We start from the raw sequence: 111,885 nt of genomic DNA, 5'->3' as shown, positions 1-111,885 counted from the left end.
CTGGGCTGCGGCCGGTACCGGGAACGAAGGCCCGGTCAGACCCCGGTGCGTGGATCCGAGCCGCGGTCCTGACCCGAGAGCCAGTCGCGGCGGACGGGGAGACGCGGTGGCGGGGCGTCGGTGGCGGGCAGCGGCAGACGGACCTCGAACCGGCAGCCCGCGCCCCGGGGCGGTGTCCCGACCGAAACCGTGCCCCGGTGCAGTGCCACCTGCTGCGCGACCAGGGTCAGCCCGAGTCCCGAACCCGGGCTGCCCGGCCTGCGGTGGAACCGGGCGAAGACCCGGTCCCGCCCGTCGGGCGGGATACCCGGCCCGCCGTCGTCCACCGTGAGCACCGCGAACGCGCCCTCGGCGCGCAGCCGTACCGCGATCCGTACCGTGGAATCGGCCGAACGTCCGTGCACCACCGCATTGTTGAGCAGGTTGACCAGCAGGATGCGCAGCCCCGCCTCCCAGCCGAAGATCCGGAGCTCGGCCGGCAGCTCGCAGCAGAGTTCGGCCTGCGGGCTGCGCCGCGCCGTCTCGCCCGCCACCGCGTCCGTCAACTCGGCCAGGTCCAGCGGGCCGAACGCGGTCAGCTCGACCAGGTCGCCCTGGGCCAGGGCGCGCAGCGCGGTCAGCAGATCCAGCAGTCGGGCGTGCTCGCTCCGCAGGTCCCCCAGCACCTCGTCGCGTTCCTCGGCCGGCAGGTCGGGGTGCGCGGCCAGCACGTCCAGGTTGGTGCGCATGCTCATCAGCGGGGTGCGCAGCTCGTGCGAGGCCGCGGAGGAGAACGACCGCGCGGTGTCCAACGCCTGGGCCGTACGCCCCGCCTGTTCCTCGTAGCGGGTGAGCAACCCGGCGATGGAGAGCGCGAGTTCGTCCACCTCGGCGACGCCGGAGTGCTGGGCGGCGAAGCCGGCCGCACCCGCTCCGGGGTCCAACTCGCCCGCCCGGCGGCTGAGCCGGCGCAGCGAGGCGGTGGTCCGGTCGGCGACGGCGTAGGCCAGCAGGCCGGAGACCGGTGCGGTGACCAGGGCAACCAGCAGCACCCGCCGGCGTACCGCCGCGAGTTCGGGCTCGGTGGCCGAGGCCGGGGTCAGCAGCCAGAGCGTCCCGGAAGCCGGGCCGTCCACCGGGACGGCCAGGACCCGCCAGGCACGTGCCTTGTCCCGGATGGTGACCGGACCGCCCGCGGTCGCCGGAGGCAGCCGCACCGGGGCTGCGGGCTGCGGGCCGCCGGTCAGGAGCACCGTGCCGTCCGCCGCCGCCACCCGGATCCCCGCGTCGAGGGTGTCGGCGAGCACCTTGTGGTGCCGGTTCTGCTCGGCCTGGGGTCGGCCGCCCTGGTCGGCGGCGAGCAGCGCCCGCACGTCCGGCTTCACCAACGAGGCCCGGTCCTGGAGCCGGGTGTCCTGCTGGTGCCGCAGGTCGCGGCCGACCAGCCCCAGCACCAGCAGCCCGGCGGCCAGCACCAGCAGCGGCACCAGGGCGGTCACCGAGAGCGCGATCCGGGTCGAGAGTCTCATCGGCCGACCGCCTGCCCGGTGCCTTCGGCCTGCCCGGTGCCGTCCGGCGCTGGTGCGGCCGGACGGCCGGGTTCTTCCCGAACGCTCGGCGGGCGCAGGACGAAACCGACGCCGCGGACGGTGTGGATCAGCCGAGGCCGTCCGTCCGCCTCCAGCTTGCGGCGCAGATAGCTGATGAAGGTGTCCACGGCGTCGGTCCGGACCTCGAAGTCGTAGCCCCAGACCCGGTCGAGCAGCTGGTCCCTGGTGAGCACCAGCCCGGCGTTCCGCACCAGCTGTACCAGCAGCTCGAACTCCCGTCTGGTGAGCTGGAGTTCTACGCCATCGCGGAAGACTTGGCGGGTGGCGGGATCGACCGTCAGCGGTCCGGCGCGGAGCACCTCCGGTCGCGGCGGTTCGGCCGGCCCGGCCGTGGGCGCCGGTGTCCGGCGGCGGAGCAGCGCCCTGATCCGCAGGACCAGCTCCTCCAGCGCGAACGGCTTCACCAGGTAGTCGTCCGCCCCGGCCTGGAGCCCGGCGACCCGGTCCGTCACCTCGTCCAGCGCCGAGAGCATCAGCACGGGCGTGTCGTCGCCCCCGGCCCGCAGCGCCCGGCACACCTCGATCCCGCTGAGGCCCGGCATCGAGACGTCCAGCACCACGACGTCCGGTGGGGACCCCGCCCCCGCCCCGGCCAGCAAGCGCATCGCACCGGGTCCGTCCTCGGCGACCAGCACCGTGAAGCCGCTCAGTCGCAGTCCGCGCTCCAGCGAGCGGCGGATGGCGGCGTCGTCGTCCGCGATCAGTACCCGTCCGGTGGTCATGGCCTCGCCGCCCTCCTCCTCGCCTGCCCGCCCGCGGCGGATCACCCGTGGCTGCCGGGTGGCGGCTGCTCGCGCGCGGCCGCTCCGGGCGCCCGACCCTCTCATGCTTCCCCCGGGCGATCGGGCCCGGGGTGGGGTTCGGGTCCGGGTTCGGGGCCGGGCTCGTTCCCGGGATGGGGCGCGGGGGCCGGGTCGGGCTCCGGGAGCGGCGAGTGCGGTGGTCCGGTACGGCTCGGCGGGAACCGGGGCGGGAACCGACCGGCGGTCGGACGCGTCCTCGCTGGCAGTAAGGCTGCGCCTGAGCGGCGCGGTGAAGGGTTGGAGAGACGTATGGGATTCATCAGCTGGATCATCCTCGGCCTGCTGGCCGGGGCTATCGCGAAAATCCTGCTTCCCGGACGTGACCCGGGCGGCCTCATCGGCACCACCCTGATCGGTATCGCCGGTTCCTTCGTGGGTGGCTGGCTCTCGGCGACCTTCCTGCACCGGTCGGTGGCCAAGCACTTCTACGACCCCGCCACCTGGGGCGCGGCGATCGCGGGCTCGCTGGTGCTGCTGATCGCCTACCGGCTGCTCTTCGGCAACTCCCGCGACTGACGGAGGTGGTGGGTCCGCGCTGACGCGGACCCACCACCCTGTCGGCCGATCACCGGATCACGCGACCGGGACCCAGTCGGGCAGTTCCTGCTGCGCCGCGGTCCAGCTCGGCGGTACCTCGGCCAGCCCGGTGCGGGCGGCGACCACGCCGGCCGCGATGGCGCAGGTGGTGTCCATGTCGCCCCAGCCGCCGAGGGTGTCCCAGATCGCCTCCGGCAGCGAGTCCAACTGCCCTGCCGCGCACCAGAGTGCGAACGGCACGGTGTCCTGCGCGGAGATCTGCAGCCCGGAGCCGAGCACACTCGCCGCATGCCGGATGGAGGTACCCGCCGGGAACCGGGCCGCGATCCGCAGGCCCGAGCGCACGTCGGAATCCGGCAGCAACTCGGCGACCCGGCCCAGCAGTTCGACCCGGTCGGGTGCCACCTCGCCCCGGCTGCGGGCCGCGAAGGCCGCCGCGAGCGCGACCGCCACCGCCCCCGAGACCGCCTCCGGGTTGAAGTGCGTGGTGAGCGCGGAGAGTTCGGCCTGCTCGGCGACCCGGTCCAGGTCGTCGGCGAACCAGGCGCCCAGCGGCGCGACCCGCATCGCAGCGCCGTTGCCGTGCGAGCCCTGGCCGCCGAACATCGACGAGGTGATGGCCTGCCAGTCACCGCCCTCGTGGATCTGCCGCAGCACCTGGTGCATCGACGGCCCGTACTTGCGTGCAGGGTCGGCGGTGTAGGCCTCGGCGAACGCCCGCGCCAGCTCCGACTGCCTGACCTCGCCGTACTGGAGCAGGTGCTGGAAGAGGACCAGCGCCATCGCGGTGTCGTCCGTCCAGTGCCACGGCGCCTCGCGGACCGTCCGGGCGGCGAGGCGGGCGTCGGCCTCGCTGTTGTCCACGCTGAACCAGCGGTCGCCGAAGGCGTCGCCGAGGGCCAGGCCCCGCAGACTGTCGAGGGCCGACCAGGGAGCAAGCACGTCATCCTCCATGTGAGATCAACTCGGTGGGGGACATCGTGCCCGCTCGCCCCGGCCGCGCGCGACTGGATTCCGGGAGGGCGGTGGGCCACGCCAGGCGCGAGGCCGTGTTGGGCGGAGCCGTGTCGGGCGCAGGCCGTGTCGGGCGCAGGCCGTGTCGGGCCCGGGTGCAGGCGTGGGCCTGCCGAGCGGTGGCTCCCGGCTGCCCGGGGCCGGTGCGAGCTTGCGGGTGCCGGCGCCGACGCGGGGTGTCAGCGCGAGCGCAGGCCGGTGAGGAGCAGGTTCCAGAGGGCCTCGAAGTCGGTCTCGCACTTCGGGTCGGCCCACTCGGCAGCGTGTACCGGGTCGTGGAAGTGGGCGGTGGCCTGGAAGACGGCGCGCGCGGCCGTGGCCACGTGGGTCGGACGGAACTCGCCCTGGTGGATGCCGTCCTGGATGATCGTGGCGATCTGGGTGGTGAGCGTCTCGATGTGCGCCTCGACGGTGGCCGAGAGCTCGTTGACCAGCGTCATGTAGGTCGCGAACAGCTCGGGATCGTCCAGTGCCTTCTTGCGCTTGGCGGCGAACAGCGTCGCCAGCCAGCGGTGCAGGCGCTCCACGGCCGGGCCGCGCTCCGCGGTGATCGCCGCCAGGGTGTGGTGCGCCTGGTCCAGCCAGCGCTGGGTGACCGCCTCGCGGAGCGCGGCCTTGCTGGGGAAGTGCCGGTAGACACTGCCGTGGCTGACACCGAGCGTGCGGGCGATGTCCACCACGGTGGCCTTGGCCGGACCGAACCGCCGCAGGACGTCCTCCGCCGCGCTCAGGATTTGCTCGGGAGTGAGTGCGCTGTCCGTGGTCACGGCGGGGTACGTCCTTCAGTGCGGTTGCGGGCCGGCGGTGGCTCGCCGCGGTACGGGCCTGACCGGTGTCAGTGCTCGCTGTCGAGGTGGGCCATCTGTGCGGCAGCGTACCTGTCGCCGGCGGCCGCACCGGCCGGGACCGCTGCCTCGATGGCGGCGAGGTCGGCCGTGGTCAGCGTGACGTCCAGCGCACCGAGGGCCTCGGCCAGGCGGTCCCGGCGGCGGGCGCCGACCAGCGGCACGATGTCCGAACCGCGCGAGGCGACCCAGGCGATGGCGACCTGGGCTACGGTGGCGCCCTTGGCCTCGGCGATCACCCGCAGCGCCTCCACCAGGCGGAGGTTGTGGTTGAGGTTCTCCCCCTGGAAGCGCGGGCTGTGGCCGCGGAAGTCGGCCGGACTCACCTCACGGTCGCTGGTCCAGTGGCCGCTGAGCAGGCCGCGGGAGAGCACGCCGTACGCGGTGACGCCGATGTTCAGAGCGCGCGCGGCTGGCAGCACCTCGGCCTCCAGGGTGCGGGAGAGCAGCGAGTACTCGATCTGCAGGTCGCTGATCGGGTGGACCGCGGCGGCCCGGCGCAGGGTCTCGGCGCCGACCTCGGACAGGCCGATGTGGCGGACGTAGCCGGCCTTGACCAGCTCCGCGATGGCGCCGACCGTCTCCTCGATCGGCACGTTCGGGTCCAGTCGAGCCGGGCGGTAGACGTCGATGTGGTCGGTGCCCAGGCGGCGCAGCGTGTACGCCAGGGCCGTCTTGGTGGCTGCGGGGCTGCTGTCGATGCCGAGCCAGCTGCCGTCCGGGCCGCGCTGGGCGCCGAACTTGACGCTGATCTCGACGTCCTCGCGGTTGTGGCCGCGAAGCGCCTCGCGGATCAGCAGCTCGTTGTGGCCCATGCCGTAGAAGTCGCCGGTGTCCAGCAGGGTGATCCCGGCATCCATGGCGGCGTGGATGGTGGCGATGCTCTCGGCCTCGTCGGCGGCGCCGTAGAGGTCTGACATGCCCATGAGGCCAAGGCCCAGGGCGGAGGCGGTGAAGGAACTCGCGCCGAGGGTGGCGCGGGTGGGGGCGGTGCTCACGGAGTCTGCTCCTGGAAGTGCGGAGGGGGCGCGGGCGCGATGTGCGGGTGCGGATCGGATGCGGGCGGGAGTCCGCCTGCGGTATCGACTATGGCATGTCGAATGACAGATTTCAATATCTGTCATTCGACATCTGGCGATCGTCATCAGTCATCAGTCATCGGCCATGGGGCATCGGTCGACCGTTGCCTGCCGCCTGCCGCCTGCCGCCTGCCGCCTGCCGCCTGCCGCCTGCCGCCGGTTGCCAGGCGTCCGTTGCCGGACAGGTTCTCCGCTGCCGGACCCACCGACCGCCCGTCACTCGACCCCGGGCATCCGTCGACCGCGGGGCGACTGCCGGGCGCGGTCCGTCGTAAGGTGGCGGCCGTCGGCAGCCGCGATCGCCGTCGATGAGTCATCGGTTCGTTGCCGACCGTGACACCGCGCGCCGGAATCCGGGCCTGCCGCCTGCCGCCTGCCGGTTGCGCCCGGCTCGAAGTCCTGGAACGGCGTGAAGCGGTACGCGCCGGTCGTTCCTCCCCTGGTCGCCGATCTGGTACCAAACGCTGAGTGCTCATCACTCATCGGACGTGGATCGGCCGGGCGTTGCGGCTTCGCTGTGCAGTGATGCCGACGGAGGTCCATGGTGGAAGTGGGCGCGATCCCGCGACCGCGCTCGTGCGTTGGCCCAGGCCCGGGCTCCGTGCCCGACCGGGAACCGCCCCGGCGGGCCGCCGTCCTCGCCCGGTGGCCGATGCGACGCAGTACTCGGGGCACCTCGCAAGGGGACGAACCAATCTTCTAGGCTCACTTCTCGGCTTCCCCTGCACCGGCGCCCCGAGTGCACCGATGGGTCAGGGGGCTGCCGTCCACGGCCCCCGGGTCCACCCGGGGCTGCCGGACCGAGCGAGGAGGACGCAGTGTTGCCCAGCCCGAGGTCGCACCAACCGGCGTTGCCCGACCGAGCCTGCGGCTGCCGGTGCCGCTATACCGGCGGCGATCGGGGAGGCGTCCGATGAGTCCGAGTAGCGGCCCCAGTCCGAGTTCCAGCTCCAGTGCCGGGTCTGCTCCCGGTCCGGCTCACGGGCCCGCGCCCGGCTCCGTGCACGGCTCGGGTCAAGGGGCCGGTGCCGGTGGGAGCTTCGGTTCCGGTGCGAAGTCCGGACCCGGGGCCGGTTCGGGTGTCCGGCCCGGGAGTTCCCGTCCGGCCGGGCCGCAGACCGTGAGCGCGTACGCGGCAGCACACCCGCGTCCGGTCGGTGCCCGAGGCGTTCGGGTCGGCGGGGCCGACAGTGGCGGTGCGCGCGCGGCCGCCCCGAAGTCCGCGAGTTCGAGCCCGATAGCGCCCCGTGCCGCCGTGGTCACCGCCGCCACGGCAGCGGTCTCGGCATCGTCCGCTCGTACGGCAGTCCTACGGCCTTCGGTGCCCGGAGCGGCAGTTGGGGCTACCGCCGGGGCGGCGACTGGCACGACGACTGGCTCGACGACTGGCACGACGGCCGGGACGACGGCCGGGATGACGGCCGGTGTCGCGGCCGGGACCGAGGGCACCGCAGCGGCCGGCGAGTGCATCGGCACGGCCGCGCTGCCCGGACTTCCGCAGGCGTTGAGCGCCCGTGCCCGTACGCTGGCCGGTGCGGTCCGCCGCCGCTGCGTCGATCTGGCCGGGATGGAGTCGCCGTCCGGAGACGCACCCCGGCTGGACGTCCTGGCCGAGGAGTTGGCCGCCGGCTTCCGCGCCACCGGGGCCGAGGTCCGTCGCGAGCCTGGGCCGGCCGGTGACCATCTGCTGCTCACCTGGGCCGGCCGGGACGAGACCCTGCCGCACCTCCTGTTGGTGGGCCACCACGACACGGTCTGGCCGGTCGGGACGCTCCAGGACTGGCCGGTCCAGGAGGAGAACGGACTGCTCAGTGGTCCCGGTGTACTGGACATGAAGGCCGGTCTGGCACTGCTCGAAGGCGCGTTCGCGCTGCTGGCCGATCTCGGCGAGCGGCCGCACCGGCCGGTCCGGCTGGTGGTGGTCGCTGACGAGGAGGTCGGCAGCCCGGACGGACGAAAGCTCGTGGAGCGCCAACTGCCGGGGGCCGCAGCCGTCCTGGGGTTGGAGCCGCCGCACCCGGACGGCCGGCTCAAGACCGCGCGGCGCGGCAGCACCAGAGTGCGGCTGACCGTGACCGGCCGTGAGGCGCATGCGGGCAACCACGCCTCCGAGGGCGTTTCGGCCGTAGACGAACTGGTCGATCAGCTGGTCGCGGTGCGCAGTCTCGCCAGGCTTCCGGGTACCGAACTCAACGCCGGCCGGATCACCGGCGGCACCAGGGCCAATGTGGTGGCCGGCCGGGCCGAGGCCGAACTCGGTCTGCGCTTCGCCACCGCGGAGGCCCAGCGCAACACCCTCGACACCCTCGCCCACCTCACCGCCCTGCGTCCGGGCGCCCGGGTCCGGACCGAGGTGCTCTCCAGCCGCCCCGCCTGGCCGGAGCGTTCGGGCAACCCCCTGCTGCGGCACGTGCGGTCGCTGGCCGCGGCTCTCGGCCAGAAGCTGGACGGTGCTCCGGCGGGTGGCGCGGGTGACACCAACCTGGCGGGTGCGCGCGGTCTGCCGACCCTGGACGGCCTCGGCGCGGTCGGGGCCGGTCCGCACGCCCGCGACGAGCACATCCGGGTGGACCAACTCGCCCCGCGCATCGCCCTCCTGGCAGGGCTGCTCGCAGTCCCGCTGCCCCGGCTGCGCGAGCGGCCGTAGCCGTCGCCGCTGCCCGGAGGCGGCCGTGCGGTGAGGCGGCGGCCTGCGGAAGTCGGCGGCAGTCGTTCGGCCGCGGAGACGGCCGGACATTGCTCCGAGGGTGAGGCTCCGCTTGACCAACTGCGTGAGTGAGTGGCGTTGCACCACCGCGGCGGCGGGCCGTCGCGGTCGTCGCGCACGCAGCTGATCAAGCAGAGCCGCACCCCGGGGTACTCGGCCCGCCATTCGAAGTGGTCGGGCGCGATTCCCTGCTCCAATACCGCAGGCCATCACCAAGCCGTCGTTGCCAAACGACCGCTTGCCAAACGCGGCAGACCATGGCAAATCGCAGCAGAACGCCGTAGATCACGCCAGGGCAGACCACCGGTGATCGCCATCTCTTGTCATTCCTCGGCTCGACGCACAGAATGGTGCCGACCGAACGGTCAGTCGGGAGGTGGGTGCAGTGTCGGCACCGCAGATGGTCGATCAGCCCCTGGAGGGGCACTTCGAGACGGTGGTGGCCGCCGAGCAGCGGATCGAGCCACGGGACTGGATGCCGGACGCCTACCGGGCGACGCTCGTCCGGCAGATCGCGCAGCACGCGCACTCCGAGATCATCGGGATGCAGCCGGAGGGTAACTGGCTGACCCGGGCCCCCTCGCTGCGCCGCAAGGCGATCCTGCTGGCCAAGGCGCAGGACGAGGCGGGCCACGGCCTCTACCTCTACGCCGCGGCCGAGACCCTCGGGGTGGACCGGGCGGAGCTCACCGACAAGCTGATCTCGGGCCGGCAGAAGTACTCGTCCATCTTCAACTACCCGACCCTCACCTTCGCCGACGTCGGGGTGATCGGCTGGCTGGTGGACGGCGCGGCGATCTGCAACCAGGTGCCGCTCTGCCGCTGCAGTTACGGCCCGTACGCCCGGGCGATGGTGCGGATCTGCAAGGAGGAGTCCTTCCACCAGCGGCAGGGCTACGAGCTGCTGATGACGCTGATGCGCGGCACCGACACCCAGCGCCGGATGGTGCAGGACGCGGTGGACCGGTGGTGGTGGCCGTCGCTGATGATGTTCGGCCCACCGGACGACGACTCACCGAACACCGCCCAGTCGATGGCCTGGCGGATCAAGCGCCACACCAACGACGAGCTGCGGCAGCGATTCGTCGACATGACCGTGCCGCAGGCCCAGCACCTGGGCGTCACCCTGCCCGACCCGGCCCTGAGCTGGAACGAGGAGCGCGGCAGCTGGGACTTCGGCGAGCCCGACTGGTCCGAGCTGAAGCAGGTGATCAAGGGCCAGGGTCCGTGCAACACCCAGCGAGTCGAGCGTCGCCGCGCCGCTCACGAGGACGGCGCCTGGGTGCGCGAGGCGGCCGTCGCGTACGCGGCAAAGCGCAGAGCGGAAGCCGGGGCCGGCGGGGCCGGCGACCACCGGGACGAGGACGAAGGGGCAGGACGATGAGCGGGACCAAGGCCGACTGGCCGCTGTACGAGGTGTTCGTGCGCCCCAGGCGCGGCCTCAATCATGTGCACGTCGGCTCGCTGCACGCCCCCGACGACCGGATGGCACTGCTCGCCGCCCGCGACCTCTACACCCGCCGCAACGAGGGCGTCAGCCTCTGGGTGGTCCGCTCGGACGCCATCACCGCCTCCGCCCCCGACGAGCAGGACCCGTTCTTCGCCCCCAGTGGTGACAAGGTCTACCGCCACCCGACCTTCTACGACATCCCCGAGGATGTCCCGCACATCTGACGGGGAGCACACGCCATGACCGATGGAACCAGCACGTCAGCCACCGACGACCACGTCTACCTGACCCTCTCCGAGGCGTCCCCGGAGCCCGAGGGCGAGGCCCGCTGGGCGTACGGGACGGGCTTCGCGGACCCGCTGCTCGGTGTGGACACCGCGCTGCCGCCGGGGATCGACGGTAGCGACCTCGGCACCTACTGTCTGATGCTCGGCGACGACGCCCTGATCCTGGCCCAGCGGCTGACCGAGTGGTGCACCCGGGCCCCCGAGCTGGAGGAGGAGGTCGCACTCGCCAACCTCGGTCTCGACCTGCTCGGCCAGGCCCGCCTGCTGCTCACCCGGGCCGGCCAGGTGGACGGCACCGGCCGCACCGAGGACGACTACGCGTACTGGCGTGCGGAGCACGAGTTCCGCAACGTCCGCCTGGTCGAGACGCCGAACGGCGACTTCGCGCACTGCGTCGCCCGGCTGCTGCTCTTCGCCACCGCCCGCCACGCGCTCTACCAGCGGCTCAGCGGCCACGCCGACCCGGTGCTGGCGGCCGTCGCGGCGCGCGGCGTCAAGGAACTGGCCTACCACCGCGAGTACGCCACCGCCTGGACGCTGCGGCTCGGCGACGGCACCGAGTACTCGGCCCGGCGGATGCAGACGGCGCTGGACGCCCTCTGGCCGCTGCTCGAGGAACTGTTCACCCCGCACCCGGTGGAGCTGCGGCTCGGCGTGGATCCGGCGGAGCTGCGCGAAGGCGTGCTGAGGGAGCTCGGCGAGGTGATCGCCGAGGCCCGGCTGACCGTGCCGCAGGCCCCGCCGCTGGCATACGTCGGCGGACGGGCCGGCCGCGACGGCGTCCACACCGAGGCGCTCGGCCCGCTGCTCGCCGAACTGCAGGTGGTGGCCCGCGCACACCCGGGGGCGACCTGGTGATGACCGCGACCTCGCGCCACGACCCGGCGCAGCGCACCGCGTCCGCGACCACCGTGCCTGCGACCGCAACGTCCACGCACACCGCGCCCGCCGGTACCGCGGGTCCGGGAACCGCCTGGGAGATCGCGGCGGCCGTGCCCGACCCGGAGCTGCCGATGCTCACCCTGGCCGACCTCGGCGTGCTGAGCGGTGTCGAGGAGGCGGGCGGCACCGTCACGGCCTGGCTCACACCGACCTACTCGGGCTGCCCGGCGGTCGCCGAGATGGCCGCCGACGTGGACGCCCGGCTGCGCGCCGCCGGTTACCCGGAGGTCCGGGTCCGGCTGCGCCTCGACCCGCCGTGGTCCACCGACCTGATCACCGAGGCCGGCCGCCGCAAGCTGGCCGAGGCGGGGATCGCCCCACCGCAGCCCGGGCCCGCCCGCCCGGGTGTGCTGCGGCTCGGGCCGACCCGGCGGTCGGTGCACTGCCCGCAGTGCGGCTCCGCCGACACCGAGGAGTTGTCCCGCTTCGGCTCCACCGCCTGCAAGGCGCTCTGGCGCTGCCGCAGTTGCCGTGAGCCCTTCGACCGGATCAAGGAGATCTGAATGTCCGTCCGCCGACCGGCTTTTCACGAGCTGTCCATCGGGGCGGTGGAGCCGCTCTGCGAGGACGCGGTCGCGGTCACCTTCGAGGTGCCGCCGGAGCTGGCCCCCGAGTTCGCGTTCCGCCCGGGCCAGACGCTGACGCTCCGCCGGATCGTGGACGGCGCGGACGAGCGCCGCTCGTACTCGATCTGCTCGCCGGTCGGCGGACCGCTGCGGATCGCCGTCCGGGAGGTGCCCGGTGGGCTGTTCTCGCGCTGGCTGGTGCGCGAGGCGGCGGTCGGTGACCGGGTCGAGGTACTGCCGCCGTCCGGCCTGTTCAGCCCCGAACTGGGCGTTCCCGCACGGCATGTGCTGCTCGCGGCCGGTTCGGGGATCACGCCGATGCTGTCCATCGCGGGCTCGGTGCTCGCCGCGCACGAGGGCTCGGAGGTCACCCTGCTCTACGGGAACCGGCGCAGCGACACGGTGATGTTCGCCGACGAGCTGGCCGATCTGAAGGACCGCCACCTCGGCCGCTTCCAGCTACTCCACGTGCTCTCCCGGGAGACCCGTGACGCCGAGCTGCTCAGCGGGCGGCTCGATCCGGAGCGGGTCAGGGCCCTGGTGGAGGCCCTGGTGGACGTCGAGCACACCGATCACTGGTGGCTCTGCGGCCCCTACGGCATGGTGGCCGGCGCCAAGGAACTGCTCGCCGAACTGGGCGTTCCCGCCGAGCGGGTGCACCAGGAGCTGTTCCACGCCGAGGACGAGCCGGTCGCCGAGCGTGTGGACGAGGACGGTGCGGTGGACGGCGCGTCGAGCGAGGTCACCGTGGTTCTGGACGGCCGTTCGGGCACCTTGGCCCTCCCGCGCGACCGCTCGATCCTGGACGGGGCCCAGCGGGCCAGGCCCGACCTGCCGTTCGCCTGCAAGGGCGGCGTCTGCGGCACCTGCCGGGCGCTGGTCACCGAGGGCGAGGTCACCATGCGCCGCAACTTCGCCCTGGAGGACAAGGAGGTGGCCGCCGGCTACGTCCTGACCTGCCAGGCCCGCCCGGTCTCCGACCGCGTCACCGTCGACTTCGACCGCTGACCGGCCGCGTCGACGAGCCCCGGTCCGCCCCCGCCGGGCCCGGTTTTCCAACCGGCCTGACGATCACTAGGGTTCCGCCGTGACCGAACGTGAGACCGGGACGAGCTGTGGGACGAGTTCGTCAGGGAATTCGAGAAGAACAACGCGATACGGGAGCCCAGCGCGGCTGAACGCACGGACGCCGGGCAGGCCGCGGCCGCACAGGCGCCGCAGCACCGGCGGCGTTGGCTGAAGCCGGTGGCGGTTCTGGGCGGCCTGGCGGTCGCGGCCGGCCTGGTGGCGTACCTGGCCTGGTCGGCCCACCCGGTGGGGCAGACGGCGGCGCCCGCGCCGACGGCCACAGCCCACGCCCCGGCGGCCCGCTCCGGGGCGCCGTCCACGATGACCCTGGCAACCGCGACGGTGCCGCTCTCCGTCTTTCCGGACCAGGTCCAGGGCTTCACGCGGGTGGCCGAGACCACCAACCCGAAGTGCACCGGGGCGGACACCGTCGGGCCCACCCTGGCAGGGCTGATCACGCAGAGCCACGGCTGCCTCGGCGTCGACCTGGCGTACTACAAGGACGCCGACAACAACGAGTACAACCTGGCGCTGTTCACCATGAAGGACCCGGTGGACGCGGTGCACGTGACGATGGCGCTCAGTGCCGACCCCACCGACTTCCAGGTGGCGGTCCAGCTTCCCCCGGATGGTTCGGGACTGCGGGCGCTGCCGGCCGACAGCGGCTTGGTCCAGCAGTTCGCGGGCATGGGGAACGCGATGCTCGTCGGGATGGCCCAGTGGTCCGACGGCCACAGCGGCGACTTCCAGCATCTGGAGGACCGGCTCGCGCCGCTGGTCAACGCCGTGATCGGCCGGGTGCACAACTGACGCCGCTGCCGAGACGCCCGGTCAGGACGGCCGCACCGCTATGAGGGCTGCACCTCGACCCTGGCACCGGACGGTTCGCCGAGCAGTTTCACGATGGCGTTGACGGCGGCCCGTCCGGCCCGGTTCGCGCCCACGGTGCTGGTCGAGGGGCCGTAGCCGTCCAGGTGGACGCGGGGGTCGGCGGTGGCCCGGATCACGCCAATGAAACATCGGCTGCGGCGGATTCCTTCCCACATCGCGCCTGGCCGGGGAGGTTCCTGGCGAGCTCGCCAGGTCCCGGGACGGGCCGGGACGAGCGGAGAGGGTGCTGCCGCGCGGGAAGCACCCTCTCCGGACGAGTCAGGGTCAGGACGCCGGGGAGATCACCACGGCCGTGCCGTAGGCGCAGATCTCCGTTCCGAGGTCGGCCGCCTCCGTGACGTCGAACCGCATGCCCAGCACCGCGTTGCCGCCGCGCGCCTTGGTCTGCTCGATCAGCCGCTCCATCGCCTGGTTGCGGCTGTCCACCAGAGTCTTCGTCAGACCCTTCAGCTCACCGCCCATCAGGGACTTCAGCGAGGCGCCGATCTGGGTGCCGATGTGGCGGCTGCGCACGGTCAGGCCGAAGACCTCGCCGATCACCCGGTCCACCCGGTACCCGGGGACGTCGTTGGTGGTGACCACCAGGACCGCCGAGCCCTGCTCCTGCCCGCCGCCGTACTCTGCAATGTTGCTCATACCGCCATCCTGTCCTACCGGGTGGAACGCCACGCCGAGGACACGGCCGAACGGGCGGACAATCTTTCGGAACAGGCAGAAGATCCTCTCACTGCACCGGTGAACCGCCACCCGAAAAAGCCGTACGGTAGCCCCATGGGCGAGCGAAACGATCATCCACAGGGGCCGGGCGCGGCGGAGGACTCCGGAGTGCCGGAGGTGGAGGCCACCGTGGTTCTCGGTATCCGCATCACCGACTGGCCCGCGCTGCGCGCCGCCGCGCGGGCGGTCGTCGAGGACCTGGACTTCGACGGCGTGGACCCGGAGGGCCAGCGCGCGGCGCTGCTGCGCGAGGTCTCCGAGGACGCCAACGCGGCGCTCGGGGCGCTGCTCCATCCGGACCGGCTGGTCTCCACCATCCCCGGCGTAGAGGCGCTCGGCGGCACCCTGGAGATCAGCGTCACCGAGGACTTCGCCCCCGACTTCGCGGAGCTCTTCCCGCTGGAGGCGGAGGAGAGCGGCGGAGCCGTCGGCGACTGGACCCTCACCCCGCGCACCGCGTGCCTGCTGCACACGCAGCTGATCACCCTGGCCGACGCCGCCTACGACGACCTGGACGAGCACGAGGACGAGCCGGTCATCGAGGAGGAGGAGCACGACTGGGCCGTCCTCGCCCGCCTCCCGCGCCGGACCTGGGGCATGCACCGCAGCTGGCGCCGCGCGCTGGCGAGGACCTTCGACGACCTGGCCGAGGACCTGGCGCTCGGCGAGTGGCCGCTGCCGCGCTGCCTCGCCGAGGAACTGGCCCTGCGGCTGGCCCTGGTGGACGCCCGTGAACTGCTCGGTGCCCAGCCGCAGGCGGTCGCCGACATGATGGGCGACCTGCCGGTGGACCTGTACGACTACGACTGGGACGGTTGCGTGGACGAGCTGTTCGGCGTCTACGGCCCGGACGACGGCGACCCGGACCTGGACACCACCGACCGTACCGATCAACTCCTCGCCGCCACCCACCCGGAAGGCTGGTTCCTGCCGTACGAGGACGCGGAGGAGCGCGACCCCGCGCGCGGCTACCGGCGCTGAACGGCGTCGCCGCTGAACGGCGTCGGCACTGATCCGGCGGACTCGCGCCGGCCCTCCCGGGGCGGCCCGGGGGCCCGGCGGGAGAGCGGAGGCGGCCTGGCATCCTGGTGAGGTGACCTCAGCCAACGAAGCCGACAACCTGGCGGCCGACACCCCGGCCGCCGTCGAACCGAACGACGGCGGCCGTAGCGCGCTCGCCGAGCCGGAGCGGGCCGCGGCCGATCCCCGCGACGACCGCCCGCAGTACGTGCTGCCACTGCTGGTCCGGCTGGAGCGGGCCACCCCGCCGGGGCGTACCGACGCGCTGGAGACCTCGGCGCGCGCGGTGCTGGCGCTGCTCGCCGACGAGCGGGTCACCGCCGCCGAAGGGGAGTGGGCCGAGCGGGTCGCGGCCTGGGAGGACGCCCGGATCCGCAAGGTGGTCCGGCGGGCCAGGGGCGGCGAGTGGCGCAAGGCGAGCGAACTGCCGGGCATCACGGTGGCGGGGGAGAGCGCCGAGGTGCGGGTCTTCCCGCCGATCCCGCTGGACGGCTGGCCGAAGGAGCTGGCCAAGCTCCAGGTCTCCGGTACCGATCTCGACGACGTCGAGCCTCCGGCCGAACCCGCGCCCGGGGTCCCGGTGCTGTGGCTCAACCCCGAGCTGGAGATGAGCGCGGGCAAGACCATGGCGCAGACCGGGCACGCCGCCCAGCTGGCCTGGTGGCGGCTGGACGACACCCAGCGCAAGGAGTGGGCCGAGGCCGGGTTCCCGCTCGCCGTCCGTACTGCGAGCCCCGCCGACTGGGGTCGGCTGGCCGGCGGCGGCCTGCCGGTGGTGCGTGACGCGGGCTTCACGGAGATCGCCCCCGGGAGCTGTACCGTGGTCGCCGAACATCCGGCGCTGCGGGAGAGCTGACGAAGAGTCAACTGATCGGCCGATCCGTGCAACCCGCGACCGTCCGTGCGCGTATTTCCGGAAAAGGGATATCCACCTCTATCCAGGAGACGGAACATGCGACGTTGGACCACGGTGCCCGTGGCACTCGCCCTCGCGGTGGCGGGGGCGGCGGCGGTACCGGCCGTGGCCTCGGCGGCCACCCGGCCCGCGGCGGCCCAGTGCGCGGCTGACTGGGGCAGTCTGCCGAAGAACGACTCCTCATTCACCTCGAACCAGTTGGTGAACATCCGTACCGGGCAGAACCCCTGCTACGACCGGCTGGTGTTCGATGTGCCCGGCGCGTCCGACAGCCGCCGGGTCGGTTACCACGTCCAGTACGTGGACCAGTTGCTCCAGCAGGGCTCCGGTACGCCGATACAGGTCAAGGGCGGGGCCGTCCTCGAGGTCGTGCTCAACGCGTCCGCCATGGACTTCGGCGCCGGCAAGCCGAGTTACCCGGGCCGGGTCGGGCAGCCGCTGCCCGGGGTGGACCTCACGGGCTACCGCGCCTTCACCGACGCCCAGTTCGCGGGCAGCTTCGAGGGCTACACGCAGCTGGGCGTCGGTGTGCGGGCCCGGCTCCCGTTCCGGGTCTTCCAGCTCGACGACCGGTTGGTCGTGGACGTGGCCCACGACTGGGGTGCCACCGGCTGACCGTGAACCGCCCCCGGCGGTTCACGGTCAGCCGGACGCCTTGGGGGCTGCCACGGGGCAGCCGCCGGGAGGCGCGTCTGTCGGTGCACGCACCTCCCGCCCGTGTCGACAACTACCAAGCGCGCATGAAATGTGACGTTCGGTGCCGGAAGTTGACCGGTTGGTCGGGCGACCGGGGCCCGACCTCAGGCCGGGTAGGCGTGGGTCTGGGCGGCCTTGACGGTGGCCCAGACCGTGGCACCCGGGGCCAGGTCGAGTTCGGCGGCGGCGGCCGGGGTGAGGTCGGCGGCGAGCGGGAGTGCGCCGGTGAGGTCGACGCGCACCTGGTCGCCGTGCAGGTCGAGACCGGCCACCTCCAGTTGCCAGACGTTGCGGGCGCTGGAGCTGGGGCGAGTGCGGTGCAGTGTGACGGCCGCGGGCGGGAAGGCGACGAAGGCGGGCCCGGCCAGCTCCTCGGCGGTGGCCAGCTTCTCGCCGTCCGGCAGGGTGACGGTGTGCCCGTCGGCCCTGCCCTGGTAGAGGTTGAGGCCGACCAGTCGGGCGATGTAGTCGGTGCGCGGGTGGCGGGCGATCTCGGATGGTGTCCCGGTCTGCACCACCCGGCCGCCCTCGATCACCACCAGGCGGTCGGCCAGCACCATCGCGTCCAGCGGATCGTGGGTGACCAGCACCGCCACCGCCTCGAACTCGGCGAGCCGGCGGCGCAGTTCTGCCCGTACTTCCAGCCGGGTGCGGGCGTCCAGCGCGGCCAGCGGCTCGTCCAGCAGCAGCAGACGCGGCCGCACGGCCAGGGCGCGGGCGAGCGCGACCCGCTGCGCCTGGCCGCCGGAGAGCGCCCGGGGCTTGCTCCCGGTGTGCTCCGCCAGGCCCAGGCGCTCCAGCCAGGGCCTGGCCTGGGCGCGGGAGGTCTTCTTGTCCACGCCCCGGCAGCGCAGGCCGAAGGCGACGTTGTCGAGGGCGCTCAGATGCGGGAAGAGCAGGTAGTCCTGGAAGACCACGCCGACCGGGCGGGACTCGGCCGGGGTGTGCAGGCCGGTGGCCGGGTCCTCCAGGGCGGTGCCGTCGAGGCGCAGGTGCCCCTCGGTGAGGGGGAGCAGGCCGGCCAGCGCGCGCAGGGCGGTGGACTTGCCGGCGCCGTTGGGCCCGAGCAGTGCCAGGACCTCGCCGGCGGCCGCGGTCAGCGGGAGGTCGAGGCGGAAGGTGCCGCGGTCGATCCGCAGCTGGGCGTCGAGGGCGGGAGGCGGGGTCATCGGCTGTTCTCCGTCAGGTGGAGCTCTCGGTGGGGCGGGTGGACGATCGGCGGCACGGGGGCCGGGCGGCTCCAGGAGTGCAGCGAGGGGCGGTGCGGGGCCCGGCCGTGCAGGAGGGGCGATCGGGCGGCGCCCCGGGCTTTGGCCGCACCGCCTTCAGGGCGTTGCCATCCAACGGTCGCGGAGACCGGCGAGGACGGTGATCGAGACGGCGAGCAGGACCAGGCTGAGCGCGATGGCTGCCTCCGGGTCGGACTCCATGGCCAGGTAGACCGCGAGGGGCATGGTCTGGGTCTGGCCGGGGAAGTTGCCGGCGAAGGTGATGGTGGCGCCGAACTCGCCCAGCGCCCGGGCCCAGGCGAGCACCGCACCGGCCCCGATGCCGGGCGCGATCAGCGGCAGGGTGACCCGGCGGAACGCGGTCAGCCGGGAGGCGCCCAGGGTGGCGGCGGCCTCCTCGTAGCGGGGGTCGGCGGCGCGCAGTGCGCCCTCGACGCTGATCACCAGGAACGGCATCGCGACGAAGGCCTCGGCCAGCACCACGCCCGAGGTGTGGAACGGCAGGGTGATCCCGAAGGCCGAGTCCAGCCAGCGGCCGACGATGCCGTTGCGCCCGAGGACCAGCAGCAGGGCCACCCCGCCGACCACCGGCGGCAGCACGAGCGGCAGGGTGACCAGCGCCCGGATCAGCCGGCGGCCCGGGACATCGGTACGGGCCAGCAGCCAGGCCAGCGGCACGCCGACCAGCAGCGAGAGGGCGGTTGCCGCGGTGGCGGAGATCAGCGACAAGCGCAGTGCGTCCCACACCTCGGTGCTGGAGAGCCGTGTGGGCAGCGAGCTCCACGGCGTCCGGACGAGCAGCCCGACCAGCGGCAGGACCAGGAAGGCCAGCCCGAGCAGGGCGGGCAGCAGCAGGGCGTACGGGATGCGCGCGGAGCGCCGCCGCGCCCGCGGCCGTGGAGAGACGGCCGGGTCGGGCGCGACGGCAGCGGGCGGGGTGGGGCTCACGGTGCCTGGAAGCCCGCCGCGGTGAGCATCTGCCCGGCCTCGGCGGACTGGACGTAGGCGACGAAGGACGCCGCGCCGCCCGCGTTGGGCGCCTTGGTGAGGGCGGCGATCGGGTAGTCGTTCACGGCCTTGGCGGCCTCGGGGAAGTCCACACCGTCGATCTTGCCGGCGTCGGCCCGGACGTCCGTCCGGTACACCAGCGAGGCGTCCACCTCGCCGAGCTCGACCTTGGTGAGCGCGGCCTTGACGTCCTGTTCCTGGGTGACCGGGGTGAGGCTGACGCCGGCCGCGTTGAGCGCGGTCAGGGCCGCCGAGCCGCACGGCACCTGCTTCGCGCACAGGGCAACCTTCAGGCCGGAGCCGGCCAGGTCCTTGAGCGAGGCGATGTGCTTCGGGTTGCCCTTGGGGACCGCGATCTCCAGGGTGTTGCGGACGAAGACCTTCGGCTCGCCCGCGGCGTCCTTGGCGTCGGTGACGGTCTTCATGGTGGCCGGGCTGGCGGCGGCGAAGACGTCGGCGGGGGCGCCGGAGACGATCGACTGGGCGAGGGCCGAGCTGCCGCCGAAGTTGAACTTGACCGTGGTGCCCGGGTGCGCGGCCTCGAACTTCTTGCCGAGGTCGGTGAAGGTCCCCTGCAGTGAGGCGGCGGCGAAGACCGTGATCGTGCCCGACACCTTGGACGGCGAGGCGGACGAGGCGGACGAGGAGTCGCCCCCGCCGGACGCGTTGCTGGAACCGCCGCTGCCGCAGGCGCTGAGCCCGGTGACGAGGGCGAGGGCGGCGACGGCGGCGATCGCGGTGCGGCGCAGGATGGTGGTCATTCGGCGGTCCCCTCTGCCGCGCCGCGGCGGACGCGGGAGTTCGTACGGTGAGGCGATCATAGTGCCGCAGTTGCGGCTCCAGTAACCGCTGTCTCATTGCACAGGCCAGGCTCGACCGCTGGTCATGCCCGCATGTGCGAAGAGTCAAACCGGCTGGTCGGAAAACCCCTGGCGCCGGGTCCGGGGCGCCCGCCAGAGTGGTTCTCGCTCGACTTCCGAGCATTCCGACGACTTCGTTCCGAAACGGGGAGGACGAAACCGCCATGTCCACACTGCGGGTCACCGCCGAGCGCCTGACCATCCTGGAGCACCCGAACGCGGACGCCCTGGAGCTGGCGCAGATCGGCCTCTACCGGGCGGTCGTGCCCAAGGGGGCCTACCTGACCGGGGACTTCGCGTGCTACATCCCCGAGCAGTCGGTGCTGCCGCCGGAGCTGATCGAGGAGTTGGGGCTGACCGGCCGGCTCGCCGGCAGCAAGGCCGACCGGGTCAAGGCGGTACGGCTGCGCGGCGAGCTGTCGCAGGGCATCGTCTGCCGCCCCCGGGCCCTGGCCGGGGTCGATCTGGCGCAGGCGGCCGAGCAGGGCACGGACTTCGCGGAACTGCTCGGCATCACCAAGTGGGCGCCGCCGGTGCCGACCATGATGAGCGGCGAGGTCGAGTCGGCGCCGGACCTGCTGCCCTGGGTGGACATCGAGAACCTCAAGCGCTTCCCCGAGGTCTTCGAGCCGGGCGAGCCGGTGGTGGTCACCGAGAAGCTGCACGGCAGCTGCTGCCTGCTCACCTTCCACGCCGACACCGGCACCGTCCAGGTCTCCTCGAAGGGGATCGGCGCACAGGGACTCGCGCTGAAGGAGGACGAGCGCAACCTGTACTGGCGCGCCGTCCGGGCTTACGGCATACCGGAGTTGGCCGCCCGGCTGGCCGAGCGGCTGGGGGCGAGCCGGGTCGGGATCTTCGGTGAGGTCTTCGGCGAGGGCGTGCAGGACCTCGGCTACGGGGCGTCCAGCCGTACCGAACAGCCGCCCGGGTACGCGGCCTTCGACGTCTCGGTGGTGATCGACGGCCAGCTGCGTTGGCTGGACGCGCCCCGACTGCTCGCGGGTGAGCTGCCGTTGGCCCCCGAGTTGTGGCGCGGCCCGTTCGACGCGGCTCGGGTGCTGGAGCTGGCCGAAGGCAAGGAGACGGTCTCCGGCCGCCGACTGCACACCAGGGAGGGCGTGGTGGTCCGGCCGGTGGCCGAGCGGTACAGCCCGGTCCTGGGCGGCCGGGCGATCGTCAAGGCGGTCGGCGGCGGCTACCTGACCCGCAAGGGCGGCACCGAGTACGAGTGAGTACGGCCGGGCGCGGCCGTGATCGCGGCCGCGCCCCCGTGAGCCCCTTATGTACTGACGGATGCTCGGATAGCTTGAGCGGGCGCGAACAGTCGTCCCAATCGGAGCATCCATGCCTGCTACTCGAATACCCGGACCGGCCGGACTTCCGCTGATCGGTTCCATGCTCGACCTCCGCCGCGACCCGCTCGGGGTGTACCTGGACGCCCGCCGGAACCACGGCGGCGTGGCCCGGATCAGCGCCGGACCGCCCGGGGTGCGCGCGGAGTTCTACCTGGTCTCATCACCGGAGGGCGCCCAGCAGGTACTGGCCACCCAGGCGGCGAACTTCCGCAAGGAGAACGCCATCTACCAGGAGATCAGGGAGAGCTTCGGCAACGGTCTGCTCACCGCGCAGGACGACGACTACCGGCGCCAGCGCCGCCTGGTGCAGCCGCTGTTCACCCAGCGCCGGGTGAACGGCTACGCGGACGCGATCGGTGTGGAGGCCGAGGCCCTGGCCGAGCGCTGGACGGCGGTGGCGGGCGGAGCAGCCGACGGTGTGGTGGACGCGGTGGAGGAGATGTCGCGGTTCGCACTGCGCACCGTGGCCCGGATCCTGTTCGGCGCCGACGTGGAGGACGCGATCAGGGCGGTGCGCAGCAGCTTCCCCCTGCTGGGTCACTACACGGTCTCGCGCGGCTTCTCGCCGGTCCGCATCCCGCGCGACTGGCCGACCCCCGGTAACCGGCAGGCGATGGCGGCCAAGCGGGAGCTCTACCGGGTCTGTGACGAGATCATCGCCCGGCGGCGGACACGGGACGGCGAGCGGGAGACGGACGACCTGCTCGGGCTGCTCGCGGCCGCGCGCGGTGAGGACGGTGAGCAACTCGACCCCGCCGAACTGCGCGACCAGGTTCTCGTCTTCCTGCTGGCCGGGCACGAGACCACCTCCACCTCGCTCACCTTCGCGCTGCAACTGCTCGGACTGCACCCCGAGGAGCAGGCCCGGGCCCGGGCCGAGGCGGACGAGCTGCTGGGCGACGGTCGCCGTCCACGGGCGAGTGATCTCGCCGAACTGCCATATCTGACCCAGGTGTTGAAGGAGGCGATGCGGCTCTACCCGGCGGCTCCTGCGATCGGACGCCGCTCGGTGGCCGAGTCCGTGGTGGACGGGGTGGTGATCCCGGCCGGTGCGGACGTGCTGGTCGTGCCGTACTCGGTGCACCGCCACCCGCTGCACTGGGCGGAGCCGGAGCGCTTCGACCCGGAGCGGTTCACCCCCGAGCGCGAGGCCGCCCGGCACCGGTACGCCTGGTTCCCGTTCGGCGGTGGGCCGCGGGCCTGTATCGGGCAGCACTTCTCGATGCTGGAGTCGGTGCTCGGACTCGCGGTCCTCCTGCGGGCGTTCGAGGTGGAGACGGTGGACGCCGCGGTCCAGCTCGGCCAGGGCGTCACCCTGGAGGTGCGGGGGCCGGTCAGGATCCGGCTGACGCCGCGGCAGCGCGTCGGCGGGGCGCGTGAAGCGGTACCGGCGACCGAGTAGTGCGCCGGTACGGGCTCCGCGCGCCCCGAGGGTTCACGGCGCCACGGCCAGGACGATCTTGCCGCCGGCCCGGTTGGTCTCGCCGCGATCGTGGGCCCTGGCGGCCTCGGCCAGCGGTACGGCGGTGTCGATCTGGACACCGGCACCTCGCTGCGTCAGCACCTGCACAGTGCCATCGGGTTCTCCCCGCTCGCCGACCGCAGGACCTTCGGCGCCCGGACGGGCCCGGCCTGAGCGCACTCGCCGGCCTGGCCGCGTCCGGGGCCGGGATCAGCGCGGGAGGTGGTTGCCCGGGGTGTCCAGCGGGTAGCGGTCGGCGAGCCGGGAGCGGTCGTTGTAGACGAAGTGGGCCACCAGGTCGTCGGCGACCTGGACGATGGTGTCCCGGCCCTCCACCGTGCCGGTCCACTCCGGCGGGAGGCCGGCCAGTCCGTGGACGGCACCGAGCAGGTTGCCGCAGACGGAGCCGGTGGAGTCGGAGTCGCCGGAGTGGTTGACCGACAGCAGCAGCGCCTGGCGCACGTCGCCGGTCCGGGCGGCGTGCAGTGCGCAGTGGACCGCGACGGCCAGGCACTCCTCGGCGATCCAGCCGAGGCCGACCTGCTCGACCCCCTCGGCGGAGGGCGGAGCGGTGTCGGCCACCGTGACCGCGCGGCGCAGCGCTTCGACGGTCTCGGTACCGTGGGGTTTGGCGGCGACCTGGGCGATGGTCTCGTTCACGGCCTGCCGTAGCTCGGTGCCGTTCGCCACCCGGTCGACCAGGGCCGCGAAGGCGCCGGCGGCGAGGTAGCCGGTGGGGTGGCCGTGCGTCAACTGGGCGCAGGTGGCGGCCAGTTCGAAGGAAAGCTCGGGGCCGAGCCGGGCCAGGCCGAACGGGGCCGAGCGCATCACGGTGCCGCAGCCCTTGGAGTTGGCGTTGACCGGGCCGAACTTGCCGAACGGCGCCGGGGTCTTGAAGCTGTTGCGCTGATCCATCAGGCCGCTGGTGCAGGCGTTGCCGGGAGCCCGGCTGGCGTACAGGAAGGGCTGGGCCAACAGCCACCCGTCCGGCGCGGCCTCCGGCCGTGGCAGCCGCTGGGTCAACATCCAGCGCTGGTAGGCGGCGCACATCGTCGGCGCGAGATGGGCGCCGGGCGGGCAGCGCAGCAGGCCCTCGGCGGTGAACAGGGTCATCTGGGTGTCGTCGGTGACCTCGATCGGCCGGTCGGCGGGGAAGGAGGTCACGCCCCGCGGGCCGTGGCGGTCGCGGATCTGGTCCAGCTTGAGGAACTCGACGGGCCAGCCAAGGGCGTCGCCCACCGCGCCGCCGAGCAGCGAACCGCGTACCCGGTCGGCGAACTGTGCGAGGTCGGTCATGCCAAGATCATCGCAGAGTCCGGCGGTGGACCGGTCGTCCGGGGCGTGCGCCGGCGCGCGAGCGGTGGTGCGCCGGGCCGTGGGTAGGGGTGGCGCACCATTCGAGCACACCCCCGGGCCTTTGTGGGCAGCTTTTCACATCTTCTGGTGACCAATTGCGGACGCTGGGTAGCGTCCAGCGCATCCGAGATCGAAAGCGCTTATGCGAAAGGCATATGACTGTGCGTCGGAAACGCGCGACGGTCCTGTGCTCCGGAGGCCCCGATGGGAACCCTGCACCACTTCAGCTTCGGCTGGCTCACACCGATCCTCGCGTACCTGATGGCGTGTGTGGGCGCCGCACTCGGCCTGCGCTGCACGCTGCGCGCGCTGTCCGCCACCGGCACCGCCCGGCGCAACTGGCTGCTCACGGCGGCCGCCGCGCTCGGCTCGGGCATCTGGACCATGCACTTCGTCGCGATGTTCGGGTTCAGCGTGAGCGGTACCGAACTGCGCTACGACGTCCCGATCACCGTCCTCAGCCTGCTGGTCGCCGTCCTGGTGACCGGTGCCGGGGTGTTCGTGGTCGCCCACGGCCGGCACCGGAACCGGGCGCTGGCACTCGGCGGACTCACCACCGGCCTCGGCGTCGCGGCCATGCACTACCTGGGCATGAGCGCCGTCCGGATCCACGGCGCCATCGGCTACGACCCGGCCACGGTGAGCCTGTCGGTGCTCATCGGCGTCGGTGCCGCCACCGCCGCGCTCTGGGCCGCCGTCACCATCCGCAACGTGTACGCGGCCGCGGCGGCCTCGCTGGTCATGGGCATCGCGGTGACCTGCATGCACTACACCGGCATGGCCGCCGTCCACGTCCACATGCACCCCGTCCGCACCGAGCTCGGCGGCGCCACCCCGATGGAGTTCGTCTTCCCACTCGCGGTCGGACTCGGCTCCTTCCTCTTCCTCACCTCGGCCTTCGTCGCGCTCTCCCCGACCGCCCAGGAGCGCGCCGCCTACCGCGAGGCCGGCGAACTCACCGTGGAGGACCTGCGCCCAGCCGACCTCGACCACGCGGCTTGAACCCGCGAGGCGGCGGCCCGTGGCGTAAGGCCCCGCGCCACCGGTGGCGCAACCCGTCCACCAAACGCGGGAACCGGTACCCCCACCACCCCGGGAGCGCGGGGGCCGTACGAGACCTCCCACGCCTTCGTCATCCGCCGGTCGCGCGCTCCCCCGTGCCCCGGGCGCCCCTTGGCTGACCACAACCCCACCACCCCACCGGACAGCACCGAGTACCGCACCGAAAGGCCCTCACCCATGCGAGTACGCCGCGGCACCGCCCGCAGCGCACCGGCGGCCACCACCCCGGGCACCGTGCGCGGCCCCGTCCGCCCCGGCGGCACCGGTCAGCGCCGCGGCGCCCACGCGGGCCCGCCCGCCCGCGAGACCGTAGCCGTCCCGCCGGCCACCCAGGACCCGCCGCACCGTCAGCCGGGCTCCGGCGCCGCCCGCGCGGCGGCCGGACCGCTCGGGTCGCGGCTGCGCCCCCGCACCGTGCGTGCCAGGATCGTCGCCCTGCTGATGGTCCCGGTGGTCTCGGTGATGGCGCTCTGGTCGTTCGCCACCGTCACCACCGCGCGGAACGTCTGGGACCAACTCAGCCTGCAGCGGGTGCACCACACCCTGCTCGACCCCGTCGACGCCACCGTCACCGCGCTGCAGGCCGAACGCTCCGCCGCCGGACAGCTGTTGGCCGCCACCGGAGGCACCGTCAGGGAGAGCGCGCTGCGGGACGCCGCCGAGGCCACCGACCGGGCCGTCGCCCCGCTGGAGCTGGGCGACCACTACAACCCGGCCGACGCCCTGGGCCTGGGCGCCGCGACGGCCACCCGGGTGGACGCGTTCACCGCCGCCGTCGCCTCACTCGGCCTGCTCCGCGGCCGGGTGCTGTCCCGCTCGGCCGGCTGGGACGAGACCTACGCCGACTACACCGCCGCCATCGACCGGGCCTTGGACGTCACCGGTGCCACCACCGGACTCCCGGACAACCGGGTCGCCTCGGACGCCCGGGTCCTGCTGGAGTTCGCCCGCTCCCGGGAACTGCTCGCCCGCGAGGACGCCCTGCTGCGCAACGGCCAGATCACCGGCAGGCTGACGGACGGGCAGCTGCACGAGTTCGACGGCGCCGGCTACGCCCGCCGGCTGCTCCTCCAGACCGCCGGAGCCGACCTGCGGCCCGCCGACCGCGCCGCGCTGAGCGCCGTCACCGCCGGTACCGCCACCTCCTCCGGCACCGACTACCGCGACCTCACCCGCTACGAGGACGCGGTCCGTACCGCCGCCGACGGCAGGGCCGCCGTGGCCGCGGTGAGCCCCGACCAGTGGGCGGTGGCCGCCGACAACGTCAGCCGCGCACTGCTCGCCGTCGACGCCGCAGCCGGCAGCGCGGCCGAGCGCGCCGACCCGTACGCGCCGGGCCTGTTCACCCCCTCCGGCGCCGCCGTGCTGCTGGGACTTGCCGCAGTCATCGCCTCGCTGCTGATCTCGGTAGAGATCGGCAGCGGCCTGGTCGCCGAGCTGGTCGGCCTGCGCAACTCCGCCCTCGAACTCGCCGGTCGCAAACTCCCCGCCACCATGCGGCGGTTGCGCGCCGGCGAGGAGATCGACATCGAGACCGAGGCGCCGCTGCGCCCGCACGGCGCGGACGAGATCGGCCAGGTGCACGGGGCGCTGGGCACCGTGCAGCGGGCGGCGGTGACCGCCGCGGTGGAACGGGCGGAGGTGCTCAGCGGGGTCTCCGGGGTCTTCGTCAACCTGGCCCGGCGCAGCCAGGTGCTGGTGCACCGCCAGCTCACCCTGCTGGACGCGATGGAGCGGCGCACCGAGGATCCGGCCGAACTGGAGGACCTGTTCCGGCTCGACCATCTGACCACCCGGATGCGGCGGCACGCGGAGGGCCTGATCATCCTCTCCGGCGCCGCCCCCGGCCGCGCCTGGCGCAAACCCGTACCGCTGATGGACGTGGTCCGCGCGGCCGTCGCCGAGGTAGAGGAGTACGCCAGGGTCGAGGTGCACCGCCTCCCGCAGGCGGCGCTCACCGGATCAGCCGTCGCCGACCTCACCCACCTGGTCGCCGAACTGGTCGAGAACGCCACCGGGTTCTCGCCCCCGCACACCAAGGTGCACATCCGGGGCGAACAGGTCGGCAACGGGTACGCGCTGGAGATCGAGGACCGGGGTCTGGGCATGGGCCCGGAGGCGCTCGCCGACGCCAACCGCCGGATCGAGGCCTCCGAACAGGTGGACCTCTTCGACAGCGACCGTCTCGGGCTCTTCGTGGTCAGCCGGCTGGCGAAGCGGCACGGGGTGAGGGTGGCGCTGCGGCCCTCGGCGTACGGCGGGACCACGGCGGTGGTGCTGCTGCCGACCGTGCTGCTGAGCTTTCCGGCCCAGAGCGCCCCGAGTGGGCCGTCGGCCGGGTCGGAGGTGGAGGAACTCGCCTCTGGCGACGTGGAGGTGCCGCCGCACCCGGCTGCGGTCGCGGCCCCGGCGCAGGTCCCGGTGCTGCCTCCGGTGCCGCCGGCCGAGTCGCTGTCCGAGTCGTCGGCCGGTGGGGCGGGAACGGTGCAGCCGTTCGGTGCGAACGGGAACCATCCCGGGGTGCTGCGGCTGACCCCGTTCGGCGCCGACGGCAGCCGTCCGTCCCGGTTCCCGGCGCCCGTTGGACTGAACTCGCCGGCCGGACCGAATCCGCCGGCCGGACCGAACCCGACCGTCGGAGAGAATCCGCCGACCCGTGCGGCCGTCGTCCGCCCGCTCTCCGCCCGCCAGGACCCGGCTGCCGGACTGGCCTCCGCCGTACGTCCGGCGGCTGCCGATCCTCCGCAGTCGGCCGGGCAGGCCCAGCGGGCGCCCGGCCGGCCCGAGACGGCGGACGACGAACTCCCACGCCGGGTCCGCCAGGCCAGCCTGGCCCCGCAGTTGCGCGAGGCCCCGCCGCGGCCGCGGCCCGGTGCCCGCCCTGGCGGGGGAACCGGCGTCCTTGGCCGCGCCCCGGAGGAGGCGCGGGCCGCGATGTCCGCCTTCCAGCAGGGCTGGGCGCGCGGCCGGAACCCGATTCGGCCCAGCACCCCCACAGCCCCCACAGGTCCCGGCCCCACAGCCCCCACAGGTCCCGGCCCCACGGAAGGACGGCCTCGATGATCGGCACCACGCATCACGCCGGAGAGCTCAACTGGTTGCTCGACGAGCTGGTCTCCCGGGTCGCCCAGGTCAGATTCGCCGTGATCCTCTCCGCCGACGGTCTGGCGATGGGCACCTCGGCCGGCCTCGGCCGCGAGGACGGTGAGCACCTGGCCGCCGTGGCCTCGGGCTTCCACAGTCTGGCCAAGGGGGCGGGACGGCACTTCGAGGCGGGTGAAGTGCGCCAGACCATGGTCGAGTTGGAGCACGGCTTCCTGTTCGTCGCGGCCGCGGGTGAGGGCACCTGCCTGGCGGTCTTCTCGACCGCCGAGGCCGACCTCGGTCTGATCGCCTACGAGATGGCCCGTCTGGTCCGCCGGGTCGGCGAGCACCTGTACGCCGCGCCCCGCGGCGCGGTCGGCGGGTGAGCGTGATGTCCCACCCGTGGCCCGGTCGTCCGGCGCCGGACTACCCGTCGATCCCCCGCCTGCCGGTGCCGGACCATCCGCCGGTCCCGGGTCTGCCGGTGCCGCCGTCCGGCCGTCCGGCACCGCCGCCGCGGCCCACCCGGCCCCCACGGCCCCACCACTGGTACGACGACGCGGCCGGTCCGATGGTCCGCCCGTACGCGATGACCAGGGGTCGGACCCGCCCGGCCGGGTTGGAGTTCGACCTGATCGCCCTGGTGGTCAGTGACGTGCCGGACGCCAAGGATCTGCCGATCGGCCCCGAGGCGGGCCTGATCCTGGCGCTCTGCCGGAACAACGCCCTGTCGGTCGCCGAGATCGCGGCCGAGACCGACCTGCCGCTCGGTGTGGTGCGGGTGCTGCTGGGCGACCTGCTGGCCGCCGAGCTCATCCGGGTCAGCCGTCCGGTACCGCCCGCCCTGCTCCCCGACGAGCACATCCTCCAGGAGGTCATCCATGGACTCCGCGCTCTCTGACACCCGCGTGCGGGACACCCCGGTGCTCGCGCTCAAGATCCTGGTGGCCGGCGGTTTCGGTGTCGGCAAGACCACGCTGGTCGGCTCTGTGAGCGAGATCCGGCCGCTGCGCACCGAGGAGCAGCTGACCGCTGCGGGCAGGGGAGTCGACGACCTCGGCGGGGTGGAGCAGAAGAACACCACCACGGTGGCGATGGACTTCGGCCGGATCACCATCAGGGACGGGCTGTCGGTCTACCTCTTCGGCACCCCGGGGCAGGACCGGTTCTGGTTCCTCTGGGACGAGCTGGCCCAGGGGGCGCTCGGTGCCGTGGTGCTGGCCGACACCCGCCGGCTGACCGACTGCTTCCCGGCGGTGGACTTCTTCGAGCACCGGGGCATCCCGTTCGTGGTGGCGGTCAACCGCTTCGAGGGAACCCGGGACTTCCGGCCCGAGGAGGTGGCCCGCGCACTCGACCTGGAAGCGGGCACGCCGGTGCTCATCTGCGATGCCAGGCAGCGCAGTTCGGGTAAGGGCGTACTGATCGACCTGGTCGAGCACGCCGGCCGGGTGCACGCCGCCCGTCTGATCGCGGAGGTGGGTTAGCGGCCTGCCACCGGGCCGCAGATGAAAAGTTGGCCATACAACAGGGTGTTCCACTCACGTCTTCCTGCTGTTCGCGTGGAGTCCGCCGGGCCGTGCCCGGTCCGGGCTTGGGTGATCACTTGGCCGCGGGCTCCAACCCGGCCGAAACGGCAGGAGGAACGACAGCATGACGAGGCGCTCCGGATCGGCGGCCGGACAACTCCCGGACCACAGACGGCCGTTCGACCGCGATCGGCCGGGCGGTCGGCTCCGCCGCCGGGCCGGGGCGATGGCCGCCGCGCTGGCGGTGTTCCCCGGGCTGTTGGCCACCTCGGCCTGCGGCGGTTCGGCGCCGGCCGGAGCCGACGGCGGCGACGACTACACGGTGATGACCTGGGCCCCGTCCGGCAGCGGTACGGCCGACCGGCACGGGGTGACCGACGTCGCCGTCGCGATCGGGAAGACCGTCTTCAAGGACGGTCTGAACGGCCGGAAGCTGAAGGTGCTCACCTGCGACGAGCAGAACACCGCGGACGGTGCCACCGCCTGCGCCCGGAAGGCGGTGGACGCCCACGCGCTGGCCGTGATCGGCTCCTACAGCCAGTACGCCGACGCCTTCATGCCCGCCCTGGAGAACGCCCGGATCCCCTACCTGGGCGGATTCGGTCTCTCCAGCGCCGACTTCAGCAGCCCGGACTCGTACCCGGTGGCCGGCGGCACGCCCACCCTGGTGGCCGGGAGCGGACGCCAGCTGGCTGCCGCGGGCTGCCGCAGCGTCACACTGATCCGCCCCGACACCAGGGCCGGTGACACCCTGACCCGCTATCTGAGCGGGGCGCTGCAGCCTTCGGGGGTCAAGCTCACCGACATCAAGGTCGCGGAGAAGGTCCTCGACCTGCAGGAGCCCGCGAGCCGGGCGATCGGGGACGACAAGACGGGTTCCTGCGTGACCAACGCGCTCGGCCCGGACCAGACGCTCACCCTGATCGACACCTACCGCCGGCTCGCTCCCAAGCACACCGTGCTGGCCTCGCTGCTGGGCAGCGTCCAGCAGTCCGTGATCGACGCCACGGGCGGGACCAGCAGCCCGCTCAACGAGAGCCTCGCGGTCGGCTGGTACCCGCCGGCGGGGGCCAGGGTCTGGGACGACCTGCGGGCCGCCGTCCAGTCGGCGGGCGACCTGCGCATCGACACCTCCGACCTCGGTGTGCAGAACACCTGGGTCGCCTACCAGGTCTTCCTGCAGGCCTGCCAGCGGGTCAGCGCGGCCGGCCAGCCGCTCACCGCCAAGACCCTGCGGTCCGAGCTGGACAGCGGCGACTCCTTCGACACCGGTGGCACCACCCCCAGGCTCAACTGGGGCATGACCGACATGCTCCCCAGCGCCGAGTCGCCCCGCCTGGTGAACACCTGGGTCACCTTCCAGCAGGTGAAGAACGGCCGGCTGACGGAGCAGCAGCGCGGCTTCTCCGACGTCCGCTGGGTCCTGACCGGCGGCAAGCCCCCCGCCAACCAGTAGCAGCCGTCCGGCCGGTCCGGCGCGGACCGCGCCGCCCGCCCGGGCCTCGGCCGGACCCCGCCCGTCGGGCGTCAGGTGGGGGTCGGGCGTCAGGTGGGAAAGGCCGCGACCGCCCCGGTGAACGCCGCGGGATCGTCCAGCCGCGGGTAGTGCCCGCCGCCGGGCTGGACCACCACCTCGGCCCTGGCGGCCGGAAGGAGAGCGGCGAACGCGTGCAGGTGCTCCGGCAGCGGGCTCCAGTCGAGTCCGCCGCCGAGCCGCGCCGGCCGCGACGCACCGGACTGACGATGTGTCAGCTCATGCCGGGCCGCCGGACGTACGCTGAAAAACGTGATCACGTTCGAGGAGCGCAGACTGCGCAGCCTGGCGGTCCAGGGCCGCTGGCCGGAGCTGCTCGGCCTGTACCGGTACACCCGGGCGGCGGCGGTGGCCCGGGGCGGTGAACCGGCGGCGGCCGAGGTGGCGCCGCTGGGGCACCTGGTCGCGTACGGGGCGCCGCCCGAGCTCGCGGCGCGGCTCTTCGACCGGGACGGCGGCCCGGGTACCGCCGCCGGGGCGAGTGACCACGACGCCGGTCCGCTGTGGGAGGTGCTGGCCACCAGGCACACCTGGCGCCGGCTGGCTCCGCTGCTCGGACCGCCCGCCGTGCGGCGGCTGGTCGCGCACACCCGGGTGCTGCTGGGCGAGGACCTCTCCTGCGGGGCGGAGCCCGACCCGGAGGGCGTACCGCTGGCCCTGGAGTCATGGGAGGTGCCCGGCTGGGAGGAGCGCGGCCGGATCCGCGAGTACCTGCCGGAGGGCGGTGCGCGGCGGGCGCTGGTGGCACTGCCCGCGACCCTGGAGGGGCTCGGGCCGGTGGAACTGCCTCCGCCGGGCCGCCGGGCCGCCGGGCTGACCGCCACCCGGCTGCTGGGAGGGCTCGCGCCGTGGCTGGAGGTGGCGTGCGTGCGCGGCTCCGTGCTGGACGCGGTGGCGCAGCTGGTGCCGGGCTCCTGGTCGCCGGAGAGCAACGGGCGGCCGGTCCGTCCGGTGGATCCGCCCGGATGGGAGCGGCTGGCCCCCGGCGTGTGGGACACCGGCCGCCGGGGTGTCGGCTTCTCGGCCGCGGAGCGCCTGCCGGCCGGGTGGCCGGCGCGCGAGGGCGGTACCGGCGGCAGGCGGGTGGCCCGGAGCCGGGTGACCGGCGGTCACATCCCGTTCTGCGCCGCGTATCCGGCGCTGGTGCAGGCCGCGAGCGGCAGTCCGGCCCTCGGTTCGGCGGACGGGCGGCTGGCGCTGTGGCGGGTGCTCTCCGCGATGACCGGCGAGACCCGGCTCCCGCTGCCCGGGGGCGCCGTGGCCGGGGTCGACGTACCCGAGGTCAACGCGCTGATCGCGCGCCTGCGTTGCTTCACCTGGTGCGAGCCCGCCGACGAGGTCTGGTACGTCCACCTGGCCGTCGAGGACCCCGCGACCGGCCTCGCCTGGGCGGTCAGCGGGGCCGAAGTCGACCTCCCCGGACCGGACTTCCTCGTACCGGACTTCCCCGGGCAGGGCTGACGGCCCGGGGGAAGTCCGGCGGTACCGGCCCGGGGTGCCGTGCGGTCGGTGCCGGGTGCCGGTCGCTTCGCGCGCGACGGGAACGCCCCGGTCCGGGGCCGCGCCCGAGGTGGCGGCCCCGGACCGGGGTGCGGGTGGCGGCGGGTCAGGCCGCGGCGGGTTCCGGCTCGGGCTGGGGCGGGAGAGCCGGGGCGTGGTGGTCGGAGTCGGCCAGGGCGCTCTCGTCGAAGGGCAGTTCGCCGGAGAGGACCCGGCCCAGCCGGTCGCGGTCGAGCTCCTTGGTCCAGTGCCCGATCAGGACGGTGGCCACGGCGTTGCCCGCGAAGTTGGTCAGGGCACGCGCCTCGGACATGAAGCGGTCGATGCCGACGATCAGGCCGACGCCGTCGACCAGTTCCGGCCGGTGGGACTGCAGCCCGCCCGCCAGGGTGGCCAGGCCCGCACCGGTGACGCCGGCGGCGCCCTTGCTGGCGATCACCATGAAGACGAGCAGCGAGAGCTGCTGGGCGATCGACATCGGCTTGTCCATCGCCTCGGAGATGAAGATCGAGGCCATGGTCAGGTAGATCGCGGTGCCGTCCAGGTTGAAGGAGTAGCCGGTGGGCACGGTGATGCCGACCACGGGGCGGCTGACGCCCAGGTGCTCCATCTTGGCGATCAGCCGGGGCAGCGCGCTCTCCGAGGAGGAGGTGGAGAGGATGAGCAGGAACTCCCTGCCGAGGTAGCGCAGCAGGGCGAAGACGTTCACCCCGGCGAGCAGGCGCAGCATCAGGCCGAGCACCACGACCACGAACAGCACACAGGTCAGATAGAACCCGATCATGATGACCGCGAGGCTCTTGAGCGCGGCCGTCCCGGTCGCCCCGACCACTGCCGCCATCGCGCCGAAGGCGCCGATCGGTGCCACCCACATGATCATCGACATGATCCGGAACACCAGCTTCTGCAGGTGCTCGATGCCGCGCAGCACCGGCGCGCCGGCCGGGCCCATCGCCTGCAGTGCGAAGCCGGCCAGCAGTGCGACCAGCAGGGTCTGCAGCACCTGCCCCTGGGTGAGGGCGGAGAAGGCGGTGGTGGGGATGATGCCGAGCAGGAAGTCGGCGGTGCCCTGCGAGCCGCCGGCCACCTGGGCGTGGCCGGCCTTGGCGAGGGCCTTGGTGAGGTGCAGACCGGAGCCGGGGTCGAGCAGGTTGCCGACCACCAGGCCGATCGCCAGGGCGACGGTCGACATCAGCAGGAAGTAGCCGAGGGCCAGTCCGCCGACCCGGCCGACCTTGGCCGCCTTGGAGACCGAACCGATGCCCAGCACGATGGTGCAGAAGATCACCGGGCTGATCATCATCTTGATCAGGTTGACGAAGCCGGTGCCCATCGGCTTCAGCTCCACCGCCGTGCCGGGCGCGGTCAGGCCGACCACGATGCCGGCGAGCACCGCGACGATCACGGCGAGATAGAGCCGGTGGGTACGGTCGGCGGGTCTCTTCGCTCCGATTTCTGCGGTCGTCATGCTGCGGCTCCTTTGCCCTGTCGTCGCTGGCGGCCCCGGGGGGTGGACCGCCGTGCCGGCCCGGGTGGTGGGCCGTACCGAACTATGGGCGCCGGGAGTGACGGCCGTCACGCTTAAGTTCATAGAGTTCACGCATATCCGCCGCGCCGTGTGGGCAAGGCACACTGTCTGGCATGCACCGGCTGTCTGGCACGCACTCGCCCCCGAACCCCTCGCCGCGCCGCCGCCGGCGCAGCCTGGCGGCGCGGCTGTTCGCGGTGCAGATCGTGATCGTGGCGGGCGTGGTCGCGGGCGGCGCGGTCCTCGCCTACCTGTCCACCGCCGGGCGTGCCGAGGACTCCGCCCGCCGCCAGGTCACCGCCACCGCGTGGGCGGTCGCCGACTCGCCGACGGTCCGCGAGGCCACCGCCGGGCCGGACCCGTCGCGGCTGCTCCAGCCGTATGCCGAGCAGGTCCGCCGCGACACCGGTGTCGACTTCGTGACCGTCATGGACACCCACGGCATCCGCTGGACCCACCGTGATCCCGCCCAGATCGGCAAACCCTTCCTCGGCCACATCGACCGGGCACTGGCCGGCGGCACCGTCACCGAGACCTACACCGGCACCCTCGGCCCCTCCGTCCGGGTCGTGGTCCCCGTGCTGGACGGGCAGCACCAGGTGATCGCCCTGGTCAGCTCGGGCATCACGGTCGAGTCCATCAGCGAACGGCTGCGCGGGCCGCTGACCGCCCTGGTCGGCGTCGCCCTCGCCGCCCTCGCCCTCGGCGGACTCGGCACCTACCTGGTCGGCGCCCGGCTGCGCCGCCACACCCACGGCATGGGCGCCGCCGAACTCAGCCACCTCTACGAGTACCACCAGGCGACCCTGCACTCGGTGCGCGAGGGCCTGGTGCTGCTGGACGGAGCCCGGCGGGTGGTGCTCTGCAACGACGCCGCCCGCGAACTGCTCGGCCTGTCCGGTGACTTGGAGGGCCTGCCGGTGTCCGGCCTCGGCCTGCCCGAGTCGCTCATGCGGGCCCTGCTCGGCCCGGCGCCGGTCCGCGACGAGGTCCACCTCGCGCACGAGCGGGTGGTGGTCCTCAACACCTCCACCGTCGGCCCCGGCCTCGGCACCGTGATCACCCTCCGCGACCACACCGAACTCCAGGCGCTGAGCGGTGAGTTGGATTCGGTACGGGGCTTCGCCGACGCGCTCAGCGCACAGGCGCACGAGGCGTCCAACCGGCTGCACGCGGTCGTCTCACTGATCGAACTCGGTCGCCACCGCGAGGCGGTGGAGTTCGCCACCGCCGAACTCGCCCTGGCCCAGCAGCTCACCGACAAGGTGGTGGCGGCGGTCGGCGAACCGGTGCTCGCCGCGCTGCTGCTGGGCAAGGCCGCGCAGGCCGCCGAACGCGGGGTCGAGCTCACCCTCACCGAGGACAGTCGGATCGACGACGGCGTCCTGCCCGCCACGCTCAGCCCGCGCGACCTGGTCACCGTCCTCGGCAACCTGATCGACAACGCGGTGGACGCCGCGATAGAGGGCGCCGCGACGGCCGCCGGCCCGCCCGAGGTCACCGTCACCGCCCGGATCGACGGCGGCGAACTGCTGCTGCGCGTCGCCGACACCGGAGCCGGCATCGACCCGCAGGCCGCCACCGAGGTCTTCCGCCGCGGCTGGACCACCAAGAGCGGCGGCCGGGGCCTCGGACTCGCGCTCGTCGCCCAGACCGCCCGGCGCAACGGCGGCACCGTCGAGGTCGGACGCGAGCGCGGCGCGGTGCTCACCGTCCGGCTACCGCTCCGGCGCGAGGCGGCGGACCACGGGGCGGGCGGCGCGGTGGAGCGGGCGGCGGTGCGGAACGGCAGCGAGCGGGAGGCGGTCAGATGATCGACGTACTCGTGGTGGAGGACGACCCGGTGGCCGCCGCCGCCCACACCCTGTACGTGCAGCGCACGCCGGGCTTCCGGGTGGCCGCCACCGTGCACACCTGCACCGACGCGCTCCGTCAGCTGGACCGGGCCAGAGCCGCCGGCACCCCGGTCGACCTGGTGCTGCTGGACCTCTACCTCCCGGACGGGCACGGCCTGCAGCTCTGCCGCACCCTGCGTGCCGCCGGGCACTCCAGCGACATCATCGCCGTCACCTCGGCCCGTGACCTGGCGATGGTCCGGCAGGCGGTCTCGGCCGGAGTCGTCCAGTACCTGCTGAAGCCGTTCAGCAGCGCCGCCCTGCACGACCGCCTGGAGCGGTACGCGCGCTACCGCGACACCCTCGCCCGCACCGGCGAGGCCACCGGACAGGACGAGGTGGACCAGGCCTTCGCCGCGCTCCGCGCCGCCCCCGAGCGCAGCACCCTGCCCAAGGGCCTGAGCGCGCCGACCCTGGAGACGGTCGCGGCGGTGCTCCGCAACGCCGAGGCGGGCCTGTCCGCCGCGGCGGCGGGCGCCGCCGCCGGAGTCTCCCGGATCACCGCCCGCCGCTACCTGGAACACCTGGTCGACATCGGCCTCGCGGTCCGCGAGCCCCAGTACGGCCAGGTGGGCCGCCCGGAACTCTGTTACCGGATCGCTCCGCAGCGCTCCGGCCCGTAGCGCGTAGCGCCGGGCGGGCCGAGGTGGTGGCCCGCCCGGCGGCGGTCACGGGGTCGGTGGCGGGATCACGGGTGCTGGAAGGCGACTTCGGGGTTGGCGGGGGACGGGCCGTCGAGCAGCGGTTGCGGTATGCCCTTGAGCTGGAGGTCGAAGAAGGCGCCGACGTAGCTGCGGGTGATCTCCTCCGAGCGGGGCGCGGGGAGCCCGTTGGGGGTGGGGATGCCCATGGCGGCGCCCAGCACGTCCGCGTCGGTGAAGCTGGTGTGGTCGGCGCCGGTGACGGTGAGCCAGCGTTTCCAGCCGTCCAGGTTGGCCCAGGCCTTGTCCCAACTGGTGTCCCCGCCACCGGCGGGGTGGTCCGCCAGCTTGTCGATCAGCAGGAAGGGGCGGCCGTGCATGCCCGTGGCCGGCTCCGTCGCATTGAAGTGGCCGTCCATGTTCACTCCGGCCCGGATCCGGTCGTCGGCGGCCATGGCCACGGAGGTGGCGTCGCCGCCGATGGAGTGGCCGGCCATGCCGATCCGGTTCGGGTCGATCATGCGGGCGTACCGCCAGGCCGGGTGACGCCCGGTCAACTCGTCGAGCACGAAGGAGATGTCCTTCGCTCGGCTCGCGGACACCGTCCCGGGCCAGCCGGCGGGAGGCGTGTCGCAGATGGCGCAGGCCAGGGTCCGCCCGTCGGGGAAGGTGATGCCGGCCGCCTCGTAGGTGTGGTCGACCAGTGCGACCACGTAGCCCCGGCTGGCCAGGTCCTCGGCGAGGCCGGTGAGAGTGGAGCGTGACATGGCGAATCCGGGGGAGAGCACCACCAGCGGGAACCTGCCGTGTTCCGGGCGGGCGCCGGCGTGTGCCCGGGTGCGGGTGTTGGCGAGCAGCTGGGGCGGGTAGTCGGAGTTCGGGAGCATCAGCTTCAGCTGGAGCCGGGCTTCTTCGGCGGTCATGTAGGGGGCCGGTCCGCCGGTGCCGGGGTGGGCGGGGTAGTACATCGAGACCATGAGCTGGCGGGGGCCGGCGGAGGGCACCCAGGGGTCCGGGCGGTCCTGATCGACGAGGTGCAGGATGTCGCGGCCGGCCGCGTGCGGGCCCGTCGGGCGGGGCAGTTCGGGCGTGGTGAACGCCTTCGGGGCGGTGTGCGCGGCCGCTATGGGAGCGCTGGCGGAGGGTGCGGCGGAGGCCATCCCGGCGATCGGGAGCGGCAGGAGGAGCGCGAGCGCGACGGCTGCGGCGGTGCGACGAATTCTGGTCATGGCAAGGACGGTAGATGACCAGGCCGCGGTCTGACGTCCACTCAGTGGCGGACATCGCTGTCACGTCTGCGGTCGGGCCTGCGTCCGCTGTTCGGGCCGCCGGGCGGGCCGAGGTGGTGGCCCGCCCGGCGGCGGTCACGGGGGCGGTGGCAGGATCACGGGTGCTGGAAGGTGACTTCGGGGTTGGCGGGGGACGGGCCGTCGAGCAGCGGTTGCGGTATGCCCTTGAGCTGGAGGTCGAAGAAGGCCGCGACGTAGCTGCGGGTGATCTCCTCCGAGCGGTGCGGGGGGATCCCGTTGGGGGTCGGCTTTCCAGCAGCCGCGGCGAGGACGTCCATGTCGGTGAAGCTGCCGTGGTCGGCACCGGTGACGGCCAGCCAGCGCTTCCAGCCGTCCAGGTTGGCCCAGGCCTTGTCCCAACTGGTGTCCCCGCCACCGGCGGGGTGGTCCTCCTGCTCGCCGAGCAGCAGGAAGGGGCGGCCGTGCAGACCGGTGGCCGGGTCGGGTGCCCAGAAGCTGCCGTCCATGTTCACCCCGGCCCGGATCCGGTCGTCGTCGGCCATGGCCACGGAGGCGGCGTCGCCGCCGATGGAGTGGCCGGCCATGCCGATCCGGTTCGGGTCGATCATGCGGGCGTACCGCCAGGCCGGGTGGCGCCCGGTCAACTCGTCGAGCACGAAGGAGACGTCCTTGGCCCGGCTCTGGGACACCTCCCCCGGCCCGCCCGCTGGGGGAGTGTCGCAGACCTGGCCGCAGGGGATCGTCTGCCCGTCGGGGAAGGTGATGCCGGCCGCCTCGTAGGTGTGGTCGACCAGCGCGACCACGTAGCCCCGGCTGGCCAGGTCCTCGGCGAGGCCGGTGAGAGTGGCGCGCGGCAGCGTCATTCCGGGGGAGAGCACCACCAGCGGGAACCTGCCGTGCTCGGGACGGGCGTCGGTGTGTGCCCAGGTGCGGGTGCCGGTGAGCAGCTCGGGCGGGAAGGACTCGGCGTTCTTGGCCTTCAGGAACAGCCGGGCCTCCTCCGTGGTCATGTAGGGGGCCGGTCCGCCGGTGCCGGGGTGGGCGGGGTAGTACATCGAGACCATGAGTTGGCGGGGGCCGGCGGAGGGCACCCAGGGGTCCGGGCGGTCCTGGTCGACGAGGTGCAGGATGTCGCGGCCGACGGCGTGCGGGCCGGTCGGGCGGGGCAGTTCGGGCGAGGCGAAGACGTTCGGGGCCGTGTGCGCGGCCGCCACGGAAGCGGTGGCGGAGGGTGTGGCGGAGGCCATCCCGGCGATCGGGAGCGGCAGGAGGAGCGCGAGCGCGGCGGCAGCGGCGGTGCGACGAATTCTGGTCATGGCAAGGACGGTAGATCGTGAGGGCATCGCCTGACGTCCCCTCACAGGCGGACCGAGACGTCCGCTTCGGGGTGGACCCGGCCTACGCCCGGAGGGGGACGGGGCCGCGCGAGAACATTGGGATCGCCTGTCGAGTGTCGTTGGACCCTGAACCGTTTCCGCAGTTCAGCGGACCCTGTCCCGTCCCATGACGCACCACAGCCCCAGCCGGGTGGTCCCTGCCGGGGCGGTGAGTGGCGCGGCCGGTCGGTCAGACGACAGGGAAGTCCCCTGCCCTGACCCCGGCGACGAACGCCGACCACGCCTCGGACGGGAAGACCAGCGCCGGGCCGTTGGGGTCCTTGGAGTCACGGACAGGAACAATGCCGGAGAAGCCATCAGCCACCTCGATGCACTGTCCCCCGTCGCCATTGCTGTAAGTGCTCTTGCGCCATGTGGCGGCGCTCAGGTCGGGGATGCGCATCTTGCGTAGTCCTCCATCGCGGTCTTGATCACCGCCGTTGACTCGTCCGGCGGCAAGGCCGAAGCCTTGATCAGATCGTAGGACAGCCGGAACCCCCTGACAGCTTCCGCGTCTTCCTCAAGGTGTCCCGTGTGGCTGCCCTCCATGTATGCCGCCTCTGTGCCGTTCGCGAGCGTGAGTATGGTCAGCGAGCCGCCCATCGCAGGATGCGCGCCGCTCGCGAAGGGGAGTACCTGGACCACGACGTTCGGACGTTGAGCCACCGAGAGCACGTGATCAAGTTGTGCCTTCATAACCTCTGGACCATCCACCGGACGACGCAGAACGGCTTCATCGAGGATCAACCAGAGGTGCGGCGGGACGGGTCGTTTCAAGATGTCCTGACGCTCAATCCGCGCCGCCAGCTTCTCGTCGATCTTCTCTACCGCGTCCCGAGGGCTGCCAGAGCGCAGCACCGCGTACGCGTAATCCGCAGTCAGGTGACCTCGGATCACCGGGATTCCCGCACTTGAAGCTGCCGCAGCGTCAACGCATAACGTCTGGGACGTGGCCGGGAGAACCCGGCCGCGAGACACACGGTGAAAGGGGCGGGTGATGGCCTGGCCGATTGCTGAGGTCGCCCGGATGTCGGGGGTGACGGCTCGGGCGCTGCGGCACTACGACCAGATCGGACTGCTGCGGCCCGCGTTCGTGGGCGGCAACGGCCACCGCTACTACGAGGATGGCCAGTTGCTGCGGCTGCAGCAGATCCTGCTGCTGAGGGAGTTGGGCCTCGGTCTGACCGAGATCGGGGGGATCCTCAGCGCGCAGGTGGACGAACTGGAGCTGCTGCGCAGCCACCACCAGCGGCTGGTCGAGGAGCGCAAGCGCCTCGACACCCTCGCCCGGACCGTCGCCCGCACCATCGTCGAACTGCAGAGGACCAGGAAGGAAGGCACCATGCCTGAGATCAACCGCCCGGAGAACCTGTTCGAGGGTTTCGACACCGCACGGATCGACGCCGACCTGCGCACCGACTTCCCGGAGTGGGCCGAGCAGGCCGAACGGCTGGCGGCCTCGACCACCCTGGCCGAGGCCGAGCGGGGCCAGCGCGAGCGGACGGCCGTGATGGTCCGGATGGCGGAGTTCATGGTCGCCGGGACGCCGGTCACCGACCCGGAGGTCCAGGCCGAGATCGACGGCCAGTACCGGGCGTTCACCGAGGTCCGCCCGGTGAGCGCGGAGGAGTTCCGGGCGATCGGCCGCAGCGTCGTGGACAACGACCACTGGCGGGCCGCCTACGAGACCATCGCCACCGGCCTGGCCGAGTACCAGCGCGAGGCGATCCTCACCTACGCGGACACCCGCCTTGTGTGATCGATGAGCTGGACCTGATGGGTTCGACCCGGGTCCGGCCCGATGACCGGATCCGACGGAACAGGCGCCGTCCGTCGGGTCCGGCTGCCGGCGGAGTTGACTTCAAGCGCGGTTGAACTGCGAACCTGCGCCCATGTTCCTCCGACGGCCGGACCGGCTGATACCCAGGCAGTACCGCGACCTTCTGATGCTGCGCCGGTTCAGGCGTCTGTTACCGGCGTTGCTGGCATCCGACCTGGGCGACGGCATGAGCGTGGTGGCCGTGGCGTGGCTCGCCGTCCGGATCGCGCCGCCCGGCGGGTCGGGTCCGGTGCTCGGTATCGCGCTCGCCGCCTACTCCCTGCCCGGCGCCGTGGGTGCGCTGCTGTTCGGACGCTGGGTCCGCCGCCTGCCCGCGCGTCGGCTGCTGTGTGCCAACAGCACGCTGCGGGCGGTGTTCCTGGGCTGTGTGCCGCTGGCGTCGGCCGGCGGGCTGCTGGACCCGGTGTGCTACACCGTCCTGCTCGCCGCCTCGTCGCTGCTGCACGCCTGGGGCGGTGCCGCCAAGTACGCGCTGGTCGCCGAACTGGTGCCGGAGGAGGAGCGGCTGGCCGCCAACGCGCTGCTCAGCACCAGCGGCTGGGCGTCCACCATCGCCGGTCCGGCGCTCGCCGGTCTGCTCGCCGCCGCCGTCGGCCCCGCCTGGATCATCGGCCTGGACGCCCTGAGCTTCGCCGTCCTGGCGCTTGGGACCGGCCTGCTGGGCGGTCCGCCAGCCGCCCCCTCGGCCGGGCGAGCGCCCGGTCAGCCCGTCGGCCGGGCCTGGCAACTGCTGCGCCGGAGGCCGGAGTTGCTCGGCCTGCTGGCCGTCACCTGGTTCCTGAACGTGTGCTGGGGGCCGGTGGAGGTGGCGCTGCCGCTGTTCGTGAAGGGCGACCTCGGGGCCGGCGCCGGGATGCTCGGCCTGTACTGGGCGGTGTTCGGGGCCGGCGCGATCGCCGGTGCGCTGGCGGTCGGCGCCCTGCGCAGGCTGCCGCTGTGGCCGGTGGTCCTCGGGATCGTCGCCGGGCACGGGGTCATCCTGCTGCCGTTCGCACTCGACGCGCCGGCGGTCGTCTCGCTCGGGGCGTTCACCCTCGGCGGGGTGATCTACGGCCCGTACAGCGCGCTCTGTCTCAGTCTGTTCCAGAACCGTACGCCGGAGGGCTGGTTGACCACGATACTCGCGTTCCGGAGCGCGGTGCTGCTGACCGCCGCCCCGCTGGGTGCCGCCCTCGGCGGTCCGCTCAGCGCGGCGATCGGCGCCCGGAACACCCTGGCGGTGGCCGGCCTCGGGATGGTGCTCGTCGCGGCGATCGCGGGCTGGGTGCTGGTGGTCGGGCGGCGGCGGCCGGCCGCCGGTGTGCCGGAGCGGCACACCGAGCCGTCCCCACTCCGGGGTCAGGCCGAGCGGGAGGCGAGTGCGAGGTAGCGCTCGTCGGTGTCGGTGTAGGAGGTGAGGTGCCAGCCCGAACCGGCGAGCAGGGGGCGGAGGTTGGGCTCGGCCCGGAGGTCGTCGGGGGTGATCCGGCGGCCCTGGCGGGCGGCGAGCGCGGCGCGGCCGATCGGGTGGTAGAGGGCGAGGGTGCCGCCGGGGCGGGTGGCCCGGGCGAGTTCGCGCAGGTTGGCGGCCGGGTCGGGCAGGTGGGAGATCAGGCCGGCGCCGAAGACGGCGTCCAACGTGCCGTCGCGAAGCGGCAGTCGGCAGACGTCGCCGTTGACGAGTCCGGCCACGGCGTGGTGGGTGCGGGCCTGTTCGAGCATCTCGGGGGTGAGGTCCAGGCCGAGGACGGTGCCGTGCGGACCGACGGCGGCCCGCAGGTGGGGGAGCGCCCGGCCGGTGCCGCAGCCCGCGTCGAGCACGAAGTAGCCCGGGGCGAGGCCGAGTGCGGCGATGGCGGCGGCGTAGCGCGGGCCGTCGTCGCGGAACCGCTGGTCCCAGTCGGCGGCGCGGACGGCGAAGAACTCCCGGGCGTGCTCGCGTGCGGCCCGTCCGGCCTCGGCTCGGTTCGGCGGTTCGGCTGGGCCGGTCATCTGCGGCTCCTCGCGCTCGGGGCTCGGGGGTCTACGGCGGGAGCGTACGTGACCTCGGTGACGGCCCGGTCGTTGGGGGAGTGAGAGCGCACCACCCGACCGGGTGAAGTTCGGGGCGGCGGGCGGACCGGACTCCCCAGGCGAGTAAAGTTAGGCTTACCTAACCTCACTTGGGGAGTCCTTCGTGACCCTGACCGCCCACACCGCCGGGCCGACCGCGCGCACCACCGGGCCCGTGGCCGGTGACGGGATCCTCCGCCGCCAGCGCCTTCGCGAGTCGGCCGCCCGTACGTACGCGCGCTCGTTCCCGATCGTTCCGGTGCGCGCCAACGGGATGACCGTCGAGGGGGCGGACGGGCGGCGCTACCTCGACTGCCTCTCCGGCGCGGGCACGCTGGCGCTCGGCCACAACCACCCGGTGGTGCTGGAGGCGATCAGGCGCACCCTGGACAGCGGTGCCCCGCTGCACCTGCTCGACCTCGCCACCGCCGAGAAGGACGACTTCACCACCGCCCTGCTCGAGAGCCTGCCGCGGGAGTTCGCCGACCAGGCGCGGGTGCACTTCTGCGGCCCCGCCGGGACGGACGCGGTCGAGGCCGCGCTCAAGCTGATGCAGACCGCCACCGGGCGGCGCGGGGCGCTCGCCTTCACCGGGGCGTACCACGGCATGACGGCGGGCGCGCTGGCGGTCACCGGCAACGTCGGCATCAAGTCACCGCTGCCCGGCGGGGGAGAGGTCACCAGACTGCCGTACCCGTATGCCTATCGCTGTCCGTTCGGGTCCGGTGAGCGCGGCGCGCGGCTGGGGGTGGCGTACGCCGAGCGGCTGCTGGACGACCCGCTGGGCGGGGTGCTGCCGCCCGCGGCGATGATCCTGGAGGTGGTGCAGGGCGAGGGCGGGGTGGTGCCCGCGCCGGACGACTGGCTGCGCGAAATGCGGCGGATCACGGCGGAACGTGGCATCCCGCTGATCGTGGACGAGGTGCAGACCGGGGTCGGCCGGACCGGCGCGATGTGGGCGGTCGAGCACAGCGGTATCGTGCCGGACGCCATGGTGCTCTCCAAGGCGATCGGCGGCAGCCTGCCGCTCGCCGTGGTGGTCTACCGCGCGCAGTACGACAGTTGGCGCCCCGGCGCGCACACCGGCACCTTCCGGGGCAACACGCTCGCGATGGCCGCCGGGGCCGCGACCCTGCGCTTCGTGGCCGCCAGCGGGCTGGCCGAACGGGCGGCGCTGCTGGGGGCCCGGATCTCGGAGCGGCTGCGCCGACTCCAGGGCCGGCTGCCGGTGATCGGGGACGTCCGGGGGCGAGGGCTGATGCTCGGCCTGGAACTCGTCGACCCGAGCCGGGCGGTGGACTCCTGCGGCGCCCACCCGGCCGACCCGCGGCTGGCCGTCCGGGTCCGGGCGGCCTGCCTGCGGCGGGGCCTGATCGTCGAACTCGGCGGACGCCACGGCGCGGTGCTGCGCCTGCTGCCGCCGCTGACCATCACCGACGAACAGGTCGAGGCGGTACTCGACCGGCTCGCCGACGCGATCGAGGCCGCCGCGAGCGCCGACGACGACGCCGACGGGGAGTCGGCATGAAGCTCACCGACTACCGGGTGCCGCTCTCCGGCGGGACGCGCGGACCAGCGGCCCTGCGCGAACTGGTCGAACTGGCCCTGTCCGCCCTGGAGGTGGGCGCCGCACGCCGTGGCGGGCCGATCCCGGCCGGTGGGCCGAGGGCACTGGCCCGGCAGTTCGAGGGCGTCTTCCGGTACGTCCAGGACGGCGCGGAGATCGACGAGGGCGCCCTGCCGCGGCTGGCCGAACTGCTCGCGTACGGCAGCGCCGACCCCGCCGACCCGTCCTGCGCGGCGCATCTGCACGGACCGCCGCTGGCCGTCGCGGTCGCCGCCGACCTCGCGGTCAGCGCCCTCAACCCCTCGCTGGACTCCTGGGACCAGGCGCCCGCCGCCACCGCCCTGGAGACCGCGCTGCTCGCCGAACTCGCCGAACTGGTCGGCTACCGGCCCGAGGAGGCCGCCGGGGTGCTCACCTCGGGAGGCACCGAGTCCAACCTGATGGGCCTGATGCTGGCGCGCGACCATGCGCTCGCCGGTGCCTGCAGCGTGGAGCTGGACGGCTTGCCCGCCGGCGTACGCCCCCGGATCTTCGCCTCCGAGGCGGCGCACTTCTCCATCCAGCGCGCCGCCGCCCTGCTCGGCCTCGGCGAGCGGGCGGTGACGGCCGTCCCCGTCGACCGCGAGCTGCGGATGGACGTCGGCCGCCTCGCCGCCGCCCTGGCCGATGCGGTGGCGGACGGGGCGCGGCCGATCGCCGTCGTCGCCACCGCCGGGACGACGGACACCGGCGCGGTGGACCCACTGCACCCGATCGCCGACCTGGCTGCCCGGTACGGCAGCTGGCTGCACGTGGACGCGGCGTACGGCGGCGGCGCACTGCTCTCCGACCGCCTCGCCCCGCTGCTGGACGGCATCGCCCGCGCCGACTCCGTCGCGCTGGACTGGCACAAGCTGGGCTGGCAGCCCACCGCCGCCGGGATCTTCCTGGTCCGCCGGGCCGAGACGTACGCCTCGCTCGCCCGCCGCGCCGTCTACCTAAACCCCTCCGACGACGAGGAGGCCGGCTATCCGAGTCTGCTCGGCCGCTCGCTGCGCACCACCCGGCGGGCCGACGCCTTCAAGATCGCCGTCACCCTGCGGACCTTCGGCCGGTCAGGCCTCGGCCGACTCGTCGACCGCTGCCATGAACTGGCCCACTCCGCCGCCGCGTCGGTCCGTGCCGAACCGGCCCTCGAGCTGCACTGCGAACCGATCCTCAGCACCGTGGTCTTCCGCTACCGTCCCGCCACCGCCGATCCGCGGGTGGCGGACCGCGTCAACGCCGAGCTGCGCCGGCTGCTGCTCCGCGAGGGCCGGGCCGTGGTGGGCCGCACCGAACTGCCGGGTACGGGCCCGGGCCGGGTGCGGCTGAAGCTCACCCTGCTCAATCCGAACACCACGGAGGCCGACCTCGCGGCGCTGCTCAAGGCGGTGGTCCGAGCCGGCCGGGAGACGGATGGCTGATCGATGGTCAGATCCATTGGCCGAGACGGGAGTTAGACGGCTGGACAGCGGCCGAGGAGTACTCGCCGGGTGTGCTCCCACACCGCCGGGTCGGAGGCGACCAGCAGGCCGTCCTCGCCGCCGGGCGGGTCGGGGTGGTACGGGGAGCCGCTCAGCCGGGCGGAGACGCCGCCGGACTCGGTGATCAGCAGCGAGCCGGGGGCGTGGTCCCAGGGCAGCGTGCGCCAGTACAGGATGAACTCCTGCTCGCCCTCGGCGATCAGCGGGTACTCCATTCCGGCCGAGCGCAGGCCCTCGGAGGTCCGGCCGAAGGCCCGGGCGTTGGTCTGCAACCGGTGGTGCTCGAGCGGGTCGAGACAGCGGCTCTTGATGGTGCCGCGCCACTTCTCGGGCGCGTCGTCGGCGGGGCGGCGGACCAGTCGGGAGCCGTTCCGCCAGGCGCCCGAGCCGAGTTCGGCGCTGTAGGCGGCCTTGGTGATCGGCTGCCAGATCCAGGCGGCGACGGTCTGCCCGGAGCGGACCAGCGAGGCCATCACGGCGAAGTCCGGGCGGCCCGCGACGAAGTTGGAGGTCCCGTCCACCGGGTCGACCAGCCAGGCCGCCGGCTCCTCGACCAGAGCCCGGGCCAGCGACGGGTCGGCGGCCACCGCCTCCTCGCCGACCACGGGGACGGGGAGCAGCTCGCGCAGCCGGCGGGAGATGATCACCTCGGCCTCGCGGTCGGCGACGGTCACCAGGTCCCCGGGGCCCTTCTCCATGACCTCGCCGTCGGTCAGTGCCCGGAAGCGTGGCTCGACCGCTTCGGCCGACGCCTCGGCGAGTATCTCCGCCACCTTCTCCATAAGCACCCGCGTGCTCCCTTCCACTGCTACCACTCTCGCACGTTCGTGCGATCATGGTTCGCGCCGGTCCCGGGGTGGCGGCCCGGGCGGCCGTCGGGGAGCCGTGGCGTGTGACGGCCAATGAGGTGCGGAGCCGGGCGCGGGCGCCCGCTCAGCTCTCCCGGGGCTGCTCCCTGTGCCGGCTCAGCAGCGCGTCGTACTCGGTGTGCACCCGCCGGTCCATGGCCAGGGCGAACTGGGCGTCCGCGACGGTGCGGGCGAGCGGGCGGATCCGGCGGATCTGCTCGGTCAGCCGGGCGGCTTCGCCGGGCGGCAGGTCCGCCGCGCAGCTGAGCGCGCCGAGCAGTTCGTCCTTGATCAGGGCCGTGAAGACCTCGGCGACGGCATCCGCGTACTCCTGCGCCCGGCGGCTGGCGGCCAGCACGGCTGCCAGCGGGACGCCCTCGGCGACCAAGGAGACGGTGGCGTCCATCAGGCGGCGGCTGATGTGGGTGATGCCGTCCTCCTGGACGGTGATGTAGCCCTGGGCGATGGACTCGGCGGTGTTGGCGTCGCTCAGCTGGTCCCCGAAGGCCCTGGCGAGGTCCGCCCAGCTGAGGTGGACCGGGGTCTCGTCCGACCACGGCTCGGTGATGGCGGCCTGCAGCCCGATCAGCTCGGCGACGTCCCGGCCGCTCTCGCCCGCGCCGATCAGCTCGCTGATGCCGCCGAGGGTGTGCCCGCGCTCCAGCAGTTCGGCGATCATGCGCAGTCGGGCCAGGTGCTCCTCGCCGTACCAGGCGATCCGGCCCTGCTTGCGCGGCGGTGGCAGCAGCTTGCGCTCGCGGTAGAAGCGCAGGGTGCGCGTGGTGATACCGGCGGCCTCGGCGAGTTCCTCGACCCGGTACTCGCGCGGGGCGCTGCTGCCTGTGCTCTCGATCTCCGCCACGCGGCTCAGCATAGGGCGGAGGTGCGGCAATCGATGCGGTCCGTCGTCTTCCGAGAAGCGCCGGTACGGGCTACCCTGCCAATCGTGCCAGTGATTGCTGGCGTGATTGACTCCGGGCCGGGGACTCCTCGGCCGAGCACAACGGCAGCCCGGTCGAACGGCCCGATTCGACGCCCCCGCCCCATGGTTCCGCACTCCCGTCGCCCCACAGCACCAGGAGGCCGCCGCATGGCATCCAGCCCGAAGCGCAGCACGCAGCCGTCCACGCCCGACGACCCGCTCGCCACCCCGCACGTCCGGGTCGCCGTGATCGGCTCCGGCTTCGGCGGCCTCGGTGCCGGGGTGCGCCTGCGCCGGGCCGGGATAACCGACTTCGTCATCCTGGAACGGGCCGGGTCGGCCGGCGGCACCTGGCGCGACAACAGCTACCCGGGCTGCGCCTGCGACGTGCCCTCCCACCTGTACTCCTTCTCCTTCGCGCCCAACCCCGAGTGGCCGCGCAGCTTCTCGCGGCAGCCGGACATCCGCGCCTACCTGGAGAAGGTCGCCGACGTCTTCGGGCTCCGCCCGCACCTGCGGTTCCACACCGAGGTCACCGAACTGCGCTGGGAGCGGGAGCACACCCGCTGGCGGGTCACCACCCGCGCCGGAAGCTGGACCGCCGACGCCGTCGTCTCCGCCTCCGGACCGCTGGCCGACCCCAAGCTGCCCCAGGTGCCGGGACTCGCCGAGTTCCCCGGCCGGGTCTTCCACTCCTCGCGCTGGGACCACGACTACGACCTGACGGGCAAGCGCGTCGCGGTGATCGGCACCGGCGCCTCGGCCGCCCAGATCATCCCCGAGATCCAGCCCGCGGTAGGGGAGCTGACGGTCTTCCAGCGCACGCCCGCCTGGGTGCTGCCGCGTGCCGACCGGGAGATCACGGCCCTGGAGAAGTGGCTGCACGGCAGGATCCCCGCCACCGGCCTGCTGCGCCGGGCCTCGGTCTTCGCGATGCGCGAACTCCAGGTCGGCGCCTTCGTCCGCCAACCGGAAATGCTCCGCCTGGTCCAGCGGATGGCCGTGCGCAACCTCGAACGGGGCATCGCCGACCCCGAGTTGCGGGCCAGGCTGACCCCCGACTACCGGATCGGCTGCAAGCGGATCCTGCTCAGCAACACCTACTACCCGGCGCTCGCCGCCCCCAACGCCCGGCTGGTCACCTCCGGCCTGGCCGAGGTGCGCGGCTCCACCCTGGTCGCCGCGGACGGCACCGAGGCCGAGGCGGACGCGATCGTCTTCGGCACCGGCTTCCACGTCACCGATCTCCCCATCGCGGAGCGGGTGTTCGGAACCGAGGGGCACAGCCTCGCCGAGGAGTGGAAGGGCGGCATGGAGGCGCTGCGCGGGTCCACCGTGCACGGCTTCCCCAACCTCTTCTTCGTGATAGGGCCCAACACGGGCCTCGGCAACAGCTCGATGATCCTGATGATCGAGTCCCAGCTCAACTACGTCATCGACGCGTTGCGGACCCTGGACGCGGTCGGCGCCACTGCGATGCAGCCCACCGCCCGGGCCCAGCGGCACTGGAACCTCGAGGTGCAGCACCGGATGCGGCGCACCGTCTGGAACACCGGCGGCTGCCGCAGCTGGTACCTCGACTCCCAGGGCCGCAACACCATCACCTGGCCGGGCAGCACCAGCGCCTTCCGCCGCGCCACCCGCCGGGTCGACCTGTCCGAGTACGAACTCCTCAAGCGCACCGCCCCCGTGGCCCGGGAGGTCGCCGCATGAGGACCGACCGGCGGATGACGGCCGCCGACTGCGCACTCCCGGCAGCCACCGAGGAGTACCGGATCCGCTCCGCCGACGGCCACTGGATCCACGCCGAGGCGTACGGCCACGAGGGGGCGCCGACGGTGGTCCTCTCCCACGGCTGGACCTGCTCGACCGCCTTCTGGGCCCCGGTGATCCACCAACTCGCCGGTGAGTTCCGGGTGGTGGCTTACGACCAGCGCGGCCACGGCCGCAGCGACATCCCGCCGACGGCCGCCGGCTACTCCACCGCCAAGCTCGCCGACGACCTGGAGGCGGTCCTCGTCGAGCTGGTGCCGGCTGGGGAGCAGGCGGTGCTGGCCGGGCACAGCATGGGCGGGATGACCGTCATGGCCGCCGCCGACCGCGGCGAAGTGGCCGCCAGGACTGCCGCCGCCGTCCTGGTCAGCACCGGTCCGAGCGATCTGCTGGCCGAGGTGAACGTGGTCCCGGCCGGGGTGCGGCCGCCCGCGCTGCGGCGCCTCCTGCACCACCAGATCCTGCGGTCCAGGCTGCCGCTCGGGCCGGTGACCCCGGTCAGCAGGGCACTGCTCAAGTACGGCGTCATGGGCCCGGCCACCCCGCCGGGCCGGGTCGAGGCGACCGCCCGGGTGGTGCACGCCTGCCCGACCGGCGTCCGCCGCCGATGGGGTCGGGTACTGGGCGAGTTGGACGTCCGTCCGCAGCTCGCCAAGCTGGCCGCGCCCACCGTGGTGATCGTCGGCACCCGCGACCGATTGACCCCGCCGGTGCACGCGCGCCGGATCGTGGCCGCGCTGCCCGACCCGCGCGGGCTGCTGGAACTCCCGGGCGTCGGCCACATGGCGCCCGTGGAACGCCCGGCCGAGGTCGCCGCGGAGATCCGCCGGGCCTTCGACTTCACCACCGCAGACGTCAGGAGTGTGAACGCATGAGTACCACCGTGCCGCTCGCCGTCCAGGTCGTGGTCGTCACCGGAGCCGCCCGCGGGGTCGGTGCGCAGCTGGCGCGCAAGCTGGCCCAGCGCGGCGCCAGGGTGGCCCTGGTCGGCCTGGAGCCCGAGGAGCTGAAGGCGGTCGCCGCCCAGTGCGGTCCCGATGCCCGGTACTGGGAGGCCGACGTCACCGACCTGGACGCGCTGAGCGCCGTCGCCCGGCAGATCCAGGACCACTACGGGCGGATCGACACCGTGGTCGCCAACGCCGGCATCGCCCTCGGCGGCCCGCTCCAGGACAGCGACCCGCGCGCCTTCGAGCGGGTCATCGAGGTCAACCTGCTCGGCAGTGTGGCCACCGCCCGCGCCTTCCTGCCCGCGCTGGTCTTCAGCCGCGGCTACCTGCTGCAGATCGCCTCGCTGGCCGCGCTCACCCCGGCGCCGCTGATGGCCGCGTACTGCGCCAGCAAGGCCGGGGTGGAGGCCTTCGCCCACTCGCTGCGCGCCGAGGTGGCCTACCAGGGCGTCAAGGTCGGCGTCGGCTACCTGAGCTGGACCGACACCGACATGGTGCGCGGCGCCGACCAGGACACGGTGCTGGCCCAGATGCGCTCCCGCCTGCCCTGGCCGGCCAACAAGACCTACCCGCTGGCCCCGGCGGTGGACCGGCTGGTCGCCGGGATCGCCCGCCGCTCCCCGCACGTCTACGCCCAGGCCTGGCTCCGCGGCATGCAGTCGGTCCGAGGGGTGCTGCCCGGCCTGATCGCCACCGTCGGCGCCCGCGACGTCGCCCGGCTGGCCCCGCGGTTGAAGGCCACCGCCGCCACCCGGCTGCGCCCGGTCGGCGCGGGCGGCGCCGCCGACACGGCCGCCCGCCGCGCCGCCGTCGAGTAGGCGCGCACCCACCGGGGCGCGGGGGCCAGCTTCATGACGGAGCGGAACCCCCGCGCCCCGATGTGTCGCAGGGCGCTCGGCACCGAGTACGGTCGGCGCATGACGACTGCCCTCATCACCGGCGCCACCGCCGGCATCGGCGCGGCCTTCGCCCGCCGCCTCGCCAAGGACGGCCGCGACCTGGTCCTGGTCGCCCGCGACGCCGAACGGCTGCGGGCCGCGGCCGCCGACCTCGGCAAGCGCTACGGCGTCCAGGTGGAGACCCTGACCGCGGACCTGGCCGCCGAGGCGGGGATCGCCGCCGTCGAGGAGCGGCTGCGCGACGCCGAGCGGCCGGTCGGCATCCTGGTCAACAACGCCGGGTTCGGCAACAAGGGCACCTTCCTCGAAGTGCCGGTGCAGGCCGAGCTGGACATGGTCAAGGTGCACATCGAAGCCGTGCTGCGGCTGACCATGGCCGCCCTCCCGGGCATGAAGGAGCGCGGCTTCGGCGGGATCGTCAACGTCGCCTCGGTCGCGGCCTTCGTGCCGCGCGGCACCTACGGGGCGAGCAAGGCCTGGATGGTCAGCTTCACCCAGGGCATCGCCCGCGAGCTCGGCGGCACCGGGGTCCGCCTGCTGGCCCTCTGCCCGGGCTTCACCCGGACCGAGTTCCACGAGCGCGCCGGGATGGGCACCTCCAACATCCCCTCCTGGGCCTGGCTCTCCGCCGATCGCGTGGTGGACGAGGCGCTGCGCGACCTGGCGCGCGGGCGGAGCCTCTCCGTCCCGAGCCGGCGCTACAAGGCGGCCGTGGCGCTCAGCCGGGTGCTGCCCGCGGGCAGGCTCGGGGGCGTCTCCTCCAAGGCGGCCAGGACGTACGCGCCGCGGTAGGCCACCTGCTGTCTCAGCCGCGGGACTGCGCGTCGCAGAGCGTACGTGCGTGGCTTCCCGGGATCTCGCGGCGTGTCACGGCGCACGGGAATAGGACAAGCCTCATTATTAGCTTTGCTAACTATGAGTCCGTCTCTATACCCTGGGGAACATGTCCGTTCCCGTGCCCCGCGGAGGCCGCCCTTGAAGCCCGACCGCCTCGACTGGACCCCGCCGCCACGCGCCCAGGGCGAGCCCGGGCCCCCGGCCCAGGTGCGCCGGATCCTCGCCCTGTTCCGCCCGTACGTGGGCCGCCTGGCCCTGGTCGGGCTGCTGGTCGCGGCCTCCGCCGTGGTCTCGGTGGCGACCCCGTTCCTGCTCCGCGCGGTGCTCGACACCGCCATCCCGCAGGGCCGTACCGGCCTGCTCAGCCTGCTGGTGCTCGGCATGATCACGGCCGCCGTGGTCAACAGCATCTTCAACGTGCTGCAGACGCTGATCTCCACCACCGTGGGCCAGCACGTGATGCACGACCTCCGCACCGCGGTCTACAGCCACCTGCAGCGGATGTCGCTGGCGTTCTTCACCCGCACCCGGACCGGCGAGGTGCAGTCCCGGATCGCCAACGACATCGGCGGCATGCAGTCCACCGTCACCTCCACCGCTACCTCGCTGGTCTCCAACCTCACCAGCGTGGTCGCCACCGTGGTCGCGATGGTCGCGCTGGACTGGCGGCTGACGGTGGTCTCGTTGCTGCTGCTCCCGGTGTTCGTCTGGATCAGCCGCCGGGTCGGCAACGAGCGCAAGCGGATCACCGGTGAACGGCAGAAGCAGCTCGCCGTGATGAGTTCGGCCGTCCAGGAGTCCCTCTCGGTGAGCGGCGTGCTGCTCGGCCGCACCATGGGCCGATCCGACTCGCTCTCCCTGGAGTTCACCGGGCAGTCCGCCGAACTGGCCAAGCTGGAGGTCCGCTCCAGCATGGCCGGGCGCTGGCGGATGTCCACCATCGGGATCGTGATGGCCGCGATGCCGGCCGTCATCTACTGGGCCGCCGGCCTCGCCAGTGCCGAAGGTGCGCCGATCGTCTCGATCGGCACCCTGGTCGCCTTCGTCTCGCTGCAGCAGGGCCTGCTCCGGCCGGCCGTGAGCCTGCTCTCCACCGGCGTGGACGTCCAGACCTCGCTCGCCCTGTTCCAGCGGATCTTCGAGTACCTGGACCTGCCGGTGGAGATCCAGGAGCCCGGACACCCCGTCCGGCTCGACCGGGTACGCGGCGACGTCGTCCTCGAGGACGTCGAGTTCCGCTACCACCCCGACCAGCCGCAGCCCACCCTGGCCGGGATCGACCTCAAGGTGCCCGCGGGCAGCTCACTGGCGGTGGTCGGTGAGACCGGATCCGGCAAGACCTCGCTCAGCTACCTGGTGCCCAGGCTCTACGACGTCACCGGCGGCCGGGTCGCCATCGACGGCACCGACGTCCGCGAACTCTCCTTCGCGACCCTGGCCGAGACCGTCGGCGTGGTCTCCCAGGAGACGTACCTCTTCCACGCCTCGGTCGCCGACAACCTGCGCTTCGCCAAGCCGGACGCCACCGACGCCGAACTGGTCGCCGCCGCCGAGGCGGCCCAGATCCACCACATGATCGCCGCCCTTCCCGAGGGCTACGACACCGTGGTCGGCGAGCGGGGCTACCGGTTCTCCGGCGGTGAGAAGCAGCGCCTGGCCATCGCCCGCACCATCCTGCGCAACCCGCCCGTGCTGATCCTGGACGAGGCCACCAGTGCGCTGGACAACCAGACCGAACGCGCCGTCCAGCAGGCCATCGACGCCCTCGCCGTCGGCCGGACGACCATCACCATCGCGCACCGGCTCTCCACCGTCCGCCACGCCGACCAGATCGCCGTCCTCGACGGCGGCCGGATCGCCGAACTGGGCACCCACGAGCAACTGCTCGCCCTGGACGGTCGTTACGCGGCACTGCTGCGCCGGGAGCACCCGGTGCCGGCCCGGCGCCCGGACGGTACGCCGACGAACGGCCCTTCGGGGAAAGGCGCTTCGGTGGGCGTGCCGACGGTGAACGGGCAGGCAGTGGGCGGAAGGGCGTTGGACGGCGAGACGTTGAACGGCGAGGCGTTGCCGGGTCAGGCGCCGAACGGTCAGGCCGCGGCCGGGCGCTCGTTGTAGGTGTCGGCCAGCTCCTGCCCGGAGAGCGCGTGGATCGCCGCCATCACCTCGTCGGTGACCTGGCGGCGGGCCTTGGCGTTGCGGGCCTGGCCGTGCAGCGCGGAGAAGTCCAGCGGCTCGCCGAAACGGACCGTCACCTTCCGCAGCCGGGGGATCCGCTTGCCGACCGGCAGGATGTCGGCCGGGCCCTCCAGTGCCACCGGCACCACCGGCACGCCGGCGGTCAGCGCCAGCCAGGCCACACCGGTCTTGCCCTTGTACAGCCGGCCGTCCAGCGAGCGGGTGCCCTCGGGGTAGATGCCGAACGCCTTGCCCTGCTGCAGGATGCCCAGCGCCTGCTCCAGCGAGGCCGCCGCCGAGCGGTAGGTGCCGCGCTCGACCGGGACGGCGTTGATGACGCTGGTGAAGAAGCCCCGGGAGAGCGCGCCCTTGAGGCCGGTGCCGGTGAAGTACTCGGCCTTGGCCAGGAAGTAGACCTGACGCGGAGCGGTCAGCGGGATGACCACGCTGTCGATGAAGGACAGGTGGTTGCTGGCCAGGATCACCCCACCCTTGCGCGGCACGTGCTCCAGCCCCTCGATGACGGGGCGGTAGATCGCCTTCGCCACGGGCTTGAGCACGAGCTTGGTGATGAGGTTGAGCATGGGCCCTCCCTGGCCGACCGACATCCCCGGACTCGTGACTGGGCCGAGGTCAGACGGCAGATTACGTCATGAACCCCGTCGGCCGTCCACTGCACAGGTCGTTCGACCACTGCGATCCTCGTCACGCGCTGCGTATGGTCGTGCGCGAAACCGATGATCAGGGGGGTGACGCCGCGTCGGCGTCGGCCCTCCGGACCCGGGGCCCGCTCAGGTCTGTCAGCGAGTCGTCAGTACCGCGTCGGGATCCGTTTACCGAAAGGGCGTCCGATGAGCGGGGTCACCGCCGTCCTGCTGTCGTGCTTGCCGTAGCGGTCGCCACCGGGGCCCGGCGGTGGAGGATCCCCGCGCCGTCCTGCTGGTCGTGGTCTGAGTGCTGGTCGGGATACTGCCGTTCGTCCCGAGCGTCCGGGTGCCGCCCGAGGTGATCAGCGTCGCGGGGCTCCCGCCGCTGCTGTACGCGTCGGCGGAGGAGATGATCAGTTCACCCGCCGGCCAGTGCGGCCCTCCGCCTTCCGTCCCGCGCGGCTTCCCGGGATTCAGCCGGCTCGCCCTGCTCCGCGGCGGGTGCCACCGTGACCGGGAAGATCCGGCGGACCACGCGCTCGGAGGCCCGCCCGTCGTCCCAGGGGCAGAACCGCTCGCGGAACGCCGCCCGCGCACCCGGCGCCGGATCACCGCTCCGCAGGGCCTGAGCGACCTCGGCCGTCTCGGTGGCGACCACCCCCGGCGGCTCGGCGAGCAGGTCGAAGTACACCCCCCGCACCCGGCGGTACTCGGCCCAGTCCGGCGCGAAGACCACCATCGGGCGGTCCAGCACGGCATAGTCGAACATCAGCGAGGAGTAGTCGGTGACCAGCGCGTCGGCGGCCAGGCAGAGGTCCTCCACCGCCGGGTACGCCGAGACGTCGACGACCCGCGCCGCCGCCCCGCCGAGCTCGGGCTCACCGACGCTGCCCCGGTGGAAGTAGTGGGCACGGACCAGCAGCGTGCACCCGGGGCCGAGCCGGGACGCCAACTCGCCGACGTCCAGCAGCGGTACGTACCCGCCCTGTGCCTCCCGGTGCGTCGGTGCGTACAGCACCACCCGCTGCCCCTCGGCCAGCCCGAGCTTCCGGCGGACCGCCGCCACGTCGGCGGCCGTCGCGCCGGCGAGCCGGTCGTTGCGCGGGTACCCGGTCTCCAGCAGCTCGTACCGGCCGGGGAAGGCGCGGCTGAAGTGCTCGCTGGTGTGCGGGTTGGGCGAGACCAGGAAGTCCCAGCGGTCCACGGCCTCCTGCAGCCGGTCGAAGTCCATCCCGTCGGCCGCGAGCGGGTACTCGCGCAGGTCCATGCCCATGCTCTTGAGCGGGGTGCCGTGCTGGGTCTGCACATGCACCGTGCCGGGCCGCTTGGCCATGGTGTGCGGGAAGTTGACGTTGTTGACGAAGTACTTGGCGGTCGCCATCACCCGCAGGTACGCGGGGGTGTTCACCACGACGTACGGCACCCCGGCGGGCAGGGTGGCCGCCTGCGCCCTGGTCTCCACCACCCAGACCCCCCGCACCTGCGGGGCCAGCTCCCGCGCCTTCTCGTAGATCGCGGCCGGGTTGCAGGCGTAACCCCGGTGCCAGTACGCGGCGTAGACGGCCAGGTTCTCGTCCAGCGGCAGCCGCCGGAAGGTGTTGTACGCCGCGTACCTGGCCCCGCTGCGCACGCCCTTGCGGACGGTCGGCGCCATCGCCCTGGCCCGGCGGCGCAGCGAGCGCGGGATCCGCTTGGTGCGCCGCAGTTCGCTGTACGTGAGCCGGGAGCCGGTGGCCACCAGGCGGTACTGGATGCCGCGCACGCCGGCGGGGTAGCGGTAGCCGGGCGGGCGGTGGCGGTCGAAGTGCCGGCCGATCCGGTCGAAGAAGTCGCCGCGCAGTGCGGCCGGGACCAGCCCGGGGGTGTCGTAGATGGTCAGGGCCTGCTTCACGGTGCGGTCGAAGACCAGGTTGCGCAGCGCGTCCTGGCCGGTGGCGCCGATACCCCGGCGGTCGAGGAAGGCGAAGATCGCATCGTACTGGGCGAAGGCGTCCGAGTGCTTGGGAGAAGCGGTGTTGGTGATCGCGCCGGGGCGGCCGCGCCGGTAGGTGTAGCAGGGGCGGTCGAGGTAGCGCAGTCGGTGGGCGGCGACCAGGGCCGGGTAGGTGACGGAGATGTCCTCGTAGTAGCCACGGCCGAAGGAGACGTCCAAGTCCTGAAGGAACGCGCGCCGGAAGATCTTGTTCCACACCGCCATCACCGTCTGCATCAGGCCGGGGTGCTCGCGGGCGGTGCAGCCCTCGGCGAGCGGGGAACCGGTCAGTACGTGGCGCCACGGGTTGGGCTCGGTGGAGCCGTCCGGGTAGACGTGGGTGAAGTCGGTGAGCAGGACGTCCACCGGCTGATCGGTGTCCTGCTCGCGGCGCAGCTCGGCGAGGACGGCGGACAGCGCGCCGTCGGGCAGCCAGTCGTCGCTGTCCACGAACCAGACGTACCGGCCGCGCGCCTCGGCCAGACCGGCGGTGCGAGCGCCGCCCAGGCCCTGGTTCTCGGCCAGGTGCAGCACCCGCAGGCGCGGGTCACGGGCCGCGTGGTCGTCCAGGATCGCGCCGCAGCCGTCGGGGGAGCGGTCGTCCACCGCGATCACCTCGACCTCGGTGTCCGCGCCCGCCGCGTCGGCTCTGGCGTCACCCACTCCGAGCGAGTCGAGGCAGCGGGGGAGGAAGGGCTCCACCCCGTGGACTGGCAGCACGATGCTCAGGAGGGGACTCACGCTGGATTCACTCCGGTATGGGTGCTGGGCGCTGGGAAGTCGGCAGACCGATCGGTACCGTTCACTTCACTGTAGTGAGCTTCGATGCACGGACAGTGGGTCTTCGGTGACGCTCAGGCAACGGAGAGGTGGCGCCCCGGCGTGGATCCGGCTCGCGGATCGGGCGCTCGGCCCGGTGGGAAGGCGTCGTGCGGCGCTCATCGCCGGAGCGGCTGGAAAGGCGACCGCCGGTGCCGCGCTGTTCGAGCGGCGGCACCGGCAGCCCGGTGGCGGCCCGACCGACCCTCAACGGTCGGCCGCCGGTCCGTACACCATCCGTAGCCAGACCACCGCAGCGTCGAGGTGGTCGGACAGTGACTCACGGCTGATGCCGGAAGCTCTTCAGCTGTCGAACTCGTATGAGCCGGAATGAATTCATCCGACCGGAGGACGCCGGGAGTGTGATCCGGTCGCCCGCATTGCTAGAGATACTGCTTGTAGGAAGCAGGGGCGTCAATCCCCCGGATGTGTTCATTTCCTGAAGTATTGCCCGGTCCATTGCCGGGCCAGGCATCGACTCCTATATTGACGGGACGTCTCACGGGGATGCCCATCGATCCCGCGCTCCCGTCGCCCCGACTGCCGACCGTCCACCGCTGTCTCCAGGAGCCGCCGTGCGCTCGCAGCCGACCGCAGGTCCGGCAGTCAGTCCAGTGCTGCAGGGGCTGGTGCTGGCCCCGCTGTTGCTGGTCGCCGGGTACGGCGCCGCCGACCTCACCCTGCTCAGCGGCCACACCGTGGACCTCTTCCCCTGGCGGATGTCGCCCGTCACCGCGACCCTGCTGGGTGCGGGATACGGCGGCAGCTGCCTGATGCTCGCCATGGCCCTGTGCGCCGAGCAGTGGGTGCGGGTCCGGGTGGCGGTGGCGGCCAGCTCGCTGCTGGTGCTGCTGACGCTCGGCGCTTGCCTGCTCGGACACGGCACGCTCCACCTGGCGCAGGGTGGGGCCGTCGCGGTCCTCTCCGCCTGGGTCTGGCTCGGGGGCCATGCCGCCGCACCGCTCCTCGGGCTGATCGCCTTCGGCGCGCAGTGGCGCCGCAACACGCGCTGGCGGGCGCGGAACGGGCAGCCCGCGCCCCGGCCGCCCCGGCTGCCCTGGTGGGTCGCCGCGCCGATCATCGGCAACGGACTGGTCTTCGCCGCCTGCGGACTGCTGCTCTATCTTGTGCCGGACGTCCTCGCCCGGGACTGGCCCTGGCAGGTGCGCGCCCTGGACGTGCGGGTGCTCGGCGCCTGGTGCCTCACCTTCGGGGTGGCCCTGCTGCTCGGCTGGCAGGAGGCCGAGCTGCGCCGGGTGCGCAGCGGGATGGCGGCCCTGGTCGGCACCGGGCTCCTCGGACTGGCCGGCCTGCTCCGCTACGCCGGCCTGGTGCGCTGGGCCTCGCCCGGGTCCTGGCTGATCGTGCTCGCCCTGGTCTCCTTCACCGGGCTGGGCCTCTCCGGTGTCGGGGCGTCCTTCCTGTTCGCCCCGCCGACCGGGCTGTCGGGCCGAGGGCCCGTCGTGCGCCCGGCGCGGCCCGTCCGGCCCGCGCGCCGTGAGTAGCCGGATTCGCCTCAGATGACAAGGAAGGCGGGTCCGGCCGGCCGTCGGCGGGCTGACCCGGGATTTTCCCACCCGTCGATGCGTCAGGTCGATGCGTACTCGTGACCGAGGCCACGGCATCCTGGTGAAGCGTCAGTTAGTCGCGCACGGTACGGTGGCAGAACACCAGGACGGTTGCGCGAAGGCCGTCCCTCACGGATAGTCTTCGCCACGGCCCTGGCGCCTCGTAGGGGTGGGAAACAGATGGAACAGATGCAAGTACGGAGTCGGCCCCGGGTGCCGGCGATCCAGTGCGGCGTCGGCGCGACCGGCCGCCGGATCGACCGCCACCTGTCGGTGCTGGGCGCTCCGGCGCTCTCCACGGTGGACACGGCGGAGGCGCTGGGCCTGATAAGAGAGCTGACGCCGCGTGGCGTGGCCGGCCAGGCTTCCCGCCGCCGCACCACCCGGGTGCTGCTGCTGGCGCCGCTGCGCAGGCTGAAGCGGAGCCTGTTCGGCAGCCGGGGCTGAGTGCCAGGCCCGCCCGGCGCGGGCCCGGTCGACCCGACCCGATGGACCTGAGGTCTGTCGGGTCGTCGTGCTGCCCGGACACTGACCAGGTCTGCACGGCCGCCGTCCCGGCCCGGTCCCGGCCAGGTGTAGCCGGCCCGGCGTGCCCGGCCGGCGGCGCTTCGGAAGGTGTGCGCGGCCCCGGCCGCCCGGTGGCCCCGGCCCGGCGGACGGCGAGCCCTGTTGCCCGCGACGGCGCGGAGTGGGCAAGGATGGGCACCATGGCGGACACCTTCCACACCATCACCTTCGAGATCACCACCGGCACCGCTGAGGTCGCCCTCGACATCACCGACCGCTGTGCGGCCTTCCTGGACACGGCCGCCCCCGGACGGGACGGTCTGCTGAACGTCTTCGTCCCGCACGCCACCGCCGGGGTCGCGGTGATCGAGACCGGTGCCGGGAGCGACGGCGACCTGCTCGCGGCCCTGCGTGACCTGCTCCCCGCCGACAGCCGCTGGCGCCACCGCCACGGCAGTCCCGGACACGGGCGCGACCACGTGCTTCCCGGGCTGGTCGCCCCGCACGCCACCCTGCCGGTCATCGGCGGCCAACTCGCGCTCGGGGTCTGGCAGTCGGTGGTCCTGGTCGACACCAACGGGGACAACCCGCGCCGCACGGTCCGACTTTCCTTCCTCGGCTGACGGGAGGGCCCTCGGCTGCGGGGAACCGCGCGGCCTCGTGACGGGCCGGCCGGGCGGTTCCCCACGCCCTCGGCGGGGGAGCCGCAACCGGCCCCGGGCCCGGGGGTGGTCTGCGGGCCGGGCTTCGACGCGTCACGGATGCCTCCCGCTCCGCGCGGGCGGATGACCGGGAGGGCCCCGCGTCTTCGGGCGCTCGCCCGGCTGCTCCCGCTGTCCGGTCCGTGTTTGCCCGGGGACGGGCGCGCGGGGTAGGAAGACGGCATGGCGGACGAAACCCAGCAGTGCGCACTCGCCCCGGACGGCGACGCCGTCCGGGCACTCACCCACGACCCGGCGCTCACCGGGCCGCGCGCCGACTGCGTCCGGTGCGGCGACCCCACCGAGCTGCCCGCCGACCACCCCGGGATCACCTTCTGCCCCGTCTGCACCTGGCAGGAGGCCCAGCGCATCGCCTGCTCCGGCTGAACGGCCGGGCCGGCACCGGCCGACGGGCGCCGGCCCGGGCCGACTTCGTGTCCCCACCGTCCCAATCGGGCCGGCCCACGTCCAGAGCGGGCCGGCCTAGCCGTCCGTACGGGTGGCCAGGTGCAAGGTCGAGCCGTGCCGGCCCTTGCGGACCAGGAGCTGACCGGGGATCCGGGAACGCAGATCGGCGACATGGCTCACGATGCCGACCGCCCGGTTCCGCTCGCGCAGCCCGTCCAGCACGTCCATCACCTCCTCCAGCGTCTGCTCGTCGAGGCTGCCGAAGCCCTCGTCGATGAAGAGGGTGTCCAGCGGCATCCCGCCCGCCTCGTCCGTGACCACGTCGGCCAGTCCGAGCGCCAGGGCGAGCGAGGCGAAGAAGCTCTCCCCGCCGGAGAGCGTGGCGGTGTCCCTGGCGACGCCCGTCCAGGCATCCACCACCCGGAGGGCCAGGCCGGAGCGCCGGTTGCCCGCGACCCGGTCGTCGCTGTGGACGAGGGTGTACCGGCCGCCGGACATCCGTACCAGCCGCTCGCTCGCCCGCCGCGCCACCTGCTCCAGCCGGGCCGCCAGGACGTACGACTCCAGCCGCATCCGCAGGGTGTTCTCCGGCGAGGTGCCGGCGGCGAGAGCGGCCAGCCGGCTGATCCTCCCGTACAGCTCCAACGCCGGGGCGAGTTCGGCGGCGAGCGCCGCCAGCTCACCGCCGAGCCGGGCCAGCGCCGCACAGCGCTCGACGGCCGCGCTCTCGGCCGCCGAAGCCGCCCTCAGCCGGGCCGTTGCCGCCTGGAGGCGGGCCCTCGCGGCCTCCTGATCGACCGCGGGCTGCGCCGCCGCCGCGACCAACTCGGGGTCGGCCAGCTGCCGTTCGACCGCGTCCAGGGCCGCGCGATGCTGCTCCAGCCGGGACTTGAGGGCCGTCCGCTCGGCGGCGGGCAGCAGCGCAGCGCGGGCCGCCCCGGGGGCGGCGAAGCCCGCCGCCAGGCTGGTCCGGGCCAGTTCCTGTTCGGCCTCCGCCAACCGGGACTCGGCCGCGGCCGAATCCCGGACGGCGGCCAGTGCGGCGACCACGGCCTCCGCGAGCGCGGCCAGCCCGGTGGCCCGGGCGTCGACCGACGCGGCGCCGGCCCGGGCCGCGTGCACCCGCTGCCCCAACTCCTGCTGCTCCTCGGCCAGTTTCTTCAGCTGCCCGGCGAGTGCCGCGCTGTCCTCGCCGGCCTGCCGCAGCTGAGCCTGCCGCCGGGACTGCTCGCCCGCCAGCCGGTCGATCCGCTGCTCCACCGCGCTGAGGCGCTCGGCCGCCCGGACGGCCGAGCGTCGCTCCCGCTCGGCCTCCGCCAGTGCTGCCCGCACCTCGGCGACCTGCTGCGCACCGGCGGCGCCGGACGCCTCCGCCTCCTCGACCCGCAGCGCCGTCAGGGCCGTCTCGGCCGCCGACAGTGCCCGCTCGGCCCGGCCCTGCACAGCCCTGGCGGCCTCCTCGTCCGCAGCGCTCACCTGAGCTGCGGACGGCTTCGCGGGGGCGGGATGCACCTCGGAGCCGCAGACCCGGCAGGCCGCACCCGCGGACAACTGGCCCGCCAACTCGGCCGCCATGCCGATGAGTCGGCGCTCCCGCAGCTCCAGGCTGTGCTCGCGGGCGTCCTGCGTCCGGTCGCGCAGCACCGACACCTCGCCCTCCGCCTCGGCCATTCTGGTGCGCAGTTCGTCCCGCCGGCCGGCGGCTGCCAGGCGGTGGCCCAAGTCGGCGCAGTGGGCGTCCAGTTGCTCGACCCTGGCGCCGGCGACCCGGGCCGCCTCACGCTCTTCCTGGAGGGCTGTGAGTCGCTCCTCGAAGTCCCGCAGCCAGTCCTGGGCCTCCTCCACGAGCTCGTCGGCGCGCTCCCGGTCGGCGGCGAGCTTGTGCTGCTCCCGGCGCAGCTCGGCCTGCCGTCGCTCATCGGCTCGCGCCGCCTCCAGCAGTCCGAGCTGCGCCTGCAACCTCCGCTCAGCCTCGGCCAGTTCGGCCTCCCCGAGAGCCTCTCCGAAGGCCTCGCGGCGGTCGGCGGAGCTGCTGGCGGCAGGGCGGGCGAAGAAGGACACGTCGACCGGCGGCCGGGCGTCGGAGTGGTCGCCGCCCGACTCGGGCGAGGGGGCGATGAGGCGGGACAGGGTGGCGCGGCGCTCGTGTTCGGTCCGGCGAGCGGCGCGCAGGGCGGCGGACGCGCTGTCGCCCAGCCGCAGCACCGACTCCACGCCCAGGGCGGCCTGGGCGGCGGCCAACCGCCGCTCGTCGTCGGCGAGCAGATCGGCCAAGTCGCGCAGTCGGTGCGCCTCCAACGCTGCGGCTCGGTGTCGACGTTGACGGTCGGCCAGCTCGTCCGTCCACTGCCGGTGCTGCTGGGCCGCCGCATGGGATCCCTCGGCCAGTGCCACGGCCGAGCGAGCCACCGCCAACTGCTCCGCCGCACCACCGCGCACGATCGCCGCCCAGCCGAGCGCCCCGGCCGCCAGCCCTGCCGACCCGGCGGCCGAGGCCGGGGCCCCGGTGTCCTCGTCGGGCACCCAGCCGTCCGGCGGCTCGGCGCCGGGGCCGGCCGCCTCCTGTGCGCGGCCCACGAGGTCGCGCAGCCGCTGCCGCCCGCCCTGCACGGCGGCCTCGTGGGCGCGCCGCTGCTCGCCGAGCCAGCGCTCCACCTGGTCGAACCGGCCGGTGTCGAACAGTTGCCGCAGCAGCGCCGCCCGGTCCGCGGCGTCGGCACGCAGGAAGCGGGCGAAGTCTCCCTGCGGGAGCAGGACGACCTGGCAGAACTGGTCGCGGCTCATGCCGATCAGCCGGCGGATCTCCTCTCCGGCCTCCTGGTGCGACCTGCTGACGGCCCGCCAGCCCGGCGAACCGTCACCGGGGTCGGCGGACCACTCGCGCAGCAAGGTCCGCGGCTTCTCGGTCGTGGTGCCGGTGCCGCGGCGCTTGGGACGCTTCTGCTCGGGGCTGCGGGTGATCTCCAGTCGGCGCCCGCCCAGGGTCAGCTCCAGACGGACCTCGGTGGGCAGCAGCGGCTCGGCGTGGTCGCTGCGCAGCGGATTGCCCCGCCGGGCGCCGGGGACCTCGCCGTAGAGCGCGAAGCAGACCGCGTCCAGCACGCTGCTCTTGCCGGCGCCCGTGGCGCCGCGCAGCAGGAAGAGCCCGCCGGAGGTGAGATGGTCGAAGTCCACCTGCTCCGTCCCGGCGAACGGGCCGAAGGCGGTGAGCGTCAGCTGGTGAAGTCTCATCGGGGCAGCTCCCGCGCGCGCTCGTCGGCCAGCCTCACGGCCTCGAAGGCCTCCCGCAGCCAGCCCTGCTCCAGCTCGTCCGGCCCGCCGCCGCGGACGTGCCGGACGAAGCCCTCGGCGATCTCCGAGTCCGCCCGGCCGCTGACCCGGTCCGCGTACGAGACGCGCTCCTCGCCCGGAGTGGGCTCGGGTTCGAACAGCAGCTGGAGGGTGTGCGGGAAGCGGCGCCGCAGCTCCTCCATCGGGTTGGCCGGACGGACCGGGTCGGTGAGGGTGGCCTGGACCCAGGCCTGCTCGTGCACGGCGAGCCGCTCGTCGGCCAGCAGTTCGGCCAGCCGCCCTCTGATCCGGGCCAGCGGACGCGGCTGCGGGCAGTCGATCCGCTCGGCCTCGACCGAGCCGTCGGCCGCGAGGTCGACCAGCCACATGGTCTTGCGGTGGTCCGTCTCGGAGAAGGAGTAGGCCAGCGGGGAACCGCTGTAGCGCAGATGAGGGGCGAGGGTCTGGCAGCCGTGCAGATGGCCCAGCGCCGCGTAGTGCACCCCGTCGAACACCGAGGCCGGGACGCTCGCCACGCCGCCGACGGTGATGTCCCGCTCGCTGTCGCTCGGCTCGCCGCCCGTGACGAAGGCGTGTGCGAGCACCACCGCCCTGGTGCCGGCGGGGCGCTCCGCCAGGTCCGCCGTGACCCGCGCCATCGCCGCGCGCAGCACCTCGGTGTGCCCGCCGGCCTCCAGCCCGAACCGCTCCCGGGTGAGCGCCGGCTCCAGGTACGGCAGCCCGTAGACCGCCACCGGACCGTGCTCGTCGGCCAGCAGCACCGGGGCGGCGCAGCCGTCCGGATCGGTACGCAGATGGATGCCGGCCCGCTCGATCAGACCGGCGCCCACCCCGAGCCTGCGTGCCGAGTCGTGGTTGCCGCTGATGAAGACCGTCGGTACCCCGAGGTCGGCCAGCCGGTGCAGCACGTCGTCGAAGAGCGCCACCGCCTCGAGCCCCGGCAGCGCCCGGTCGTAGACATCGCCCGCGACCAGCACCGCCTCGACCCGGCGCGCTTCGACCACTGCCACCAGGTGGTCCAGGAAGGCGCGCTGGGCCTGGTGCAGGTTCTCCCGGTGGAACGAGCGGCCCAGGTGCCAGTCGGAGGTGTGCAGCAGTCTCACGGCAGGGCCCTCACCCGCATGATCGCCACTTCTGCTCCCTCCGAGTCGGCGCGAGGCCGGCCCGGGGTGCGGCCGACCAGCTCCGAGTATCACAGGAGCCGCTGACAATGCCCGGCCCGTCGTGGTCATCGGGCTCCCACCCGCACCGGGGACGGGGCCGCAGACGTTCGCGGGGATCTCGAAGGGGTGCGCCGGGGGCGGCCCCGCGCGCATGCCCGGTCCGGCGGTCACCGAGTAGCGGCCGCGGCCTGGTGGTGGGGGTTTGAGAACGGGGCGGGGCAGGGGTGGGGGCCGGTTGGCTGGGGGCGGGACTTCCCCGAACGTCCGACCGGCTTTCACCCGCGGGTCGGGATCCGCACGCGTTTTGGAGATGGGCCGCAGGTCAGCTAATCTCTCTGTGCGGCAAGGGCCTATAGCTCAGACGGTTAGAGCGCTTCCCTGATAAGGAAGAGGCCACAGGTTCAAGTCCTGTTAGGCCCACGGCACAGAAGGCCCGGAGTGGATGTCCACTCCGGGCCTTCTGGCGTTTCGGCGCTCGTGTCGGCCGGCGAAGAGCGGCGGATCGCTGCGGGGTGCCCGGCCGGGACGGCTGCGGAGAGTGGATTGTCAGTGACGCTCTGTATGGTCGCGAGTGTCGGTGGCCCGCCGTCGGTGGGCGCTCCGGCAGTCGTTCCGAGGGAGGGTCCGATGTCGTCCATGTCGAGTCGGTCGAAGTACAGGCGGTCGAAGCGCAGCCGCTCGGAGTCCAGCCCGTCGGGGCCGGGCGGGTCGAGGGTGGCGATGCCGAGCGGGCCCGAGGCGCGGAGGCGGGGAACGGGGCGGCCGGGGCCGGGGAGGGCGGAGACGAACGGCCCCGGGCGGCGGAGGCAGGGTGCCGGGAGCGGCGCCACCGGGCCGGCCGACGGATCCCGGGGCACCGGGGGCGGCGGGCGCCCGCGGCAGGGTGCGGGCGGGGCGCTGCGGCAACCGGTGGCGCTCGCGGTCGCCGTCGACCCGGCCGACTTCGCGCGGCTGCGCGAGCACGGCCTGTTCGGTGGCGTCGACTACGGGTACTACCTGCGCCGGACGGAGAACCAGCTGCGCGCCCTGCGCGGTGAGGGGCTGGAGGTGCACCTCCGGGTCCTGGAGCCGCTCGACTTCGCCGACTTCTGCGAGCAGCACCTGCTGACCCAGGACGACCCGGTGGCCAGGGTCGCCTACGCCGCCGATCCGGAGTTGGCGGGCGAGCCGTTCGTCTACCGGGGCGAGCCGCTGGCCGAGCTGCTCCCGGTGCTGCTGGCGGACCACCTCGCCAGGGTGCGGATCTCCGTCGGTAGTTCGGTGCTGCTGATGTCCGTCGGCTTGGAGGAGCAGCCGGAGGAGCGCTTGGCCGCCGTGCTGCAGTACGTGTCCGAGGTCTACCTGGCGCTCGGGGCCGGGGCGGGCGAGGGGCGGCAGCTGCTGGTGCTGCGGTCGGTCGGCCTGCTGGACGGGGAGCAGCTGTCGGCGCGGGCCGAACCGGTGGTGGAGTCCGGGGCGTTCACCACCTCCGGCCGGGAGGTGGAGGCGTTCTGCATCACGCTCGCGGCGGCGGTTGCCGGACACGGCGCCGGGGAGTTGCTGCTGTACCGCCCGGCGAGGGCGGACGGTGGGCGCGAGGCGCTCGGCTGGGTGCTGGTGGACGGGTGGCTGCGGCCGATGTCGGTGGTGGAGACCGCGGCCGCGCTGGTCGCAGTGGGGGCGGAGGGTCCGCCGGGGCGGCTGGCGGCCCGGGCGGGGTTCCCCTTGCCGTCCCAGTGGGGCCGGTGGGCGGGCGGTCCGCCGCAGCGGCCGGCCGATGACGGTGATGCGATCGGCGAACGCGGGGTGCTCGGCGAGGCCGGTGTGCCCGACGCGGCCGGGCCGGGTGGCGGAGCGGGGGAGTCGGGCTGGGCGACCCGGGAACAGGGTGGCGACGCGGCCGGCGGCGGGGGTGAGGCCGGGCGCTGAGCCGTCAGAATGACCCAGGAGAGCGTCGGCTGATCTGCCGTTCAGCCTCCGTCGGTCTCCGGTTCGCCCCCTGTTGTTCCATGCCGCAGGGTTCTGCGGCATGCCCCGCGCGGCGGCCAGGACTGTTCATCGACCGCGTGTTCGGGGAAGATCAACAGGTCGGAGCGCACCGGGCGGCCTCCTGCCCGGTCGTCCCCGACCCGAACCGACCGCGCGCCGTACGAGGCGCGGGCACGACCGCTGGAGGGGGGACGAGTGAGCAGTATCGAGTACAGCGCGGAGATCTCCGAGCTGCTCGGCCGGGTGCGGCGCCGTCCCAACGCGGGCTGGCCGTGGCGGCCGGGGGAGGCGGTGCCCGCCGGGCTGCCGGTGAAGCAGTCCTGGGGCTGGCTCTTCGTGCCGGACGGGCGGGTGCTGACGCTGGTGAATCCGAGGGACGGCGTGGTCAGCCTGCCGGGCGGTTCGCTGGAGCCCGAGGACGACGGCGATCCCGCGGCTGCGCTGGCCCGTGAGGCAGGCGAGGAGGCGCAGGCGGTGATCGGCCCGGCGCACTACCTCGGCTACCTCTACGACCGGGTCGGGTCGGCGAACGGCGGCCACGAGTGCGCGCGGGTGCGGATGGCCGCGGCTCTTCGCGCCGTCGGGCCGACCGCGCCCGACCCGGCGTCCGGCCGGCACTACCGGCGGCTGCTGGTCGCCCCGGGGCTGGCGGTCGAGCTGCTCGGCTGGGGCGAGACGGGGCTGCGCCAGGCGCACGCGGCGGTGGCGACCGCGGTGGCCGAGCTGGGTGTGCCGGCCGCCGCCAACGAGGCGATCGAGGAGCTCCCGCCGTCCGGTTCGTTCTTCGTTCGCTGACCAGGCGGGGGTGGCGAACGGTGCGGGTATCGAAGGGGTGGGGCGTGGGCCTGATTCATCACGTGGAGCTGTGGGTCGACGACCTCGAACAGGCCGAACGGCAGTGGGGGCCGGTGCTGGTGGCGCTCGGCTGCGAGCCGTTCCAGCACTGGGTGAACGGGCGTAGCTGGCGGCTCGGTGACAGCTATGTGGTGCTGGAACAGTCGCCGGCGCTGCTGCCGGGCGGGCATCAGCGGCTGCGTGCCGGGCTCAACCACCTTGCGGTGCACGGTTCGCGGGACGCCGTGGCGGTGGCGCTCGAAGCCGGCTGGCGGCTGCGGGTGGACACCGGGTCGGCCGTGCACCTGGTCGACGCCCAGGGATTCGAACTCGAAGTCGTCCGCTGAAAGTCCCTGAGGTCGACGAGAGTTGACGCCTGGTTCATCTGTCGACGTCACAAGCACATTGTTCATCAACAATCTTGGCATGAGCACTGTTCGAATTGCCTACCGGCTGGTATCACAAATGTGACCCCCGTCACCTTTGTGGAGGTGCTCCATGCGCCCTGCTCGTGCCGTGTCCGCAGCCGCTCTGGCCGGTCTCCTCGCGCTCACCACCCTGGTCGGCGCGACCGCCGCCAGCGCAGCAACCGTCAACTACGTCGCACTGGGGGACTCCTACTCCTCCGGCGTCGGCGCAGGCAGTTACACCAGTGAGAGTGGCAGCTGCGAGCGCAGCACCAACGCGTACCCCTACCTCTGGCAGAACGCCCACGGGGCGTCCTCGTTCACCTTCGCGGCCTGTTCGGGCGCGCGGACCGGTGACGTGCTGAACAGTCAGCTCTCCGGGCTCGACTCGGCCACCACGCTGGTGAGCATCACCATCGGCGGCAACGACGCGGGCTTCGCCAGCACCATGGAGACCTGCGTGCTGAACACCGAGAGCGCCTGCCTGAGCGCCGTCTCGACGGCGGAGGCCTACGCGGAGAACACCCTGCCCGCCCAGCTCGACCAGGTCTACTCGGCGATCCACGGAAAGGCGCCCAACGCCCATGTGGTGGTGCTGGGTTACCCGCACCTCTACCAGATCAACGGCACCTGCATCTTCGGCATCGGTGACACCAAGCGCGCGGCCATCAACGGCGCGGCCGACACCCTCGACGGCGTCATCGCGAAGAGAGCCGCCAACGCGGGCTTCACCTTCGAGGACGTCCGCGGCCTGTTCAGCGGTCACGAGATCTGCGGCAACGGCACGCAGTGGCTGCACAGCACCACGCTCCCGATCGACGAGAGCTACCACCCGAACGCGGGCGGCCAGGCCGGCGGCTACCTGCCCGCCCTCTCCGCTGGTGTCTGACCGGCAGCCGGTGCGGCAGGCCTGACCGCAACCTCGGGCAGCCGGCCTGAGGGGCGGTCCGAGCATCTGGTGGCCCGAACAGCCCGTAGCCCGAGCGGCCGGTCCGCGTCGGCCTCGGCCGTGCCCCACCCCCGGACGAGGGGCGGGGCGCGGCCGGGCGTCTCGTTGGGAAGGGCGCGGACATCCGGTCGGACCGTCCGGCCCGGAGGGCGGCTCAGGGTGCGTACAGCTCGTCGATGTCGTCCGCGTGCAGTTGGAGGATGGCCTGGCGGCGGAGTTTGAGGGAGGGCGTCAGCAGGCCCTGTTCGACGGTGAACTGGTGCGGGAGCAGGCGGAAGGCGCGGATGGACTCGGCGCGGGAGACGGCGGTGTTGGCCGTGGCGATGACGCGCTGGATCTCGCCGTGCAGCTCCTGGTCGGTCAACGCGTCCCGGATGTCGAGCTGTTCACGGCCGTGGATCGTCAGCCAGTGGGCGAGGGCGGGCGGGTCGAGGGTGATCAGGGCGGTGAGGTAGGGGCGGTTGTCGCCGACCACGAGGCAGTGCGAGACGAGCGGGTGGGACCGGACGCGTTCCTCCAGGGTGGCGGGGGCGACGTTCTTGCCGTTGCTGGTGACGATCAGGTCCTTCTTGCGGCCGGTGATGCTGAGGTAGCCGTCCTCGTCCAGGGTGCCGAGGTCGCCGGTGGCCAACCAGCCGTTCCGGAGGACCTGCTGGGTGCAGCGCGGGTGGTTGAGGTAGCCGGCGAAGACCGTGTCGCCGCGTACCCAGACCTCGCCGTCGTCGGCGATCGCCACCGAGGCGCCGGGCATCGGTGGGCCGACGGTGCCCGCCTTGGCCCGGTGCGGAGGGTTGGCGGTGATCGCGGCGCTGGTCTCGGTCAGTCCGTACCCCTCGTGCACCGTCAGTCCGGCACCCGCGAAGAAGAGCCCCAACTCCCGGCCCAGGGTGGAGCCTCCGCTGATCACGTTGCGGACCCGGCCGCCCAGTACGGCGCGCAGCCGCTGGTACACCAGCCGGTCGTAGGCGCTGTGGCGCAGGCGCAGCGCGGCACTGGGGCCGGGCCCGCGTCCGAAGGCGCGCCGCTCGCGGGCGGCGGCCCACTGGACGGCGACCTCGGCGGCCTGGGCGAAGAGTTCGCCGCGGCCGGCCTGCTCGGCGGACTCCCTGGCCCGCTGGTGGATCCGCTCGAAGACGTACGGCACGGCATGTAGGTAGGTCGGCCGGAAGGAGGTGAGCGCGGGCAGCAGCGAGTCGGGGGAGAGGGAGCCGTGGTGGCCGATCCGCACGCCACCGCGCACTGCCGTGATCTGCACCATCCGGCCGTAGATATGAGCCAGCGGCAGGAACATCAGTGTTGCGGGCGCCAGGCCGCCGGTGTCCTGGAAAAGCTCGTGCCAGCCGGCCAGTGCGGCGTCCGCCTCGGCGGCGAGGTTGCCGTGGGTGAGCAGGCAGCCCTTGGGGCGACCGGTGGTGCCCGAGGTGTAGACGACGGTGGCGACCGAGTCGGGGGTGACCCCCAGTCGACCGCGGTGCACCAGGCCCTCGGGTACGTCGTGGCCGTCCTCGACCAGCTCGGCCACGCAGCCGCGGTCCAGCTGCCAGATGCCGGTGAGGTCGGGGAGCGCGTCGCAGACCGCGCCGATGGTCATGGCGTGGTCCTCGTTCTCCACCACGCAGGCGACGGCGCGGGTCTCCGCCAGGATCCAGCGCACCTGTTCGGCGGCCGAGCTCGGGTACACCGGCACGGGGATGGCGCCGATCGACCACAGCGCGTAGTCGAACAACGTCCACTCGTACCGGGTGGAGGACATCAGCGCGACCCGGTCGCCGAACCGGACGCCCCTGGCCAGCAGGCCCTTGGCCAGTGCGAGGATCTCCTGGCGAAACTGAATGTTCGTCACATCGCACCACTCGGGCGGCGATTGACGGTCGCTGGAGGGTTTCCGCCGGGAGAGCTGGACCAGGCCGGGGGTGCGCTCGGCCGTCTCGTACACCGAGTCGGCCAGCCCGCCGGTGGCCGGGGCGGCGAGCGGGGGGCTGCTGAACTCGCGCACGGTGCCCCCGATCCCGTCGTCCATCGCCCTGATCCTGGTGTGCCGGCCCGGCCGTGCACCGGGTCCGTGGCCCGGTCCGGCGGGCCCGGCGTGCGGTGGGTCTGCGAAGCTACCCGATCGTCGCTGCGCTGCCCAGGGGTGCGACGGCGCCGAATCGGATCCGGCACATGCCAAGGTGTGCGGTGCTGCCCTCGCCACTCGGACAGAATGCATGCAACCAGGCAAAACGGGCGGATTGCGGTGACCGGCTCCGGACAATGGATTCGAGCCTTCGAACGGACGCTCAGTGAGTAGTAAGCTCGCGCAGATCGCACATGGCCCGGCGTGCGGCCCGTACGTGGTCCGGCGTGTGCCTTGACGTCCGGAATGGTGCGGTGCCATGACCGGCGCCCCGACCGACCCCGACCGCCGCCGAAGTACCGTCATCACCGTCCAGGCCCGAGAGCCATCCCGACCGAGGACTCCATGCGTCTGCGCCGCAGCTCGATCCGCGCGAAGATCATCGCGCTGCTCATGGTGCCCATCGTCGCCCTCACCGGTCTCTGGGTCTACGCGACCCTGGTGACCACCGGCGACGTCTGGCGGCAGCTGGGCGTGGCCGCCGCCTACCGCTCCTTCGGCGGGTCCGTGGACCAGTACGCCCGGGATGTCCAGGAGGAGCGCCGGGCGGCCGTGCTCTCGCTCGCGGCCGGCGACTCCGCCGCCCTCACCGAGGCGTACCGCCGGGCACAGGACGTCACCGACCGGGACCTCGAGGCGCTGCGCACCAAAGCGAACGGTCCGGAGGGGGAGAAGCTCGATGCCGTCCAGAACAAGCGGCTCCAGGACATCCTCGGCGGTGCCGACCAGCTCGCCCCGATCCGAGGCCAGGTGGCCCGCGCGGCGAACTTCTGGTCGTACGTGATCGACCAGTACAGCGCGCTGATCGATCCGGTGTTCAGCTTCCGGTCCGCCTTCGTGAGCCGGCAGAGCGGCCAACTGCCCAGGCAGGGAACGCTCCTGACCGAGCTGGTCCGGGCGCGGGAGTACCTGTCCCGCGAGGACGCGGCGATGGAGGGCCTGCGGCTCACCGACCACCCCGACTCGCTGATGGTCCAGGAGGCGCTGGACGGCCTGCACAACCAGCGGGCACTGTTCGACGTCTACATCGACGAGCTGGACCCGCAGGACCAGAGCGGCTACCGCAACCTGCGCGCCGGCAACAACTGGCTGGCGCTGCTCAGCGCGGAGGCCTTCTTCGAGGACTCGCCCGACCACGTCCAGGCGGTGAAGCGGCTCTCCGAAAACTCCTGGCGCGACGCCGCCGACGGCGCCCTGACCTCGCTGGCGGGTCTCAACACCCGGCTGGACGCCACCCTGGGCGACCGCGCCCGCTCCGCCGCGATCCACCAGCTGGTGCGCGGCGGCATCGCCGGTCTGATCGGTCTGGTCGCGGTGGTGCTCTCGATCGCGATCTCCTTCCGGATCGGTCGCGGCCTGGTGCGCGAGCTGATCACCCTGCGCAACGCCGCCCAGGAGCTGGCCGGTGCCCGGCTGCCCTCGGTGATGCTCCGGCTGCGCAAGGGCGAGGCGGTGGACGTGGCCGCGGAGGCCCCCGCGCTGGACCTGGGACCGGCGGAGATCGGGCAGGTCGGACAGGCCCTCAACGCGGTGCAGCGGGCCGCCGTCGAGGCCGCGGTGGAGCAGGCCGAACTGCGCAAGGGCGTGTCGGCGGTCTTCGTCAACCTGGCCCGCCGCAGCCAGGTGCTGCTGCACCGTCAGCTGACCCTGCTGGACGCCATGGAACGCCGGGCGGCGGACCCGGCCGAGTTGGAGGACCTGTTCCGCCTCGACCACATGACCACCAGGATGCGGCGGCACGCCGAGGGCCTGATCATCCTGGCCGGCGGTTCGCCGGGCCGGGCCTGGCGCAAGCCGGTCCGGATGGTGGACGTGGTCCGGGCGGCGGTCAGCGAGGTGGAGGACTACGCGCGGGTGGTCGTCCGGCCGTTCCCCGGCACCGGCCTGCTCGGCAGCACGGTCGCGGACGTCATCCACCTGATCGCCGAACTGGTCGAGAACGCCACGGTCTACTCCCCGCCGAACACCCAGGTCACCGTCCAGGGTGAGGTGGTGGCCCACGGCTTCTGCCTGGAGATCGACGACCGGGGCCTCGGGCTCGGGGAGCAGGCCCTGGAGGAGATCAACCAACGGCTCTCGGAGGAGCAGGAGTTCGACCTCACCGACACCGACCGGCTGGGCCTGTTCGTGGTCAGCCGGCTCGCCCTGCGGCACGGCATCCGGGTCCACCTGCGGCCCTCGCCCTACGGGGGGACCTCGGCGGTGGTGCTGATCCCGCGTGAGCTCCTGGCGGAGGTCCCGGCCCCGGCCGGCCCGGGAGCCGGCACGGCGGGCGGGGCCGGGAGCACCCCGGACGGGACCGCTCAGCGGTCCGCCGGCGTACGGCGCGGCCAGCGCGAGCTGGTTGTCGTACCGACGCTGCCCGAGGACGAAACGCACCGGCGCAGCGCCGAGGCGCGCGCCGAGAGCGACGAGCTGGTACAGCCGGCGCGCGCTGTCGAGCGGCTGTCCGGTGGCCCGCGTCCCTCGATGCCCGAGCCGGCCCGCACGCCCGGCGGTCTGCCGCGCCGCCGCGCCAGCGCGCACCCGGGCGCGCCGCGCCTGGTGCCGGTGGACACGTCGAGCGCGGTCGCTGCGAACGCTGTGGGCACGACCGGAACGGATGAGCCGGTCGGGTCTGACATGGCAGCGAATGCCGCCCCGGGCGCGCTCGCGGACACCGGTACCGATACGGACGCCGGCACCGACGCGGGCGCGGACCCGAGCTCCGGGACCGGACGGCACCGCCGACCGGGCAGCCCCGTCGCGGGGGAGTCCGCCGATGAGGCGCACGTCCGTCGTGCCGCGCTCCCAGCGCATGCCGCGCCGCTCCGGACGGGCGCCGCTCCGTCCGCCGGATTCGCCTCCGCGCCCTCGGCTCGTCCTGCCGTCGAGGCGGCCACCCCGGAGGCCGAGGTCTCGGCGTCGGACGACGCTCAGCCGTCCGCGCAGCGCACTCCGCTTCTGGCGGCCGGTGGCCGGCTGCCGCGACGCGTACGGCAGGCCAGCCTCGCACCCCAGCTGAAGGCCGCGGCTGCGGCCGCCGCGGCGGGTAGGCCGACGCCGGGGACGGGTGAGCGCGAGTCCGTCCGGGAGCGTTCGCCGGAGGAGGCCAGGTCGGCCTTCGCCTCGTTCCAGCGCGGCTACCAGCGCGGCCGGGGCGACCGGAGCCAGCCCGCCTCGCTGACCGTCGTGCCGAACCCGCCCGTGTCCGGCGCGTCCACCGTGGCCTCCGGGGCCGACCGTCCGGGCGGGCCCGCCGAGTCCCCGTCCGGGCGCACCGAGTCCTCGAGGAGGCCCGCCGACCCGACTGCCGCCCGGACCGCCGGTCCTACCGCCGGGCAGCCCGTCGACCCGTCCGCCGGCACCAGCCCCTCGGCCGCCGCAGGGCCGGACGGGCGATCCGGCGGCCTGTCGGGACGCGGCAGCCGGCGCGCGGCGCTTCCGTCAGCGCCCCGCCCGGCAGAGCTGCCCGCACCTCGTGCCCGGCCCGCACTGTCCGCCCAGCCCGGCGGGCCCGCCGCGCAGACCTCGCAGCAGCCCGCCGGACCGCAGCGCCCAGCCGGACGGGTGCAACCGAATCCCGGGAGTCCCGCGTCATCGCTGCCGCCGCAGTCCGCACCTCCCGCACGACAAGCACAGCCTGCACCAACGGAAGGAACCGAATCATGACCGCTACGACACAGCCGTCCGGAGAACTCAACTGGCTTCTGGACGATCTGGTGGGACGGGTCGCGGCCCTGCGGCACGCGGTCATCCTGTCCAGCGACGGGTTGGCCACCGGCACGTCCAGCGGGATCCAGCGGGAGGACGCCGAGCACCTGGCGGCCGTCGCGGCCGGCTTCCACAGCCTGGCCAGGGGGGCCGGGCGGCACTTCCAGGTGGGCGGGGTCCGCCAGACGATGGTGGAGCTGGACGAGGCGTTCCTGTTCATCACGGCCGCCGGCGACGGCAGCTGCCTCGCCGTGCTGAGCGACGCCGAGTCCGACGTGGGCCAGATCGCCTACGAGATGGCCCTGCTGGTGAAGCGGGTCGGCGGTCACCTGTCGGCCGAGCCGCGTACCGAGGCCACTGTGCCCGGGAGATGAGCGAGCCGATGAGCATCGAGGACGCCGCACCCGAACCGCCCGCCGCGCTGAGCGCGGTGGATCCCTCCGTGCCGCGCCCGCCCGAGGAGGACCGCTGGTTCGACGACGAAGCAGGGCCGGTGGTGCGGCTGTTCTCGATGACTCGCGGCCGCGCCCGTCCCGCCGACGACGGGCTGTTCGACCTGATCTCGCTGATCAAGGCCGTCGACCAGGCCGAGCTGCTCGGCCTGGAGCACGCGTTGGGGCCCGAGCACCATGCCCTGCTGAAACTCTGCCGCGATGAACCGCTGAGCGTCGCGGAGTTGGGCTCGTACACCGATCTGCCGGTCAGCGTGGTGCGGGTACTGCTCGGTGACCTGCACGAGGCCGGGCTGATCAGCGTCATCCGACCCGTTCCGCTCGCCCAGCTGCCGGACGAGCGCCTGCTGCGAGACGTGATCGATGGCCTCCGCGCACTCTGACGCACCATCGGGGGACGAATCCCCCTGGGGTGCGGTCGCGTTGAAGATCCTGGTGGCCGGCGGCTTCGGTGTCGGCAAGACCACGCTGGTCGGCGCGGTCAGCGAGATCCGGCCGCTGCGCACCGAGGAACAGCTCAGCGAGCTGGGGCGCCCGGTGGACGACACGGCCGGCGTCGAGGCCAAGCGGACCACCACGGTGGCGATGGACTTCGGCCGGATCGACCTGCGACCCGGGCTCGCCCTCTACCTGTTCGGCGCACCGGGGCAGGACCGCTTCTGGTTCCTCTGGGACGAACTGGCGCGGGGTGCGCTCGGCGCGCTGGTGCTGGCCGACACCCGACGGCTGGCCGACTGCTTCCCCTCGGTGGACTTCTTCGAGCAGCGCGGCATCCCGTTCCTGGTCGCGGTGAACTGCTTCGAGGGCACCGAGGCGTATGCTCCCGATGACGTCCGGGACGCGCTCGACCTGGACCCCGGGGTGCCGGTGCTGCTCTGCGACGCCCGTCGCCGCGAGGACGGCAGGGAACTGCTGATCCGCCTGGTCGAGCACGCGGCGACCCGCCGCTGACGGCGCGCTGACGTTCCTTGAGCGGCCCGATGCCCCGATCCCTGACGGTGCGTCGGTGGCCGCAGCGGCCGCCAAGGTGGCGCGCCGGCGGCGGGATCCGGCCCCGCCGGAGGGCTCGAAACCGGTGCTCGCGGCACTGTCGTCCCGAATGGTGGGATCACAGTCCGTATACCGGAAGATTCGTCAGGTCTGGGTTGCCTCGGGCGGCCTGGCCGTGGAACGCTCTTCACCGACAGACCGCCGGGCGCGGCGCCCGCAACACGTCGGGCACGGTGCCCGCACCATCCGGGGGGAGGGCAGTGCAGTGACCGCGGTACGCAGGTTCCGCACCGCTTCCGCCCCCGCCTCGGACGTCCCGGACGGACCGGCGCTGACGGTGCGCCGGTACATCGACCTGGCGCTCGGCTGCGGCTCCCGCTGTCGCGGCGCCTGTGGTCCCGGCGCCGCCCGTCGCCTCGGTGCGTGCTGTCGCGGCTCCGGCTGTCGCTGACGTCCGGCCCGCCCGCCTCGCACCTGCTCTCCGCACCAGCACCTCGCACTCCGCTTCCCGCCGCACCGGACGGCCCGCCCGCGCACCCACCCGGACCGCGCGGGGCCCGGCCTCCGGTGGTACTCGGCCACCCGCACCGCACATCGACACTCTCCCGGATCGGGCGACATGAGCCGTACTCGAACACCCCACCCGACGCTGCGCCAAGGGACCGGACGCAGCGGCCAGTTGAGCAGGTCCGACGCCGGCACGGACCGTGCCGCGGACCACGGCGCCGAAGGCAGCCGGGACCTGGAACCGTTCTGGCCGTCCCGGCAGCCGCACCTCTTCGACCAGACGTGTCCGGGCTCACCCCGCGTGTCCCGGCCCTCCGCCCGCTGAGTCGACTCAGCCGCGGCAGTACGGCCCGGTGGACGCGCAGACGAACCCCCATCATCCGTCACGCGCGAAAGAGCGGCACCATGTCCTCCTCCTCCACTGCCACCCTGTCCATCCCGACGTCCATCCCGACGTCCACCCCGACCGCGATCCCGCACCTACGGGCGGTCCGCCCGGTTTCCCCGGCCACCGAGCGCCGACACCCCACCGCACCGCAGCACCCGCTCGCCCCCACTCGGCACCCCGGCACCTCCCAGCGCCCCGCCCCAGCGCAGTACCCCGGCGCCGTACAGCAGCCGCCCGCCGCCGCGCCCGTGCCACAGTCGCTGCTGAAGGCGCTCCCCGAGGGTGCGGCCGTCGTCGCGGCGCTGCCGCAGTCGGCGCTCCCGGCGGGCCTGCTCGCCCAGTACGGAGCGCAGTTCGGCACGGCGGCCGCCGCCGGGCAGCCGTTGGTCGGGTACCTGGTGCTCGTCCCGCTGGAGCCGGCCGCCCCGGTCCCGGGTCGGCCGATCGCCGACGCGCAGCCCGCCGGGCAGCCGGCCCCCGGCCCGGCCCGTGCTGCGGAGCCGGCGGTGGGCACCGCCCCCGCGGCCCGGCCCGTCGCACACGGCATCAATGTGGACATCGAGCGCCGCAGTGCGTACGTGGACGGCAGGCAACTCGACCTCACCTACCTGGAGTTCGAGCTGCTGGCCCACCTCACCGAGCACCCGCAGCGGGTGCACACCAGGGACCACCTGGTCTCCGCCGTCTGGGGCTACGGCCACGTCGGCGACGGTCGGACGGTCGACGTGCACGTGGCCAGGCTGCGCCGCAAGCTCGGTGCGCCGTACCGGGACAGCATCGTGACGGTCCGTCGGGTCGGCTACAAGTACACACCGGTCGCCTGACACACCCGAGCCGCCTCCAGCGGCAGCGCTCGAACCCGCGCACCGGGCGTCCCGCCTGTGCGGCAGCACGCCCGGAGCCGGGGACCGGTCGGTCCCCGGCTCCGGGGGTTCAGCGGCTCAGCCGGTCGATCTCCGCCAGCTCTCCGTCCGACAGCGGTGCACCGCTCAACGCGTCCAGATTCTGGTCGAGTTGGGCGACACTGCTGGCGCCGACGATCACCGAGACCACCCGGGGGTCCCGCAGTACCCAGTTGAGAGCGAGCTGCGCCAGGGTCTGCCCGCGCTGCTCGGCGACCTCGGCGAGCGCGCGCAACTGCTCCAGCTTCGCGCCGGTCAGCGCCTCCTCGCGGAGGAAGTGGCCCACCGACATCCGCGACCCGGGCGGCACCGAACCGCTCAGGTAGCGATCCGTCAGCAGGCCCTGGGCGAGCGGGGAGTAGGCGATCAGTGCGGTCCGGGTGTCGCCGACCGCGTCCAGCAGGCCGCCGGCCTCCGGCTCCCGGTTGAGGATCGAGTACGAGGCCTGGTTCATCAGCACCGGCGTCCCCAGCTCCCGCAGGATCGCCACCGCCTCACGGTGCTGCTCGGCGGGGTAGTTGGAGATGCCCGCGTACAGCGCCCTGCCGGAGCGGACCGCCGCGTCCAGCGCCCCCATGGTCTCCTCCAGCGGGGTGTCCGGGTCGTGGCGGTGCGAGTAGAACACGTCCACGTAGTCCAGGCCCATCCGCGCCAGCGACTGGTCCAGGCTCGCCAGCAGGTACTTGCGCGAGCCGCCGTCCCCGTACGGGCCAGGCCACATGTCGAACCCGGCCTTGGAGGCGATGAACATCTCGTCCCGGTACGGGCGGAAGTCCTGGGCGAAGAGCGTGCCGAAGTTGCGCTCCGCACTGCCGTACGGCGGGCCGTAGTTGTTGGCCAGGTCGAAGTGGGTGATGCCGCGGTCGAAGGCGCGGCGCAGCACCGCGCGCTGGACCTCCAGCGGCTGGGTGTCACCGAAGTTGTGCCACAGGCCGAGCGAGACAGCCGGCAGCTGCACGCCGCTGCGCCCGGCGCGGCGGTAGGTCATCGAGGAGTAGCGGTCATCGGCGGCGAGGTACGTCATGGCAGCATCCTGCCAGCTCACCGGTGTCGCCGAGCCCGTCAGCGCGAGCGGCTCGAGCTGTCAGCCGCCGAGGTCGCCCCGGTCATCCGCCGTGAGCTGCCCTGTCCCCGGGAGGGCCGCCCGAACCGGATGCCCACTTTCCCGCTGGCGTTCTGTACCTACTGGTATGTACAGTAGGGCCATGGGTACCAGCGAACGACTGATCGAGACCACCCAGGAGCTCCTCTGGGAGCGCGGGTACGCCGGCACCAGCCCCAAGGCGATCCAGCAGCGCTCCGGCGTCGGGCAGGGCAGCATGTACCACCACTTCAGCGGTAAGAGCGACCTCGCCGCCGCCGCCCTGAGCCGGAGCGCGGAGGACCTCAAGGCCCTCGTCGAGCAGCAGCTCTCCGGCCCCGGAACGGCGTACCAGCGCATCGAGGCCTACCTGCTGCGCGACCGCGACGTGCTGCGCGGCTGCCGGATCGGCCGGATGGCCCAGGATTCGGAGGTGATCGCCGAACCGCAGCTGCGCAGGCCGGTCGAGGAGACCTTCGACTGGCTGCGCGGACGGCTGGCCGAACTCGTCGCCGAGGGCCAGGCCGCCGGCGAGTTCGCCACCGGTCCCGACCCGGCCGAGGTCGCCACCGCCATCGCCGCCGTGGTCCAGGGCGGCTACGTGCTCGCCCGCGCGGCGGACTCGCCCGAGCCCTTCCGGCAGGCGGTCCGCGGCGCCCTGGCACTGCTCCGGGCCCACTGACCATCGGCCTGCCGCGCGCCGACCCGCCCGCGACCACCGATGCACGACCATCCGGGGGACATGACCGTGTACGCGATGCAGTACGAGATCACCCTGCCCGCCGACTACGACATGCGGATCATCCGCAGGCGCGTCGCCACAAAGGGGCCGCTGCTGGACCGGCTGCCCGGCCTCGGCCTCAAGGCGTACCTGGTCCGGGAGCGCGGCTCGGGGGCCTCACCCGTCAACCAGTACGCGCCGTTCTACCTCTGGCGCTCCGCCGAGGCCATGGCCGGCTTCCTGCGCGGCCCCGGCTTCGCCGGCCTCAGCGCGGACTTCGGCCGCCCGCCCGTCCGCCACTGGCTCGGCACCGGCCTGGGGTTCGGCCGCGCCCGCGACCTGACGCCCCGTACGGCCACCCGCCGCACCACCCGGCTCGCCGAGGGGGTGGACCCGGAGGAAGCCCTCGCCGGTGAGCTCGCCGCCCTCCTCGACCAGCCCGGCCTGCACTCCGTGGCCGTCGCCCTCGACCCGTACCGCTGGGAGCTGGTGCGCTTCGCCCTGTGGGAGCAGGACACGGCCCCGGCCGACCAGGACGGCACCAGCTACCGGGTGCTGCACCTGTCCCGCCCCGAACTCGAGCACCTCCCCACCGACCGGAAGGACTGATCCCGTGCACGCCTTCACCCCCGCCGACCTCGACCGTGAGCGCGGCTACCGGACGCTCGACGAGCTGGTGGACGGGCCGACCCAGTCGGCCACCTTGCCCGGTCTTGAGGAGCTCGCTCCCGGCTTCCCCGACTGGATCGTCACCAGCCTCTTCGGCGGCACCTACCAGCGCGAGGGCCTCACCCTGCGTGACCGCCAGCTGCTCAACCTCGCCTCCCTGGCCGCCCTCGGCGGCGTCGAGCCCCAGCTGCACGGCCACGTCCGCAGCAGTCTGCGGGTCGGGCTGACCGCCGAGCAGATCGTCGAGGTCTTCGTCCACCTCGCACCGTACATCGGTGTTCCGAAGGCACTGGCCGGGCTCCGGGTCGCCGCCGCCGCGCTGGCGGAGACCAAGGCCGAGGCGGGGACGGGGGACCAGACCGAGGCCCGGGCCGATGAGCTGGCCGGAGCGGCCCGGTGAGCGGCAAGCCGGCGGTCCGTACCGTCCTCGGCGACCTGGACCCCGCCGAACTCGGCGTCTGCGACGCACACGACCACCTCTTCATGCGCAGCCGGCTGCTCCCCGGCCAGGAGCTGGACGACCCGGCGGCCGCCGAGGCCGAGCTGCGCGCCTTCGCAGCCGCCGGCGGGCAGGCGGTCGTCCAGTGGACCCCGCACGGCATGGGCCGGCGGCTGCGAGACCTGGTCGTGCTCTCCCGCACCACCGGGATCCACCTGGTCGCCGCCACCGGTCTGCACCAGGCCGCCCACTACGCGCCGGAGCGATTGCGCGACCTGGACCTTGCCCGGCTCTTCGTCGCCGAGCTCACCGAGCCCATCGCACCCATCGAGCCCGCCGAGCCCGCCGACCGGGCCGAAGCCGCCGGCCCCCTCGGCCGGGCCGGTCTGATCAAGGTGGCCGGCGGCTACCACGGCCTGGACCGGCACGCCCGCTGGACCATGACGGCGGCAGCCGAGGCGCACCACGCCACCGGTGCCCCGATCGCCGTCCACCACGAACTGGGCACCAGCGCCCTCGACGTCCTCGACCTGCTCTGCGGCCGCCTCGGCGTCCCGCCGCACCGGGTGATCCTCGGCCACCTGAACCGCCTCCCCGACCTGCGCCTCCAGCGCCAGGCCGCGGAGTCCGGCGCGTACGTCGCCCTCGACGGGCCGTCGCGCATCAACCACGCCACCGACCACCACCTCTTCGACACCCTGGCCGCACTCACCGAGGCGGGTCACGCCGAACGCCTGCTGCTCGGCGGCGACACCACCACCTCGGCGGCCCGTGGCAACCCCGGCATGCCGTACCTGCTGACCGCGCTCCGTCCGCGCCTGGTACGGGAGTTCGGGCCCGAGCTGCCCGAACTGGTCTTCCGTGCCAACCCGGCCCGCGTCCTGGCCTTCGCCTGAACCAGGGCACCGCGCACCGGCCGCGGCCGGACAGGTCGCGGAGCGGCAGGAGGGCGAGTGCGGAGGGTCACCGCCGCCGGTGCCGCAGGCTCTGGGCCGGGGCTCCGGTGGATGAGGTCTCCCCGACGGGCGCAGCGGTGCATCCTGGTACCAGGGCCCTGTGGGACGGCCCGGAACCGACGGACGCGGCACGGGCCGACGCAGGGCATGGAGCGGTTCCGGGAGCCGAGAATGAACAGCAGATCCCCTGCGGGCATCGTCGCCGGGGTGGACGGTTCGCCGCAGGCGGCCGCCGCCGCCGAGTGGGCCGCTCAAGAGGCCGAACGGCGGGGCTGCTCCCTGCACCTGGTGCACGCGGTCAACACCGGCACCGTCACGCTCTCCCCGAGGACGAGCGAGGCCGTCACCGACCTCATCCTCCAGAACGCCCAGGACGTCCTGGACGAGGCGCTCGGCAAGCTCGCCGCCGCGCACTCCGGTCTGCACCTGACCGGTGACGTCGTCCCCAGGGAGGCGGCCATGGCCATCCTCACCGCCGCCGAGCACGGCGAACTCGCCGTCGTCGGCACCCGGGGCCACGGGGGCTTCGCCTCGCTACTGCTCGGATCGGTGAGCCTGCGGGTCTGTGCCCACTCCAGCTGCCCGACCGTCGTGGTGCGGCACGGATCCGCCACGGGCGAGTACATCCTGGTGGCGATCCGGGACGAACGGGATGGCGAGGCACTGCGGTTCGGGCTCCGTGAGGCCGCCGGCTCCGGCCTGCCGGTCCGGGCCGTGCACGTCTGGTCACCGGTGGTCGCTGACGTCACGCACGCGGCGCCGATGATCGACGAACTGGGCGAGGAGTCCAGACTGCACGAGCAGTTGCTGCACCGCACCTGCGACCCGGTGTGCGAGGACTTCCCCGACATCCCCGTCCGGCTCGAGCACCTCGCCGGTGCCACCGCCGCCACCCTGGTGGACACCTCGCACCAGGCCGCGCTCCTGGTCATCGCCCGCCATCCGCCGGCCCCCCACTTCGGCCTCCGCCTCGGCACGGCCGTCCACGCGGTCCTCCACCACGCCCACTGCCCGGTGGCCGTCGTCCCGATCTGACCCCGGCCGGGGCCAGCTCACGCCGGCGCGGCCGAGCGGCTGGTCACCAAGGTGCTGGCCGTCTCGGAGAAGGACTCTCACCGGTACCTCCGTGGGTGACCCGTGAGGCGCTGCCCGCGCTGCTGGCCACCGGCCGGGGCGGCCCGCAGCAACCTCACCGCCACCCCGCCGCAACCGCGCGGCCCCCTCCGGGCGTAAGTTCGGGCATGGGCCCGTCGACGGGCCGTACATCACGCACGGGCCGTCCATCACACACGGACCGTCCATCACGCACGGGCCGTCGGGCCGTCCGGAGCACACGGGAGCAGCAGGGCGATGGGGCTGACGAGCCACGAGGTGCTGGCGCTGGCGATACTGGCCGCGGTACTGGCGATGACCGCGACGGTGTGGCTGTGGCCGAGGCTGGCCAGGACGAGCTGGCGGTCGGTGCTGGGCCGGATCGGGGCGCTGCTGGTGAGCCAGTTCACGGTGCTCTGCGCGCTGGCCCTGGCGGCCAACAACTACTTCGCCTTCTACAGCAGTTGGGACGATCTGCTGGGCACCGGGAACCAGGGCCCGGTGACGGTGAGCAGCGGCTCGGGTACGAGCCGCGAGAGCGGTGCGGCGAAGACTGCCACGGTGCAGCTGCTCGGCAAGGAGACCGTCGAGGGCGACGAGGTGACCGGCCACGACCCCGGGCAGGTCGGCCGGATCGACGCGGTGCGCATCCCCGGACCGGCCACCGGGCTGGCCACGGACGCCTATGTCTACCTGCCGCCGCAGTACTTCCAGCCCGACCACGCGAACGCCAGGTTCCCGGCCGCGATCGTGATGACCGGCTACCCCGGGGACGCCAAGAACCTGATCACCAGGCTCAACTATCCGGGCGCCACGCTCGACCTGATGCGGTCCGGCAAGATGCAGCCGACCGTCCTGGTCCTGATGCGGCCCTCCCCGGCGATGCCCACCGACACCGAGTGCGAGGACGTCCCGGGCGGGCCGCAGGCCGAGACGTACTTCGCCAAGGACGTGCCCAAGGTGATGGAGGCCAGCTACCGGGTGGCCGCGGACCCGCACGCCTGGGGCGTGATGGGCGACTCGACCGGCGGTTACTGCGCGCTCAAGCTGACGATGCGCAATCCCGGTTCGTTCCTGACCGGGGTCTCGCTCTCCGGCTACTACAAGGCCGCCGAGGACGCCACCACCGGTGACCTGTTCAAGGGCAGCGAGCAGCGCCGCAGCGAGGCGGACCTGGTCTGGCGGCTGAACAACCTGCCCAAGCCCGCGGTCTCTGTGATGGTGGCCGGGACCGACGAGGGCGACGGCGACTACAAGCAGCGGACGGACGCCTTCGTCGCCGCCGTCCAGCAGCCGATGACCGTCGCGACCGCCGACCTGCCGAGCGGCGGCCACAACTTCAGTACTTGGGGCCGGCTGCTGCCCCCGGCGCTGGAGTTCCTCTCCCAGCACCTCAGGGTCCAGGCCTAGTAACGGTCAGGCGATCCGCTCCAGCGTGCCGGTGTGCAGCTCGCCGACCCGGCCGCCCTCGCCCTCGTAGGTCCAGAAGGCGCGGACCGTCAGCTTGGCGAGGTCCATCACATGGCTGACGGTGAGGCCGCTCGCCTCGGTCCAGCTGACGAAGTAGATCTGCGGGCCGACCTCGGCGACGTGCAGTTCGACGTCCTCCCACTGGCCGGCGGACTCGCCGAGGCCCTCCCAGCGCAGACGCGTCCCGTCGGCCGAGTAGGCATTGCGGAAGGCGGCACCGTTGTCGACCTGGAACAGGTAGGTGTGTCCGGCGAAGCCTGGCAGGGGCGCGGTCATCGTCTGGGTGATCCTCTGGAGAGTGTCGGTCGGTGGGTGCGACCGGGCCGGTCGCACCCACCAACCTATCCGACGCGCCGCCGGAATCCGCCGTCGAATTTCCGAACGGCCTCGTCGAGGCCGTGCCGTGGCGCCTGGTCAGCGCCGAGCCGGTGCCGGCGGATCACCGCCGACGAGCCGGCCGGGTCAGCAGCTGAAGTCGATCAGGCGGAACGTCGAGTAGTGGTCGGAGGTGTAGTAGTCCTCCTGGTTCCCCTCACCGGTGATGATCCGCCGGGTGCCTCTGGTGCGGGAGCCGGGGGTGACCACGGTGTACTCGTGGTAGTAGCCGTAGGACTCGGAGGGCAGCACGCCCTCGCGGTTCCCGAAGACGACGCCGTCCTGCGAGTACGGGAACGGGCCGCCCTGGTCGATCAGGGCGAGGGTGTCGTCCGCCTGGCTCGGCAGCTCGCTCTGGCAGATGGTGCCGCTGACGTCGGCGTGCGCCGCGGTGGCGGAGAAGGCGGTGGGCGCCAGGGTGAGCAGGGCGATGGTGGCAACAGAGGCGGCGCGGGTCTTCCACGCGCGTAGAGTGATGGTCATACCTGAAGTGTGATGGGCAGTCAGGGCGTCATGGAAGTGTCAAGAAAAGGACTTTGCCGGATGATCACCAGTCCAAAACCTTCTTGACGTGCGCCGTACCACCGTGCTTTGCCCCTGGTTGGTGATGGGGCGTCATCTGCGGTTTCGGCTCGCGCCGCGCCGCCCGCGCCCGTCCGATCGCCGCGCGGACGGCGTCCGCACCCGCCGGCCCGCAGTCGCCCGCTCGGGGCCGGCGGAGGGCTGGGCGGCGGCGGCATCGTCTTGACCGCCGGCGCGCTGGAGGCCGCCGCCGTCGCCACGGCCGGTAGTGCCGGGCTGCCGGCCGGACCGGAGCATCCCGTACCGGCCGGCTCCCCGGACATCCGTGCGAGGACCGGCGGCCGGCGGTCGCGCCGCCGCGGCGGGGGCGCGGCGGGCCGCGCCCGGCTCGGCTCCGGCCCGCCGGGCTCCGCCGGCCGGCCCCACCGGGTCCGTGGTGGCCAGTACCGCCGCGGCGATCGTCGATCGGGCTGTCCTGACCTGGACCATCACCACCCACCTCCGCAGAGTGCCGAGCCGGTCGCCCGATGTAGCGGCGTAGCCTGGATCTGCGGAGGTGATAGCGATGTCCGGACAGGTGTTGAGCGAGGTCAGCGCGGTGGTGGCGGTCGAACGGGAGGCCGAGTTGGTGGACTCCTACCGGGAGTTGGTGGCCGGTCCACTGCCGGACGGACTGATCAGAACCGAGCTGCTGAGGGGGCCCGGCGGACGGTGGCGGGTGCAGTCGCTCTGGCGGGACCTGGAGTCGCTGCACGCGGTCCGTGCAAACCCGAGGCTGGCCGCGGCGCCCCGTCTCTTCGTCCAGGTCGGCTCCGAGCCGGAACTGACGGTCTTCCAGGTCTCCGTCGCCCAGCTCGGCACCCCGGTCCTGGACTGAGCGGGTACGGGTGCGGCGGCGCCGGGGGTGATGCCGCCGGCGCTCGGTGCGGCCCGGCCGGGAGTCGGTTGCATGTTCCACAACCGGCAAGCTCCAACGGGAAGTTGGCGGGAGTGGGGGTTATCGTGTAGCCGAGATCGGTCTGCGGCGGGCCGGGGCAGTCGACCGCGGAGTGCTGCGGCGGGCCGTTGGCCCGGGGTCGCCGCCCGTGCGGGCCCGAGAAGGACGGCCGGGCCCGCGCCCGCTCTGCTCCCGCGGCCGGAAGCGGAGCCGTCTCCCGATCGCGGCTGGGCCGCAATCGCCTTGTCCGGTGGGCCTGTTCGCCCTGTACCGGTCGCGGTGCCGTCGGCCGGGGCCCGGCCGCCCTGCCGATCGCACTGACGCAGGACGGAGAACGATCATGGCACGTCAGGACGGCCTGAACTTCCCCAGCTTCGCCAGGTTCATCGGCGCCACCAAGTCGGTCCGGTCCGTACATCTTCTTCGGCGGTCCGGGTGGCAGCGGCTGTACCTGAGTCGGGTGGGTGCCGGCTCCGGGCCGGTGCGGCGGGACCTCGGCCGGGTGTGCGGAGGCCCCGTCGCGGGCCGGTGTCCGGCGACTGCTCAGGGGGCGAGGACCCGGCCGAGCCTGGCGGCGATCTGGAGCATCACCGGCACCAGCGCGGTGTCCCCCTCCTGCGCCTCCAGGGCTCGGATCCGCGCCTCGGGTCCGGAGACCGAGAGTGCGGTGGGTGTCGGGGCGCCCGGCACCGCCACCGCGATGCAGCGGACCCCGATCTCCTGTTCCTGGTCGTCCACCACGTAGCCGCGCTCCCGGGAGAGCGTCAACTGCTCGAAGAGCAGCGCCGGGTCGGTCACGGTGAAGGGGGTGTGCGACTGCAGCGGCTGGGTGCCGAGGACGGCCCGGGCCTCCTCCTCCGGGAGCTGGGCGAGCAGCGCCTTGCCGACACCGGTGCAGTGCGGCTGGACCCTCCGCCCGACCTCGGTGAACATCCGCATCGAGCGTCGCGACTGCACCTGGCCGACGTAGACCACCTCGCCACCCTCCAGGACGGCCAGGTTGGCGGTCTCGCCGGTGGCCTCCATCAGCTCGGCCAGGTAGGGGCGGGCCCAGCTGCCCAGCAGGCGCCCGGCGGTCTCGCCGAGCCGGATCAGCCGCGGGCCCAGGGTGTAGCGGCGGGCGGTGTCCTGCCGGACATACCCCTGCTGGACGAGGGTGCGGATCAATCGGTGGATGGTCGGCATCGGCAGGCCGGAGGTGGCGGAGAGCTCGCTCAGGGTGGCGATGCCGCCGGCGTCGGCGAGTGCCTCCAGCAGTTGGAAGGCGCGTTCGACGGACTGGACGCCGCCGGTCGCACGGTCGGGCCCTGTGGGTGCTGTGGCGGGGGTGCTGGCCACCGGCGTTCCCTTCGCTGTCGGAGGAGGCGTAGAGTCCCCGCAAGCTCTCAACAAAACGTTGAAATTCTGTATTGCGGAAACTAGTCTCCACTTTACAGAACAGAACCCGCCGGTAGGCGTGTTCAGTGGATCGAGGAAGCTCCCACCGGAGCTCCCTTCGCCGGCTCAACCGTCCAAGGAGTTGTTCTGCCCATGGCCGCAGATCAAGGGTCCTCCGGCGCATCCGCCGCCGCACCGGTCGTCACCGTCGTCGGTCCGCGCGTCCCCCGCGCGGAGGAGGTGCTCACCGCAGAGGCGGTCGCTTTCGTGGCCGGGCTCCACCGGGCCTTCGAAGGTCGCCGCCAGGAGCTCCTGGCCCGACGGAAGACCCGGCGCTCCGAGATCGCCCGGTCGGGCACCCTCGACTTCCTGCCCGAGACCGCGGAGATCCGCGCGGGTGAGTGGAAGGTCGCACCGGCACCGCGCGCGCTGCAGGACCGCCGGGTGGAGATCACCGGACCGACCGACCGCAAGATGGCCGTCAATGCGCTCAACTCGGGCGCGAAGGTCTGGCTCGCGGACTTCGAGGACGCCACCGCGCCCACCTGGGAGAACGTGGTCACCGGCCAGCTCAACCTGATCGACGCCTTCGAGGGCCGGATCGACTTCACCTCATCGCAGGGCAAGACCTACGCTCTTCGGCCCGCCGCCGAACTCGCCACCGTCGTGGTCCGCCCCCGCGGCTGGCACCTCGACGAGAACCACCTGCTGGTCGACGGCGTCCCGGTGGCCGGCGCCCTCTTCGACTTCGGCCTCTACTTCTTCCACAACGCGAGGCGGCTGCTGGCCAGGGGCGCGGACGATCCCAACCCGGGCCCCTACTTCTACCTCCCCAAGACCGAGAGCCACCTCGAGGCCCGGCTCTGGAACGACGTCTTCACCCGTGCGCAGGCCGAGCTCGGCATCCCGTACGGCACCGTCCGGGCCACCGTCCTGATCGAGACCATCACGGCCGCCTTCGAGATGGAGGAGATCCTCTACGAGCTGCGCGACCACGCCGCGGGGCTCAACGCGGGCCGCTGGGACTACCTGTTCTCGATCGTCAAGAACTTCCGCGACGCCGGCGAGCACTACATCCTGCCGGACCGCAACAGCGTCACCATGACCTCGCCGTTCATGGCCGCCTACACCCGGCTGCTGGTGCGGACCTGCCACCGGCGCGGTGCCCACGCCATCGGTGGGATGGCCGCCTTCATCCCGTCCCGCAAGGACCCCGAGGTCAACGCCGCCGCGCTGGAGAAGGTCAGGGCCGACAAGGACCGCGAGGCAGCGGGCGGCTTCGACGGCTCCTGGGTGGCCCACCCCGACCTGGTCCCGGTCGCCCTGGCCTCCTTCGATGCCGTGCTGGGCGAACGGCCGGACCAGAAGGACAACCCCGGCTCCGAGGAGCCCGTCACGGCCGCCCAACTGCTCGACATCGCGGGCGCCAGCGGCTCCTGCACCCGGGCCGGGCTGCACAACGCCGTCCAGGTCGGCATCCGCTACATCGAGGCCTGGCTGCGCGGCCTCGGCGCCGTCGGCATCTTCAACATGATGGAGGACGCCGCCACCGCGGAGATCTCCCGCTCCCAGATCTGGCAGTGGATCCACAACGGCGTCGTCCTGTCCGACACCGGCGAGAAGGCCACCGCGGAGCTGGTCCGCCGCCTCGTGGTCGAGGAACTCACCGCCCTGCGCGCCGAGTCGGGTGATGCCGCCTACGCGTCCGGGCGCTGGGCCGAGGCCGCCGGGCTCTTCGAAAAGCTCGCGCTGGCCGAGGAGTTCGTCGACTTCCTCACCCTGCCGGCATACCGGCTGCTCGACTGAGTCGGAGTCCATCTGCCCGCCGCCCCCGCTCCAGCCGTCTGGCGTACCCTGGCACCGGGGCGGCGCGGTGCGGCCCCACTGACGCAGCGAGGGGGAGACGGTATGGAAGAGGTCCTCGGTTACACACTGACGGGCATCGCCAGGATCGGCGGCGTCGTGATCGAGTGCCTCGGCACGGCGGCCGAGGTCTGGGTCGCCGTGCGGGCGGGGCGCACCTGCGATCAGGAGAAGCGGGGGTCCTGACGACCCGTCCGCAGAAAGTCTGCGGCGCAGGGCGGCGATGTGGACCCCGACGATGTCGAGATCCCCGCGGAAGGCGCTGTCCCAGGCCGCGTCCAGGATTCGACGCAATGGCTGACGGCGTGTCACGACCCCGGATCCTCGCCGTGGGCCCGGGGCCGTGCCCCGCCCGACGGCGTGGCCGGGTGGGGTCCGGGTGGCGCGCCGTCCCTGGCGCGCCCCGGAGTCCGGTGGGATCAGCCGCGGGAGGCGAGCTCCCTGGCGGCGCGGGCGCAGGCCAGCGCGATCCGGTCCTCGTTCACCGTGGTCAGGTTGCCCCGCTCGACCACGGCGTTGCCGTTGACGAAGAGGGCGGTCAGCGGTGGCAGCGCGCCCAGTACCAGAGCGGCGACCGGGTCGGCGATCGAGGAGTGCATGATGCCGTCGATCTTCCACAGCGCCAGGTCGGCGAGCTTGCCGGCCTCGATGGAACCGATCTCGGCCTGGCGGCCGAGCACCCGGGCGCCGCCCATGGTGCCCAGGCGCAGCGCCTGACGGGCGGTCAGCGCGTCCGGGCACCCGTGCAGCCTGTTGATCAGCAGCGCGTTGCGCAGCTCGGTGCCGAGCTCACCTGACTCGTTGGAGGCGCTGCCGTCCACGCCGAGGCCCACCGGGACGCCGGCGCTGAGCATGTCCGGGACCCGGGCGATGCCGGCGGCGAGGCGGGCGTTGGAGGAGGGGCAGTGCGCGACCCCGGTGCCGGTCTCGGCGAACTTGGCGAGGTCGGAGTCGTTCATGTGGACGCAGTGCGCCATCCAGACGTCCTCGCCCAGCCAGCCGGTGGACTCGAAGTAGTCGGTCGGGCCCATGCCGAACAGCTGCTTGCAGAACTCCTCCTCCTCGGCCGTCTCGGAGCCGTGGGTGTGCAGGCGCACCCCCTTGCGGCGGGCCAGTTCGGCGCTCTGTCGCAGCAGTTCGGTGGAGACCGAGAACGGTGAGCAGGGGGCGATGGCGATGTGCAGCATCGAGCCGAAGGAGGCGTCGTGCCACTTGTCGACGGCCGCCTCGGAGGCGACCAGGATGTCCTCGGTCCGCTCGACCGCGCGGTCCGGCGGCAGACCGCCGTCCTTCCGGCTGCGGTCCATCGAGCCGCGCAGCGCGGTGAAGCGCAGACCGAGCTCCTGGACGGCCTCGATGGAGGCGCCGAGGATGTCGCCACCGCCCCGCGGGAAGACGTAGTGGTGGTCGCCGGCGGTCGTGCAGCCCGACTTGAGCAGCGCGGCCGCGGAGCCCTGGGCGGCGGCGTGGACGAGCCGGTCGTCGATCCGGGCCCAGGTCGGGTAGAGCGCGACCAGCCAGTCGAAGAGGATGTGGTCCTGGGCGAGCCCCCGGGTGATCCACTGGTAGAAGTGGTGGTGGGTGTTGACCAGGCCCGGGGTGAGCAGGTGGCCCTCGCCGTTGATCCGGCGCACCACGTTCTCCAGCCACTTCGGGGCGGGTCCGCCGCCGATGGACTCGATCCGGTTGCCGAGGAGGACCACGTGGCCGCGCGCGTACTCGGTGTCGTCGGCGTCGACCGTGGCGATCGCGGCGTTCTCGATGACGACCCGCTGGTCTGCGGGAGGCGGCTGGACTGCCATGGTGTGACTCCTATGGGGAGGGATCGGGGGCGTACGGGTGAGGGGTGCCCGCCCCCGGCCAGTCAGGACGGTGTCGCCGTCGGCACCGTCGCGTCGGGCGGATCGCCGGGCCGGCCCCGGCGGTCCGTGCCGACGTGGTGGAAGAGCAGGTTGAGCAGGACGGCCGTGGCGTCCACGGTGGTGGGGTGGGTCAGACGGCCGGGATGACCGGGACGACGCCCTCGCGGTGCACGGTGCCCTCGATGAGGCCGTACATCCGGTCGGCGGCGTAGTAGACCTCGTTCTCGTTCTTGAGGCCGAACGGCGACAGGTCGACGAGGAAGTGGTGCTTGTTGGGGAGCTCCAGCCGGACCTCGTCCACCTCGGCGCGGTTGTCGAGCACCCGGGTCCCCATCGCGTGCAGGGTCTGCTGCAGCGAGTAGGAGTAGGTCTCGGCGAAGGCCTCCAGCAGGTGGCGCTTGACCTGGGTGTAGCAGCGGTTCCAGTCGGGCTGGGACTCGCCCTCCGCGCCACGGTAGGAGTACGTCCAGCGGGCCGTCACCTGGGTGGCCAGGATGCGGTCGTAGGCCTCCTGCAGGGTGGTGTACCCGTCCTTGATGTAGCCCCAGAACTCCGAGTCGGTGGAGTTCATCACCACCAGGTCCTTGAGGCCGGAGACCACCTGGACGTACTCGCCGTCGTAGCGGACCTCGGTGGTGCGGACCTCCTGGCCGTTGCGGACGAAGGAGTGGCCGGCCTCCTCCGAGCCGGTGGGGCGCGAGGTGCTGTCCGGGGTCCTGATCCGGTCCCAGGCGTACTCCTCGATCCGGATCCGGGCGCGGCGGACCGGCTCGGTGCTGTCGACGAAGTGGCGGGCCAGGGTGATCCCGAAGTCCTCCGCCGAGTCGATGCCGTACTTCTTGGCGAAGGCGTAGACGGTGTTCTTGGTGGTGTCGGTGGGCAGGCAGTTGGCGTTCGAGCCGGTGAGGTGGACGTCGTCGAAGTCGCCGGAGAGGGCGACCGAGACGTTCAGGTCCTTGATCTCGTGGCGGGTGGAGTCGCGGTAGACCCGGACGATGCGGTTCTCCGCCTTGCCGTACTGGTTCTGGCCGAGCACATGGGCCATGGCGGGCTCCTAAGCGGGTTGCGGTCTAGCTTCCGCGGTAGACCGAGTAGCCGAACGGACTGAGCAGCAGCGGCACGTGGTAGTGGTGTTGCGCGGGCGCGACCGCGAAGACGATCGAGACCTCGGGGAAGAACGGTGCCTGGTCCGACCGCCCGGCGTAGTAGGCCGTGGTGTCGAACCGGAGCCGGACGACCGGGCCCGCCTCCACGGCCGGCAGGTCCCTGGCCCGGCCGTCGGAGTCCGTGGCGGAGGTGCCGAGCACCTTCCAGCCGCCCTCGGTGCGAATTGCCAGTTCGATGGGGACGCCCTCGGCCGGGCGGCCGAGGCTGGTGTCGAGCACATGCGTGGAGATGCCAGTCATGGGTGGAATGACCTCGAATGTGGCTGAGTTGACGAGCTGTCAGATGAATGGCGACGGCTCGTCGAGCAGTCGGTTGATGCGAATGTCGTTGATCTTCCGCAGCTCGCCCCGGATGGTCTCCGCCTCGGTGGCGGCGTCATGGGGGAAGCGTTCGCGCAGCGACGCGAGCATGGTGGTGGCGGTGCGGCCGGTGGCGCAGATCAAGAACACATGGCCGAACTTCGCCTCGTAGGCGGCGTTGGCCCGGTGCAGTTCGTCGAGGAGCGCCGAGTCCGCGTCCCGGATGCCGGCCTGCTCGCGCTCGGAGGCGGTGTCGCCCGCCTTGGGCTCGCCGATCCGGGCGTGGCCGGCCATCGCGTCGTGCAGGTCGTGGACGGTGAGCGCCGCCACGGCGGCCGCGTTGGCGGCCAGCAGCGCCTCCCGGTCGGCCCAGGGTCGGGCGGCCGCGACGGCCTCGGCCCAGCCGGGACTGGAGCAGATCTCCAGCAGGGTCTTCGTCACTTCGGCGGCGGGAGCCTCGGCCAGTGTCCGCAAGGCACCGGCCGGATCAGGAGCCGCTCGGGGGTGGTTGGTCACGGGTGGACCTCCTGGAGAGTGGTGCCACTCGCACAAGCTAGATCCACCATCCCCGAGCGTCAACACTTTGTTGAACGGTTGGTGGTTACGTTTCGCGGGGATTCCGCGGGCCGGCACTTCTGGTGTGCGATTCGCCGAATGCGCCTGTTGCCAAGGACGGGAGGGGTCGGGCAACCGGCGGCGACAGTTCCGGTCCCTCAGCCGGCCTTGCCGCCGTCCTGCTGCCGGTTCAGATAGTTGTACACCGTGAACCGACTGACGCCGAGGGCCGAGGCCACCGTCTCCACTCCGTGGCGGACGGTGAAGGCGCCGCGCTCCTCCAGCAGGGCGACCACCCGCTGCTTCTCCCCGCGGTCAAGCTCGGTCAGCGGGCGGCCGTCGAACTGGCGGGTCATGTCGGCCAGCAGGCGGTCCAGGGCGCTGCTCAGGTGGGGGAGGCGGACGGCCACTGCCGGGACGCCCTCCCACTCCAGGACGACGTCGTCGGGTCGGGCCTCGGTGAGCTCGACGCGGCTCGCGCCGACGGCTTCCAGCAGCGGCTCTATCGCCGCGGCGAGCGGGTGCTCGAGGGCGTTGCTCACTGCGTACCCACTCCTTCCGGCCCCTGCTCCGCGTCCTCGTCGAGGACGCTGACCTGGATCGAGATCCGGGTGGCTCCGGCCTCCAGGGTCTTGCGCAGCAGCTCGGAGACGGCGGACAGCACCTGCTCCGCCTCGCCCTCCGCGCCGGTGCCGAACGGGCCGACGGACACGGCCAGGCCGGCCTCGTCCGCCGCCTGCCGGGCGGCCGCCGCGTGCTCCGGGAACGCGTCCAGCTCGAAGGGTTCCGTCGTGAACTCCACCATCAATCGCACCCGCTCACTCTATCGAGCGGTGCGGCGGCCTGGATCGGCCGGCGAAGAGCCGGACGGTCGGACGGTCGGGGTCCGCGGCGGCCGGAACGCCCCGGTCGCTTCCGCGAACGGTCGCTTCAACAAACTGTTGTGGCGGTCTTGACAGCCCGAAGCGACCCTGGAGATGCTTCCATTGAGCAGAATCTATGTTTCGCATCGTGGAAATTTGGGAGGGAGTGAGAAGTGAGGGACGTGACTGCCGCTTCCAGGCACAGCTACACGGTCAACCTGTCGATCCTGTTCGGCGAGCTTCCTCTCCCGGAGCGTCCGGCCGCCGCGGCCGCCGCGGGTTTCACCGCCGCCGAGCTGTGGTGGCCCTTCGGCGAGAACCACATCCCTTCGAAGGCCGAACTGGACGTGGTCCGTGGGGCGTTCACCGACGCGGGGGTGCGGCTGACCGGCCTCAACCTCCTCGACGACCTCGCGCTCGGCAAGCGCGGCACCGTCTCCGTGCCGTCCGAGCGGGAGCGTTTTCGCGAGAGCCTCCCGGTGGCCGTCGCGCTCGCCGAGTCGCTCGGCGCCGGGGCGCTCAACGCCCTCTACGGCAACCGGGTCGAGGGCGTGGCCGCGGCCGAGCAGGACGAACTCGCACTGGAGAACCTCGCCCTCGCCGCCCGGGCCGCGCACTCCATCGGCGCGGTCCTGCTGATCGAGGCCCTCAACCGGGCCGAGTCGCCGCACTATCCGCTGGTCTCCGCGGCCGCCGCGATCGAGGTGGTGGACCGGGTCAATGCCGCCACGGGCCTGGGCAACGCCCGGTTCCTGTGCGACGTCTACCACCTGGCGATGAACGGCGAGGACCCGGCCACCGTCATCGACGTCCACGCCGACCGGTTCGGCCATGTGCAGATCGCCGACAACCCGGGCCGCAACGAGCCCGGCACCGGCGGGCTGGACTTCGAGGACCTCTTCACCCGGCTGACCGCCGCCGGCTACGGGTCGGGCGGCACCGGCGCGGCAGGCGGGCGGATCGGGCTGGAGTACCGCCCGTCCACCGGAGTCAGCGCCGACGGCTTCGAGTGGCTGCCCCGCGAGTACCGGGCCGGCTGAGCACCCGCCCCCGCCGCCGGCCCACCCTCCACGTGCACTCAAGGAACGGAACGCGATGAGCCGCAAGATCGCCTTCATCGGCCTCGGCATCATGGGCGGCCCGATGGCTGCCAACCTGGTCAAGGCCGGTCACCACGTGACCGGTTTCAACCTCACCCAGCCACCGATCGACGCCCTGGTGGCGGCCGGCGGCCACGGCGCGACGGGCGTCGCCGACGCGGTGCGGGACGCCGAGGTCGTCATCACCATGGTCCCGGCCGACCCACAGGTCGAGGAGGTCATCCTCGGCGAGGACGGTGTGCTGGAGAACGCCCGGCCCGGCACCCTCGTGATCGACATGTCCTCGATCACCCCGCAGACCTCCGTCCGGGTCGAGGCCGCCGCCGGGCAGAAGGGGATCCGCACGCTGGACGCCCCGGTCTCCGGAGGTGAGGCCGGTGCCGTCGAGGCCGTGCTGTCCATCATGGCCGGCGGCGCCGCCGAGGACTTCGCCGAGGCCAAGCCGCTCTTCGACGTACTCGGCAGTACGGTCGTCCACGTCGGCCCGGCCGGCGCCGGCCAGACCGTCAAGGCCGCCAACCAACTGATCGTCGCCACCAACATCCAGGTGCTGGCCGAGGCCGTGGTCTTCCTGGAGAACGCGGGCGTCGACCTGCGGGCCGCGCTGGACGTCCTGGCCGGCGGCCTGGCCGGCTCGACCGTGCTGGGCCGCAAGAAGGCCAACATGCTGGAGCGCGAGTTCGCCCCGGGCTTCCGGATCGACCTGCACCACAAGGACATGGGCATCGTGACGGACGCCGCCCGTGCCGTCGGTGCCGCCCTGCCGGTCGGCGCGGTGGTCGCCCAGTTGGTCGCCTCGGCCCGGGCGAACGGCGACGGCTCGCTGGACCACTCCGCCCTGCTGCGGGGCGTCGAGCGCCTGTCGGGCCGCGAGGTCCGGTGACACCGCACGTCGCGGCCGGGAAGTGCGCTGACCGGGCGCACCCGGTGCCAGCTGGGTGTCCGGAAGCCGGTGCGGATTCCCCGAGCACCGGGTAGTGCTGGTTCCCCGGGCCAGCCCGGGCAGCCGCAAGCCAGGTGATGAGAAGAGAGGCCACCCGCTATGCCCGCCACCCCCGCCCAGGGCCATGTGGTCGTTGCTCCCGACAAGTTCAAGGGCACCCTGGAGGGTGCCGAGGCGGCCGCCAGGATCGCGGCCGGTATCCGCCGTGCCGCCCCGGCCCTGGAGGTCCGCGAACTGCCGGTCGCCGACGGCGGCGAGGGCACCCTGGCCGCTGCGCTGGCGGCCGGGTTCACCGGGGTGCCGGTCAAGGTCGCCGGTCCGACCGGACTGCCGGTGGACGCGGCGATCGCGGTGCGGGACGACACCGCAGTGATCGAACTGGCCCAGGCCGCCGGGCTGGCCCGGCTCCCCGGCGGCCGCACCGCGCCGCTCACGGCGAGCTCCTACGGCGTCGGTCAGCTGATCGGCCGGGCGGTGGCGCTGGGTGTCGGGCGGATCGTGATCGGCCTGGGCGGCAGCGCCTGCACCGACGGCGGCGCCGGTATGGTCCAGGCGCTCGGTGCGAGCCTGCGCGACGCCGACGGCGCCGAGCTCGCTCCCGGCGGCGCGGCCCTGCGTCGACTGGCCGCCGTCGACCTCGGCCCGCTCGTCGGCTCGCTGACCGACGTCGAGGTCACCGTCGCCTGCGACGTGGACAACCCGCTGCTCGGCCCGCGCGGCGCGACCGCCGTCTACGGCCCGCAGAAGGGCGCGGAGGGCGAGGACCTGGTGGTCCTGGAGGAGGGCCTGACCCGCTGGGCCGAGCTGGTCGGTGCGGCCACCGGGCGGGATCTTCGCGACGCCCCGGGCGCCGGGGCCGCGGGCGGGGCCGGCTTCGCCGCCCTCGCGCTGCTCGGCGCCACCATGCGACCCGGCATCGAGCTCCTCCTCGAACTGCTGGGTTTCGACGGGGCAGTGCGTGGGGCGCGCCTCGTCGTGACCGGCGAGGGCTGCCTGGACGCGCAGACGCTCCACGGCAAGGCCCCTGCAGGCGTCGCCGCGGCGGCCGCCCGGGCGGGGGTTCGGGTGGCCGCCGTGGCCGGGCGGCTGGAACTGTCGAAGGACGAGTGGCGCCGGGCCGGCTTCGTCTCCGTGATCGCCCTCACCGATCTGGCCCAGCGGCCCGGCGACAGCATCACCAGGGCCGCCGAGCTGGCGGAGCTGGCCGGAGAGCGGCTGGCGGCCGAACTGCTGGCCCGCTGAACCCGCCCGCGACTCGCGGTTTCCCGCATTGACGTTTTGTTGAAGGCGGGCCTAGGGTTCGAGCCACCGCAGCACCCGGTCCGACAGCAGGGCCGTCAACTGCCGTGTCGGCACTGCCCACCCGCTTTCGGCGACCCGCACTCGTACGCGACAGCACGGAGGTCCGGATGCCCCTCAGCGAGCCGTCCCCCGCGGCGGTGATCCGCTCCCGCCGTGCGGTCCTGCCGGACGGCGAGCGTCCCGCTGACGTGCTGATCCGGGACGGCCGGATCGCCCGGATCGCCCACCACGGCGTGCTCACCGAAGGGGCGGTGACCGACCTGGGTGAAACGGTTCTGCTACCCGGTCTGGTCGACACCCACGTCCATGTGAACGAGCCCGGCCGCACCGAGTGGGAGGGCTTCGCCACCGCCACCAGGGCCGCCGCGGCGGGCGGGGTCACCACCATCATCGACATGCCGCTGAACTCCATACCGCCCACCACCACGGTGGCCGGTCTGGCGGCCAAGCGGAAGGCGGCCGACGGGCAGGCCTGGATCGACCTGGGCTTCTGGGGCGGGGCGATCCCCGGCAACACGGCCGAGCTCGAACCGCTGTACCGGGCCGGGGTGTTCGGCTTCAAGAGCTTCCTCGCGCCCTCCGGCGTGGACGAGTTCCCGCACCTCGGACCGGCCGACCTGGAGCGGGCGCTGGCCGAACAGGCCAGGATCGGCGCGCTGGCCATCGTCCACGCCGAGGACCCCGCGGTCCTCGCCGCCGCCCCGCAGCGGCCGGGCGTCCACTACCGGGACTTCCTCGCCTCCCGGCCCGCCGCCGCCGAAACCGCCGCCGTGGAAAGGCTGTTGGAGGCGGCGGGGCGCACCGGCGCCCGGGTGCACATCCTGCACGTCTCCTCCGCGGCGGTACTGCCGCTGCTGCGCCGGGCCCGGGAGACGGGCGTCCAGGTGACCGCCGAGACCTGCCCGCACTACCTCACCCTCGCGGCCGAGGAGGTCCCGGACGGCGACACCGCCTTCAAGTGCTGCCCGCCGATCCGCGACGAGTCCAACCGCGACCTGCTCTGGGAAGCCCTGGGAGACGGCGAGTTCATCGCGGTCGTCTCCGACCACTCGCCGTCCACTCCGGATCTGAAGGAGCTCAGGCGCTACGGCGGCAGCGGTGACTTCGCCACCGCCTGGGGCGGCATCGCCTCCCTGCAACTCGGCCTGCCGGCCGTCTGGACAGAGGCCCGCAGGCGCGGCCACGGCCTGGTGGACGTGGTGCGCTGGATGGCCGGCGGCCCGGCCTCGCTGGTCGGCCTGACCGGCACCAAGGGCGCCATCGCGGTCGGGAACGACGCCGACCTGGTCGCCTTCGACCCGGACGCCGAGTTCGCCGTGCAGCCCGACCGGCTGCACCACCGCAACCCCGTCACTCCGTACGCCGGCCGGAGGCTCACCGGCGTGGTCCGCACCACCTGGCTGCGCGGCCGGGTCGTGGACGTGACCGCCGAGCCGTTCGGCCGCCAGATCACTCGCAGCTAGGAGTCCCAGTTGAGCAATGAGAAGCCCTCGAGCGCTCCGTTCACCGAACTGGTCGACCTGGCCTCGCGCCGACTGGGCGCGGGCGTCGTCGCCACCAACGAGGACACCTTCGCGGACGCGGAGAACCTGCTGGTCGCGGGGCCCGCCGAGTTCCGTCCGCACACCTTCGGCCACAAGGGCCAGATCATGGACGGCTGGGAGAGCCGCCGCCGTCGCGGCGTCTCGGCCCAGCAGCCGCACCCGACCGACGAGGACCACGACTGGGTGATCGTCCGCCTGGGTGCGGCAGGAGTGATCCGCGGCGTGATCATGGACACCGCGCACTTCACCGGCAACCACCCCGAGTCCGGCTCGGTCCAGGGCGCCTCCGTCCCCGGCCACCCCTCACCCGAGGAGGTCGAGGCCGCCGAATGGGTGGACCTGGTCCCCCGTACGCCTCTCCAGGGCGACACCGCCCACGAGTTCGAGGTCGGCAACGAACAGCGCTTCACCCACGTCCGGCTGAACATCTGGCCGGACGGCGGGGTGGCCCGGCTGCGGGTGTACGGCGAGGTCCGCCCCGACCCGCGGGACCTGGACGGGCTCACCTTCGACCTCGCGGCGCAGGAGTACGGCGGTGTCGCCGAGGCCGCCTCGGACCGCTACTTCTCCTCCCCGCACAACCTGAACGCTCCCGGTCGTGCCACCGTCATGGGCGAGGGCTGGGAGACCCGGCGGCGGCGCGACAAGGCCAACGACTGGGTGCAGATCGCCCTGGCCGGGGGCGGCGAGGCGCTGGCCGCCGAGGTGGACACCACCCACTTCGTCGCCAACGCCCCCGGCTGGGCCGACCTGGTCGGGTACGACGCCTCCCGGGGCGGCGACCCGCACACCGACCCGGACGGCTGGTTCGAGATCCTGCCCCGCACGCGCCTGCAGCCCGACACCAGGCACCGCTTCCGGCTCGTCCCGGGCCGCACCCCCACCCACGTCCGGCTCAACGTCTACCCCGACGGCGGCGTGGCCCGGCTGCGCCTGACCGGCAGGCTCACCGAGGCCGGCCGCGCCGCCCTCGCGCTGCGCTGGTTCGACTCGCTGCCCGCCGCCGAGGCCGAGGCCGCGCTCACCGGGGCCGGACTGACCGCGGCCGAGGCCACCGCGCTGACCGCCGCCCGCCCGCTCGCGGACGCCGCCGGGGCCACCGCCGCCGTCGCCGCCCTGCGGCCGGCCGACGGCCCCGACGGCGAACAGTCCTCCCGCCGCCGCTCGGCCAGCTGGCGCCTGCTCGGCGTCTGACCGTCGGGGGAGGGGCCGCCCGACGGGCGGGGGAGCCCTCCGGGGCGGGGAGCGCGGCAAAACCCGTACCGCGGCGCGTGGTTGACCGCACGGGTCCCCGCACCCCGGAGAGTGGCGCACGGCTGCGGAGTGCGGCATATGCCAGTCAAGGGGCACCCGTGTTGTACAGGCGAAATTCGCCTCGGTACGGGCTGTGTCACCCCGGGCGTGGATAGGCTGGGGGGATCGCGGCAGGTCCGCGCGGATGGGTGGGATTGCACAGAGGGGGCCCTCATGTCGGCACGGAGTCGGGGCGACCGGACCACACTCGATCAGGGCGGCCCGAGCCCATTCGGCTCGATCCAACGGGCCCTGAGGCTGTTGGAGGCGGTGGACCGCCACGGTGGCGGGGTCACCGCGGCCGTCCTCGCCCGGGAGCTGTCGCTGCCCTTCGGCACCGTCCAGGAACTGGCCGAAGTCCTGGAGTTGGAGGGCTATCTGACCAACCAGGAGGGCGCCTGGGTGCTCGGCGGCGCCTTCGCCCTGCTCGGCCAGTCCAACCGCAGGCAGCTGCTGCGCAGCAGGCTCGACCGCACCCTGGCCGAGCTGTGCGACGAGTTGGGCGCCGCCGTCTACTTCAGCCGGTACCTCGACGGCGAGTTGACGGTGGACGCGGTGGCCTGCGCCGACTACGCCCCGCCGGTCGAGGAGTGGGTGGACTTCCGGGCCTCGGCGCACGCCAGCGCGCTCGGCAAGTGCCTGCTCAGCCAACTCGACCACGACGCCCGCCGCGACCATCTCTCCCGGTACCCGGTCGCCCGGCTGACCTCGCGGACCATCACCGACGCCGAGCAGCTGATGCACCGACTGGAGCGCCAGCCGGCCACCGTCCCGGTGCTGGACATCCAGGAGTACTCCATGGACACGGTCTGCGCGGCCGTCCCGGTCACCGCGGGCAGCACCGTCGGCTGTCTGGCCACCTCGCTGCCGGTCTCCGACATCCACCGCCTGCGTGCCGCCGCCGAACTCCTCGCCGAGCGTGCCGCCCCGCTGATGATCGCGATGGCGGTCTGACCCCGGCGGGCGTCACCAGCGCCCGAGGAAGACGACGCCCTGGAAGACGGTGTTGAGTACGGCGGCGACCACCCCGGCGTAGCACAACTGCGGGGTCGTCCTGGGCACCGCCGCCACCACGCTGGCCGTGGCGGGTACCACCGTCAGCCTCTGGGGCGGCGGTCTGGTCTCGGTACGGCAGCGGCTGTACGGGCCGGTCCACCGCCGCGACGGAGACGGACTGGCTGATCCGGGTCGCCCATGCCTACCGGACCGCCCCGGTGGTGGCCGCGGTCCGCGACCGGGTCCGTGCGGAGCTCGGACTCGGGGAGCACCGGTACAGCGGCTGTCGGTGAGATCGGTCTTCCTGGGGCCCGACGTACGGTGTGGACGCTCCGAGTGCGGCACCGGACCGCGCTGAATCCGGGCGGAGACAGGTCAGGCCGTTTTGAACCGCAACTGCACGCTCAACTGGCGGCAGCGCCGAACCACTCGGGCAGATGGCCGAGCAGGTCCTGCTGATCGTCACCGACCCACGCAACATGGCCGTCCGGCCGCAGCAGCACCGCGGGTGCGTCCAGTTCCTCGCTGACGTCGACGACGTGGTCGACCCGATCGGCCCAACCCGCCACCGTGAGCCGGCCGGTCTGGTCGAGCAGCAGTCCGCGGCCGCCGTGCATCAGCTCGTAGAGGCGACCCTGCTTCAGCTCCACGTCCCGCAGCCGCCGGCCGAGCAGCTCATGGCCCTCGCCGAAGTCGTAGCGGACCCCGACCGCGGTGGCCGTCTCGGTCATGTACCGGTTCACCTCCTCGAAGTCCATCAGCTTCGAGAGCAGTTCCCGCAGCGCGGTCGCACCCGGATCGGTCCCCAGCAGCGTCATCTGCGCGCGGGTGTTGGCCAGCACGCCGGCGCCCACCGGGTGCCGCTCGGCGTGGTAGCTGTCCAGCAGCCCCTCCGGCGCCCAGCCGCTGACCGCGGCGGCCAGCTTCCAGCCCAGGTTGAACGCGTCCTGCACACCGAGGTTGAGCCCCTGCCCGCCGGTGGGCGGGTGGATGTGCGCCGCGTCGCCGGCCAGCAGCACCCGGCCGACCCGGTAGCGCTCGGCCTGCCGGGTGGCATCGCCGAACCGGGACAGCCAGCGCGGCGAGTGCGCCCCGAAGTCGGTGCCGGCGGTGGCCCGCAGCTGCTCCTTGAACTCCTCGAGGGTCGGTTCGGTCGCACCGTCCCCGGCCACGCCGTCGGCGGGCACGACGATTCGGTAGGATCCGTCCCCGTTGGGGATGGCGCCGAACCGCAGTTGGGTCTTGCGGACCTCCTCGACGACGGCGGCAAGTGTCGCCGGGTCCTCGGTGACCTCCATGTCACCCAGCAGCGTCTCGACCTTGGCGGGTTCGCCGGGGAAGGCGACACCGAGCCGCTTGCGCACCGTGCTGCGGCCGCCGTCGCAGCCGACGAGGTAGCGCGAGCGCAGGTGCGAGCCGTCCGTCAGCTCGACGGTCACTCCGTCCTCGTCCTGGCTCAGCCCGGCCACTTCGCAGCCGCGCCGAATCTCGGCACCGAGTTCGAGGGCACGCTCGCCCAGCAGCCGCTCGGTGACGGGCTGCAGGGTGGTGAGGCCGTACGGATGCGCCGTGTCCATCCGGTCCGGCCACGGCTTGTGGATGCCGCCGAAGAAACCGCCGACCTGGAACTTCTCACTGACCGCGAGGAACCGGTCCAGCAGGCCGCGCTGGTCCATCATCTCGACACTGCGCGCGTGCAGACCGCGCCCGCGGGTCTGCCCGGTCGGCTCGGTCAGCTTCTCCAGCACGACCACGTGCACGCCGTGCAGCCGCAACTCGCCGGCCAGCATCAAGCCGGTCGGTCCGCTGCCGACCACGATCACGTCAATCATCAAAACCCCCCGTTCAACGAGATTGGATTCCGGCCAGCCACTCCGTGCGGTCCGACGGCACGCACACCCGTACTTCCGCGCCAAGTCCCCGCAGTCGCAGCGCGAGTTCCACCGGCGGTCCGACGTCTCGCATCCCGTGCGCAGGCGAAAGCGGGTGCGCGTCGAGAATCCGTCGTTTCCGCAGGTTCTGGCCTTGGCCGGTCATTCTGCGCTACGACCCGGGTCTTGCCGCAAGGCCCCCGGGGCGCTATATGTTGAGAGTGGCAAGGAGTAAGTGGCTCCTTGCCTTTGTCTTTTGTCCTCCGCTGTGGACGGACCGGCCCATCCCGCCCGGCCGGCGGCCGGGCATCACGGATCCGGGACGGTGTCGGTGCCGAGGGCCGCGGCCCGAAGAGCGGCCGTGAGGCGGACGACGGGTTCGGTCGGCGGGTGGGGAAGCCGGGCCAGGAGCAGGCGTCGCAGTTCCTGCGGCCTACAGGTAGGCCATGCACGCGGTGCACTTCGCGGTCGTGTCCGCCAGGTCTGCTGGGTACCAGGCCTTCCGGGTGGCGGTGGCGTGCAGCCCGACGATCGTCATGCCTCGGGTGGGTCGGCCGCAGAACGTGAACTCTGCTGGCTCCGGGGAGCCGAGGCGGGCGGGGCGGGCCGCGTGGAGTGTCCCGAGGCTGCCGGGGTCCGGGCTGTTGAGCACGATGATGTCCACGCTCACCACCCTCGCCCGGGCCCGGTAGCAGCGCGAGTCGGGCCTGGCCGAGCAGGCCGTCTTGGCCGCGGACACTTTCGGGTTGAACCCTGTGCCGGCCGGGTTGGTCGGCCCGGCCTCCAGGTCCACCGCATGTCCGGCCCGAGGCTCTGGGGGCCCGAAGCGCGAATGGCAAATGGTGTGCTCGAAAACCGTTCGGTCGGACACTGGGGTGGAGGCGATCTCATGGACGTGATTACCCACGTCGGCTTCCGAACGAGTCCTTCGTCGAGGGCACCGTGACGCGTAGCCCATCGGCCTCGAGGACCAGGTCCTCGGCGTTGAGCGCGCTCACCTCGCTCGCGCGACCGGCGATGCCGATCGGGAGCGTCACCACGGCGCGATCGCGCAGCCGGGTGAGTTCCGGCAGCTGGTACTCGCGGCGGCGGCGCCGGGAGCCGGCCAGCCGGGGCGCGGTCGGCTCGGCGGTGTTCATCGCGCGCAGGTGTGCCGGGGTCGAGGCCACCCGAGGTCGGCGACGCCGTCCGCAACCTGATCGCCCCCTGATCCAGGGCCGTGCCCTCCCCGGCGGCTCTGCGGCACGGCCCCAGTCCTGGCAGAGGCAGCGAAGCGGGCGCGGCACCGGGTGGATCAGAGCCAGCCCTTGTGGGCGGCTTTGATGCCCGCTTCGAAGCGGCTGCTGGCGTCCAGACGTTCCATGATCGATGACATTTGGCGGCCGACGGTGCGTGAGGAGATGCCGAGCCGCTGGCGCCAGGCTTATTAGACTTGATGTCGATAAGAGTGCCCGAAACCCTTGTAGGGCGCTCTACTCGCAGGTAGGTTGCCGGTAACCACCGCGCCACCCGCAGGTCAGGAGGCTCCCATGCCCCACCCCACCGCGCCCTCCGCCGCCCCGCCCGCCGTCCACGACGGCCTGGTGCTCGAACCCAGGGACGTCCGCTTCGACTGGGCGCAGCTGCCGCTGCACTGGATACCGGACGAGCCGATGGCCACCCACACCATCAACGTGCTGCACCTGCTGCTCCCCGAGGGGGAGCGCTGGTTCGTCCGGGTCTTCAAGGACGCGCTTCCGATGATCAGGGACGAGCAGCTGCGCGAGGAGGTGCTCGGTTTCATCGGGCAGGAGTCGATCCACGCCGAGGCCCACCAGGAGGTCCTCGACCACCTGCTCGCCCAGGGGCTCGACCCGCGGCCGTACCTGCGCCAGATCAGCTGGCTGTTCCAGCGCATCCTGGGGGGCAAGCCGCATCTGACCGAGCGTCAACGGCGTGAGAACATCATCGAACGGGTCGCCTTCGTCGCCGCGATCGAGCACTTCACCGCCTTCCTCGGCGACTGGGTGCTCAACTCCCCCGGACTGGACCAGGCCAAGGCCGACCCCACCATGCTCGACCTGCTGCGCTGGCACGGCGCCGAGGAGGTCGAACACCGCAGCGTCGCCTTCGACCTGATGGTCCACCTCGACCCGGGCTACCCGCGGCGGATCCGGGGCATGGCGGTGTCCGGGCCGCTGCTGGTCCATCTCTGGGTGCGCGGAGTCCGCTTCCTGCTCGCCGCCGATCCCACCCTCCAGGGGCGGATCAGGCCGACCTGGCGCGAGGCCCGGCGGCACTCCAGGCGCGGGCTGCTGCCCGACCCGATGAGGTCCATCCGCTCCGGCCTGCGCTACCTGCGTCCCGGCTACCACCCCACCCAGGAGGGCTCCTCCAGCCAGGCCCTGGCCTACCTCGCCACCTCCCCGGCCGCCCGCGCCGCCGCCGTGCGGTGACGCCGCCCGGCCGGGCGGGCCCCGGGGAGCGGCGAACCACGCGGTCGGACGGCCCCGCAGCTGCCGAGCGGCTCACAAAATCCCCGGCGACCGCGGCTTCCACGTGAAGGCGCACGGCCGGCCGCGGCACCTCGCGCCTCCGGGCCGAGGCGCACCCCCGAAGAGCCCCCGCCCGGCCCCGCCCCGCCCCCGCCCCTCGACGACCTCGACCCGGAGCCGCCCGGATGGACCTCAGCACACCGCCCCCCGACCTCTACGGCCGCCCGCGGCCGGACCGCTTCATCCGGCGGATCACCGCCTTCGGCGACCGCTACAGCCCCGCAATGGGCTCTCCGCTGCTCCGCCGCAACCCCCGCCGGCCCCGGCCCCGCCCCACCCCGTCACTCCAACTGGTGGTCACCCGCCACGAGTTGATTGCCGCAGACGTGGTGGAGCTGCACCTCGCCGACCCCTCCGGCACGCCCCTGCCCCGATGGCAGCCCGGCGCCCGCCTGCTGCTCACCCTTCCCTCCGGTCGCGAACGCCACTACTCCCTCTGCTCGGACCCCGCCGACACCAGCCACTACCGCATCGCGGTCCGCCGGATCGCCGACGGAGGCGGCGGCTCGATCGAGATCCACGACGAGCTGCACGCCGGCGCCCGCCTGACGGCCCGGCGGCCGCGCAACGGCTTCGCCTTCTGCGCCGAGCCGAGCGTGCTCCTGCTGGCCGGTGGCATCGGCATCACCCCGCTGCTCCCGATGGCCCGCGAGGCCGCCCGCCTGGGCCTGGACTGGCGGCTGGTCCACACCGGGCGCAGCGCCGACGCCATGCCCTTCGCCGACGAGCTGCGGGCCCTCGGCGAGCACCGGGTCACCCTGCTCGCCGACGACCGCGACGGCGTCCCCACCGCCGAGGCCCTGCTCGCCCGAGCCCCGGCCCGCGCCGCCGTCTACTGCTGCGGCCCCGCCCCGATGCTCACCGCCGTCCAGCGGGCACTCGACGCCTCGCCCGCGCGCTCCCTGCACTTCGAACGCTTCGGCGCCGCACCGCTCACCGCCGGCCGGCCCTTCACCCTCCGGCTCGGCCCGAACGGACCCGAACTGCCCGTCCCCGCCGACCGGTCCGCGCTCGACGTGCTCCGTGAGACCCGCCCCGACCTGCCGTACTCCTGCCACCAGGGCTTCTGCGGCACCTGCAAGCTGCAGCTGCTCTCCGGTGCGCCCGACCACCGCGACCGCCGCCTCACCGAGGAGGAGCGCGCCGCCGGTGCCCTGCTGCCCTGCGTCTCCCGAGCCGCCGAGGGCGAGACACTCGTCCTCGACATGTAAGGAGTCCGACCGATGCCGCGCTTCCCCTTCGACGACCACGACCTGGCACGTTTCCGGGAGACCCAGCAACTCGCCTACCACTGCGCCGAGCAGGTGGCCGCCTGGATCGAACCCGGGGTGACGGAACGCCAAGCCGCCGCCAAACTGCGCCGCTGCCTGGTCGCCGAGGGCGTCCAGGACTTCTTCCACATCCCGTTCGCCTGGTTCGGCGACCGTACCGCCTTCCGGCACTTCCGCACCCCGCTGCAGTTCTTCGCCGGCAGCCGCCGCCTGGCCGAGGGCATGCCGTACGTCCTGGACTGCGCCCCGGTCGTGGACGGCTACACCGCCGACATCGGCTACGGCGGAAAGGTCGGCGAGAACCGGATCTGGGACCGGCTCGCCGCCGACCTGCAGGTCTACCGGGAGCTGATCCTGCGCGAGGTGCGGGCCCGCAGACCGCTCGACGAGGTGTACGCCGCCGTCGACGCGCAGATCGCCGCGCACGGCTACGACAGCCGCCACCGGGTCTACCCGGGCCGGGTAATCGGCCACCAGGTGACCCGGACGACCGCGCGCGGCCCGGCCGGGGTGAACGTCCTCGGCTTCGGCGTACGCACCCTGCAGACCCTCGGCCGGGAGCTGATCAGCGAGCGCCTGCACGGCCGTTCGCCGCTCTGGGCGGACGGCCGCGCCTCCCGTCATGCCCCGACGCCCGGGCTGTGGGCGGTGGAACCGCACATCGGCTTCCGCGAGGTGGGCATCAAGTTCGAGGAACTGCTGGTGGTCACCGAGGACGATGCCTACTGGCTCGACGACGACCTCCCGCACGTGCGCCGGTGGACCCTGAAGGAGAGTGCGAAATGACCACCCGCCGTACCGTCCGCTCCGGCGGCCTCCCCCTCGCCGTCTTCGAGGAGGGCGACCCCGCCGGCCCCACCGTGATCCTGGTGCACGGCTACCCGGACACCCATGTGGTGTGGGACGACGTCGCCGCCGACCTCGGGAAAGACCACCACGTCGTGCGCTACGACGTCCGCGGCGCGGGGGAGTCCGGGGCGCCCGGCTCCCGTGCGGGGTACCGGCTGGAACTGCTGGCCGCGGACCTCTTCGCGGTCGCCGACGCCGTCAGCCCCGACCGGGCGGTGCACGTGGTGGCGCACGACTGGGGCTCGGTGCAGTCCTGGGAGGCCGTCACCTCGCCCGGTGCCGAGCAGCGGATCGCCTCCTACACCACCATGTCGGGGCCCTCGCTGGACCACACCGGCCACTGGATCCGCCACCGGTTGCGGAGGCCCACCCCGCGCCATCTGCGACAACTGCTCCGCCAGGGCGCCCACTCCTGGTACATCACCGCCTTCCACCTGCCCTTCCTCGCCCCGGCGGCCTGGCGGCTGTGGCTGTCCCGCGCCTGGCCCAGGGTGCTGCGCGATCTCGAGGGGGTCACCCCGCGCCCAGGCCACCCGCAGCCGACGCTCAAGCGGGACGCGGTCCGCGGCATCGAGCTGTACCGGGCCAACATGCGGCCGACCCTGCGCGAGCCGCGCGAGCGGCCCACCGAGGTGCCCGTCCAACTGGTCACCCTGGCCCGGGACCACTACGTCGGCGAGTTCCTCTCCGAAGGGCTGGAGCGCTGGGCACCCAGGCTCACCCGCCGTACCGTCGACGCCACCCACTGGTCCGCACTGCTGGAACAGGGCCCGGTGGTGGCCGGGATGGTCCGCGACTTCGTCGCCCGTGCCGACGCGGGCGAGACCCAAGGTCCTTCGGACAGCGAGCAGTTGGTGGTGATCACCGGCGCGGGCAGCGGCATCGGCCGGGCCACCGCGCTCGCCTTCGCCGAACAGGGCGCCACCCTGGCGCTGGCCGACCTGGACCTGCCGTCCGCCGAACGCACCGCCGAACTATGCGAGTTGGTCGGCGGCCGGGCCCGCGCGTACCGGCTGGACGTCGGCGACGGCGCCGCCGTCGACGCCTTCGCCCAACAGGTCGCGGCCCAGCACGGGGTGCCGGACGTGGTGGTCAACAACGCCGGCATCGGCCACTCGGGAACCTTCCTGCAGACCACCGAGAAGGAGTGGCAGCGCGTCCTGGACGTCAACCTCTGGGGCGTCATCCACGGCTGCCGGGCGTTCGGCACCCTGATGACCGAACGCGGCCGGGGTGGCCACATCGTCAACCTGGCGTCGGCCGCTGCCTATCTGCCCGCCAAGGCGCTCGCCGCGTACGCCACCAGCAAGGCCGCCGTCCTGATGCTCTCCGAGTGCCTCGGCGCCGAACTGGCCCCGCACCGCATCCGGGTCTCCGCCATCTGCCCCGGCATCGTCAGCACGAACATCACCCGCACCTCCACCTTCTCCGGTACCACCTCGGCCGAGCAGGCCGCGAAGCGGGAACGCGCCACCAGGATGTACGCCCGCAGGGGATTCCCGCCCGAGAAGGTCGCCGCCGAGATCCTGCGCGCCGTGCGCACCGGCAAGCCGGTCGTCCCGGTCACCTTCGAGGCCAAGGCGGCCCGCCTGCTCGGCCGCCTCTCCCCGGGCCTGCTCCGCCGGGCCGCCCGGCTGGACATCGGCTGAAACGCGACCCGCAGCCCCACGGCCGTAGGTATCGAGGCCCATGGAGACAACGACGGCTCTCCGGTCCTTCGCCCTCGTCGTGGGGCTGCTCACCCTCACCCCGGGCTGGACACCGCACTTTTAATCCGTAGGTTCAGGGTTCGAGCCCCTGGCGGCCCACGTGGAATGAAGGAAGTGCAGCACCTCGGCTACTTCGATTAGCCGGGGTGCTGCTGCGTTCTCAGGCCGTCTGCGTGAGCGATGCGTGAGCGGACGGCAAATCAGTGCCGGGTGTGGTGGTGGACTGGGCGTCCTTCGGTGACCGTGCCCGGGGCACGAGGGCGGCGGCGGCCTCTTGTGAGCGACGAAGCGCCCCGCCCACCGCGATGGTGGACGGGGCGCGTTCATGGGTGAAGACGCCGGGTGTCTCAGCGTGCTTGCGCGAGAACCAGGTCCGCGAGTGCCTGTGCCGCGTCCGGGTGCCCCAATGCGCGTGACTTCGCGGCCATCTCGGTGCGCAGCGCGTGGTCCTCGATCAGCCGCCGCACGCCTTGCTCCAGGCGATCCGCGGTGACGTTCGGGCGCGTGATGGCGACCGCTGCGCCGTGCTCCGCCAGGTACTCCGCGTTGCGGCGTTGTTCGTCGGCAGCGGTGGGCTCCAGGGGGATGAGGACGGCGGGCTTGCCGATCGCGGTCAGCTCTGCGAGCGTCCCGGCCCCGGCCCGGGAGATCACCACGTCGGCGGCGGCGAACACATCAGCAAGCCGACCGCCTCGGTGATCGACACCCAGAGCGTGAAGACCTCCACCAATGTGGCCGTGACCAGCCAGGGAACCGACGCCGCGAAGAAGATCGTCGGTCGGAAGCGAGGGATC

104 protein-coding genes, 1 tRNA gene and 1 pseudogene are annotated in these 111,885 nt (G+C 73.1%); 65 read left to right on the top strand and 41 right to left on the bottom strand.

All coding sequences use genetic code 11. The features are described 5' to 3' along the window. Positions 1 to 35 precede the first annotated feature (35 nt). Positions 36 to 1,508, bottom strand: coding sequence for a sensor histidine kinase (locus ABD369_RS15875; RefSeq protein WP_344637038.1), 1,473 nt, complete (start codon positions 1,506 to 1,508; stop codon positions 36 to 38). Further along, on the bottom strand, positions 1,505 to 2,311 hold the full coding sequence (locus ABD369_RS15870; RefSeq protein ID WP_344637037.1) for a response regulator transcription factor: 807 nt from the start codon (positions 2,309 to 2,311) through the stop codon (positions 1,505 to 1,507). Before ABD369_RS15870 ends, ABD369_RS15875 begins: the two co-directional genes overlap by 4 nt. A 330-nt stretch (positions 2,312 to 2,641) precedes the next feature. Here ABD369_RS15870 and ABD369_RS15865 point away from each other — a divergent pair, with 330 nt between their 5' ends. Then, positions 2,642 to 2,908, top strand: a complete 267-nt coding sequence (locus ABD369_RS15865) for a GlsB/YeaQ/YmgE family stress response membrane protein (RefSeq protein WP_344637036.1) — start codon at positions 2,642 to 2,644, stop codon at positions 2,906 to 2,908. A 57-nt stretch (positions 2,909 to 2,965) separates the two neighbouring features. Here ABD369_RS15865 and ABD369_RS15860 read toward each other — a convergent pair whose 3' ends face one another. The 3 genes from ABD369_RS15860 to ABD369_RS15850 all read right to left on the bottom strand — a co-directional run bounded on the left by ABD369_RS15860 (position 2,966) and on the right by ABD369_RS15850 (position 5,786). Beyond that, positions 2,966 to 3,871 (bottom strand): ADP-ribosylglycohydrolase family protein, encoded by a 906-nt coding sequence (locus ABD369_RS15860; protein ID WP_425557628.1) that lies wholly within the window; start codon positions 3,869 to 3,871, stop codon positions 2,966 to 2,968. Positions 3,872 to 4,122: 251 nt separating this feature from the next. After that, positions 4,123 to 4,710 carry a TetR/AcrR family transcriptional regulator gene (locus ABD369_RS15855; protein WP_344637034.1) on the bottom strand — a complete coding sequence of 196 codons (588 nt, stop codon included), beginning with the start codon at positions 4,708 to 4,710 and terminating at the stop codon, positions 4,123 to 4,125. A 68-nt stretch (positions 4,711 to 4,778) separates the two neighbouring features. Beyond that, positions 4,779 to 5,786, bottom strand: a complete 1,008-nt coding sequence (locus tag ABD369_RS15850; protein ID WP_344637033.1) for an aldo/keto reductase — start codon at positions 5,784 to 5,786, stop codon at positions 4,779 to 4,781. 1,495 nt (positions 5,787 to 7,281) lie between these two features. Between ABD369_RS15850 and ABD369_RS15845 the strand changes: the two genes are divergently transcribed. The 7 genes from ABD369_RS15845 (at position 7,282) to ABD369_RS15815 (ending at position 13,697) form a co-directional block, all read left to right on the top strand. Next, positions 7,282 to 8,514: a M20 family metallopeptidase gene (locus ABD369_RS15845; RefSeq protein WP_344637032.1), complete on the top strand. Its 1,233-nt coding sequence runs from the start codon at positions 7,282 to 7,284 to the stop codon at positions 8,512 to 8,514. A 460-nt stretch (positions 8,515 to 8,974) separates the two neighbouring features. Continuing rightward, positions 8,975 to 9,958 carry a 1,2-phenylacetyl-CoA epoxidase subunit PaaA gene (paaA, locus tag ABD369_RS15840; RefSeq protein WP_344637120.1) on the top strand — a complete coding sequence of 328 codons (984 nt, stop codon included), beginning with the start codon at positions 8,975 to 8,977 and terminating at the stop codon, positions 9,956 to 9,958. After that, entirely contained in the window at positions 9,955 to 10,248 is a 294-nt protein-coding gene (paaB, locus tag ABD369_RS15835; RefSeq protein ID WP_344637031.1) for a 1,2-phenylacetyl-CoA epoxidase subunit PaaB, read from the top strand. Before paaA ends, paaB begins: the two co-directional genes overlap by 4 nt. Before the next feature lie 15 nt (positions 10,249 to 10,263). Next, on the top strand, positions 10,264 to 11,169 hold the full coding sequence (gene paaC, locus ABD369_RS15830; RefSeq protein WP_344637030.1) for a 1,2-phenylacetyl-CoA epoxidase subunit PaaC: 906 nt from the start codon (positions 10,264 to 10,266) through the stop codon (positions 11,167 to 11,169). Beyond that, positions 11,169 to 11,756 carry a 1,2-phenylacetyl-CoA epoxidase subunit PaaD gene (gene paaD, locus ABD369_RS15825; RefSeq protein ID WP_344637029.1) on the top strand — a complete coding sequence of 196 codons (588 nt, stop codon included), beginning with the start codon at positions 11,169 to 11,171 and terminating at the stop codon, positions 11,754 to 11,756. Before paaC ends, paaD begins: the two co-directional genes overlap by 1 nt. Then, positions 11,757 to 12,827 (top strand): 1,2-phenylacetyl-CoA epoxidase subunit PaaE, encoded by a 1,071-nt coding sequence (gene paaE / locus ABD369_RS15820; RefSeq protein WP_344637028.1) that lies wholly within the window; start codon positions 11,757 to 11,759, stop codon positions 12,825 to 12,827. Between the two features lie 237 nt (positions 12,828 to 13,064). Further along, positions 13,065 to 13,697, top strand: coding sequence for a hypothetical protein (locus ABD369_RS15815; protein WP_344637027.1), 633 nt, complete (start codon positions 13,065 to 13,067; stop codon positions 13,695 to 13,697). Positions 13,698 to 13,735: 38 nt separating this feature from the next. Here the strand turns inward: ABD369_RS15815 and ABD369_RS15810 are convergent, their stop codons facing one another. After that, positions 13,736 to 13,894, bottom strand: a complete 159-nt coding sequence (locus ABD369_RS15810; RefSeq protein ID WP_344637127.1) for a hypothetical protein — start codon at positions 13,892 to 13,894, stop codon at positions 13,736 to 13,738. A gap of 148 nt (positions 13,895 to 14,042) precedes the next feature. Next, positions 14,043 to 14,414, bottom strand: coding sequence for a YbjQ family protein (locus ABD369_RS15805; RefSeq protein ID WP_344637026.1), 372 nt, complete (start codon positions 14,412 to 14,414; stop codon positions 14,043 to 14,045). Positions 14,415 to 14,549: 135 nt separating this feature from the next. On the opposite strand from ABD369_RS15805, the gene ABD369_RS15800 reads away from it, so the two are divergent. From ABD369_RS15800 to ABD369_RS15790, 3 genes are all read left to right on the top strand, one after another. Then, on the top strand, positions 14,550 to 15,476 hold the full coding sequence (locus ABD369_RS15800; RefSeq protein ID WP_344637025.1) for a hypothetical protein: 927 nt from the start codon (positions 14,550 to 14,552) through the stop codon (positions 15,474 to 15,476). A gap of 112 nt (positions 15,477 to 15,588) precedes the next feature. Next, the gene (locus ABD369_RS15795) at positions 15,589 to 16,371 is read left to right on the top strand and encodes a peptidyl-tRNA hydrolase (protein WP_344637024.1); all 783 of its coding nucleotides are present in this window, start codon (positions 15,589 to 15,591) and stop codon (positions 16,369 to 16,371) included. A gap of 96 nt (positions 16,372 to 16,467) precedes the next feature. Then, positions 16,468 to 17,046 carry an AMIN-like domain-containing (lipo)protein gene (locus ABD369_RS15790; protein ID WP_344637023.1) on the top strand — a complete coding sequence of 193 codons (579 nt, stop codon included), beginning with the start codon at positions 16,468 to 16,470 and terminating at the stop codon, positions 17,044 to 17,046. Positions 17,047 to 17,231: 185 nt separating this feature from the next. On the opposite strand, the gene ABD369_RS15785 is transcribed toward ABD369_RS15790, so the two are convergent. From ABD369_RS15785 to modA, 3 genes are all read right to left on the bottom strand, one after another. Beyond that, positions 17,232 to 18,296, bottom strand: coding sequence for an ABC transporter ATP-binding protein (locus ABD369_RS15785; protein WP_344637022.1), 1,065 nt, complete (start codon positions 18,294 to 18,296; stop codon positions 17,232 to 17,234). A gap of 156 nt (positions 18,297 to 18,452) precedes the next feature. Continuing rightward, positions 18,453 to 19,304 carry an ABC transporter permease gene (locus ABD369_RS15780; RefSeq protein WP_344637021.1) on the bottom strand — a complete coding sequence of 284 codons (852 nt, stop codon included), beginning with the start codon at positions 19,302 to 19,304 and terminating at the stop codon, positions 18,453 to 18,455. Continuing rightward, positions 19,301 to 20,125 carry a molybdate ABC transporter substrate-binding protein gene (gene modA, locus ABD369_RS15775; RefSeq protein WP_344637020.1) on the bottom strand — a complete coding sequence of 275 codons (825 nt, stop codon included), beginning with the start codon at positions 20,123 to 20,125 and terminating at the stop codon, positions 19,301 to 19,303. Before modA ends, ABD369_RS15780 begins: the two co-directional genes overlap by 4 nt. A 263-nt stretch (positions 20,126 to 20,388) precedes the next feature. On the opposite strand from modA, the gene ABD369_RS15770 reads away from it, so the two are divergent. Then, positions 20,389 to 21,459 carry an RNA ligase (ATP) gene (locus ABD369_RS15770; protein ID WP_344637019.1) on the top strand — a complete coding sequence of 357 codons (1,071 nt, stop codon included), beginning with the start codon at positions 20,389 to 20,391 and terminating at the stop codon, positions 21,457 to 21,459. Positions 21,460 to 21,571: 112 nt separating this feature from the next. Then, entirely contained in the window at positions 21,572 to 22,984 is a 1,413-nt protein-coding gene (locus tag ABD369_RS15765; protein ID WP_344637018.1) for a cytochrome P450, read from the top strand. Positions 22,985 to 23,017: 33 nt separating this feature from the next. On the opposite strand, the gene ABD369_RS15760 is transcribed toward ABD369_RS15765, so the two are convergent. Further along, entirely contained in the window at positions 23,018 to 23,146 is a 129-nt protein-coding gene (locus ABD369_RS15760) for a zinc-binding dehydrogenase (RefSeq protein ID WP_344637126.1), read from the bottom strand. Positions 23,147 to 23,254: 108 nt separating this feature from the next. Continuing rightward, positions 23,255 to 24,340 carry an ADP-ribosylglycohydrolase family protein gene (locus ABD369_RS15750; RefSeq protein WP_344637017.1) on the bottom strand — a complete coding sequence of 362 codons (1,086 nt, stop codon included), beginning with the start codon at positions 24,338 to 24,340 and terminating at the stop codon, positions 23,255 to 23,257. Positions 24,341 to 24,604: 264 nt separating this feature from the next. Between ABD369_RS15750 and ABD369_RS15745 the strand changes: the two genes are divergently transcribed. The 6 genes from ABD369_RS15745 (at position 24,605) to ABD369_RS15720 (ending at position 31,531) form a co-directional block, all read left to right on the top strand. Next, positions 24,605 to 25,402: an MHYT domain-containing protein gene (locus tag ABD369_RS15745; protein ID WP_344637016.1), complete on the top strand. Its 798-nt coding sequence runs from the start codon at positions 24,605 to 24,607 to the stop codon at positions 25,400 to 25,402. A gap of 237 nt (positions 25,403 to 25,639) precedes the next feature. Next, positions 25,640 to 28,525 carry a sensor histidine kinase gene (locus tag ABD369_RS15740; protein ID WP_344637015.1) on the top strand — a complete coding sequence of 962 codons (2,886 nt, stop codon included), beginning with the start codon at positions 25,640 to 25,642 and terminating at the stop codon, positions 28,523 to 28,525. Beyond that, the gene (locus tag ABD369_RS15735; protein ID WP_344637014.1) at positions 28,522 to 28,932 is read left to right on the top strand and encodes a roadblock/LC7 domain-containing protein; all 411 of its coding nucleotides are present in this window, start codon (positions 28,522 to 28,524) and stop codon (positions 28,930 to 28,932) included. Before ABD369_RS15740 ends, ABD369_RS15735 begins: the two co-directional genes overlap by 4 nt. Positions 28,933 to 29,117: 185 nt before the next feature. Continuing rightward, positions 29,118 to 29,447 carry a DUF742 domain-containing protein gene (locus tag ABD369_RS15730; protein WP_344637119.1) on the top strand — a complete coding sequence of 110 codons (330 nt, stop codon included), beginning with the start codon at positions 29,118 to 29,120 and terminating at the stop codon, positions 29,445 to 29,447. Then, positions 29,428 to 30,033, top strand: coding sequence for a GTP-binding protein (locus ABD369_RS15725; RefSeq protein WP_344637013.1), 606 nt, complete (start codon positions 29,428 to 29,430; stop codon positions 30,031 to 30,033). The genes ABD369_RS15730 and ABD369_RS15725 overlap by 20 nt, the downstream gene beginning before the upstream one ends. 166 nt (positions 30,034 to 30,199) lie before the next feature. Continuing rightward, positions 30,200 to 31,531, top strand: a complete 1,332-nt coding sequence (locus ABD369_RS15720; RefSeq protein ID WP_344637012.1) for an ABC transporter substrate-binding protein — start codon at positions 30,200 to 30,202, stop codon at positions 31,529 to 31,531. Between the two features lie 89 nt (positions 31,532 to 31,620). Here ABD369_RS15720 and ABD369_RS15715 read toward each other — a convergent pair whose 3' ends face one another. Beyond that, entirely contained in the window at positions 31,621 to 31,869 is a 249-nt protein-coding gene (locus tag ABD369_RS15715; RefSeq protein WP_344637011.1) for an alpha/beta fold hydrolase, read from the bottom strand. Here ABD369_RS15715 and ABD369_RS15710 point away from each other — a divergent pair. Continuing rightward, entirely contained in the window at positions 31,862 to 33,070 is a 1,209-nt protein-coding gene (locus ABD369_RS15710) for a hypothetical protein (protein WP_344637010.1), read from the top strand. The genes ABD369_RS15715 and ABD369_RS15710 overlap by 8 nt on opposite strands. 145 nt (positions 33,071 to 33,215) lie before the next feature. Here ABD369_RS15710 and ABD369_RS15705 read toward each other — a convergent pair whose 3' ends face one another. Further along, positions 33,216 to 34,577: a cation:dicarboxylate symporter family transporter gene (locus ABD369_RS15705; protein WP_344637009.1), complete on the bottom strand. Its 1,362-nt coding sequence runs from the start codon at positions 34,575 to 34,577 to the stop codon at positions 33,216 to 33,218. A gap of 173 nt (positions 34,578 to 34,750) precedes the next feature. Between ABD369_RS15705 and ABD369_RS15700 the strand changes: the two genes are divergently transcribed. Together ABD369_RS15700 and ABD369_RS15695 are read left to right on the top strand one after the other, a co-directional pair. After that, positions 34,751 to 36,451, top strand: coding sequence for a sensor histidine kinase (locus ABD369_RS15700; protein WP_344637008.1), 1,701 nt, complete (start codon positions 34,751 to 34,753; stop codon positions 36,449 to 36,451). Then, positions 36,448 to 37,155 (top strand): response regulator, encoded by a 708-nt coding sequence (locus ABD369_RS15695; RefSeq protein WP_344637007.1) that lies wholly within the window; start codon positions 36,448 to 36,450, stop codon positions 37,153 to 37,155. The genes ABD369_RS15700 and ABD369_RS15695 overlap by 4 nt, the downstream gene beginning before the upstream one ends. Before the next feature lie 65 nt (positions 37,156 to 37,220). Here ABD369_RS15695 and ABD369_RS15690 read toward each other — a convergent pair whose 3' ends face one another. From ABD369_RS15690 to ABD369_RS15675, 4 genes are all read right to left on the bottom strand, one after another. Then, a complete protein-coding gene (locus ABD369_RS15690) occupies positions 37,221 to 38,402 on the bottom strand; it encodes an alpha/beta hydrolase family protein (protein ID WP_344637006.1) in 1,182 nt (393 codons plus the stop codon). 155 nt (positions 38,403 to 38,557) lie between these two features. Then, positions 38,558 to 39,739, bottom strand: coding sequence for an alpha/beta hydrolase family protein (locus ABD369_RS15685; RefSeq protein ID WP_344637005.1), 1,182 nt, complete (start codon positions 39,737 to 39,739; stop codon positions 38,558 to 38,560). Between the two features lie 250 nt (positions 39,740 to 39,989). Further along, positions 39,990 to 40,202 carry a DUF397 domain-containing protein gene (locus ABD369_RS15680; RefSeq protein ID WP_344637004.1) on the bottom strand — a complete coding sequence of 71 codons (213 nt, stop codon included), beginning with the start codon at positions 40,200 to 40,202 and terminating at the stop codon, positions 39,990 to 39,992. Next, positions 40,184 to 40,696, bottom strand: coding sequence for a DUF5753 domain-containing protein (locus tag ABD369_RS15675; protein ID WP_344637003.1), 513 nt, complete (start codon positions 40,694 to 40,696; stop codon positions 40,184 to 40,186). Before ABD369_RS15675 ends, ABD369_RS15680 begins: the two co-directional genes overlap by 19 nt. Before the next feature lie 100 nt (positions 40,697 to 40,796). Here ABD369_RS15675 and ABD369_RS15670 point away from each other — a divergent pair, with 100 nt between their 5' ends. Together ABD369_RS15670 and ABD369_RS15665 are read left to right on the top strand one after the other, a co-directional pair. Then, on the top strand, positions 40,797 to 41,558 hold the full coding sequence (locus tag ABD369_RS15670; protein WP_344637002.1) for a MerR family transcriptional regulator: 762 nt from the start codon (positions 40,797 to 40,799) through the stop codon (positions 41,556 to 41,558). A gap of 133 nt (positions 41,559 to 41,691) precedes the next feature. Next, positions 41,692 to 43,008: an MFS transporter gene (locus ABD369_RS15665; RefSeq protein WP_344637001.1), complete on the top strand. Its 1,317-nt coding sequence runs from the start codon at positions 41,692 to 41,694 to the stop codon at positions 43,006 to 43,008. On the opposite strand, the gene ABD369_RS15660 is transcribed toward ABD369_RS15665, so the two are convergent. After that, a complete protein-coding gene (locus ABD369_RS15660) occupies positions 42,978 to 43,610 on the bottom strand; it encodes a class I SAM-dependent methyltransferase (RefSeq protein WP_344637000.1) in 633 nt (210 codons plus the stop codon). The genes ABD369_RS15665 and ABD369_RS15660 overlap by 31 nt on opposite strands. A gap of 190 nt (positions 43,611 to 43,800) precedes the next feature. Between ABD369_RS15660 and ABD369_RS15655 the strand changes: the two genes are divergently transcribed. Further along, positions 43,801 to 45,198, top strand: coding sequence for a diaminobutyrate--2-oxoglutarate transaminase family protein (locus tag ABD369_RS15655; protein ID WP_344637118.1), 1,398 nt, complete (start codon positions 43,801 to 43,803; stop codon positions 45,196 to 45,198). Further along, positions 45,195 to 46,682: a pyridoxal phosphate-dependent decarboxylase family protein gene (locus tag ABD369_RS15650; RefSeq protein WP_344636999.1), complete on the top strand. Its 1,488-nt coding sequence runs from the start codon at positions 45,195 to 45,197 to the stop codon at positions 46,680 to 46,682. The genes ABD369_RS15655 and ABD369_RS15650 overlap by 4 nt, the downstream gene beginning before the upstream one ends. Positions 46,683 to 46,714: 32 nt before the next feature. On the opposite strand, the gene ABD369_RS15645 is transcribed toward ABD369_RS15650, so the two are convergent. Further along, entirely contained in the window at positions 46,715 to 47,548 is an 834-nt protein-coding gene (locus ABD369_RS15645) for an inositol monophosphatase family protein (RefSeq protein ID WP_344636998.1), read from the bottom strand. A 127-nt stretch (positions 47,549 to 47,675) separates the two neighbouring features. Beyond that, entirely contained in the window at positions 47,676 to 48,452 is a 777-nt protein-coding gene (locus ABD369_RS15640; RefSeq protein ID WP_344636997.1) for a MerR family transcriptional regulator, read from the bottom strand. Positions 48,453 to 48,680: 228 nt separating this feature from the next. On the opposite strand from ABD369_RS15640, the gene ABD369_RS15635 reads away from it, so the two are divergent. The 5 genes from ABD369_RS15635 to ABD369_RS15615 all read left to right on the top strand — a co-directional run bounded on the left by ABD369_RS15635 (position 48,681) and on the right by ABD369_RS15615 (position 55,089). Further along, positions 48,681 to 50,225, top strand: a complete 1,545-nt coding sequence (locus ABD369_RS15635; protein ID WP_344636996.1) for a flavin-containing monooxygenase — start codon at positions 48,681 to 48,683, stop codon at positions 50,223 to 50,225. Further along, a complete protein-coding gene (locus tag ABD369_RS15630) occupies positions 50,222 to 51,160 on the top strand; it encodes an alpha/beta fold hydrolase (RefSeq protein ID WP_344636995.1) in 939 nt (312 codons plus the stop codon). The genes ABD369_RS15635 and ABD369_RS15630 overlap by 4 nt, the downstream gene beginning before the upstream one ends. Next, positions 51,157 to 52,053, top strand: coding sequence for an SDR family oxidoreductase (locus ABD369_RS15625; RefSeq protein ID WP_344636994.1), 897 nt, complete (start codon positions 51,157 to 51,159; stop codon positions 52,051 to 52,053). The genes ABD369_RS15630 and ABD369_RS15625 overlap by 4 nt, the downstream gene beginning before the upstream one ends. Positions 52,054 to 52,152: 99 nt before the next feature. Next, positions 52,153 to 52,926: an SDR family NAD(P)-dependent oxidoreductase gene (locus ABD369_RS15620; RefSeq protein WP_344636993.1), complete on the top strand. Its 774-nt coding sequence runs from the start codon at positions 52,153 to 52,155 to the stop codon at positions 52,924 to 52,926. Between the two features lie 183 nt (positions 52,927 to 53,109). Beyond that, positions 53,110 to 55,089, top strand: coding sequence for an ABC transporter ATP-binding protein (locus ABD369_RS15615; protein ID WP_344636992.1), 1,980 nt, complete (start codon positions 53,110 to 53,112; stop codon positions 55,087 to 55,089). On the opposite strand, the gene ABD369_RS15610 is transcribed toward ABD369_RS15615, so the two are convergent. Together ABD369_RS15610 and ABD369_RS15605 are read right to left on the bottom strand one after the other, a co-directional pair. Beyond that, the gene (locus tag ABD369_RS15610) at positions 55,062 to 55,733 is read right to left on the bottom strand and encodes a lysophospholipid acyltransferase family protein (RefSeq protein ID WP_344636991.1); all 672 of its coding nucleotides are present in this window, start codon (positions 55,731 to 55,733) and stop codon (positions 55,062 to 55,064) included. The two genes, ABD369_RS15615 and ABD369_RS15610, sit on opposite strands and share 28 nt — an antisense overlap. A 481-nt stretch (positions 55,734 to 56,214) precedes the next feature. After that, positions 56,215 to 58,509, bottom strand: coding sequence for a bifunctional glycosyltransferase/CDP-glycerol:glycerophosphate glycerophosphotransferase (locus ABD369_RS15605; RefSeq protein ID WP_344636990.1), 2,295 nt, complete (start codon positions 58,507 to 58,509; stop codon positions 56,215 to 56,217). 653 nt (positions 58,510 to 59,162) lie between these two features. On the opposite strand from ABD369_RS15605, the gene ABD369_RS15600 reads away from it, so the two are divergent. The 4 genes from ABD369_RS15600 to ABD369_RS15585 all read left to right on the top strand — a co-directional run bounded on the left by ABD369_RS15600 (position 59,163) and on the right by ABD369_RS15585 (position 61,750). Next, on the top strand, positions 59,163 to 60,092 hold the full coding sequence (locus tag ABD369_RS15600) for a hypothetical protein (protein ID WP_344636989.1): 930 nt from the start codon (positions 59,163 to 59,165) through the stop codon (positions 60,090 to 60,092). A gap of 243 nt (positions 60,093 to 60,335) precedes the next feature. Next, positions 60,336 to 60,602 carry a hypothetical protein gene (locus ABD369_RS15595; RefSeq protein WP_344636988.1) on the top strand — a complete coding sequence of 89 codons (267 nt, stop codon included), beginning with the start codon at positions 60,336 to 60,338 and terminating at the stop codon, positions 60,600 to 60,602. A gap of 260 nt (positions 60,603 to 60,862) precedes the next feature. Continuing rightward, positions 60,863 to 61,285 (top strand): YjbQ family protein, encoded by a 423-nt coding sequence (locus ABD369_RS15590; protein WP_344636987.1) that lies wholly within the window; start codon positions 60,863 to 60,865, stop codon positions 61,283 to 61,285. A 261-nt stretch (positions 61,286 to 61,546) separates the two neighbouring features. Continuing rightward, a complete protein-coding gene (locus tag ABD369_RS15585; RefSeq protein WP_344636986.1) occupies positions 61,547 to 61,750 on the top strand; it encodes a hypothetical protein in 204 nt (67 codons plus the stop codon). A 96-nt stretch (positions 61,751 to 61,846) separates the two neighbouring features. Here the strand turns inward: ABD369_RS15585 and ABD369_RS15580 are convergent, their stop codons facing one another. Together ABD369_RS15580 and ABD369_RS15575 are read right to left on the bottom strand one after the other, a co-directional pair. After that, positions 61,847 to 65,002 carry an AAA family ATPase gene (locus ABD369_RS15580; RefSeq protein ID WP_344636985.1) on the bottom strand — a complete coding sequence of 1,052 codons (3,156 nt, stop codon included), beginning with the start codon at positions 65,000 to 65,002 and terminating at the stop codon, positions 61,847 to 61,849. Further along, a complete protein-coding gene (locus tag ABD369_RS15575; RefSeq protein ID WP_344636984.1) occupies positions 64,999 to 66,165 on the bottom strand; it encodes an exonuclease SbcCD subunit D in 1,167 nt (388 codons plus the stop codon). The genes ABD369_RS15580 and ABD369_RS15575 overlap by 4 nt, the downstream gene beginning before the upstream one ends. 406 nt (positions 66,166 to 66,571) lie before the next feature. Between ABD369_RS15575 and ABD369_RS15570 the strand changes: the two genes are divergently transcribed. The 5 genes from ABD369_RS15570 (at position 66,572) to ABD369_RS15550 (ending at position 70,323) form a co-directional block, all read left to right on the top strand. After that, positions 66,572 to 66,645: transfer RNA gene (locus ABD369_RS15570), tRNA-Ile, on the top strand. A 489-nt stretch (positions 66,646 to 67,134) separates the two neighbouring features. Then, on the top strand, positions 67,135 to 68,133 hold the full coding sequence (locus tag ABD369_RS15565) for a hypothetical protein (RefSeq protein WP_344636983.1): 999 nt from the start codon (positions 67,135 to 67,137) through the stop codon (positions 68,131 to 68,133). A 255-nt stretch (positions 68,134 to 68,388) separates the two neighbouring features. Next, positions 68,389 to 68,988: an NUDIX domain-containing protein gene (locus ABD369_RS15560; RefSeq protein WP_344636982.1), complete on the top strand. Its 600-nt coding sequence runs from the start codon at positions 68,389 to 68,391 to the stop codon at positions 68,986 to 68,988. Between the two features lie 44 nt (positions 68,989 to 69,032). Continuing rightward, positions 69,033 to 69,374 carry a VOC family protein gene (locus ABD369_RS15555; protein ID WP_344636981.1) on the top strand — a complete coding sequence of 114 codons (342 nt, stop codon included), beginning with the start codon at positions 69,033 to 69,035 and terminating at the stop codon, positions 69,372 to 69,374. 151 nt (positions 69,375 to 69,525) lie between these two features. Continuing rightward, entirely contained in the window at positions 69,526 to 70,323 is a 798-nt protein-coding gene (locus tag ABD369_RS15550; RefSeq protein ID WP_344636980.1) for an SGNH/GDSL hydrolase family protein, read from the top strand. A gap of 214 nt (positions 70,324 to 70,537) precedes the next feature. On the opposite strand, the gene ABD369_RS15545 is transcribed toward ABD369_RS15550, so the two are convergent. Next, the gene (locus ABD369_RS15545; RefSeq protein WP_344636979.1) at positions 70,538 to 72,403 is read right to left on the bottom strand and encodes an AMP-dependent synthetase/ligase; all 1,866 of its coding nucleotides are present in this window, start codon (positions 72,401 to 72,403) and stop codon (positions 70,538 to 70,540) included. A gap of 441 nt (positions 72,404 to 72,844) precedes the next feature. On the opposite strand from ABD369_RS15545, the gene ABD369_RS15540 reads away from it, so the two are divergent. The 5 genes from ABD369_RS15540 (at position 72,845) to ABD369_RS15520 (ending at position 79,353) form a co-directional block, all read left to right on the top strand. Further along, complete coding sequence (locus tag ABD369_RS15540) at positions 72,845 to 76,150, top strand: sensor histidine kinase (RefSeq protein ID WP_344636978.1); 3,306 nt, start codon at positions 72,845 to 72,847, stop codon at positions 76,148 to 76,150. Further along, positions 76,147 to 76,566 (top strand): roadblock/LC7 domain-containing protein, encoded by a 420-nt coding sequence (locus tag ABD369_RS15535; RefSeq protein WP_344636977.1) that lies wholly within the window; start codon positions 76,147 to 76,149, stop codon positions 76,564 to 76,566. Before ABD369_RS15540 ends, ABD369_RS15535 begins: the two co-directional genes overlap by 4 nt. An 8-nt stretch (positions 76,567 to 76,574) precedes the next feature. After that, positions 76,575 to 77,027: a DUF742 domain-containing protein gene (locus tag ABD369_RS15530; protein WP_344636976.1), complete on the top strand. Its 453-nt coding sequence runs from the start codon at positions 76,575 to 76,577 to the stop codon at positions 77,025 to 77,027. Next, the gene (locus ABD369_RS15525; protein WP_344636975.1) at positions 77,008 to 77,595 is read left to right on the top strand and encodes a GTP-binding protein; all 588 of its coding nucleotides are present in this window, start codon (positions 77,008 to 77,010) and stop codon (positions 77,593 to 77,595) included. The genes ABD369_RS15530 and ABD369_RS15525 overlap by 20 nt, the downstream gene beginning before the upstream one ends. Positions 77,596 to 78,546: 951 nt before the next feature. Then, the gene (locus tag ABD369_RS15520; RefSeq protein ID WP_425557626.1) at positions 78,547 to 79,353 is read left to right on the top strand and encodes a winged helix-turn-helix domain-containing protein; all 807 of its coding nucleotides are present in this window, start codon (positions 78,547 to 78,549) and stop codon (positions 79,351 to 79,353) included. A gap of 109 nt (positions 79,354 to 79,462) precedes the next feature. Here ABD369_RS15520 and ABD369_RS15515 read toward each other — a convergent pair whose 3' ends face one another. After that, entirely contained in the window at positions 79,463 to 80,455 is a 993-nt protein-coding gene (locus tag ABD369_RS15515) for an aldo/keto reductase (protein ID WP_344636974.1), read from the bottom strand. Positions 80,456 to 80,636: 181 nt separating this feature from the next. Between ABD369_RS15515 and ABD369_RS15510 the strand changes: the two genes are divergently transcribed. The 6 genes from ABD369_RS15510 to ABD369_RS15485 all read left to right on the top strand — a co-directional run bounded on the left by ABD369_RS15510 (position 80,637) and on the right by ABD369_RS15485 (position 85,799). Next, positions 80,637 to 81,194 (top strand): TetR/AcrR family transcriptional regulator, encoded by a 558-nt coding sequence (locus ABD369_RS15510; RefSeq protein ID WP_344636973.1) that lies wholly within the window; start codon positions 80,637 to 80,639, stop codon positions 81,192 to 81,194. Positions 81,195 to 81,260: 66 nt separating this feature from the next. Further along, complete coding sequence (locus ABD369_RS15505) at positions 81,261 to 81,842, top strand: DUF4865 family protein (RefSeq protein WP_344637116.1); 582 nt, start codon at positions 81,261 to 81,263, stop codon at positions 81,840 to 81,842. Between the two features lie 4 nt (positions 81,843 to 81,846). After that, positions 81,847 to 82,302, top strand: coding sequence for a carboxymuconolactone decarboxylase family protein (locus ABD369_RS15500; protein ID WP_344636972.1), 456 nt, complete (start codon positions 81,847 to 81,849; stop codon positions 82,300 to 82,302). Next, on the top strand, positions 82,299 to 83,237 hold the full coding sequence (locus tag ABD369_RS15495; protein WP_344636971.1) for a phosphotriesterase family protein: 939 nt from the start codon (positions 82,299 to 82,301) through the stop codon (positions 83,235 to 83,237). The genes ABD369_RS15500 and ABD369_RS15495 overlap by 4 nt, the downstream gene beginning before the upstream one ends. Before the next feature lie 231 nt (positions 83,238 to 83,468). Then, on the top strand, positions 83,469 to 84,332 hold the full coding sequence (locus tag ABD369_RS15490) for a universal stress protein (RefSeq protein WP_344636970.1): 864 nt from the start codon (positions 83,469 to 83,471) through the stop codon (positions 84,330 to 84,332). Between the two features lie 315 nt (positions 84,333 to 84,647). Further along, a complete protein-coding gene (locus ABD369_RS15485) occupies positions 84,648 to 85,799 on the top strand; it encodes an alpha/beta hydrolase (protein ID WP_344636969.1) in 1,152 nt (383 codons plus the stop codon). A 6-nt stretch (positions 85,800 to 85,805) separates the two neighbouring features. On the opposite strand, the gene ABD369_RS15480 is transcribed toward ABD369_RS15485, so the two are convergent. Further along, the gene (locus tag ABD369_RS15480; protein ID WP_344636968.1) at positions 85,806 to 86,135 is read right to left on the bottom strand and encodes a phenolic acid decarboxylase; all 330 of its coding nucleotides are present in this window, start codon (positions 86,133 to 86,135) and stop codon (positions 85,806 to 85,808) included. A gap of 186 nt (positions 86,136 to 86,321) precedes the next feature. Beyond that, positions 86,322 to 86,717, bottom strand: a complete 396-nt coding sequence (locus ABD369_RS15475) for a ribonuclease (RefSeq protein WP_344636967.1) — start codon at positions 86,715 to 86,717, stop codon at positions 86,322 to 86,324. 604 nt (positions 86,718 to 87,321) lie between these two features. Here ABD369_RS15475 and ABD369_RS15470 point away from each other — a divergent pair. After that, positions 87,322 to 87,633 carry a hypothetical protein gene (locus ABD369_RS15470; protein WP_344636966.1) on the top strand — a complete coding sequence of 104 codons (312 nt, stop codon included), beginning with the start codon at positions 87,322 to 87,324 and terminating at the stop codon, positions 87,631 to 87,633. A 603-nt stretch (positions 87,634 to 88,236) separates the two neighbouring features. On the opposite strand, the gene ABD369_RS15465 is transcribed toward ABD369_RS15470, so the two are convergent. Then, on the bottom strand, positions 88,237 to 89,031 hold the full coding sequence (locus ABD369_RS15465; RefSeq protein ID WP_344636965.1) for an IclR family transcriptional regulator: 795 nt from the start codon (positions 89,029 to 89,031) through the stop codon (positions 88,237 to 88,239). Between the two features lie 192 nt (positions 89,032 to 89,223). Here ABD369_RS15465 and aceB point away from each other — a divergent pair, with 192 nt between their 5' ends. Next, positions 89,224 to 90,876 carry a malate synthase A gene (gene aceB / locus ABD369_RS15460; RefSeq protein ID WP_344636964.1) on the top strand — a complete coding sequence of 551 codons (1,653 nt, stop codon included), beginning with the start codon at positions 89,224 to 89,226 and terminating at the stop codon, positions 90,874 to 90,876. Positions 90,877 to 90,978: 102 nt separating this feature from the next. Continuing rightward, a complete protein-coding gene (locus tag ABD369_RS15455; protein WP_344636963.1) occupies positions 90,979 to 91,119 on the top strand; it encodes a hypothetical protein in 141 nt (46 codons plus the stop codon). Between the two features lie 233 nt (positions 91,120 to 91,352). Here ABD369_RS15455 and ABD369_RS15450 read toward each other — a convergent pair whose 3' ends face one another. The 6 genes from ABD369_RS15450 to ABD369_RS15425 form a co-directional block, all read right to left on the bottom strand. Next, positions 91,353 to 92,735, bottom strand: coding sequence for an 8-oxoguanine deaminase (locus ABD369_RS15450; protein WP_344636962.1), 1,383 nt, complete (start codon positions 92,733 to 92,735; stop codon positions 91,353 to 91,355). A 190-nt stretch (positions 92,736 to 92,925) separates the two neighbouring features. Next, the gene (pucL, locus tag ABD369_RS15445) at positions 92,926 to 93,840 is read right to left on the bottom strand and encodes a factor-independent urate hydroxylase (protein ID WP_344636961.1); all 915 of its coding nucleotides are present in this window, start codon (positions 93,838 to 93,840) and stop codon (positions 92,926 to 92,928) included. Between the two features lie 25 nt (positions 93,841 to 93,865). Then, positions 93,866 to 94,201: a hydroxyisourate hydrolase gene (gene uraH / locus ABD369_RS15440; RefSeq protein ID WP_344636960.1), complete on the bottom strand. Its 336-nt coding sequence runs from the start codon at positions 94,199 to 94,201 to the stop codon at positions 93,866 to 93,868. A 39-nt stretch (positions 94,202 to 94,240) separates the two neighbouring features. Beyond that, positions 94,241 to 94,777 carry a 2-oxo-4-hydroxy-4-carboxy-5-ureidoimidazoline decarboxylase gene (gene uraD / locus ABD369_RS15435; protein ID WP_344636959.1) on the bottom strand — a complete coding sequence of 179 codons (537 nt, stop codon included), beginning with the start codon at positions 94,775 to 94,777 and terminating at the stop codon, positions 94,241 to 94,243. 197 nt (positions 94,778 to 94,974) lie between these two features. Beyond that, positions 94,975 to 95,358, bottom strand: coding sequence for a helix-turn-helix domain-containing protein (locus tag ABD369_RS15430; protein ID WP_344636958.1), 384 nt, complete (start codon positions 95,356 to 95,358; stop codon positions 94,975 to 94,977). Continuing rightward, complete coding sequence (locus tag ABD369_RS15425) at positions 95,355 to 95,630, bottom strand: thiamine-binding protein (protein ID WP_344636957.1); 276 nt, start codon at positions 95,628 to 95,630, stop codon at positions 95,355 to 95,357. Before ABD369_RS15425 ends, ABD369_RS15430 begins: the two co-directional genes overlap by 4 nt. Before the next feature lie 222 nt (positions 95,631 to 95,852). Here ABD369_RS15425 and ABD369_RS15420 point away from each other — a divergent pair, with 222 nt between their 5' ends. The 6 genes from ABD369_RS15420 (at position 95,853) to ABD369_RS15395 (ending at position 102,815) form a co-directional block, all read left to right on the top strand. After that, positions 95,853 to 96,719 carry a TIM barrel protein gene (locus ABD369_RS15420; protein ID WP_344636956.1) on the top strand — a complete coding sequence of 289 codons (867 nt, stop codon included), beginning with the start codon at positions 95,853 to 95,855 and terminating at the stop codon, positions 96,717 to 96,719. 55 nt (positions 96,720 to 96,774) lie between these two features. Beyond that, positions 96,775 to 97,662: a 2-hydroxy-3-oxopropionate reductase gene (locus ABD369_RS15415; RefSeq protein ID WP_344636955.1), complete on the top strand. Its 888-nt coding sequence runs from the start codon at positions 96,775 to 96,777 to the stop codon at positions 97,660 to 97,662. Positions 97,663 to 97,821: 159 nt separating this feature from the next. After that, positions 97,822 to 98,964 carry a glycerate kinase gene (locus tag ABD369_RS15410; RefSeq protein ID WP_344636954.1) on the top strand — a complete coding sequence of 381 codons (1,143 nt, stop codon included), beginning with the start codon at positions 97,822 to 97,824 and terminating at the stop codon, positions 98,962 to 98,964. A gap of 167 nt (positions 98,965 to 99,131) precedes the next feature. Beyond that, a complete protein-coding gene (gene allB / locus ABD369_RS15405; protein ID WP_344636953.1) occupies positions 99,132 to 100,487 on the top strand; it encodes an allantoinase AllB in 1,356 nt (451 codons plus the stop codon). A gap of 9 nt (positions 100,488 to 100,496) precedes the next feature. Further along, positions 100,497 to 101,762: an allantoicase gene (gene alc / locus ABD369_RS15400; RefSeq protein WP_344636952.1), complete on the top strand. Its 1,266-nt coding sequence runs from the start codon at positions 100,497 to 100,499 to the stop codon at positions 101,760 to 101,762. Positions 101,763 to 102,035: 273 nt separating this feature from the next. Further along, positions 102,036 to 102,815: an IclR family transcriptional regulator gene (locus ABD369_RS15395; RefSeq protein WP_344636951.1), complete on the top strand. Its 780-nt coding sequence runs from the start codon at positions 102,036 to 102,038 to the stop codon at positions 102,813 to 102,815. A gap of 12 nt (positions 102,816 to 102,827) precedes the next feature. Here ABD369_RS15395 and ABD369_RS15390 read toward each other — a convergent pair whose 3' ends face one another. The 4 genes from ABD369_RS15390 to ABD369_RS15375 form a co-directional block, all read right to left on the bottom strand. Continuing rightward, positions 102,828 to 102,956, bottom strand: coding sequence for a hypothetical protein (locus tag ABD369_RS15390; RefSeq protein WP_344636950.1), 129 nt, complete (start codon positions 102,954 to 102,956; stop codon positions 102,828 to 102,830). A 305-nt stretch (positions 102,957 to 103,261) separates the two neighbouring features. Further along, on the bottom strand, positions 103,262 to 104,689 hold the full coding sequence (gene rox / locus ABD369_RS15385; protein WP_344636949.1) for a rifampin monooxygenase: 1,428 nt from the start codon (positions 104,687 to 104,689) through the stop codon (positions 103,262 to 103,264). A 472-nt stretch (positions 104,690 to 105,161) separates the two neighbouring features. Then, complete coding sequence (locus tag ABD369_RS15380) at positions 105,162 to 105,467, bottom strand: hypothetical protein (RefSeq protein WP_344636948.1); 306 nt, start codon at positions 105,465 to 105,467, stop codon at positions 105,162 to 105,164. A gap of 160 nt (positions 105,468 to 105,627) precedes the next feature. Then, entirely contained in the window at positions 105,628 to 105,867 is a 240-nt protein-coding gene (locus tag ABD369_RS15375; protein WP_344636947.1) for a site-specific integrase, read from the bottom strand. A 390-nt stretch (positions 105,868 to 106,257) separates the two neighbouring features. Between ABD369_RS15375 and ABD369_RS15365 the strand changes: the two genes are divergently transcribed. From ABD369_RS15365 to ABD369_RS15350, 4 genes are all read left to right on the top strand, one after another. Further along, positions 106,258 to 107,163, top strand: coding sequence for a metal-dependent hydrolase (locus ABD369_RS15365; protein WP_344636946.1), 906 nt, complete (start codon positions 106,258 to 106,260; stop codon positions 107,161 to 107,163). A gap of 224 nt (positions 107,164 to 107,387) precedes the next feature. Further along, entirely contained in the window at positions 107,388 to 108,473 is a 1,086-nt protein-coding gene (locus tag ABD369_RS15360) for a PDR/VanB family oxidoreductase (protein ID WP_344636945.1), read from the top strand. Between the two features lie 12 nt (positions 108,474 to 108,485). After that, entirely contained in the window at positions 108,486 to 109,319 is an 834-nt protein-coding gene (locus tag ABD369_RS15355; protein WP_344636944.1) for a M24 family metallopeptidase, read from the top strand. Next, on the top strand, positions 109,316 to 111,031 hold the full coding sequence (locus ABD369_RS15350) for an SDR family oxidoreductase (protein WP_344636943.1): 1,716 nt from the start codon (positions 109,316 to 109,318) through the stop codon (positions 111,029 to 111,031). The genes ABD369_RS15355 and ABD369_RS15350 overlap by 4 nt, the downstream gene beginning before the upstream one ends. Before the next feature lie 407 nt (positions 111,032 to 111,438). Here the strand turns inward: ABD369_RS15350 and ABD369_RS15345 are convergent, their stop codons facing one another. Next, complete coding sequence (locus ABD369_RS15345; RefSeq protein ID WP_344636942.1) at positions 111,439 to 111,765, bottom strand: UDP-N-acetylglucosamine--N-acetylmuramyl-(pentapeptide) pyrophosphoryl-undecaprenol N-acetylglucosamine transferase; 327 nt, start codon at positions 111,763 to 111,765, stop codon at positions 111,439 to 111,441. 6 nt (positions 111,766 to 111,771) lie between these two features. On the opposite strand from ABD369_RS15345, the pseudogene ABD369_RS15340 reads away from it, so the two are divergent. Beyond that, positions 111,772 to 111,885: pseudogene (locus ABD369_RS15340) on the top strand (IS5/IS1182 family transposase); the annotation flags it as partial.

It is taken from the genome of Kitasatospora cystarginea, from assembly GCF_039533515.1.
GTDB lineage: Bacteria > Actinomycetota > Actinomycetes > Streptomycetales > Streptomycetaceae > Kitasatospora > Kitasatospora cystarginea.
Note: the sequence above shows the minus strand (reverse complement) of the source record. Positions and strands in the feature narration are given on the sequence as shown.

What these genes read in the sequence shown, in the direction of transcription:
- paaE (WP_344637028.1), top strand. Translation starts at nt 11,757, where the DNA reads ATGTCCGTCCGCCGACCGGCTTTTCACGAGCTGTCCATCGGGGCGGTG.
- ABD369_RS15545 (WP_344636979.1), bottom strand. Translation starts at nt 72,403, where the DNA reads ATGGACGACGGGATCGGGGGCACCGTGCGCGAGTTCAGCAGCCCCCCG.
- ABD369_RS15740 (WP_344637015.1), top strand. Translation starts at nt 25,640, where the DNA reads ATGCGAGTACGCCGCGGCACCGCCCGCAGCGCACCGGCGGCCACCACC.
- ABD369_RS15725 (WP_344637013.1), top strand. Translation starts at nt 29,428, where the DNA reads ATGGACTCCGCGCTCTCTGACACCCGCGTGCGGGACACCCCGGTGCTC.
- ABD369_RS15695 (WP_344637007.1), top strand. Translation starts at nt 36,448, where the DNA reads ATGATCGACGTACTCGTGGTGGAGGACGACCCGGTGGCCGCCGCCGCC.
- ABD369_RS15705 (WP_344637009.1), bottom strand. Translation starts at nt 34,577, where the DNA reads ATGACGACCGCAGAAATCGGAGCGAAGAGACCCGCCGACCGTACCCAC.
- ABD369_RS15525 (WP_344636975.1), top strand. Translation starts at nt 77,008, where the DNA reads ATGGCCTCCGCGCACTCTGACGCACCATCGGGGGACGAATCCCCCTGG.
- pucL (WP_344636961.1), bottom strand. Translation starts at nt 93,840, where the DNA reads ATGGCCCATGTGCTCGGCCAGAACCAGTACGGCAAGGCGGAGAACCGC.
- ABD369_RS15680 (WP_344637004.1), bottom strand. Translation starts at nt 40,202, where the DNA reads ATGCGCATCCCCGACCTGAGCGCCGCCACATGGCGCAAGAGCACTTAC.
- ABD369_RS15670 (WP_344637002.1), top strand. Translation starts at nt 40,797, where the DNA reads ATGGCCTGGCCGATTGCTGAGGTCGCCCGGATGTCGGGGGTGACGGCT.
- ABD369_RS15375 (WP_344636947.1), bottom strand. Translation starts at nt 105,867, where the DNA reads ATGAACACCGCCGAGCCGACCGCGCCCCGGCTGGCCGGCTCCCGGCGC.
- ABD369_RS15845 (WP_344637032.1), top strand. Translation starts at nt 7,282, where the DNA reads ATGACGGCCGGTGTCGCGGCCGGGACCGAGGGCACCGCAGCGGCCGGC.
- ABD369_RS15620 (WP_344636993.1), top strand. Translation starts at nt 52,153, where the DNA reads ATGACGACTGCCCTCATCACCGGCGCCACCGCCGGCATCGGCGCGGCC.
- ABD369_RS15355 (WP_344636944.1), top strand. Translation starts at nt 108,486, where the DNA reads ATGCCGCGCTTCCCCTTCGACGACCACGACCTGGCACGTTTCCGGGAG.
- ABD369_RS15765 (WP_344637018.1), top strand. Translation starts at nt 21,572, where the DNA reads ATGCCTGCTACTCGAATACCCGGACCGGCCGGACTTCCGCTGATCGGT.
- ABD369_RS15635 (WP_344636996.1), top strand. Translation starts at nt 48,681, where the DNA reads ATGGCATCCAGCCCGAAGCGCAGCACGCAGCCGTCCACGCCCGACGAC.
- ABD369_RS15515 (WP_344636974.1), bottom strand. Translation starts at nt 80,455, where the DNA reads ATGACGTACCTCGCCGCCGATGACCGCTACTCCTCGATGACCTACCGC.
- ABD369_RS15590 (WP_344636987.1), top strand. Translation starts at nt 60,863, where the DNA reads ATGGCGGACACCTTCCACACCATCACCTTCGAGATCACCACCGGCACC.
- ABD369_RS15535 (WP_344636977.1), top strand. Translation starts at nt 76,147, where the DNA reads ATGACCGCTACGACACAGCCGTCCGGAGAACTCAACTGGCTTCTGGAC.
- ABD369_RS15550 (WP_344636980.1), top strand. Translation starts at nt 69,526, where the DNA reads ATGCGCCCTGCTCGTGCCGTGTCCGCAGCCGCTCTGGCCGGTCTCCTC.
- ABD369_RS15395 (WP_344636951.1), top strand. Translation starts at nt 102,036, where the DNA reads ATGTCGGCACGGAGTCGGGGCGACCGGACCACACTCGATCAGGGCGGC.
- uraH (WP_344636960.1), bottom strand. Translation starts at nt 94,201, where the DNA reads ATGACTGGCATCTCCACGCATGTGCTCGACACCAGCCTCGGCCGCCCG.
- ABD369_RS15455 (WP_344636963.1), top strand. Translation starts at nt 90,979, where the DNA reads ATGGAAGAGGTCCTCGGTTACACACTGACGGGCATCGCCAGGATCGGC.
- rox (WP_344636949.1), bottom strand. Translation starts at nt 104,689, where the DNA reads ATGATTGACGTGATCGTGGTCGGCAGCGGACCGACCGGCTTGATGCTG.
- ABD369_RS15735 (WP_344637014.1), top strand. Translation starts at nt 28,522, where the DNA reads ATGATCGGCACCACGCATCACGCCGGAGAGCTCAACTGGTTGCTCGAC.
- ABD369_RS15660 (WP_344637000.1), bottom strand. Translation starts at nt 43,610, where the DNA reads ATGACCGGCCCAGCCGAACCGCCGAACCGAGCCGAGGCCGGACGGGCC.
- ABD369_RS15365 (WP_344636946.1), top strand. Translation starts at nt 106,258, where the DNA reads ATGCCCCACCCCACCGCGCCCTCCGCCGCCCCGCCCGCCGTCCACGAC.
- ABD369_RS15685 (WP_344637005.1), bottom strand. Translation starts at nt 39,739, where the DNA reads ATGACCAGAATTCGTCGCACCGCCGCTGCCGCCGCGCTCGCGCTCCTC.
- ABD369_RS15800 (WP_344637025.1), top strand. Translation starts at nt 14,550, where the DNA reads ATGGGCGAGCGAAACGATCATCCACAGGGGCCGGGCGCGGCGGAGGAC.
- paaD (WP_344637029.1), top strand. Translation starts at nt 11,169, where the DNA reads ATGACCGCGACCTCGCGCCACGACCCGGCGCAGCGCACCGCGTCCGCG.
- ABD369_RS15530 (WP_344636976.1), top strand. Translation starts at nt 76,575, where the DNA reads ATGAGCATCGAGGACGCCGCACCCGAACCGCCCGCCGCGCTGAGCGCG.
- ABD369_RS15450 (WP_344636962.1), bottom strand. Translation starts at nt 92,735, where the DNA reads ATGGCAGTCCAGCCGCCTCCCGCAGACCAGCGGGTCGTCATCGAGAAC.
- paaB (WP_344637031.1), top strand. Translation starts at nt 9,955, where the DNA reads ATGAGCGGGACCAAGGCCGACTGGCCGCTGTACGAGGTGTTCGTGCGC.
- ABD369_RS15805 (WP_344637026.1), bottom strand. Translation starts at nt 14,414, where the DNA reads ATGAGCAACATTGCAGAGTACGGCGGCGGGCAGGAGCAGGGCTCGGCG.
- ABD369_RS15665 (WP_344637001.1), top strand. Translation starts at nt 41,692, where the DNA reads ATGTTCCTCCGACGGCCGGACCGGCTGATACCCAGGCAGTACCGCGAC.
- ABD369_RS15475 (WP_344636967.1), bottom strand. Translation starts at nt 86,717, where the DNA reads ATGACCATCACTCTACGCGCGTGGAAGACCCGCGCCGCCTCTGTTGCC.
- ABD369_RS15350 (WP_344636943.1), top strand. Translation starts at nt 109,316, where the DNA reads ATGACCACCCGCCGTACCGTCCGCTCCGGCGGCCTCCCCCTCGCCGTC.
- ABD369_RS15410 (WP_344636954.1), top strand. Translation starts at nt 97,822, where the DNA reads ATGCCCGCCACCCCCGCCCAGGGCCATGTGGTCGTTGCTCCCGACAAG.
- ABD369_RS15360 (WP_344636945.1), top strand. Translation starts at nt 107,388, where the DNA reads ATGGACCTCAGCACACCGCCCCCCGACCTCTACGGCCGCCCGCGGCCG.
- ABD369_RS15865 (WP_344637036.1), top strand. Translation starts at nt 2,642, where the DNA reads ATGGGATTCATCAGCTGGATCATCCTCGGCCTGCTGGCCGGGGCTATC.
- ABD369_RS15415 (WP_344636955.1), top strand. Translation starts at nt 96,775, where the DNA reads ATGAGCCGCAAGATCGCCTTCATCGGCCTCGGCATCATGGGCGGCCCG.
- ABD369_RS15580 (WP_344636985.1), bottom strand. Translation starts at nt 65,002, where the DNA reads ATGAGACTTCACCAGCTGACGCTCACCGCCTTCGGCCCGTTCGCCGGG.
- ABD369_RS15750 (WP_344637017.1), bottom strand. Translation starts at nt 24,340, where the DNA reads ATGACCGACCTCGCACAGTTCGCCGACCGGGTACGCGGTTCGCTGCTC.
- ABD369_RS15630 (WP_344636995.1), top strand. Translation starts at nt 50,222, where the DNA reads ATGAGGACCGACCGGCGGATGACGGCCGCCGACTGCGCACTCCCGGCA.
- ABD369_RS15875 (WP_344637038.1), bottom strand. Translation starts at nt 1,508, where the DNA reads ATGAGACTCTCGACCCGGATCGCGCTCTCGGTGACCGCCCTGGTGCCG.
- ABD369_RS15610 (WP_344636991.1), bottom strand. Translation starts at nt 55,733, where the DNA reads ATGCTCAACCTCATCACCAAGCTCGTGCTCAAGCCCGTGGCGAAGGCG.
- ABD369_RS15595 (WP_344636988.1), top strand. Translation starts at nt 60,336, where the DNA reads ATGGAACAGATGCAAGTACGGAGTCGGCCCCGGGTGCCGGCGATCCAG.
- ABD369_RS15785 (WP_344637022.1), bottom strand. Translation starts at nt 18,296, where the DNA reads ATGACCCCGCCTCCCGCCCTCGACGCCCAGCTGCGGATCGACCGCGGC.
- paaC (WP_344637030.1), top strand. Translation starts at nt 10,264, where the DNA reads ATGACCGATGGAACCAGCACGTCAGCCACCGACGACCACGTCTACCTG.
- ABD369_RS15770 (WP_344637019.1), top strand. Translation starts at nt 20,389, where the DNA reads ATGTCCACACTGCGGGTCACCGCCGAGCGCCTGACCATCCTGGAGCAC.
- ABD369_RS15700 (WP_344637008.1), top strand. Translation starts at nt 34,751, where the DNA reads ATGCACCGGCTGTCTGGCACGCACTCGCCCCCGAACCCCTCGCCGCGC.
- ABD369_RS15870 (WP_344637037.1), bottom strand. Translation starts at nt 2,311, where the DNA reads ATGACCACCGGACGGGTACTGATCGCGGACGACGACGCCGCCATCCGC.
- ABD369_RS15745 (WP_344637016.1), top strand. Translation starts at nt 24,605, where the DNA reads ATGGGAACCCTGCACCACTTCAGCTTCGGCTGGCTCACACCGATCCTC.
- ABD369_RS15790 (WP_344637023.1), top strand. Translation starts at nt 16,468, where the DNA reads ATGCGACGTTGGACCACGGTGCCCGTGGCACTCGCCCTCGCGGTGGCG.
- ABD369_RS15625 (WP_344636994.1), top strand. Translation starts at nt 51,157, where the DNA reads ATGAGTACCACCGTGCCGCTCGCCGTCCAGGTCGTGGTCGTCACCGGA.
- allB (WP_344636953.1), top strand. Translation starts at nt 99,132, where the DNA reads ATGCCCCTCAGCGAGCCGTCCCCCGCGGCGGTGATCCGCTCCCGCCGT.
- ABD369_RS15485 (WP_344636969.1), top strand. Translation starts at nt 84,648, where the DNA reads ATGGGGCTGACGAGCCACGAGGTGCTGGCGCTGGCGATACTGGCCGCG.
- ABD369_RS15585 (WP_344636986.1), top strand. Translation starts at nt 61,547, where the DNA reads ATGGCGGACGAAACCCAGCAGTGCGCACTCGCCCCGGACGGCGACGCC.
- ABD369_RS15540 (WP_344636978.1), top strand. Translation starts at nt 72,845, where the DNA reads ATGCGTCTGCGCCGCAGCTCGATCCGCGCGAAGATCATCGCGCTGCTC.
- ABD369_RS15480 (WP_344636968.1), bottom strand. Translation starts at nt 86,135, where the DNA reads ATGACCGCGCCCCTGCCAGGCTTCGCCGGACACACCTACCTGTTCCAG.
- ABD369_RS15510 (WP_344636973.1), top strand. Translation starts at nt 80,637, where the DNA reads ATGGGTACCAGCGAACGACTGATCGAGACCACCCAGGAGCTCCTCTGG.
- ABD369_RS15470 (WP_344636966.1), top strand. Translation starts at nt 87,322, where the DNA reads ATGTCCGGACAGGTGTTGAGCGAGGTCAGCGCGGTGGTGGCGGTCGAA.
- ABD369_RS15730 (WP_344637119.1), top strand. Translation starts at nt 29,118, where the DNA reads ATGGTCCGCCCGTACGCGATGACCAGGGGTCGGACCCGCCCGGCCGGG.
- aceB (WP_344636964.1), top strand. Translation starts at nt 89,224, where the DNA reads ATGGCCGCAGATCAAGGGTCCTCCGGCGCATCCGCCGCCGCACCGGTC.
- paaA (WP_344637120.1), top strand. Translation starts at nt 8,975, where the DNA reads ATGGTCGATCAGCCCCTGGAGGGGCACTTCGAGACGGTGGTGGCCGCC.
- ABD369_RS15690 (WP_344637006.1), bottom strand. Translation starts at nt 38,402, where the DNA reads ATGACCAGAATTCGTCGCACCGCCGCAGCCGTCGCGCTCGCGCTCCTC.
- ABD369_RS15720 (WP_344637012.1), top strand. Translation starts at nt 30,200, where the DNA reads ATGACGAGGCGCTCCGGATCGGCGGCCGGACAACTCCCGGACCACAGA.
- ABD369_RS15490 (WP_344636970.1), top strand. Translation starts at nt 83,469, where the DNA reads ATGAACAGCAGATCCCCTGCGGGCATCGTCGCCGGGGTGGACGGTTCG.
- ABD369_RS15520 (WP_425557626.1), top strand. Translation starts at nt 78,547, where the DNA reads ATGTCCTCCTCCTCCACTGCCACCCTGTCCATCCCGACGTCCATCCCG.
- modA (WP_344637020.1), bottom strand. Translation starts at nt 20,125, where the DNA reads ATGACCACCATCCTGCGCCGCACCGCGATCGCCGCCGTCGCCGCCCTC.
- ABD369_RS15650 (WP_344636999.1), top strand. Translation starts at nt 45,195, where the DNA reads ATGAAGCTCACCGACTACCGGGTGCCGCTCTCCGGCGGGACGCGCGGA.